The 115343-nt window shown below is 53.4% G+C and carries 98 protein-coding genes and 1 pseudogene (2 of these 99 only partly in view); 59 read left to right on the top strand and 40 right to left on the bottom strand.

Translation table 11 applies throughout. The annotated features are described in order from the left end of the window. Both PXG97_RS11925 and PXG97_RS11930 read right to left on the bottom strand, forming a co-directional pair. Positions 1–230 carry the start of a class I SAM-dependent methyltransferase gene (locus tag PXG97_RS11925; protein ID WP_276497974.1) on the bottom strand. The gene continues 559 nt to the left of window position 1, outside the view, so 230 of the gene's 789 nt are visible here — the first part of the coding sequence; the start codon lies at positions 228–230; its stop codon lies beyond the left edge, outside the window. A gap of 121 nt (positions 231–351) precedes the next feature. Next, a complete protein-coding gene (locus PXG97_RS11930) occupies positions 352–855 on the bottom strand; it encodes a hypothetical protein (RefSeq protein ID WP_276497975.1) in 504 nt (167 codons plus the stop codon). 191 nt (positions 856–1046) lie between these two features. On the opposite strand from PXG97_RS11930, the gene PXG97_RS11935 reads away from it, so the two are divergent. Both PXG97_RS11935 and PXG97_RS11940 read left to right on the top strand, forming a co-directional pair. Beyond that, positions 1047–3377, top strand: coding sequence for a penicillin-binding protein 1A (locus PXG97_RS11935; RefSeq protein WP_276497976.1), 2331 nt, complete (start codon positions 1047–1049; stop codon positions 3375–3377). A gap of 16 nt (positions 3378–3393) precedes the next feature. After that, positions 3394–4017, top strand: a complete 624-nt coding sequence (locus PXG97_RS11940) for a hypothetical protein (protein WP_276497977.1) — start codon at positions 3394–3396, stop codon at positions 4015–4017. A gap of 64 nt (positions 4018–4081) precedes the next feature. On the opposite strand, the gene PXG97_RS11945 is transcribed toward PXG97_RS11940, so the two are convergent. The 3 genes from PXG97_RS11945 to PXG97_RS11955 all read right to left on the bottom strand — a co-directional run bounded on the left by PXG97_RS11945 (position 4082) and on the right by PXG97_RS11955 (position 6177). After that, the gene (locus PXG97_RS11945) at positions 4082–4999 is read right to left on the bottom strand and encodes a TIGR01777 family oxidoreductase (RefSeq protein ID WP_276497978.1); all 918 of its coding nucleotides are present in this window, start codon (positions 4997–4999) and stop codon (positions 4082–4084) included. A 112-nt stretch (positions 5000–5111) separates the two neighbouring features. After that, positions 5112–5777 (bottom strand): GTP cyclohydrolase I FolE, encoded by a 666-nt coding sequence (gene folE, locus PXG97_RS11950; protein WP_420851785.1) that lies wholly within the window; start codon positions 5775–5777, stop codon positions 5112–5114. Beyond that, complete coding sequence (locus PXG97_RS11955; RefSeq protein WP_276497980.1) at positions 5770–6177, bottom strand: 6-pyruvoyl trahydropterin synthase family protein; 408 nt, start codon at positions 6175–6177, stop codon at positions 5770–5772. The genes folE and PXG97_RS11955 overlap by 8 nt, the downstream gene beginning before the upstream one ends. A gap of 212 nt (positions 6178–6389) precedes the next feature. Here PXG97_RS11955 and PXG97_RS11960 point away from each other — a divergent pair, with 212 nt between their 5' ends. After that, complete coding sequence (locus PXG97_RS11960) at positions 6390–7094, top strand: DNA repair ATPase (RefSeq protein ID WP_276497981.1); 705 nt, start codon at positions 6390–6392, stop codon at positions 7092–7094. A 157-nt stretch (positions 7095–7251) separates the two neighbouring features. On the opposite strand, the gene PXG97_RS11965 is transcribed toward PXG97_RS11960, so the two are convergent. From PXG97_RS11965 to PXG97_RS12005, 9 genes are all read right to left on the bottom strand, one after another. Then, positions 7252–7830, bottom strand: coding sequence for an inorganic diphosphatase (locus tag PXG97_RS11965; RefSeq protein ID WP_276497982.1), 579 nt, complete (start codon positions 7828–7830; stop codon positions 7252–7254). Positions 7831–7994: 164 nt separating this feature from the next. Then, positions 7995–8348 carry a 50S ribosomal protein L19 gene (rplS, locus tag PXG97_RS11970; RefSeq protein WP_276497983.1) on the bottom strand — a complete coding sequence of 118 codons (354 nt, stop codon included), beginning with the start codon at positions 8346–8348 and terminating at the stop codon, positions 7995–7997. Between the two features lie 177 nt (positions 8349–8525). Then, on the bottom strand, positions 8526–9203 hold the full coding sequence (gene trmD, locus PXG97_RS11975) for a tRNA (guanosine(37)-N1)-methyltransferase TrmD (RefSeq protein ID WP_276497984.1): 678 nt from the start codon (positions 9201–9203) through the stop codon (positions 8526–8528). Then, positions 9203–9781: a ribosome maturation factor RimM gene (gene rimM / locus PXG97_RS11980; RefSeq protein ID WP_276497985.1), complete on the bottom strand. Its 579-nt coding sequence runs from the start codon at positions 9779–9781 to the stop codon at positions 9203–9205. Before rimM ends, trmD begins: the two co-directional genes overlap by 1 nt. Positions 9782–9792: 11 nt before the next feature. After that, positions 9793–10338, bottom strand: coding sequence for a 30S ribosomal protein S16 (locus PXG97_RS11985; RefSeq protein WP_276497986.1), 546 nt, complete (start codon positions 10336–10338; stop codon positions 9793–9795). Positions 10339–11182: 844 nt separating this feature from the next. Further along, positions 11183–11953, bottom strand: a complete 771-nt coding sequence (locus PXG97_RS11990) for an acyl-CoA desaturase (RefSeq protein ID WP_276497987.1) — start codon at positions 11951–11953, stop codon at positions 11183–11185. 166 nt (positions 11954–12119) lie between these two features. Then, a complete protein-coding gene (locus PXG97_RS11995; protein WP_276497988.1) occupies positions 12120–12803 on the bottom strand; it encodes an RluA family pseudouridine synthase in 684 nt (227 codons plus the stop codon). Between the two features lie 155 nt (positions 12804–12958). After that, entirely contained in the window at positions 12959–13777 is an 819-nt protein-coding gene (gene panB, locus PXG97_RS12000) for a 3-methyl-2-oxobutanoate hydroxymethyltransferase (protein WP_276497989.1), read from the bottom strand. Positions 13778–13853: 76 nt separating this feature from the next. Further along, positions 13854–16559 carry a putative LPS assembly protein LptD gene (locus PXG97_RS12005; RefSeq protein ID WP_276497990.1) on the bottom strand — a complete coding sequence of 902 codons (2706 nt, stop codon included), beginning with the start codon at positions 16557–16559 and terminating at the stop codon, positions 13854–13856. A gap of 73 nt (positions 16560–16632) precedes the next feature. On the opposite strand from PXG97_RS12005, the gene PXG97_RS12010 reads away from it, so the two are divergent. From PXG97_RS12010 to PXG97_RS12025, 4 genes are all read left to right on the top strand, one after another. Continuing rightward, complete coding sequence (locus tag PXG97_RS12010; protein ID WP_276497991.1) at positions 16633–17415, top strand: N-acetylmuramoyl-L-alanine amidase family protein; 783 nt, start codon at positions 16633–16635, stop codon at positions 17413–17415. Positions 17416–17427: 12 nt separating this feature from the next. Beyond that, on the top strand, positions 17428–18513 hold the full coding sequence (locus tag PXG97_RS12015) for an MlaD family protein (RefSeq protein WP_276497992.1): 1086 nt from the start codon (positions 17428–17430) through the stop codon (positions 18511–18513). A 106-nt stretch (positions 18514–18619) separates the two neighbouring features. After that, entirely contained in the window at positions 18620–20248 is a 1629-nt protein-coding gene (locus PXG97_RS12020; protein ID WP_276497993.1) for an acyl-CoA carboxylase subunit beta, read from the top strand. Between the two features lie 112 nt (positions 20249–20360). After that, positions 20361–21209, top strand: coding sequence for a transglutaminase-like domain-containing protein (locus PXG97_RS12025; protein WP_276497994.1), 849 nt, complete (start codon positions 20361–20363; stop codon positions 21207–21209). Between the two features lie 82 nt (positions 21210–21291). Here PXG97_RS12025 and PXG97_RS12030 read toward each other — a convergent pair whose 3' ends face one another. Both PXG97_RS12030 and PXG97_RS12035 read right to left on the bottom strand, forming a co-directional pair. Then, on the bottom strand, positions 21292–21873 hold the full coding sequence (locus tag PXG97_RS12030; protein WP_276497995.1) for a thioredoxin family protein: 582 nt from the start codon (positions 21871–21873) through the stop codon (positions 21292–21294). A gap of 13 nt (positions 21874–21886) precedes the next feature. After that, positions 21887–22522, bottom strand: coding sequence for a 4'-phosphopantetheinyl transferase superfamily protein (locus PXG97_RS12035; RefSeq protein WP_276497996.1), 636 nt, complete (start codon positions 22520–22522; stop codon positions 21887–21889). 120 nt (positions 22523–22642) lie between these two features. Between PXG97_RS12035 and PXG97_RS12040 the strand changes: the two genes are divergently transcribed. From PXG97_RS12040 to folB, 3 genes are read left to right on the top strand one after another with little or no spacing between them, the layout of a single operon-like run. Next, positions 22643–23563 carry a WD40 repeat domain-containing protein gene (locus PXG97_RS12040; RefSeq protein ID WP_276497997.1) on the top strand — a complete coding sequence of 307 codons (921 nt, stop codon included), beginning with the start codon at positions 22643–22645 and terminating at the stop codon, positions 23561–23563. A 3-nt stretch (positions 23564–23566) separates the two neighbouring features. Beyond that, complete coding sequence (locus PXG97_RS12045) at positions 23567–24535, top strand: DivIVA domain-containing protein (RefSeq protein ID WP_276497998.1); 969 nt, start codon at positions 23567–23569, stop codon at positions 24533–24535. Positions 24536–24542: 7 nt separating this feature from the next. Continuing rightward, positions 24543–24899, top strand: coding sequence for a dihydroneopterin aldolase (gene folB, locus PXG97_RS12050; protein WP_276497999.1), 357 nt, complete (start codon positions 24543–24545; stop codon positions 24897–24899). Positions 24900–25751: 852 nt separating this feature from the next. On the opposite strand, the gene meaB is transcribed toward folB, so the two are convergent. The 5 genes from meaB to PXG97_RS12075 all read right to left on the bottom strand — a co-directional run bounded on the left by meaB (position 25752) and on the right by PXG97_RS12075 (position 30627). Further along, positions 25752–26732 (bottom strand): methylmalonyl Co-A mutase-associated GTPase MeaB, encoded by a 981-nt coding sequence (meaB, locus tag PXG97_RS12055; RefSeq protein WP_276498000.1) that lies wholly within the window; start codon positions 26730–26732, stop codon positions 25752–25754. Between the two features lie 160 nt (positions 26733–26892). Then, complete coding sequence (locus PXG97_RS12060; RefSeq protein WP_276498001.1) at positions 26893–28014, bottom strand: WD40 repeat domain-containing protein; 1122 nt, start codon at positions 28012–28014, stop codon at positions 26893–26895. A 136-nt stretch (positions 28015–28150) separates the two neighbouring features. Further along, positions 28151–28387: a hypothetical protein gene (locus PXG97_RS12065; protein ID WP_276498002.1), complete on the bottom strand. Its 237-nt coding sequence runs from the start codon at positions 28385–28387 to the stop codon at positions 28151–28153. A gap of 154 nt (positions 28388–28541) precedes the next feature. After that, positions 28542–30161, bottom strand: a complete 1620-nt coding sequence (gene treF, locus PXG97_RS12070; RefSeq protein WP_276498003.1) for an alpha,alpha-trehalase TreF — start codon at positions 30159–30161, stop codon at positions 28542–28544. A 70-nt stretch (positions 30162–30231) separates the two neighbouring features. Continuing rightward, a complete protein-coding gene (locus PXG97_RS12075) occupies positions 30232–30627 on the bottom strand; it encodes a hypothetical protein (RefSeq protein WP_276498004.1) in 396 nt (131 codons plus the stop codon). A 90-nt stretch (positions 30628–30717) separates the two neighbouring features. Here PXG97_RS12075 and PXG97_RS12080 point away from each other — a divergent pair, with 90 nt between their 5' ends. Next, a complete protein-coding gene (locus tag PXG97_RS12080) occupies positions 30718–31260 on the top strand; it encodes an REP-associated tyrosine transposase (protein WP_276498005.1) in 543 nt (180 codons plus the stop codon). Positions 31261–31464: 204 nt separating this feature from the next. Here PXG97_RS12080 and scpA read toward each other — a convergent pair whose 3' ends face one another. The 5 genes from scpA to PXG97_RS12105 all read right to left on the bottom strand — a co-directional run bounded on the left by scpA (position 31465) and on the right by PXG97_RS12105 (position 38197). After that, positions 31465–33612 carry a methylmalonyl-CoA mutase gene (gene scpA / locus PXG97_RS12085; protein ID WP_276498006.1) on the bottom strand — a complete coding sequence of 716 codons (2148 nt, stop codon included), beginning with the start codon at positions 33610–33612 and terminating at the stop codon, positions 31465–31467. A 153-nt stretch (positions 33613–33765) separates the two neighbouring features. Continuing rightward, entirely contained in the window at positions 33766–34143 is a 378-nt protein-coding gene (locus PXG97_RS12090; protein WP_276498007.1) for a YybH family protein, read from the bottom strand. Between the two features lie 173 nt (positions 34144–34316). After that, positions 34317–36155 (bottom strand): methylmalonyl-CoA mutase family protein, encoded by a 1839-nt coding sequence (locus tag PXG97_RS12095; RefSeq protein ID WP_276498008.1) that lies wholly within the window; start codon positions 36153–36155, stop codon positions 34317–34319. 87 nt (positions 36156–36242) lie between these two features. Beyond that, positions 36243–36623, bottom strand: a complete 381-nt coding sequence (locus PXG97_RS12100) for a YkvA family protein (RefSeq protein ID WP_276498009.1) — start codon at positions 36621–36623, stop codon at positions 36243–36245. Between the two features lie 161 nt (positions 36624–36784). Next, positions 36785–38197 carry a T9SS type A sorting domain-containing protein gene (locus PXG97_RS12105; protein WP_276498010.1) on the bottom strand — a complete coding sequence of 471 codons (1413 nt, stop codon included), beginning with the start codon at positions 38195–38197 and terminating at the stop codon, positions 36785–36787. Between the two features lie 186 nt (positions 38198–38383). Here PXG97_RS12105 and PXG97_RS12110 point away from each other — a divergent pair, with 186 nt between their 5' ends. The 3 genes from PXG97_RS12110 to dnaA all read left to right on the top strand — a co-directional run bounded on the left by PXG97_RS12110 (position 38384) and on the right by dnaA (position 41617). Continuing rightward, positions 38384–39139 carry a 5'-nucleotidase C-terminal domain-containing protein gene (locus PXG97_RS12110; RefSeq protein WP_276498011.1) on the top strand — a complete coding sequence of 252 codons (756 nt, stop codon included), beginning with the start codon at positions 38384–38386 and terminating at the stop codon, positions 39137–39139. 13 nt (positions 39140–39152) lie between these two features. Further along, a complete protein-coding gene (locus PXG97_RS12115; RefSeq protein ID WP_276498012.1) occupies positions 39153–40085 on the top strand; it encodes a bifunctional metallophosphatase/5'-nucleotidase in 933 nt (310 codons plus the stop codon). Positions 40086–40192: 107 nt separating this feature from the next. Beyond that, positions 40193–41617, top strand: a complete 1425-nt coding sequence (dnaA, locus tag PXG97_RS12120) for a chromosomal replication initiator protein DnaA (protein ID WP_276498268.1) — start codon at positions 40193–40195, stop codon at positions 41615–41617. A gap of 79 nt (positions 41618–41696) precedes the next feature. Here dnaA and PXG97_RS12125 read toward each other — a convergent pair whose 3' ends face one another. Beyond that, positions 41697–42125, bottom strand: a complete 429-nt coding sequence (locus PXG97_RS12125) for a hypothetical protein (RefSeq protein WP_276498013.1) — start codon at positions 42123–42125, stop codon at positions 41697–41699. Positions 42126–42266: 141 nt separating this feature from the next. Further along, positions 42267–42701 (bottom strand): OsmC family peroxiredoxin, encoded by a 435-nt coding sequence (locus PXG97_RS12130; protein WP_276498014.1) that lies wholly within the window; start codon positions 42699–42701, stop codon positions 42267–42269. A gap of 165 nt (positions 42702–42866) precedes the next feature. Between PXG97_RS12130 and PXG97_RS12135 the strand changes: the two genes are divergently transcribed. The 5 genes from PXG97_RS12135 (at position 42867) to PXG97_RS12155 (ending at position 49213) form a co-directional block, all read left to right on the top strand. Then, positions 42867–44372, top strand: a complete 1506-nt coding sequence (locus tag PXG97_RS12135; protein ID WP_276498015.1) for a GH3 auxin-responsive promoter family protein — start codon at positions 42867–42869, stop codon at positions 44370–44372. 587 nt (positions 44373–44959) lie between these two features. Further along, positions 44960–46111: a 1-deoxy-D-xylulose-5-phosphate reductoisomerase gene (locus PXG97_RS12140; RefSeq protein ID WP_276498016.1), complete on the top strand. Its 1152-nt coding sequence runs from the start codon at positions 44960–44962 to the stop codon at positions 46109–46111. Positions 46112–46165: 54 nt separating this feature from the next. Then, on the top strand, positions 46166–47479 hold the full coding sequence (gene rseP, locus PXG97_RS12145) for an RIP metalloprotease RseP (protein WP_276498017.1): 1314 nt from the start codon (positions 46166–46168) through the stop codon (positions 47477–47479). 13 nt (positions 47480–47492) lie between these two features. Then, on the top strand, positions 47493–48653 hold the full coding sequence (locus tag PXG97_RS12150) for a LysM peptidoglycan-binding domain-containing protein (RefSeq protein WP_276498018.1): 1161 nt from the start codon (positions 47493–47495) through the stop codon (positions 48651–48653). Between the two features lie 59 nt (positions 48654–48712). Then, positions 48713–49213: a DUF6702 family protein gene (locus PXG97_RS12155; protein ID WP_276498019.1), complete on the top strand. Its 501-nt coding sequence runs from the start codon at positions 48713–48715 to the stop codon at positions 49211–49213. 48 nt (positions 49214–49261) lie between these two features. Here the strand turns inward: PXG97_RS12155 and PXG97_RS12160 are convergent, their stop codons facing one another. From PXG97_RS12160 to PXG97_RS12170, 3 genes are all read right to left on the bottom strand, one after another. Next, complete coding sequence (locus PXG97_RS12160; RefSeq protein WP_276498020.1) at positions 49262–50020, bottom strand: DUF4184 family protein; 759 nt, start codon at positions 50018–50020, stop codon at positions 49262–49264. A gap of 64 nt (positions 50021–50084) precedes the next feature. Further along, complete coding sequence (locus PXG97_RS12165; RefSeq protein WP_276498021.1) at positions 50085–50333, bottom strand: hypothetical protein; 249 nt, start codon at positions 50331–50333, stop codon at positions 50085–50087. Between the two features lie 78 nt (positions 50334–50411). Then, on the bottom strand, positions 50412–52385 hold the full coding sequence (locus tag PXG97_RS12170; protein ID WP_276498022.1) for an OmpA family protein: 1974 nt from the start codon (positions 52383–52385) through the stop codon (positions 50412–50414). Positions 52386–52609: 224 nt separating this feature from the next. On the opposite strand from PXG97_RS12170, the gene lon reads away from it, so the two are divergent. The 31 genes and pseudogenes from lon to PXG97_RS12325 all read left to right on the top strand — a co-directional run bounded on the left by lon (position 52610) and on the right by PXG97_RS12325 (position 97121). Then, positions 52610–55096, top strand: coding sequence for an endopeptidase La (gene lon, locus PXG97_RS12175; protein ID WP_276498023.1), 2487 nt, complete (start codon positions 52610–52612; stop codon positions 55094–55096). 202 nt (positions 55097–55298) lie between these two features. Beyond that, positions 55299–56342, top strand: coding sequence for a type IX secretion system protein PorQ (gene porQ, locus PXG97_RS12180; RefSeq protein ID WP_276498024.1), 1044 nt, complete (start codon positions 55299–55301; stop codon positions 56340–56342). 68 nt (positions 56343–56410) lie between these two features. Further along, the gene (gene hslU / locus PXG97_RS12185; protein WP_276498025.1) at positions 56411–57802 is read left to right on the top strand and encodes an ATP-dependent protease ATPase subunit HslU; all 1392 of its coding nucleotides are present in this window, start codon (positions 56411–56413) and stop codon (positions 57800–57802) included. Between the two features lie 349 nt (positions 57803–58151). Next, positions 58152–58880, top strand: coding sequence for an SDR family NAD(P)-dependent oxidoreductase (locus tag PXG97_RS12190; protein ID WP_276498026.1), 729 nt, complete (start codon positions 58152–58154; stop codon positions 58878–58880). A 173-nt stretch (positions 58881–59053) separates the two neighbouring features. Then, complete coding sequence (locus PXG97_RS12195) at positions 59054–59473, top strand: IS1/IS1595 family N-terminal zinc-binding domain-containing protein (protein WP_420851781.1); 420 nt, start codon at positions 59054–59056, stop codon at positions 59471–59473. Positions 59474–60264: 791 nt separating this feature from the next. Next, positions 60265–61602, top strand: coding sequence for a hypothetical protein (locus PXG97_RS12200; protein WP_276498028.1), 1338 nt, complete (start codon positions 60265–60267; stop codon positions 61600–61602). A gap of 34 nt (positions 61603–61636) precedes the next feature. Beyond that, the gene (locus PXG97_RS12205; RefSeq protein WP_276498029.1) at positions 61637–61900 is read left to right on the top strand and encodes a DUF4212 domain-containing protein; all 264 of its coding nucleotides are present in this window, start codon (positions 61637–61639) and stop codon (positions 61898–61900) included. 29 nt (positions 61901–61929) lie between these two features. Then, on the top strand, positions 61930–63621 hold the full coding sequence (locus PXG97_RS12210; RefSeq protein WP_276498030.1) for a sodium:solute symporter family protein: 1692 nt from the start codon (positions 61930–61932) through the stop codon (positions 63619–63621). Positions 63622–63739: 118 nt separating this feature from the next. Then, positions 63740–63958 carry a hypothetical protein gene (locus tag PXG97_RS12215; protein ID WP_276498031.1) on the top strand — a complete coding sequence of 73 codons (219 nt, stop codon included), beginning with the start codon at positions 63740–63742 and terminating at the stop codon, positions 63956–63958. Next, on the top strand, positions 63955–66678 hold the full coding sequence (locus PXG97_RS12220) for an ATP-binding protein (protein ID WP_276498032.1): 2724 nt from the start codon (positions 63955–63957) through the stop codon (positions 66676–66678). Before PXG97_RS12215 ends, PXG97_RS12220 begins: the two co-directional genes overlap by 4 nt. Positions 66679–66682: 4 nt before the next feature. After that, a complete protein-coding gene (locus PXG97_RS12225) occupies positions 66683–67066 on the top strand; it encodes a response regulator transcription factor (protein WP_276498033.1) in 384 nt (127 codons plus the stop codon). A gap of 24 nt (positions 67067–67090) precedes the next feature. Then, positions 67091–68962, top strand: a pseudogene (locus PXG97_RS12230) (propionyl-CoA synthetase); the annotation flags it as partial. A gap of 81 nt (positions 68963–69043) precedes the next feature. Further along, positions 69044–70942, top strand: coding sequence for an acetate--CoA ligase (acs, locus tag PXG97_RS12235; RefSeq protein WP_276498269.1), 1899 nt, complete (start codon positions 69044–69046; stop codon positions 70940–70942). A 790-nt stretch (positions 70943–71732) separates the two neighbouring features. Then, positions 71733–73670, top strand: a complete 1938-nt coding sequence (locus PXG97_RS12240; RefSeq protein ID WP_276498034.1) for a DUF294 nucleotidyltransferase-like domain-containing protein — start codon at positions 71733–71735, stop codon at positions 73668–73670. 38 nt (positions 73671–73708) lie between these two features. Further along, positions 73709–74368 carry a 3'-5' exonuclease gene (locus PXG97_RS12245; protein WP_276498035.1) on the top strand — a complete coding sequence of 220 codons (660 nt, stop codon included), beginning with the start codon at positions 73709–73711 and terminating at the stop codon, positions 74366–74368. Between the two features lie 327 nt (positions 74369–74695). Beyond that, the gene (locus PXG97_RS12250; RefSeq protein ID WP_276498036.1) at positions 74696–75742 is read left to right on the top strand and encodes a glycoside hydrolase family 43 protein; all 1047 of its coding nucleotides are present in this window, start codon (positions 74696–74698) and stop codon (positions 75740–75742) included. 286 nt (positions 75743–76028) lie between these two features. Beyond that, positions 76029–76817, top strand: a complete 789-nt coding sequence (locus PXG97_RS12255) for a hypothetical protein (RefSeq protein ID WP_276498037.1) — start codon at positions 76029–76031, stop codon at positions 76815–76817. 48 nt (positions 76818–76865) lie between these two features. Then, on the top strand, positions 76866–77246 hold the full coding sequence (locus PXG97_RS12260; RefSeq protein WP_276498038.1) for a RidA family protein: 381 nt from the start codon (positions 76866–76868) through the stop codon (positions 77244–77246). 268 nt (positions 77247–77514) lie between these two features. Then, the gene (locus PXG97_RS12265; RefSeq protein ID WP_276498039.1) at positions 77515–78078 is read left to right on the top strand and encodes an NUDIX domain-containing protein; all 564 of its coding nucleotides are present in this window, start codon (positions 77515–77517) and stop codon (positions 78076–78078) included. A gap of 107 nt (positions 78079–78185) precedes the next feature. After that, positions 78186–78992 carry a lysophospholipid acyltransferase family protein gene (locus tag PXG97_RS12270; RefSeq protein ID WP_276498040.1) on the top strand — a complete coding sequence of 269 codons (807 nt, stop codon included), beginning with the start codon at positions 78186–78188 and terminating at the stop codon, positions 78990–78992. Further along, positions 78934–79221, top strand: coding sequence for an Asp-tRNA(Asn)/Glu-tRNA(Gln) amidotransferase subunit GatC (gene gatC, locus PXG97_RS12275; protein ID WP_276498041.1), 288 nt, complete (start codon positions 78934–78936; stop codon positions 79219–79221). The genes PXG97_RS12270 and gatC overlap by 59 nt, the downstream gene beginning before the upstream one ends. 16 nt (positions 79222–79237) lie before the next feature. Then, on the top strand, positions 79238–82276 hold the full coding sequence (locus PXG97_RS12280; RefSeq protein ID WP_276498042.1) for a tetratricopeptide repeat protein: 3039 nt from the start codon (positions 79238–79240) through the stop codon (positions 82274–82276). Between the two features lie 13 nt (positions 82277–82289). After that, positions 82290–83018 carry an ABC transporter ATP-binding protein gene (locus tag PXG97_RS12285; protein ID WP_276498043.1) on the top strand — a complete coding sequence of 243 codons (729 nt, stop codon included), beginning with the start codon at positions 82290–82292 and terminating at the stop codon, positions 83016–83018. Further along, positions 83019–83570, top strand: coding sequence for a cob(I)yrinic acid a,c-diamide adenosyltransferase (locus PXG97_RS12290; RefSeq protein ID WP_276498044.1), 552 nt, complete (start codon positions 83019–83021; stop codon positions 83568–83570). 47 nt (positions 83571–83617) lie between these two features. Next, complete coding sequence (locus PXG97_RS12295; RefSeq protein WP_276498045.1) at positions 83618–84691, top strand: branched-chain amino acid aminotransferase; 1074 nt, start codon at positions 83618–83620, stop codon at positions 84689–84691. A gap of 97 nt (positions 84692–84788) precedes the next feature. Further along, positions 84789–85866, top strand: a protein-coding gene (prfB, locus tag PXG97_RS12300) for a peptide chain release factor 2 (RefSeq protein ID WP_276498046.1) whose coding sequence is annotated in 2 segments (ribosomal slippage) — positions 84789–84848 and positions 84850–85866 — 1077 coding nt in all. Because the reading frame shifts where the segments join, the coding sequence is not laid out codon by codon here. Between the two features lie 607 nt (positions 85867–86473). Beyond that, positions 86474–89587 (top strand): SusC/RagA family TonB-linked outer membrane protein, encoded by a 3114-nt coding sequence (locus PXG97_RS12305; RefSeq protein ID WP_276498047.1) that lies wholly within the window; start codon positions 86474–86476, stop codon positions 89585–89587. Positions 89588–89605: 18 nt separating this feature from the next. After that, complete coding sequence (locus PXG97_RS12310) at positions 89606–91087, top strand: RagB/SusD family nutrient uptake outer membrane protein (RefSeq protein ID WP_276498048.1); 1482 nt, start codon at positions 89606–89608, stop codon at positions 91085–91087. Between the two features lie 626 nt (positions 91088–91713). Beyond that, complete coding sequence (locus PXG97_RS12315; protein WP_276498049.1) at positions 91714–94908, top strand: SusC/RagA family TonB-linked outer membrane protein; 3195 nt, start codon at positions 91714–91716, stop codon at positions 94906–94908. A gap of 9 nt (positions 94909–94917) precedes the next feature. Beyond that, complete coding sequence (locus PXG97_RS12320; RefSeq protein ID WP_276498050.1) at positions 94918–96438, top strand: RagB/SusD family nutrient uptake outer membrane protein; 1521 nt, start codon at positions 94918–94920, stop codon at positions 96436–96438. A gap of 86 nt (positions 96439–96524) precedes the next feature. Further along, entirely contained in the window at positions 96525–97121 is a 597-nt protein-coding gene (locus tag PXG97_RS12325) for a ribonuclease HII (protein ID WP_276498051.1), read from the top strand. A gap of 166 nt (positions 97122–97287) precedes the next feature. Here the strand turns inward: PXG97_RS12325 and PXG97_RS12330 are convergent, their stop codons facing one another. Further along, positions 97288–97725, bottom strand: coding sequence for a response regulator (locus PXG97_RS12330; RefSeq protein ID WP_276498052.1), 438 nt, complete (start codon positions 97723–97725; stop codon positions 97288–97290). A gap of 34 nt (positions 97726–97759) precedes the next feature. Continuing rightward, complete coding sequence (locus tag PXG97_RS12335) at positions 97760–99253, bottom strand: sensor histidine kinase (protein WP_276498053.1); 1494 nt, start codon at positions 99251–99253, stop codon at positions 97760–97762. A gap of 337 nt (positions 99254–99590) precedes the next feature. On the opposite strand from PXG97_RS12335, the gene gcvT reads away from it, so the two are divergent. Next, positions 99591–100679 carry a glycine cleavage system aminomethyltransferase GcvT gene (gene gcvT / locus PXG97_RS12340; RefSeq protein WP_276498054.1) on the top strand — a complete coding sequence of 363 codons (1089 nt, stop codon included), beginning with the start codon at positions 99591–99593 and terminating at the stop codon, positions 100677–100679. A gap of 63 nt (positions 100680–100742) precedes the next feature. Beyond that, complete coding sequence (locus PXG97_RS12345) at positions 100743–101471, top strand: 2-phosphosulfolactate phosphatase (RefSeq protein WP_276498055.1); 729 nt, start codon at positions 100743–100745, stop codon at positions 101469–101471. Between the two features lie 213 nt (positions 101472–101684). Here the strand turns inward: PXG97_RS12345 and PXG97_RS12350 are convergent, their stop codons facing one another. The 3 genes from PXG97_RS12350 to PXG97_RS12360 form a co-directional block, all read right to left on the bottom strand. After that, positions 101685–102011 carry a nucleotide pyrophosphohydrolase gene (locus tag PXG97_RS12350; RefSeq protein ID WP_276498056.1) on the bottom strand — a complete coding sequence of 109 codons (327 nt, stop codon included), beginning with the start codon at positions 102009–102011 and terminating at the stop codon, positions 101685–101687. 2 nt (positions 102012–102013) lie between these two features. After that, positions 102014–102472 carry a D-aminoacyl-tRNA deacylase gene (gene dtd / locus PXG97_RS12355; RefSeq protein WP_276498057.1) on the bottom strand — a complete coding sequence of 153 codons (459 nt, stop codon included), beginning with the start codon at positions 102470–102472 and terminating at the stop codon, positions 102014–102016. A gap of 146 nt (positions 102473–102618) precedes the next feature. Next, on the bottom strand, positions 102619–103260 hold the full coding sequence (locus PXG97_RS12360) for a hypothetical protein (protein WP_276498058.1): 642 nt from the start codon (positions 103258–103260) through the stop codon (positions 102619–102621). A 145-nt stretch (positions 103261–103405) separates the two neighbouring features. On the opposite strand from PXG97_RS12360, the gene PXG97_RS12365 reads away from it, so the two are divergent. Continuing rightward, positions 103406–104302, top strand: a complete 897-nt coding sequence (locus PXG97_RS12365; protein WP_276498059.1) for an ATP-grasp domain-containing protein — start codon at positions 103406–103408, stop codon at positions 104300–104302. A gap of 4 nt (positions 104303–104306) precedes the next feature. Here the strand turns inward: PXG97_RS12365 and PXG97_RS12370 are convergent, their stop codons facing one another. Further along, positions 104307–105212 (bottom strand): universal stress protein, encoded by a 906-nt coding sequence (locus tag PXG97_RS12370; protein ID WP_276498060.1) that lies wholly within the window; start codon positions 105210–105212, stop codon positions 104307–104309. A gap of 158 nt (positions 105213–105370) precedes the next feature. On the opposite strand from PXG97_RS12370, the gene PXG97_RS12375 reads away from it, so the two are divergent. Then, positions 105371–108067, top strand: a complete 2697-nt coding sequence (locus tag PXG97_RS12375; RefSeq protein WP_276498061.1) for a hypothetical protein — start codon at positions 105371–105373, stop codon at positions 108065–108067. A gap of 211 nt (positions 108068–108278) precedes the next feature. On the opposite strand, the gene corA is transcribed toward PXG97_RS12375, so the two are convergent. Together corA and PXG97_RS12385 are read right to left on the bottom strand one after the other, a co-directional pair. Further along, positions 108279–109409, bottom strand: a complete 1131-nt coding sequence (gene corA, locus PXG97_RS12380) for a magnesium/cobalt transporter CorA (protein ID WP_276498062.1) — start codon at positions 109407–109409, stop codon at positions 108279–108281. Positions 109410–109434: 25 nt separating this feature from the next. Further along, positions 109435–110055 (bottom strand): IMPACT family protein, encoded by a 621-nt coding sequence (locus PXG97_RS12385; protein WP_276498270.1) that lies wholly within the window; start codon positions 110053–110055, stop codon positions 109435–109437. A gap of 77 nt (positions 110056–110132) precedes the next feature. Between PXG97_RS12385 and PXG97_RS12390 the strand changes: the two genes are divergently transcribed. From PXG97_RS12390 to PXG97_RS12405, 4 genes are all read left to right on the top strand, one after another. Beyond that, positions 110133–110582: a sugar 3,4-ketoisomerase gene (locus PXG97_RS12390; RefSeq protein ID WP_276498063.1), complete on the top strand. Its 450-nt coding sequence runs from the start codon at positions 110133–110135 to the stop codon at positions 110580–110582. 122 nt (positions 110583–110704) lie between these two features. Then, positions 110705–111817: a DegT/DnrJ/EryC1/StrS family aminotransferase gene (locus PXG97_RS12395; protein WP_276498064.1), complete on the top strand. Its 1113-nt coding sequence runs from the start codon at positions 110705–110707 to the stop codon at positions 111815–111817. 714 nt (positions 111818–112531) lie between these two features. Beyond that, positions 112532–113473: a glycosyltransferase gene (locus PXG97_RS12400; protein WP_276498065.1), complete on the top strand. Its 942-nt coding sequence runs from the start codon at positions 112532–112534 to the stop codon at positions 113471–113473. Positions 113474–113664: 191 nt separating this feature from the next. Further along, positions 113665–114645 (top strand): acyl-ACP desaturase, encoded by a 981-nt coding sequence (locus PXG97_RS12405; protein WP_276498066.1) that lies wholly within the window; start codon positions 113665–113667, stop codon positions 114643–114645. 69 nt (positions 114646–114714) lie between these two features. Here the strand turns inward: PXG97_RS12405 and PXG97_RS12410 are convergent, their stop codons facing one another. Next, positions 114715–114996, bottom strand: a complete 282-nt coding sequence (locus tag PXG97_RS12410) for a DUF427 domain-containing protein (protein ID WP_276498067.1) — start codon at positions 114994–114996, stop codon at positions 114715–114717. A 129-nt stretch (positions 114997–115125) separates the two neighbouring features. Between PXG97_RS12410 and PXG97_RS12415 the strand changes: the two genes are divergently transcribed. Continuing rightward, on the top strand, positions 115126–115343 hold the start of the coding sequence (locus PXG97_RS12415; RefSeq protein ID WP_276498068.1) for a vWA domain-containing protein. It continues 880 nt past the right edge of the window; only the first 218 of its 1098 coding nucleotides appear in the window; it begins with the start codon at positions 115126–115128; the stop codon falls past the right edge of the window.

A 115343-nucleotide genomic window follows, 5' to 3' on the forward strand; every position in this document is an offset into this window, starting at 1 on the left:
TGGCTCAGTTGCTGCTGTATGGTAGCAATGCCGCCTCCGGCGCCTGAGCAAAGGTCGGTGAAGTGGCGTTGGTTGCTGCGCTCCAGCAGCTCCTGTAACAGCGGCAAGGCGGCCTCGTAGGCGTTGAGCCGGGAAATCATGAAGCGCAGGAAGTCGAGCATGCCCTGCCGGATAACGTGCGGGAACCAGCGGAGGTCTTCGAACTCAAAAAGTTGGAGGCGGATGTTCAAGGGCTGCTTTTTCGCTGAAGTACTCGGTGGCAGCGCTAAAGGTTTTGCGGGCGGCAAAAAGTGCAGGCGCAAGTATAAAGCGGTTGGCTCCAACGTGCGCCTGAGCCAGAAAGCGTTATACTTACATCAGGCCGTGCTCACCTGCACCCACACGCAGCCCATCACCGGTGTTGCTGAAGAACTGCCAGTATTCTGCCGCAGGCGCTGCCGGGTCGGGCAAGACAGAGAGCGTGGAGCCGTCGCTGAAGTATAGCATCAGCCCCCAGCCGTCCTGCTGCTCTGCGCGCTCCGCCACCAGGTTCGGGTTGTCGTTCACCAGCTCCATCAGGCGCTGGTCCAGCATGCTCGAGCCGGGCTTCTTCCAGTCCCATACCGGTGTCGGCAAACCTGCCTCGCGCTTGCGTATGTACATCTCGCTTTGTTTTATCAGGCCACCGTCGGTCAGGCGCAGCTCCCAGGGGCAGTTCACGGCAAGGGTTAGCTCGCCCACATCCAGCACAAGGCCCTGCGGCGTGGTGTAGTGGGTATGGCCGAAGTGGAAGTACACCACCGTCTCGGTGCGGGTAGTCTTATTCAGTGGCAACCCAATAACCTTGTTAAAGGCTTGCTGTAGTGTGTCTTGCATGTTTATAGGGGTCTTATGTGCGACTTCTGGAACAAATATAGCCAGCACACGTCAAAGTATACTTGTTCTAACAATATTTGCGAAGTATTAAGGAGGTACCTCTTGGAAGTTGTGTACAAAAAGTATCTTTGTGATTGTTTTGTATTAAGTGCGATTGGGAATTTAACCGGAACAGCCTCTGTTTGCTAAAGATGCCGAAGGAGCAAGAGAAAGTACAAGAACCTAAAACATCACCATCCATAGCCCAAAAGGTAATCAGCTTTACCTGGAAAGCGTTTTTTCTGGGCATTGCCGTGGTGGTGGGCTACCTGCTGAGTGTAGAGCACAACGTGCTGTATCTGTTTGGCGCCTCCCCCAGCCTGGACAGGCTGGAGAACCCGCGCTCCGACCAAGCCTCCGAATTGTATACAGCCGATGGCAAGCTGATCGGTAAGTACTTCCGTGAGAACCGCAGCCCGGTTACCTACAAGGAGCTGTCGCCGCAGTTGGTGCAGGCGCTCATTGCCACCGAGGATATCCGCTTTTATGAGCATGCCGGTATAGACCCCGAGGCGATCGTGTCGGCGGTGTACGGCAGCTTCAGAGGCGAGGCCCGCGGCGCCAGTACCATCACGCAGCAGCTGGCCAAGAACCTCTACAAAACCCGCACCGACGACTCCAAAGGCGTGTTGGGCCACGTCCCTGGCCTCAGCATCGTGATTTCCAAAACCAAGGAGTGGCTCACGGCCATAAAGCTGGAGCAGCGCTATACCAAGGAGGAGATCCTGACGATGTACCTGAACACGGTGGATTTCGGCTCGAACTCCTTTGGTGTGAAAGTGGCGGCCAAAACCTTCTTTAACACCACCCCCGAAAAACTGAAAATGGAAGAGGCCGCCGTGCTGGTGGGCCTTCTGAAAGCGCCAACCTACTACAGCCCGCGCTTTAACCCTAACAATTCCACCCGCCGCCGCAATGTGGTGCTGGGGCAGATGGTAAAGTACGGCTACCTGGGCAAGGCAGAGGCCGACTCCTTGAGCCAGCTGCCGCTGGAGCTGGACTATAATGTGGAGAACCACTACGACGGGCCTGCGACCTACTTCAGGGGTGCCGTGGCGGACTACCTGCAGGAGTGGTGCAAGGAGAACGGCTACGACCTCTACCGCGACGGCTTGAAAGTATACACCACTATCGACTCCAGGATGCAGGCACACGCCGAGGCGGCCATGGAAGAACAGATGCGCAAGCTGCAGCGCCGCTTCGACAACCACTGGGAGGGCAAGAACCCGTGGGTGGACGAGAAGAACCGGGAGATACCGAACTTTATCGAGGAAACCATCAAGCGCACTGCCTATTACCGCCGCCTGAAAAAGAAGTATGGCGATGATACCGCAGCCATAAACAAAGAACTGAACCGCCCGCGCGAGATGAAGGTGTTCACCTGGGAGAACGACTCGCTGGAGAAGACGGTGACCATGAGCCCGCTCGACTCGCTGGCTTACTACAAGCACTTCCTGCACGGCGGCATGATGACCATGGACCCCTTCACCGGCCATATCAAGGCGTGGGTGGGCGGCATCAACTACAAGTACTTTAAGTACGACCACGTGAAACAGGCGCGCCGCCAGCCGGGCTCTACCTTTAAGCCGTTTGTGTATGTGGCGGCCATTGATAACGGTTACTCGCCCTGCGATAAGATCGTGGACCAGCGCATCACAATAAACTATGTGGAGAAAGGGGAGAAAAAGAGTTGGTCGCCCACGAACGCGGACTGGGAGTATACCGGTGCTCCGATGACACTGCGCCGGGGCATGGGCAAATCGGTGAACTCGGTTACGGCGCAGCTAACGGAGCGCATAGGCTGGGAAACCGTGGTGGATTATGCGCACAAGCTGGGCATCAAAAGCTCGCTGGAGTCGGTGCCGTCCATTGGCCTGGGGCCAAGCGATGTGTCCATCTTCGAGATGGTGGGTGCCTACAGTACTTTCCCGAACTACGGCTTCCATACCGAGCCCATGTTCATTACCCGCATCGAGGACCAGAACGGCAACCTGCTGCACCAGTTTACGCCGGTGCAGAAAAAGGTGCTGAGCGAGGAAACGGCTTTCCTGATGATGCACATGCTGAAGGGAGGCATCGAGGAGCCGGGCGGTACTTCGCAGGCGCTGTGGGAGTACGACCTCTGGAAGGGCAATGAGATCGGCGGCAAGACCGGTACCACCTCTAACCACTCCGACGGCTGGTTTATGGGCGTGACAAAAGACCTGGTGACGGGTGTGTGGGTAGGCGGCGAGGACCGTAGCATCCACTTCCGCACCTCACAGTTAGGTGAGGGCTCTAAGACGGCACTGCCGGTCTTTGGCCTGTACATGGAGCGTATCTACAAGGATAAAGAGCTAGGCTATACTATGGGCCGCTTTCCGCAACCAACCGTAAAAATAAGCAAGAAGTATAACTGCACTACTGTGCTGCCAAAGCCTATGCCAGACTCCACGCAACTAGACCCTGTGCTGGAACTGCTGAACATCGGGGACATACTGTAGTTAATCCTATAAAATTATGCTAGAGCTACCACCCACATTAAGGCCCCCGGAAGCCAACGAGGTGCCACAGGACTTTTCCTCGATGGAGGAGGGGCTAGAGCAAAGGGAGCGGGCCAACATTGTTGAAGGGTATAGGCTGTTCGACAACGATGGGAGTGATGAGTTACAACAGATTCCCTTTAGCTTTTACGCAGAGATCAACGTCGATAACTCCAGGTTGTGGGAGCTGCTCACGCGCTTATCGAAAGAACTGCCGGATATGGCCTCGCTGATTTTCGGGCTGGAAGGAGGGGAGCTAAGCTACAGCGACTACCTCAGTAAGAGCGGTTTAATGGCCGATCTGGTTGAGTTCAAGAGAGAGATAGCTCAGGATACTTTTATCGAGATAGGGCTTATCTTCAGCGATGAGACGAAGCTGGTTGAAGTGCTTGTGGCTGACTCAAAGTATATCAAGTTCTGGGGTGTTGATAAAGATTCCTTCAGGCAGATCATGAGTGAGTTCAGCATAGAAGAAAATGAGGAAATAGCCTTTGCTGATGAGTACCCAAATGTAAGAGAACACCTCACCAAGTTTTATGAAGATGCTCTTCCCACAGATGAGCTTATCGAAAGACTGGAGGCAAAGTATAGGAGCACCTAAAGAAAGAGAAAGCCAGCTTAAAGTACAGCTGGCCTTCTCTTTTATACTTGATTTATACGCTTACTTACTCTTTCTCTCCTTCGTAAAATGCTTCCAGCGCGTCCTCCAGGTAGTTATACTCGAACGTGAAGCCGGTTTGCATTACTTTGTTGGCGCTTACACGCTGGCTGGCAAGAACTACCTCGCTCATTTCCCCCATCATCAGGTTAAGCGCAAAAGCGGGCACGTTCGGCAGCACCAGCGGCTTGTTCATGGCCTCGGCCAGCTCTTTGGTAAACTCAGCATTGGTGACCGGGTGCGGCGCCACGGCGTTGTAAACCCCCTCAAACTGCGTGTCCTCAATAGCGCGGATAAACAGGCGGCAGGCATCGTCGATATGAATCCAGGACATGTACTGCTTGCCCGTGCCCAAGGCTGCGCCTGCCATCATTTTGACGGGCTTAGCGATCTGTGGCAAGGCACCGCCTTTCTTGCTCAGAACAATGCCCAGCCGAAGGATTACGGTGCGTAGCCCCAGGTCGCGCATCTGCCAGGCGCCAGCTTCCCAGGCCTTGCATACCTCCGCCAGAAAATCATCGGCGTACAGGCTCTCCTCCGACATCAGCTGCTCGCCGGCGTCGCCATAAATGCCAATGGCAGAGGCCGAGACAAAGCCTTTTACGTGGTGCTCTGACCTGCCCAGGCACTTGTGCAGCAGGTTTATACTTTCCACACGGCTCTTCAGGATCTCCTGCTTGCGTTCCTCCGTCCATTTCTCGCCAGCCACGCTGGCTCCTGCCAGGTTCACGATGTAATCGGCGTAGGTGAGCGCATTTTCGTCAATGTACCCATCCTTTATGTCCCATTTAAAGGACTTGTAGGTCGAAACCTTTTCGGGGTTGCGGCTAAGGTGCGCCACCTCATACCCTTGGTCTATCAGCATCTCTGATAGGCGCATCCCTACTAATCCCGAACCGCCTGTGATGAGTATTTTTCCTGGCATAAGCTTAAGTGTGTTGGCACAGTAAGTTCACCTATACGCAACTTAGGTATATTTAAGTTTTCTTATATTAGTTGGGATCTCAGCAAGCAAGGCTTATCGTAGGCTGGGCAGCCTAGCGCTTGGTGCGGATGTGGCCCAGGAACTCTGTGCGGTACGCCTCCTGCTCAAACAGGCCAGAGTACTCTGCCGTAATGGTGCTGCTGCTCACATCGTTCACCCCGCGGCTCATCACGCACAGATGGTCCGCCTCGATCAGCACAGCCACGTTCTCTGTCTGCAGCGCCTGCTTCAGCTCGTTGGCTATCTGCATGGTCATGCGCTCCTGCACCTGCGGGCGGCGGGCGTAGTAGTGCACAATACGGTTCAGTTTAGAGAGCCCGATCACGTGCTCGTTCGGAATATAGGCCACATGGGCTTTACCGATGATCGGCACAAAGTGGTGCTCGCAGGAGGAGTACACGGTGATGTCGCGCTCCACCAGCATCTTGTTATACTTGTACTTGTTCTCGAAGCGGCGCGCGTGCGGCTTGTTGTCCGGGTGCAGGCCGCTGAAGATCTCCTTCACGTACATCTTGGCCACGCGGTGCGGCGTGCCTTTCAGGCTGTCGTCCTTCAGGTCCAGGCCCAGCGTGTGCATAATTTCACGGAAGTGCCCCTCAATGATGGTAATCTTCTCGTCATCCGAAAGGTCAAAAGCATCCGCGCGCAATGGCGTCTCCAGAGAGCTCATTACGTGGTCATCCATCGCCTCCTCGTTCTCCAGGTCGTGGTTATCCATTATATTCCACAAAGTTTCGTTCTGTTTCATACAGTGTTACAGCTAAATCGTAGTCCGGGCTGATCCTTTGGCGCAGCCTGTTCCAGATTACCGCCGCAATGTTCTCGGCGGTAGGATTCAGCTGGCCAAACTCCTCCGTGTCCAGGTTCAGGTTCTTATGATCGTACTTGTTGATCACCTCCTCCTTCACCAGTTGGCTGAGCTTTTTCATGTCGTAAACATACCCAGTGTCAGGGTCTACAGTGCCCGTCAGCTTCACGATCAGCTCATAATTGTGGCCGTGATAGTTCGGGTTGTTGCACAGGCCAAACACCGCGTTGTTCTGCTCCTCCGTCCAGGCGGGGTTGTGCAATCTGTGCGCGGCATTAAAGTGCTCCTTCCGGCAAACGGTTACTCTCATAGTGCTTCTAACAGCTAATGTGTGGTAAAGTTTGGCCTACTACCCGATCAGCTCTGACTGCGAGTGCCATAAGTTTGCAAAGTTAGTGCAGCTAGCCCTAATCCCAAACCAAAAGCAGGCTAAATTAATTCGTTTTGCCTTCGGCCTTTCTGCCGTCTATTCTTTAACTTCGTGTATCGGATTAACCTATCAGAGTACAAAACAACAAACCTATGAGGGGATTTATACTTGCCATATACATGTTGGTGGTGGCCGGCGTATGCCAGGCACAGTCGGTGCAGGTAAAGGAAGTGGAGCAGGAGGTGCTGGGGGTGAACCGGCGCGGGCAGCAGCTCACGGTACAGCTGGACCCCAAAACAGTGGAGAAGTCCTGGAAAGAGTACCTGGGCCAAAACGCGGGCCGCGTGAAGGTGAGCAGAGGAGTGATAACCGTGGAGGGGGCAAAAATAGACTCGATATATGGCGAGCCCATGCGGATATACTCCACGGTGCACAGCGACGCGACTGGGAGTAGCGTGTGGTGGACGCTGGACCTGGGGACCGATCACCTGAGCAAGGCGGCCACGCCAAAGCCTTACACCGCTGCGGAGAACTTTATGCGCACCTTTGCCCGCAAGCTCTACCGCGACGATATTTTCCGGCAGATTAATGCCGCTGAGGATGTGCTGCAAGCCACCAAGGCCGAGCAGGACCGGGTGGTGAAGGAGGCTAACAGCTTGCAACTAAGCATAGAGCGCAACAGGCAGCGCCGAAAGGAGCTGGAGGCGGAGCTGGTGCGCAATGCCGAGGAGCTGAAGCAACTGGAGCAGGAGGTGCAGGTAAACCAGCAGAAGCAGGAGCTGAGCCGCCAGCGGGTGCAGGAGATGAAGCAAGCAGTGGATGCCGTTAGGGCCAAGCTGCTGCAGGTGGGGAAGTAGCCTGCGGTTTATACTTTAAGATTTATACTTGTAGAGACGCAACATCTTGCGTCTCTTTTTTTATTCGCTACACCTGAGAGCAGCAGTATAAAGTATGGTTTACAGGGAGCATAAGGTGTCGCGTCTCTGCAACCAGGAAAGTATAGCCGGTTATCGCTTACAACTTCATCCAGCGCTGTATCTCCTTCTCCGCAAACTTTTCATCGCGCCAGCCTACAAAATTGGTGTTACCCGACTTGTTGTAGTTCGTGAACCAGATCTGCAGGATGGCCTTTGCCCCCGGGTAGTTCTTGCTGAAGCTCTCGTAGGTGGTGGCGTCTATTCTGCGCTCACTGGGGCGCGATGGCACCGCTACCACCACATGGCGCAGCTCTCCGTAGTTCTCCAGCTGTATCAGCCCCACCGGAATCACCTCCATCTCCGTGCCCGGCTCCTGCCGCTCGGCCAGCACCAGCACCTCCAGGCCTCTGCCATCCTTGCTTATCTCCGTGGAAGGGATGAAACCCAGGTTGCCCGGGTAAGGCAGGAAATCCACCTCGCGCTCGTGGCCGGCGTCTAGGTCCGGCACGAATTCCTGCTTCTGCCTGTCATACACCAGCCTGCGTGTGTTGCCGGCCGGCGTCTCTACCACGGCCTGCAGCTGCTTGTTTGCCGAGTAGGTCGGCAGCTCCGAGTAATCTGTTTTGCAGGAAACCACAACTAGCAAGAGCAGCAAGTATAGCGTACAGTGTTTCATGGTGTGGGAGTGTGCTAGGTTCTGCCTGCAAAGATAAGTAGCGGCGCTTGCCGGCAAAAGTATAAACCAGAGGCAAGCGCAGAAGTACAGGCACAAAAAAAGGAGCCGAGGTCATCGGCTCCTTCTTTACTAAAACTATGGAAAACTTATGAAAACAGGTATTCTTATCTTCTTTCCTTGATACGAGCAGCCTTGCCCTGCAGACCTCTCAGGTAGTACAGTCTGGCTCTTCTAACACGGCCTTTTCTCACCAGCTCGATTTTCTCGATAGCAGGAGAAAGAAGAGGGAAGATACGCTCAAGGCCAATCTGGTTAGATACTTTTCTTACAGTGAACGTTTCTCCGTTTGTGTTCACGTTCTTACGCTGAATCACAACACCCTGGAATTGCTGAATACGCTCTTTGTTACCCTCACGGATTTTAACGTGAATGTTAATGGTATCACCCGCCTGGAAATTAGGGAAAGAGGCGCGCTTGTCAGTAGACTCCTGCTCGATGAATTTAATTAGTTCGCTCATGATGGCTATGTTCTCTTAAAGTATCTTCTTCAAATTTCGGACTGCAAAGATATGTAATTATTTATTACATAAGAACATTTGCAGAAAAAAAATATAGTTTTTGGTGGCCATCACAGCAAAACTTTGCCTATGGCCTAATTTGTTTCTTTTTGCCAGTAAGTGGCTAGATTCTGTTTGCTATTCGTCCAGCAGGTCTGGGCGGCGCTGCCTGGTGCGCTCCACGGCTTGCTCAAAGCGCCACTGCTCAATCTTCGGCGTATCACCCGACATCAGGATGTCCGGCACTTTCAGGCCCTTGTACTCTGCCGGGCGGGTATAGACTGGCGGGGCCAGCAAGCCGTCCTGGAAAGAGTCTGTCAGCGCGGAGGTCTCGTCGTTCAGCACGCCCGGTATGATGCGGATAATGGCATCTGCCAGCACGGCTGCGCCCAATTCTCCGCCGGAAAGCACATAGTCGCCGATGCTGATCTCGTGGGTCACGTAATGCTGCCGCACCCGCTCATCCACGCCTTTGTAGTGGCCGCAAAGTATGATCACGTTCTCCATCAGTGAGAACTGGTTCACGATGCGCTGGTTCAGCGTTTGCCCGTCCGGTGTCATGTAGATGATGGCATCATACTTTCGCCCGGCCTGCAGTTCCGAGATGCACTTGTCGATCGGCTCGATCATCATCACCATGCCTGCACCGCCGCCAAAGGCGTAGTCATCTATCTGCCCGTGCTTGTTCACGGCATACTGGCGCAGGTCGTGGATGTGTATTTCCACCAACCCTTTTTGCTGGGCCCGCTTCAGAATAGAGTGGCTAAAGGGGCTGTCCAGCAGGTCGGGCTGGCATGTAATAATGTCAAAGCGCATTATTTTTCCTCCTTCTCCGGGTCTTCCTTGTCCTCATCGTCGGGGCTGGATGGCTCTGTGTATACTTCCAGCAGGCCCTCCGGCAGGCTCACATGCAGCTGCTTTGCCTCATGGTCGGCGCGCAGGAAGATCTCATCCATCACCGGCACCAGCATTTCCTGGTTCAGGTAGTCCATCACCATCAGTTGCTGCTGCGGCAGGTCGTAAAACTCCTTTACCGTGCCTAGCGGCCCATGCTGCTCGTCCACCACCTGGTAGCCGATCACGTCATGGAAGTAGAACTGGCCTTCCTCCAACTCCGGCAGCTCATCGAGCGGCAGGTAAATGGAGGTGTTACGCAGCGCCTCCGCCTGTTCAATGGTTGCGATATCCTCAAACTTGATAATAAAGCGACCCTTCTGCACCGGCTCCATGGAGCTTATAAAAAAAGGAATCAGTCTTCCTTTTTGCTCAAGGAAAACTGATTCCAAATCTTCATAATCTTCGGGATAATCTACGTCAAAAAACGCGACTACCTGCCCCTTGGTGCCATGGGTCTTGACGATATAGCCTAACAGAAAGCATTCATCAACATGCATGGCACACTAAATTATGCTTGCTCTTCAGTAGCTTCGCCTTCGGCGCCTTCTGCAGGGGCTTCAGTAGCCTCCTCAGCAGGAGCGTTGGCAGCAGCCTTCTCCGCCTCACGCTGACGGATAGCCTCAGCACGAGCTTCGTTTACTTTACGCTCAGCCTCAAGAGCGGCAGCACGCTTCGCCTCTTTCTCAGAGCCTACTTGCTGGCGCTTGGCCTCGATCTTCGCTTCTTTAGACTCTTTCCACTCGTTAAAACGCTGGTCAGCAGTTTCCTGAGAGATAGCGCCCTTGATAACACCTACCTGCAGGTGCTTCTTGTACAGGATGCCTCTGTAAGAAAGCATTGCTTTTACGGTGTCAGTTGGCTGCGCACCGTTCATTACCCACTGGAACGCCTTGTCTTCGTTGAAGTCGATGAAGGCTGGAACAGTGTTCGGGTTGTAAGTACCCAGTTTCTCGATGAATTTACCATCACGTGGTGCTCGAGCGTCAGCTACTACGATATCGTAGATAGCGGCTTTCTTGCGGCCTCTGCGGGCCAGTCTGATTTTTACTGCCATTTTTTAAATGTATTTTGTAAGTCGGCGAAACCCGTCCGCCTGTTTAGAACCGCAAAATTAGGGAAATAATTTCTGATTAGCTACACCTGTGGGTATTTATTAATGAGTTGTGCTTCAGCGATAAGTATAAGGCTAAGTTTGCAGTTTATGGGTGGCTGTTCCTGGTCATTTTAGCAAGGGTTTCTGCTTTGTGCGTTTTTATACTGTTGCAGGTGTTAACGACTGGCTGGAAATGACATGCTTTATACTTTGCTATACTTCCCATTTACCTGGCGTAAGCGTCCGCTTGTGCCTTTAGCCCCGCTTCCCGCAGCGTGAACCAAGCTATCCTTACTAGCTTCCGCTGATCCTATAGACTTACAAACGGCTCGTTTCATTTCTTGCTTTCTGCCCTCCCAGGTCGGGAGGCCTCGCCTTCGGGGTAGGGACCCTCGATTAGGGCATCGCGCGGTGTTCCCTTCCTTCGCTACCCTTCGGTCGCAATGCCCTGCGGGCACCGGAATCTCACAAGGCGCTCAACCCAAGGCTGGGATCTGATTCGATAGCAAGTGCCACTGCTACAGGAAAGAGAAGCATAAAATAGTAGTACAGAAACTGTCCCCTAGAGGACAAGTGAGAACGAGAGTTCGAAACTTGCGAGCGCAGCTCAATAGGGGTGTTTAAGCAGAACCTATGCAACTTATACTTCAGCAACAGCAAAAGCAGGCTCCCCGACTTAGACAAGGAGGGGATAAAGGGGTGGTTGGACCAAGCATTGCTGAAGACTCCCCTCTCAAGAGCAGCGAGGGAAATTGAAGTATAAGCATAAAAAAGCCCTCCGCAAGGGGAGGGCTTTCAAGTATAGTTAAGCGTTGGCTTTCACTCTTGGTGCCTTGGCGGCCTTTACTTTCACTGGTTTCAGTTTGATGATGCTCAGTTTGTCCAGCGTCCAGATCACCGGCCAGGTTGGGTCCACTTCCCACCACTTCACGCCGAAGTTCACGCGGTTAGGCAGCTTGTGGTGGTTGTTCTGGAAAAGCTCACCGCCTGTCAGGAAGTCGAAGAAAAGCGAGTTCCTGGACTTATCGTTGTTGTCGAAGTTCTGATAGCCATACTTGTGGCCGCTCCAGTTCACGATAGCGCCGTGCACCGGGCCCATCAGGAAATGGATTGGCAGCAGCAGGAACATCCACCACTGGGTGGCAAAGGCAATGTAGAACAGCACATACCCTACGCCCCAGCCAATTCTGGACCAGTAAGAGTCGCCGATCTTTTCCAGCAGCGGCCATACCGGGTAATTGCCCTCAAAGCGGCGCTCCGGCTCCACACGGTTGTTCAGCACGTCGTTGTAGATCTCCTTCGTCTTCCACATCATCGTGAAGGCGTTGTTGGAGAAGTGCGGTGAGTGCGGGTCGCGCTCGGTGTCGGAGAACGCGTGGTGCATGCGGTGCAGGATCGCGTAGGCACGCGGCGACAGGAACGAGGAGCCCTGTGCAATGTAGGTCAGCAGGTAAAACGCCTTTTCCCAGAACGGGTTCATGGTGAACATTTTATGTGCTGCATAGCGGTGCAGGTAAAAGGTCTGCACGAACAGCGACAGGTACCAGTGCACCACAAAAAAGATAAGTATGGCCATTAATGTATGGGGTATGAGTGATTAGATCTACTTGTGCGGCAGAGCCCGTGTTGTGAACACGCCTTACCATACGCAAAGCTACAACACGAATTCAAAAGTAAAATAACATTGGCTGGGTAAAAGTTCAGAAAGTGATAAATATCATGTTTCTGCCTCGCTGCCTAAATCAGGCCAATTGCCGGAATAAGGCCCACACCGGCGTGGCCGGGGGAGGGGCGCTAACGGTGACCGGGGTTTTCAGCGTCGGGTGGGTAAACTGCAGCCGGCGCGCGTGCAGGGCGATGCTTTTGTCAGGCAGTGGCTGGTCAGCGCCATACTTCAGGTCGCCCAGGATGGGGCAGTGCATGGATGCCAACTGCACCCGGATCTGATGCGGCCTGCCGGTGATGGGGTTTACCTCCAGCAGGTGCTTGCCCTGCTGGGTGCTCAGCAGCTTATAGTTCAACTCTGACCTTGATCCGGCTGCATTATCCTTGGCGTATGCCTTGGTAACATTGCGCGAGCTGTCTTTCACAAGCCAGTGCACCAGGTTTCCCTGCTCCTGCCTTGGCCGGTTCTGCACCACGGCCCAGTATGTCTTTTCGGTTTTCTTGCTTCGGAATAGCTCGTTGAGGCGGGTAAGGGCTTTGGAGGTCTTGGCCAGCAACACCACGCCGCTCACCGGCCTGTCGAGGCGGTGCACCACGCCCACAAACACATTGCCCGGCTTGTTATACTTCTCCCTGATGTACTCCTTTGCCAGATCGGCCAGCGTTACATCCCCTGTGTCGTCGCCGTGCACCAGCAGGCCCGCAGGCTTGTTTACCACCAGCACATGGTTATCCTCAAAAAGAACGTCTAAAGAAGCCATAGGCTGTAGTTAAAAATTTAGCGTTATGAGTTTAAAGTTTATGGTGATAAATGAAAGCCCCACAAAGAGCTGCATCTTTAAGTAAGCATATGCGAGCGCTATAGCTAAGAAGAGTGGCTCACTCGTAACTTTTAACTCATAACTTTCAACTCTGATTAGTATGCTTCTTTCTCGTTCGGGAAATCCTTGCTCTTTACGTCCTGCACGTAGTGCTTTACGGCATCGGTCATGATGGTGTGCAGGTCGGCGTAGCGGCGCAGGAAACGCGGCTTAAACTCTTTGTTGATGCCCAGCATGTCGTGCACCACCAGTACCTGTCCGTCCACGTGCGGTCCGGCGCCAATGCCTATGATCGGGATCTGCAGTTGCTCGGCCACGCGTTTGGCCAACTCCGACGGGATCTTCTCCAGCACAATAGAGAAGCAACCTAGCTCCTGCAGCAGCAGCGCATCGTCGATCAGCTTCTGTGCCTCGGCCTCCTCCTTGGCGCGCACGCTGTAGGTGCCGAATTTGTAGATGGACTGTGGCGTAAGGCCCAGGTGGCCCATCACCGGAACGCCTGCACTAAGTATGCGCGTAATGGATTCCTTTATCTCCGCGCCACCCTCCAGCTTTATACCGTGCGCCCCAGACTCCTTCATGATGCGGATGGTAGAACGCAGCGCCTCCGAAGAGTTGCCCTGGTATGAGCCAAACGGCAGGTCCACCACCACAAAGGCCCGGCTCACGCCGCGCACCACCGAAGAGGCATGGTAGATCATCTGGTCCAGTGTGATCGGCAAGGTGGTCTCATGGCCAGCCATTACGTTAGAGGCCGAGTCGCCCACCAGCAGCACGTCTACGCCGGCGGCATCCAGGATGGTGGCCATGGAAAAGTCGTAAGCCGTAAGCATGGAGATTTTCTCCCCACGCTCCTTCATGTTCTGCAGTTGGTGCGTGGTAACTTTCTTGATATCGTTTTTATGTACAGACATAGCTCGCTGTGGTTTTAGGTGTAAAGCTATAAAATCTAAAAACAAGAACAGCCACGTTTTGGTGTGGCTGTTCTTGTTAATAGTTGTATCCGGTGCTGCTGCGTTTGGTCAGTTTCAGGTCCTGGAGCAGCGCGGAGCGTGCATTTATAGTCAGGTTGTAGCCCCGAAGCAGGCCAAACGGTACCCACCCGATGCTCATGTCCCAGCAGTGCAGGTCGCGGTAAATCTGCACGTTGGCGTAGGAGATGTTCTGATTCGAGATGTCATACGTGGCGTTATAGGTTACCTTCCATTTCTCTGTTATGTTCAGGGAACCGTCTATGCCCATTGTCTGGATTACCCTGGTTTCTCCCCGCAGGCCAAAGGAGCGGTTGTAGTTCAGGGAGTAATTCAAATTCAAGGTCCACGGAATTTTAAAGTCCACGTACTGCGGCAGCAGCGGGTCAAACGGCTCCTGCTCCAGCGATGGCAGGTTGTCCGGGGTAGTCGTCTCTGAGCGGAACGCCTCCGGATTCAGGCTGGCCGTCAGGTTCAGGCCCGCATTCGTAATCCTGCCCAACCTTCCCTTCGACAAGTCGAAGTAATACCGGTCTATCGTCTGTCCTGTGCTGTCGTTTTTCTGGTACGGGTCCAGGGTAGAGTTGAAGTTCATGTTGATGAACTTGAAGAGCTTGGTGTTCAGGGATACCCTAATTGGCGACAGGTTCAGGGAGTCGCGGGCGAAGTCGTAGCTGGAGGAGAGGCGCAGGTTGTCAATGATGCTTACCTTCTCGGTCTTTACCTCGGCCGTGTCGCTCTTGGCCTTCACTTTCATCTCCACGCTGTTATCAATACTGAAGCTAAGGGCAGAGCTGAGGCCGGTTGCCGGCAGCGCTGTCCGGAATCGGCCCAAGTCGCGGTACTCCGCCAGGTTTGTGTTGGGGTCCACGCCCACCAAAGTGCGCTGGTAGAACCCATAGCGCTCATCGGCAAAGTCGGGCCGGAAGTTGTAGCTGATGCTTGGCCTTACCAGGTGGCGTATGGCCTCCACTTTGCCGCCCTGTTTAAAGTTTACCGTACCGTATACGGTGGTGTTCAGGCTTGCGCCGGCGCTGTACTGGTACACCCTTCCGAAACTGGTCGTGTCGATGTCGATGCGCTGGGAGTCCGGGTCAAAGCGGAAACTATACTTTTCGTCCAGCCAGGTTTCGCTGTAGTTCACGTTCGGGCTGAAGTTAAAGAAGCGGGCGATTTTATAGTTGCCCAAGCCAATGCCGAACGCATGGACGGCCTGCTTCTGTCCGCTGTCCCAGAGGCGCTGCAGGTTGTTAAAGCTTATAGGAATAGTGTCGGCAGGGCTAGCCTCCAGCAGTGGGATATCGGAGCGCGTTCGCGCCGGCTGTACGTTCGTCACGGTGTTCGAGGCGCGCACGTTGTAAGACAGCGTGAACTTCTCGTACCACTTGTTGGTGGCCTGAGCATCTGAGAACAGCTCCGACACCGATACCTGCGACATGCTGAAGCTAAGGTCCGGCAACACAAAGTCCATCCTGCCGGATACGGTGTTCTGGCTTTGGCTGGCCTTCAAGGTATAGCTGAACGGAGAGTTCGGAATGGTCTTCTGGTACGACACGTTGGAGTTGAACGAAGGGCTCAGGTACTGCGATTGGCTCTCGTAGTTAACACGCTGGTGCGACTGGCTACCGGCGTTTACACTGGCGCTGAAGGAGCCGCGGCCAGGCTTGGTAACCGGGTTGTGGCTCCACCTGATCCAGAAGGTTTTCTGCGATGGTGGCAGTTGAGAGAACACGTTATCGGTAGAGCGGGCCTCGGAGGCAGCGATATCGGCCTCGTCGTTCTTAAAGTAGCTGTAAGAGAAGTTCATGTTGCCCCGGTAACCGTAGCGCTTCACGTAGTCTGTGCTTGCCTTCACTTCATACCCACCCAGCGAGAAGATATCACCAGTAAGGCGGGTGCCTATATAATCATTCCAGGCAAAGTAGTAGCCACCGTCATTCAGGAAGAAACCCCTGGCCCGGTTCTCGCCGTAACTCGGCACGATAACCCCGGAGGCGCGCTTGGTCTTGGGCGTGGGGAAGAGGCCGAACAGAAAGCCCAGGGGCGTGGGGATGTCACCGATCACAAGGTTAAACGGGCCTGCCATCACCTTGTCGTTGGGTATAGCCTTTATCTTGCTGGCACTGATGTAAAAGTGCGGGTGCTCCAGGTTACAGGTGGTATACTTGTTATGCAGGCCGAAGAACTCGTTGTTCTCGTTGCGTTTTACCACCTCCGAGTGTATGTATCCCTCGCCTTGCTGCGTTACTACATCAGAAATGCGCCCCCTGCGGGTTTTGTAGTTGTAGGCGATGCGCTTGGCAGCGTAGGTCTCGGCACCCTGCTTAAACACAGGGGTGCCTGCCTCCTTGCCGGTAGAGTCAGGAAGGGTAGTGGCGGTAAGGGTGTTGGTCTCGTAGTTGATCTGGATGTAGGCGGCCTCCAGGTTCATGTCGCCGTAGTTGATCTTGGCGTCGCCGTAGAGGTGCACCACCTTGTTGTCTACCTCAAACTGCATGGAGTCTCTGGCAGAGTATTTGATAGTTGTCGCGATATCGCCTTGTGGCGCGGCCAAACTCACAGAGTCCTGCCCGGCAACAAGCGCCGTGTCTTGCGCCGTTACCCGAGGTGTGTCCTGGGGGGCAGCCGTGCCGGCACGCTTAAGCCCACGCTGGGCATGAGCCAGCGGTGAGGAAAGCAGGACCGCCTGCAGCAGCAGTAAAAAAATAAAAATGTAGTGGCGCAACTTCTTCAGAGTTCCCTAAAAGTTTACTTAATTTGTACAAAGTTATTGTTTTAGCTTTTAACTAACGAGCGTTGTGAAAAATATTGTTACTGTATCAATTCTGGCTTTTGTTTTTTTACTCTGCTCCTCCAGTACCCTTGAGTTCAAGAAAGAGTACAAAGTGCGCACTGTTGTGATTGATGCCGGCCATGGGGGCAAAGATGTAGGGTGTAACGGTAAATTTTCGCATGAGGCGGTTGTTGCCCTGGATATTGCCAAGCAGGTAGGCGCCTTGATAGAGAAGAACGTGCCCGGGGTGAAAGTAGTTTACACCCGTACCGAAGACAAGTTCGTGGAACTGATAGACCGCGCCGGGATCGCCAACAAGAACAACGCTGACCTTTTCATTTCGATCCACCTGAATGCCGGCCCTCCCGCTGCTTACGGCACTGAGACCTATACCATGGGCCTCCATACTTCTAACGGCAACCTGGAGGTGGCCAAGCGCGAGAACTCGGTGATCCTGCACGAGGATGACTACGAGGCCAACTACAATGGCTTTGACCCGAACTCTCCGCAGAGCCATATCCTGTTTGCCCTGCACCAAAGCGCCTACATCGATAACAGCCTTCGCTTTGCCGAGAAGGTGGAGCGAGAGTTCAGCACAAAGGCCGGGCGCAAGAGCCGTGGCGTGAAGCAGGCGGGTTTCCTGGTGCTCTGGAAATCTTATATGCCCAGCGTGCTGATCGAGTGCGGCTTCCTGACCAACCCCACCGAGGAAAAATTTCTTAACGATAAGACCGGGCAATCGTATATTGCATCAGGTATATATCGTGCCTTCAAGGAGTACAAGCAAGAGCTGGAGGCGATGAACTAAGCACACCCCTACGTGAAGATATCAAAGGAAATTAAAGTTGCGCTACTAGGCATCGTAGCACTCGTCTTACTGTACTTCGGGTTCATGTACCTGAAAGGGTCGGACATCTTCTCCGACTCCCACCGCTACTATGTGGTGTACGACAACGTAGACGGGCTCTCTGTCTCTAACCCGGTGATACTGAATGGGGTGCAGGTGGGCAGTGTGCAGAACCTCAGGCTGATGACCGACAACCAGAACAAGGTGCGGGTAGAGCTGGAGGTGCTTAAGGAACTGCAGGTGGGCGACTCGACCATTGCCGCCCTTGGAAGCTCCGACATCCTGGGCAGCAAGGCCATTACCCTGTACCTGGGCAACAGCACCAAAACCTATAACGGCGGCGAAACCCTTATCCCCTTCACGCAGAGCAGCATCACCGAGATGATCTCCACCAAAACAGTGCCTATCATTGACAAGGTGGATACCACACTGGCGCGCGTGAACCGCCTGCTCGATGCCGAGACCAAAGGCAATATCCGTGACATCCTGGAGAACACCAACAAAACCACGGCTGCCCTGAACGAGATGCTGCGTGCCAACCAGCAGAACATCAGTGAGATAACGGCTAATATCAATGACTTGACTAGCTCGTTGAAACAAACACAGCGGCACATAGACCGCCTGGCCCTGAACATGGCTGAGATAACAGACACCCTGAAGCAGGTGGAGATAAACCGGTTGGTGAGCAACGCCAACGATGCGGTGGTGGAACTGCAGTCTGCGGCAGCCAAGCTGAACTCTGCGGAGGGCTCTATCGGCAAGCTAATGAATGATGAGGAGCTGTACGAGAACATGAACCGCTCCACCCAGGCGCTGAACCTGCTGCTGCGCGATATACAGGCGTATCCAAAGCGCTATGTGAGCTTCTCGGTGTTCGGCCGCAAAGACAAGTATAAGGTGGATGAGACCGGCCGAGTGATTACCCTGGAGGAGGTAAAGGAGCTGCAGGAGAGGCATCCGGAGGAGTTCCGTACGGTGCCAGACACAGTGTATGTGCCTGTGCCTAAAGGGAGTGGGGTGCAGGATGCACCTGGTACTAACGGCGCGGGCAATAATTAAGCAAGCTACATGTGAAAATTGTATATTTGTAAAATCCGCTTTTATGGGCGGATTTTCGCATTTATACTACCTTAAAACTATACAACCCATACTAATCAAACCCTTAATGGATATCGAATTCAACAAAAACGAAGACGCACTGAAGCAGCTGGTGTTCCAGCTGAATAGCAAACTGAAGAAAGTACACCTGGGCGGTGGCGAGAAGCGGATTGAGAAGGAGCACGCTAAAGGTAAGATGACCGCGCGCGAGCGCATTGACTACCTGCTGGACGAAGGAAGCGAGTTTCTGGAGATCGGCGCTTTTGCCGGCGAAGGCATGTACCAGGAGGTGGGCGGCTGCCCAAGCGGCGGCGTGGTAACCGGCATTGGCTACATCAAGGGCCGCCAATGCGTGGTGGTGGCTAACGATGCCACCGTGAAGGCGGGGGCCTGGTTCCCGATCACAGCCAAGAAAAACTTGCGCGCCCAGGAGGTCTCCATAGAGAATAAATTGCCGATAGTGTACCTGGTGGATAGCGCCGGGGTGTTTCTGCCGATGCAGGATGAGATCTTCCCGGACAAAGAGCACTTTGGGCGCATGTTCCGCAACAATGCGGTGATGAGCTCGATGGGCATTGTGCAGATAGCCGCTATCATGGGCAGCTGCGTGGCCGGGGGCGCTTACCTGCCGATTATGAGCGATGAGGCCCTGATAGTGGAGGGCACGGGCTCGGTTTTCCTGGCGGGCTCCTACTTAGTGAAATCCGCCATTGGCGAGAGCATAGACAACGAAACGCTGGGGGGCGCCACCACGCACTCCGAGATTTCGGGTGTAACCGATTACAAGTGCAAGGACGACAAAGAGGCGCTGGACCACATCCGCAACATTTTTGACAAGATGGGCGACAAGCCGGTGGCCGGTTTTAGCCGCGTGGAGCCTGCTGCGCCAAAGCAGGACGAGAAGGAGATCTATGGCCTGTTGCCTGCTGACCGGGTGAAGCCTTACGACATGATGGACATCATCCTGCGCCTGGTGGACAATTCGGAGTTTGAGCCTTACAAGGATCTGTACGGCCAGACCCTGATCTGCGGCCTGGCCCGCATCGATGGCTGGGCGGTGGGCATTGTGGCCAACCAGCGCAAGATTGTGAAGAGCAAGAAAGGTGAGATGCAGATGGGTGGCGTTATCTACTCCGACTCTGCCGACAAGGCCGCGCGCTTTATCATGAACTGCAACCAGAAAAAGATTCCGCTGGTGTTCCTGCAGGATGTGTCGGGCTTTATGGTGGGTAGCAAGTCAGAGCATGGCGGCATTATTAAGGATGGCGCCAAGATGGTGAGCGCCATGGCCAACTCGGTGGTGCCGAAGTTTACCATCCTAGTGGGCAACAGCTACGGTGCCGGCAACTACGCCATGTGCGGCAAGGCCTACGACCCGCGCCTGATCTACGCCTGGCCAACGGCACAACTGGCTGTGATGAGCGGCGCCGCGGCTGCCAACACGCTGCTGCAGATCCAGGTATCGGCCATGAAGGCGAAAGGCGAGGAGATAACGCCGGAGGCAGAGCAGGAGCTGCTGGAGCGCATCACCAACAAGTATAACGAGGAGCTGTCGCCATACTATGCCGCTGCCCGCCTGTGGGTGGATGGCATCATCGATCCGCTGGAGACGCGCAAGGTAATTTCCATGGGCATTGAGGCAGCCAACCACGCGCCTATCGAAAGGCCTTACAACGTGGGCGTGATCCAGACCTGAGATTATACCGCGGCGGTGAATCAAAACTAACGGAAGACGTGTTATAATTTTATACTTTGCAGACAGCCCCTTCGGGGGCTCCTGCAATTTTAGCTTTTATTACGGAGGAGAAGTGACAAAAGGAGAAATCAAGGCGCTGATCTCGCTGCTGGATGACAGCGATTTCGAGGTGGCGGCATATGTGGAGAAGCAGATCGCTTATTTAGGGGAAGGCATCATCCCTTTTCTGGAGGAGGAGTGGGAGGAGACCCTCAGCACCGACCTGCAGAAGAAAATTGAGGACCTGATACACAACCTGCAGTTCGATGGGCTGACAAAGCGCTTGCTGGAGTGGAAGAATAAGGGAGCGGAGAACCTGTTGGAGGGCATGTACCTCGTGAATTCCTACCTGTACCCGGACGTGGACTTTGCCTCCATCAACAGGACCATGGACCAGCTTTACTTTGATGCCTGGACGCACATGAAGGACGAGATGCATCCCTATGACCAGGTAAAGTCGCTCAACAACGTGCTGTTCCGGGAGAAGCGGTTCTCGGCCAACACCAAGAACTTCCACTCGCCGGCCAACTCCATGCTGCACCTGGTGCTGGAGACCAAGCGCGGCAACCCGCTCACGCTCTGCGTGATCTACATGACACTGGCGCAACGCCTGAACATGCCGGTGTATGGGGTAAACCTGCCGAACCTGTTTATACTTACCTACAAGCTAGGTGATCTGCAGTTTTACATCAACGTCTATAACAAGGGCCTTATCCTGAGCAAGGCCGACATCGATAATTACATTCTGCAGCTGAGCCTGAACCCGGTGGATATTTTCTACGAGCCCTGCGACAACCTCGATATTGTGAAGCGGGCGCTGCGTAACCTGGCCTTCTCGTTCGAGAAGATGGATGACCCGGAGAAAGCTACCGAGGTGACCAAGCTGTTGGATGTTATTACGGATGAGGATGCAGCACATTGATGCGAGAGCCACCACAAGTATAAAAGCAGAAGCCGCTCCTAATGGAGCGGCTTCTGCTTTTATACTTGAAGGAATGTTATGCTTAGTACTTCTTAATCAGGCAGCCAGTGGCGCGCTTGTCGCCGGCAGACACGGGGCGGTTCGCCAGAACCTCATCAATCACATTGCGGAGGTAGAAGTTCTTCACGCCGCTCTCCATCTGCGGGTTATCATCTATTGCTCCTTTGTATTTCAGGGTAAACTCACCTCCTGAGTTGTGCAGCACAAACACCTCCGGCGTTTTGGTGGCGCCAAACTGGCGGCTCACTTTTTGTCCTTCATCCGCCAAATAGGGGCTGTACTGCCTGCTGGCCATGTCCTGCAGGGTTTCGCCCGCGTCGCCGGCTCCAGGGTTGATGAATAAAAACTGCACTCCCTTGGCGCCATAATTGCTGGCCAGCGTTACCAGGCGGCTCTCGTACAGCTTGGCGTAAGGGCACTGGTTGTTGGTAAACACCAGCACCACGGTTTTGGCATCGGTCAGGTCGCTAAGTGCCATGCTTTGGTTGTTCACGCCCTGCAGGGTAAAGTCGGCCACTTTATCGCCCACCTTGTAGCCTCCGGACTGGGCAAAAACGGCAGCCGAAAGCAGTAGGGCAGTGGCCAAAGAGAATAACTGTTTCATGTCTGTTGTCTGTTTAGTTTGTGGGATCGGGTTGCTTGTCTACGCAGTACGTGAGGACGTGGCCGTGCAGTGCCTCGAACTGAATACGGTACAATTTAGAAAAATTTTCAGTATTCACACGGCCTTGCAGCACATTCGGCTCATCGGCAGGCGCTATGGCTAAGTTCTCTTTAAAGATCAATTGCTTACGGCTGTATAGTTTGTACAAAGTTTCTTTGGCGCTCCAGTAAAGGCAAGTATGCTGCTCACTGGCCAACGTCTGGCTTTTCTCCGCATTTGTCAAAAACTTATCCTGCACCCGTAGCGCTTTCGGGGATACTAGTTCAATATCTATGCCAACCTCATACTTATCAGAAAGTATAACGGTGGCCAACTGGGGCGAGTGCGAAATAGAGACATGGAAGCGGGAATCGGGAAAGTATGGCTTACCGTGCTGGTTGCGCAGCAGCTGCAGTGGGCGCGGAGTGAACTCCCGCAAGAGCCTGTAAACCAACACGCGGCTGGCCAGCCACTCCCGCTGCCGCTTAGGGTGCACCTGCTCCAGACGCTCCTCCACCGCCACATAGGATGGCAGTTCCGCCCGCAGCTCCTCTACTGGTTCATCCAGTTCCCAGAGACCCAGGCGGGTGTGCTTGTCCAGTTGTTTCATGTATAGCAGCGGCATAGGCAATAATGTGTAGTTGCAGCGGTTTTAAAAGTATGGCACGGCTGATTAGCTGTATTTGTTGTAAATTTAGGCTAAAATTACAGAACACCGGAGCACAGCAGCATGGCGAGTAAAGTACAAGTCGAGAAAGTGGCTACCCTTACCGGGCACCGCGACAGTGTGTATACGTTGGTGCCGGCAGCGGAGGAACACCAGTTCTTCTCAGCCGCCGGCGATGGCATGGTGGTGGCCTGGAGCCTGACGGACCCTGAAAACGGTGAGTTGGTGGCGCAGGTGAGCTCCTCGGTTTACGCCCTTTGCCACCTGCCGGAGCGCCGCCTGCTGCTCATCGGCCAGAACAACGAAGGCGTGCAGGTCATCGACCTCCAAAGCAAAAGCATATTGAAGTCGGTGCCGCTGCCTAAGGTTGCTATTTTCGATATACTCTATACTTCGGAGGTGGGCAAAGTATATGTGGCGCTGGGCAACGGGGGCGTTGCCGTGCTGGACGGGGAGACCTTTGAGCTGGAGACCATCATCCGAAAGTCCGACAAGAGCACCCGCAGCCTGGCCTACAACAAGTATAGCAACGAACTCGCCGCAGGCTACAGCGACCATAAAGTGCGCGTGTTCGACGCCCACAGCATGGAGCAGAAGCTTGAGCTGGAGATGCACACCAACTCGGTGTTTACCGTGGCTTACTCGCCTGATGGAAGGCTGCTGCTGACCGGTGGCCGCGACGCACACCTGCGGGTGTGGGAGGTAGAGCAGAACTACAACCAGCAGGGATACCTGATTGCGCACATGTACACCATCAACCACATCACCTACAGCCCCGACGGCCGTTATTTTGCCACCTGCAGCATGGATAAATCCATAAAGCTGTGGGACGCGCAAACCTTTAAGTTGCTGAAAGTGATTGATAAAGTACGCCATGCCAGCCACGGCACCTCGGTAAACAAATTATTTTGGTCGGCTCACCAGAATCAGTTAGTTTCGTGTAGCGATGACCGCACCATTTCGGTTTGGGATATAAATTTTTGAGTTATGAAGATTACACCGTTAGAGATCAGGCAAAAAACGTTTGAAAAGGCATTTAGAGGACTAGACAAGGATGAGGTAAATGCATTTTTGCTGACGCTCTCGCAGCAGTGGGAAAAGCTGCAGGATGAAAACAAAGACCTGCGCATGAAGCTGGACGCGGCCCACCGCGAAACTCAGAAGCTGCGCGAGGTGGAGTCATCGCTGTACAAAACTTTGAAAACCGCTGAAGACACGGGTAACAGTATCCTGGAGCAGGCCAAAAAGTCGGCGGAACTGCAGGCCCGCGAGTCGGAGCTGAAGGCGGAGGAGATCATGAGCCGTGCCCGCAATGAGGCGCGCCAGATGCTGGAGGAGGCGCAGCGGCAGTCGGCACACGTAATTGCCGAGATGCAGCAGCACGTAAAATCTCTGGACCAGGAGTGCCGCCAGATGGAGAGCCACCTGGACCACCTGGTGCGCGACCTGCGCAACCTGGCCAACGAGACGCTGGAGAACGCCGAGAAAGCGAAGGCAAAACCTAAAGCAGGTACACACAGTATTCTTTCAAAAGCAGCCAACACAGAGGTTGATTCTTCGGAGCTGCTCAAAAATTTGAAAGATATGGACAAGACATCAGATAACCACACCTATAAATTACCGGAGTCTACGGCAGCGAACGCGCCTGTAGCAGTTGTCAGCAATACTATTGGCGACCCGGCTCCTGACGTAACGCAGCCGCAGCCAGAGGTGCCGAACCCAACTACACCCGTACCGAATGTGCCGTCGCCGGAGATACCGCAGCCGGAGCCGGATTACCCGGGCCGTGTGCCTTCCCCGGGTATTGAGCAGCCGGTGCCAGAAATACAGCCCGTGCAGCCAGACAAGCCTGAGATTCAGCCACCCATGACGGAGCCATCGCGCAACTCGTTTGTTACCAATGGTGCTACGGTTAAACCAAGCACTGGCGGTTCCTTCTTCGACGAGATAGGCTAAGCAGCAGATGGGGCAGATCGCACTGGAGGGCATGGAGTTTTTCGCCTTCCACGGCTATTACGACGAGGAGCAGAAGATCGGCAACAAGTATGGCATCGACCTGATCATAAAAACCGACCTGCGCCGCGCCGCTGAATCTGATAGCCTGGATGAAACGGTGAACTACGAAGTGCTGTACACGCTGGTGCTGGAGGAAATGAAAACCCCGGCCCGCCTGCTGGAGCACCTCGGCCACCGCATCATCGACAAAGTGTATGAGCGGTTTCCGTTCGTGCAGTCGGTGAAGGTGAATGTTTACAAGTTTAACCCCCCGTTGGGCGGCATCTGTAAATGGGCGAAGGTTAGCCTGGAGGAAGCACGGTAAAGATTTACTTATTGATAGAAAGCAGCTGGTTCAGAGATGGGCCAGCTGTTTTTGTTTTAGCAGGAGTAATTTATGCTGTTGCTATACTTGTTAGCTTTGGGGGCGCTCCTTGCTGTTTCGAATACCCTTGTCCGGAACCTTCTCTGCTGCAGATCTCGAGATCCGTGCGAACCATTTTTCATACTTGCCAACCTTCCTGGCGCAAATCTTTTGATTTGTGACTTATTTAGTAATAGTGAGTCTTTGACTCACTTGGCTTGAAAAGCCATACCTTATACTTTGGCCGTACTTCATACTTCTCTGGCGCAAGCGTCCGCTTGTGTCTCACTTAGCCGCTGCTTTCTGCAGTTGGAACCAAGCTGTACTTACTAACTTCCGTTCATCCTCTAGTTCCTACAGACGACCCGTTCCATAGTACACTTTCTGCCCTCCTAGGCCGGGAGGCCTCGTTTTCCTATTCGGCGCTGGGAGCTTTTCCTTTGCTGTCGCAATGCCCTCCGGGCACCGGAAAAACTCGCATAGGCGCCTCACAGAAAAATTGGGTACAAATTCGATAGCTGAGGCTTTCTGCAACTGTCCCCTTGAGGGGACTATAGGGGTGTAATCCTTTGCTGAAAAGCTCCCTCTCCTGTTTTTAGGAGAGGGTTGGGGAGAGGTGAAAATTCCCCGCCTTAGACAAGGAGGGGTAGGGATGGTTGGACCCCGTGCAGCAGGACTTCCCTCCTCTGGACTAGCCAAAACGCGAGTTTTGAGCTAGCGAGCGTAACTCTCTAGGGGTGGATTTACACCTGTAAGGACAGGTCACAGCCTGTCCACGCGAGAACAGCAGCCATGAAGTTTATACTTTACCCTCTACACCAACCGCAGCAACTCTGCCGCTGCGGCAAAAGCGGATTTCTGGCCGGCCTTTACCTGCTCGGCGATACCTGGCAGTAGCTGCTTTACCTGACCGTGGGCATAAAAGTTTTCTTCCAGGCCCTGGCGGATCGCTTCATACATCCACTGCAGGTTTTGGTCGTGGCGCTTTTTCTCAAAGTAGCCGTTGCCTTTGGTAAGTTCCAGGTAATCAGCTACTGTGTGCCAGATCGTATCGAGGCCGGTGTTCTGTAGGGCAGAGCAGGTGCTAACCTTTGGCATCCAGCCAGAGGCGCCAAGCGGGTAGAGGTGCAGTGCGCTTTGGTACTCGGTACGGGCAGCGTTGGCCTTGCCTACATTCTCGCCATCGGCTTTGGTGATCGCAATGGCATCGGCCATTTCCATGATGCCGCGCTTGATGCCTTGCAGTTCATCGCCGGCCCCGGCCAGCATCAGTAGCAAAAAGAAGTCTACCATGGCATGCACGGCTGTTTCCGATTGGCCAACGCCCACCGTTTCCACAAAAATAGCATCAAAGCCGGCTGCCTCGCAAAGTATGATGCTCTCGCGGGTGCTGCGGCTCACCCCCCCGAGCGATTTGCCGGCTGGGGAAGGGCGGATAAACGCCTGTGGGTTGATCGCAAGCGAATCCATACGGGTTTTGTCGCCGAGGATGCTGCCGCCCGAGCGCTGGCTGGTGGGATCTATGGCCAGCACTGCCAGCTTCTTGCCCTGCTCCTTGATCAGATAGTTGCCAAAGGCCTCGATAAACGTGCTTTTGCCCACACCCGGCACACCGGTTATGCCGATGCGCACCGAGTTGCCTGCCTGCGGCAGCACCTGGTTTACCACCTCCTGCGCCAGCTCCTGGTCCGAGGCCAGCCTGCTCTCCACTAAGGTAATGGCGCGGCTTAACATCACACGGTCACCGGCAAAAATGCCTTCTACGTAGGTCTCGGTTCTGAATCTTTTGGCCAAGGTAACAAGGGTTAGGTTAAACAGTCGTACTCTTTTACAAAAATAGGATTTATAGGTTGCCGTACCATCCTAGAGTATAAAACATCCTCCGTCTAAAGTATAACAGAAAAGGCTGGCCCCAATTAAGAAGCCAGCCCTGTGTTGCTGTTGCGCTTGTCTGTTACCTGCTGATGCCCTGCGGGAAGTTTGGCAAACCCAAATCACTCTTCTGCTTGCCCAGATGAAAGCCATCATCTACATATTTGGCCGCTTCGCCTTTGGCGTTAGGGTTGTGGATCACGCCCAGGTAATAATTATCCTGACGGGCCACGTAGATCTTGCCGTCCGGCCCCACCTGCAGTGCCCCAATGCGCGGGCTTTTAGAAGTACCCACCACTACCGCAGATTTGGCAATAGCATCTGCACCACCCGCTTTCAGATCGAACTGCACGATCTGCGCTTTGCCACCGCCTATGCCGTTGGCCGTGCCATACAGCTTGCTTCCGTCCGGGGAGAACACAACCCCATAGGCCTCTTCAAACCCTTTCAGGAGTATAGGGTCAGAAACCTTACCGGTGCTGCGGTCGAAGCTCAGGATTTCAAAGTTACTGTCGGCATCCCAGAGGGCCGAGGCCAGCTTGGTGCCATCCGGGGAGGCGTTCAGGTAGCCAATGGCTTTCCGGTTGGGCCCGCCGTGTACGGTGCCCACTTGGCTCAGAACGGGCCTGGTTGCTACGCCATCCTCGTTTACCAGGTAAGCCATATAGCCGTTGCTGTTCCAGCGGTGGGCTATCACCCACCAATCTTTGTTGTTGCTGTGGCGCACGGCTGTCAACTTCTCGGTGGCCGGGGCGATCAGGAAGTTGTTACGGGAGGTTACATCCCCTTTGCCTTCCTGCTTCGTCATGTCTACCACCGTATAGCGTAGTCCATCGGATTGTGCCTGAATATCGGTGGTAAAGATGTAGTAGATGTTGCTGCTGCCGGGCTCGGGAAGTATCAGTGCCGACTGAGTGGAGGACTTACCGCCCATCAAGCCGTTGCCGTTGGGCATCACGCGGTGCTCACCGTTCCAGACGGTGATGCCGTTGGTGTAGAAAAGCAGGTTGCCATCGGCGTCGGAGATGGAGGCGCTACCCTCTTCGGTAAAGAGCCTGCTGTTGGTGGCCACGGCGGAATCGCCTTTGAATATGATGCCGGCCCCTTTTCCGAAGTACCAGTTGTTGCGCTCGCCCTGCGCCAGTGCGGCAAAACTGCTGAAGGTAAGTATGGCGGCTGCTGCAAGTTGTCTGAGTCTGATCATAGCTATAGGTAAACGTCTTACGGCAGCATAAAGTACAAAAGGAGTGCCAAGGGGAAACGGTGGTGCAAAAAAGTTGCCCCTGGCTACAAACGAAAAAAGCAGGTATTACCCTGCTTTTCCTGTTAAGAGTATTGTATTACGGGTTTGTTGTCGCGGTGTCTTCCTCCCCGGCCAGTACATCGTTTATGCTGGCAGAGTCGGCGCCTGTGCCAGGCTTGTCGCCATCAATCGGGGCGCCTGTTTCCTGCGTTTCCCCGGTTGTTGATTCTGGTGGCATTTCTGTGTTTTCGCCATACTCCCCGCCACACGAAGCGAGCAGCAGTGAAGCAGAGAACAGCGCTGCGGCAGTGGTTCTTATACGTTTAGCTTTCATTTTTCTCAGGTTTTGGTTCTTTGTGATTTTACGTCTTACCCCGTGCTTTTGATTTTTGATAATCAGCTCAGGCGTTGAGTCACAGGTCTGAAAAGAAAAGAGGCGCCACTGTAGCGCCTCTCCAAGTATAAAGTATTATCAGCTTAAAGTATAACTAGTGCTGCAGTTCCAGTTCCTGAAGTTCTGCCTGCAGCAGCTGCGGATGCAGCGAGAAAAGCTTCAGAAGCACGCCGTTGGTCCAGCCGAAGCCGTCCTGGTTCGGGTACTCGCCGCCGCCCGCCTGCAGGCTGGTGTCGGTCACGTTATACTTCTCCATCAGCTTGCCCGTGTTCTGGAAAACGGCCTCGTTCAGCGCCGCCCAGCGTTGGGCCACTGTGTCGGCCAGCTTGTCGTGTTTATAATTGCGAAGCGCCTGGATGCTCATCCATTGCAGCGGGGCCCATCCGTTGGGGGCATCCCACTGCTGGCCCGTGCGGTGCAGCGTGGTCACCAGCCCACCAGGCTGCAGGAAATCTGCCTCCAGCTTTTGCGCCACGGCATCTGCCTGCTTCTTTTTAACCATGCAGAAGTACAGTGGGAACACGGCCGCCAGCGAAGGGATGTTGGTGGTGGTGCCTTTCACGAAGTCGTAGTCGTAGAAGAAGCCCGCTTTATCGCTCCAGGTATACTTGAGCAGGGCGTCGCGGCGTGCCTTGGCACGGCGCTCAAACTCCCTGGCTTCGGCTCTGTCGCCGTTTAGCACGGCCATCTCCTGCAGCGTCAGTTCCACGTGGTAAAGCAGCGCGTTCAGGTCTACGGGGATGATGTCAGTGGTGTGGATAGTGCTGAGGTTCTGCGCATCAGAGAACCAACGGCTGCTAAAGTCCCAGCCCGACTCGGCGGCTGCGCGAATGTTGCGGTACACGTCCTCGGGGTTGCGGCCCGACTCCTGCGCCAGCTCCACATCTTCGCGGTACGACTCCGGGCGCGGCTCCGGCTGGTCGTCCCAGTAGCGGTTCAGGGTGCTGCCGTCCGGTAGGCGCACCACGCGGCGGTGCGTTGGGTTGGCCGCCGAGAGTTGCTCTGCTCCATCCATCCAGAAATCATACTCCTTGCGCAGGGCGGGGGCATAGGTTCTGAGCACCTCGCGGCCCTTCTGCTGCGCCAGCACCCGCAGCATGAGCGCGTAGAACGGCGGCTGTGAACGGCTGAGGTAGTAGGTGCGGTTGCCGTTTGGAATATGGCCGGTGGTGTTGATGAGGTGCGTGAAATTATCGACCATACTTTGGATGAGCTCTGTTTCGCCGCTGGCCTGCAGGCCGAGCATGGTGAAAAAGCTGTCCCAGTAGTAGATCTCGCGGAAGCGGCCTCCCGGTACGATGTATTTTTTGGGTAAAGGAATCAGGGAGCCGCCGTCGGCGCCCGGCTCGCGGGTAAGCACAGGCCAGAGGCGCTCGATGTGCTGTGTTACCGAAAGGGTGGTATCGGTGGTGAAGCCGGTGCCAGGCTGCGATGGCATCTGGAAATATTCCTTCACAAAAGCCTCCAGGCTAAAGCCCTGCTGGTTTTTTTGCTGCTGATAGGCCTCTAAAATCTGCTGCGGCGGCGCCAGCGGCACGGCATCTGCAAAGGTCTTGGAGTCCGGGAAGATATGCTGCAGCTGTACCTGCTCGAACAGCTCGCCTAAATCCTGCTCCGGCCTATACAGCTCCTGTGCCCGCAGCGGCTGTACAACGAAGGTAAACGGTAATAGTAACAGAAGGCTAAAAGTTAAAGTGCTAAAAGTATACTTCATGCTTTGCTCTGGTTTTGTATGTAAGTGATTAGCTACTCATACGTATTGCAGAAGCAAGGCGGCAAGTATACTACTCGAACGGGTAACGCACAAACGAAACCTGGCTCATGGCATCTTTTTCATACCTGGCTACAGCAAATTCTTGGAATCGTTCCTCAAAATTGGATTCGCCGGGGTATACTTCGCTTGGTACAGGGCTGTTTTTCAGGAAGAAATATACTTTGGTATTGCCATATTTCGTATGCGGCATGTAGTCTCCGTACGCCTGCATCTGCTCCCATAGCGTGTCGTCTACCGTTACCGCATAAATCCTAACCACAGGGCCGGTATTGTTCTCGTTGCGGTACATGGCCACTTCTTTAAAGTCGCCTTCCAGGTCATCCACACTGGGTATAGACATGGTGTCGTAGATAAAACAGCCGAGAAGGGCAACGGAGAGGGCAATGAGGATGTGCTTTAATTTCATGATAGGGCGAAAGTACGTGATACTGCAGGCAATAACCAGTGGGAGGGGGGATTGTTTAAACCGGAATTCAGCAGCTACGTGTAAAACAGCATGAGTTTAAAGTGTAAAGCTTCTAACCCAGATGGTATCTACTTTGTCACGCTAACCGTGGTGGAGTGGGCGGATGTGTTCACCCGTCGTGACTATTGTGAGTTGGTATGTGAAAGTATAAGCTATTGCCAGCAAAAGAAGGAACTGACGCTTTATGCCTGGTGCATCATGACCAACCATGTGCATCTGATCTGCTCTGCACCTAGGTTAACGGATGTACTGCGGGACCTGAAGAAGTATACTTCCAGGTTTCTGATTGAATCCGTCAAAAGCAGTCTTAGGGAGAGCCGGAAGAATTGGCTGTTGTGGATGTTTAGGAGTGCCGCTGAGAAAAGTGCCAGCCACGGCGAGTACCAGTTTTGGCAATTGGGCGGGCATTATGTGGAGCTTAGTACTAACGAGCTCATGGAGCAACGGCTGGAGTACCTGCATCAGAACCCGGTAAAGGCTGGCTTTGTGGAAGAGCCGGGGCATTGGTACTATAGCAGTGCCAAAAATTATGCTGGGGAGAAGGGGAGGCTAGAGGTTGTGCTGATTGAGTAAAGTATAAGACTGGCGCCAGCATCTAGCTGGTGCCGAGGGTGGGGCTGAGTCTCCAGACTCACTTGTACAAGAATAAAAGCGAGTCTGGAGACTCGCTACCCACTGTGCGTCACCGGTTGGATACCGGCGCCAGAACAAAAAATCCGCAGCTGAACGAATCAACTGCGGCTTTATACTTTTGCAAAGACGCAAAGTATTGCGTCTCTACAACTCTTTAACTCCAGAGATCAGCTTCTCCAGGATGTTCTGAGCGGCTACTGAGATGATGGTACCCGGGCCGAATACGCCCACGGCGCCGGCCTGGTACAGAAAGTCATAATCTTGGGCCGGAATCACGCCGCCCACGATCACCAGGATATCCTCCCGGCCAAGTTTGCGGAGCTCTTCGATGAGCTGCGGCACCAGCGTTTTGTGTCCTGCTGCCAGCGAGGAAACACCTACTACGTGCACATCGTTTTCGGCAGCTTGCATGGCTACTTCGGCTGGGGTCTGGAAGAGCGGCCCGATGTCCACGTCGAAGCCGAGGTCGGCGAAGGAGGTGGCGATTACTTTGGAGCCGCGATCGTGGCCGTCCTGGCCCATTTTAGCCACCATAATGCGAGGCCGGCGGCCTTCAAGTTCTTCAAACTGGTCGGCCAAGGCTTTGGCGCGCTGGAAGTTCTCGTCGTCTGTTATTTCTGCTGAATACACTCCTGATATGGCTCTGATAACTGCTTTATGTCTGCCGTATACTTTCTCCAGCGCATCGGAAATCTCACCCAGCGTAGCTCTGCGCCTTGCTGCCTCCACAGCTAAATCGAGCAGGTTGCCTACGCCGGATTCCGCCGCATCCGTTAATGCCTGCAATGCATTTAAAACACTGCCTTCGTCGCGGCTGGTTTTTATACTTGCCAGCCTGCGCAGCTGCGACTCCCGCACCGCGGTATTGTCGATGTCCAGGATCTCGATCTCCTGCTCCTGCTCGGGTTTATACTTGTTCACGCCTACAATGATGTCCTTGCCGGCGTCGATGCGGGCTTGCTTACGAGCTGCGGCCTCTTCGATGCGCATTTTCGGCAGGCCAGTCTCGATTGCCTTAGCCATACCGCCCAGCTCTTCCACTTCCTCGATTAAGGCCCAGGCTTTGTGTGCCAGCTCATGGGTCAGTGCCTCCACATAGTAGGAGCCGCCCCAGGGGTCTACCACTTTGGTGATGTTCGTTTCCTGCTGCAGGTAGATCTGGGTGTTACGGGCGATACGGGCCGAGAAGTCAGTTGGCAGGGCAATGGCCTCATCCAGGGCATTGGTGTGCAAGCTTTGGGTGCCGCCCAAGGCAGCGGCCAGGGCCTCCACGCAGGTACGGGTCACGTTGTTGAACGGGTCCTGCTCGGTGAGGCTCCAGCCCGAGGTCTGGCAGTGCGTGCGAAGCGCCAGCGATTTCGGGTTTTTCGGGTTAAACTGCTGGATGAGCTTGGCCCACAGCATACGCGCGGCACGCATCTTGGCGATTTCCATGAAGTGGTTCATGCCGATGGCCCAAAAGAACGACAAGCGCGGCGCGAAATCATCGATGTCCATGCCTGCCTTCAAGCCGGTGCGCACATACTCCAAACCGTCCGCCAAAGTATAGGCCAGCTCAATGTCGGCAGTGGCGCCGGCCTCCTGCATGTGGTAGCCCGAGATGGAGATGGAGTTGAAGCGCGGCATGTTCTTCGATGTATACTCGAAGATGTCGGCGATAATCTTCATACTTGGCTCCGGCGGGTAGATGTAGGTGTTGCGCACCATAAACTCCTTCAGGATATCGTTCTGAATGGTGCCGCTCAGCTGCTCCGGCTTCACACCCTGCTCTTCGGCCGCCACAATATAGAACGCCATGATCGGCAGCACGGCCCCATTCATCGTCATGGAAACCGACATCTGGTCCAGCGGGATCTGGTCGAAAAGGATCTTCATGTCCTCCACAGAATCGATGGCCACACCGGCCTTGCCCACATCGCCTACCACACGCGGGTGGTCGGAGTCGTAGCCACGGTGCGTGGCCAGGTCGAAGGCAACGGAAAGGCCTTTCTGCCCGCCCGCCAGGTTGCGGCGATAAAAGGCGTTGGACTCCTCAGCGGTGGAGAAACCGGCATACTGGCGGATTGTCCAGGGCTTTTGCACATACATGGTGCTGTAGGGACCGCGCAGGTAAGGCGGCAGGCCGGCAGCAAAGTCTAGGTGCTCAAAGTGTTTGGCATCCTCCGAAGTATAAAAGCTCTTCACTTTTATTCGCTCCGGGGTTTTCCATAGGGTAGCCTCAGCAGGGGCTTTGGGACCATGCTCTGCCGCAGCTACTTTGTTTATGTCTATTTTCGAAAAATCAGGCTTCATATTTTTAATTTTGAATGAGTGATTGAGTGATTAGGCTTACTATGAGTTCATTCAATCATCAAAACCATCTTTCTATTGTTCGAAATGAGTTACTGGTGAAGTATGATTTAAAATCATTCACTCAATCACTCATTCACTAATTCAGTCATCAATTCAGCTTGCATGCTCAGAGGTTACCACCCAGCGGCCATCCAGCTTCTTCCATACTTGCGACGACACGCCACCCATCAGGCGCTCGCCGTTTAACTCGATCATCCAACGGAACACAAAGTATACAGCCTCTTTTGCTAGCTGCTCGATGTGCAGGGGCGTGTATGTGTAAGTACCCATCTTGCCGCGGTCCGGAAAGTCCTGCAGGAACATCTCGTAAACCTCCTGGTAGCCTTTCTCGGTGCCGTTCTTGCTGATCCAGAGCATGTCCGGCGAGTTCCAGTAAAAGGCCATGGCTGTTTCCAGGTCGCCCTGGTTCCACGCGGAAATCTGGCCTTCCAGCGCCTGCCTTACCTCCTGTACGGCATCGCTCTTGGGCATGGTAAATATACTGGGTACTGCGGCTGTGCTCATATGGTCAATTTTGGATGCGGGGTGGAGTGGATGAGCGAATAGCTTTTTGATTCATTCCTCATCAAACCCAGTCATGCTTTTTCTGATTTAAGATGAGTACTCAAGTATAAAAATATCCACTCAACCACTCATTCTCTACTTCAATCATTGCTCCCGTGCAGTTTCCGGTGCACAATGCGCATGATGTTGGTCACGTCGCAGTCCTCGAAGAGGAACTCGTCGTACCCGTGCGAAATCATTTCCGCTTTCAGGTGCTTCGGGTCGTCTGCCAACAGCACCAGCGGCTTGCCGTCGTGATGGCGCAATTTCGGGTCAAACTCGCGGGCATAGGCTGCCTCTGAGGTAGAAACGGCCACCACATCGGCGGCGGCATGCAGCAGCTTTTCAGAGGCATCGGCGGCGGTGCCAAACGGCTGTACCTCCGTGTCGAAGCCGGCGCAGCTGAAGAACTCCTGTGCAAAAGAGGCGTTTACCTGGCGCTGCTCCGAGCTGCCGATCAGGGCGATGATCGCCTTTGGGCGGCGGTTTAGCTTGCGCAGGTGCAACTCGGTGGCCATGCGCATTACCTCGGTAGGGTAGGCGGCGCGGGTGGTGTCAAAGTCGGCGCTCTGTATCAGCTCCTCGGGGTCAAAAGAGACTTTCTCCTTCGGGTTCGGGTATTTGTTGGTGCCCACCAGCACATCGCGCCCGGTGGCAATGTTGCGGAACTTGCGGCGGCTCACCTCCGTGATGCTGCCAAGTATAAACCCGTTGCTGTAGGCATCCTCAAAGCCTCCCATGCCCTCCACCTCTTTAAACAGAACCCAAGCCCGCTGGGCCAGTTCGTTTGTCAGCGATTCCAGATAGTAGGAGCCTGCGGCGGGGTCTATGGCTTTATCCAGGTAAGCCTCTTCTTTCAGAATGATGGATACGTTGCGCGCAATGCGCTCTGAAAACTCGTCTGAGGCTTTAAACGTGTTGTCGAATGGCGTGACGGTGAGCGAGTCGCAGCCGGCAATAACGGCCGACATGGCCTCGGTGGTGGTGCGCAGCATGTTCACGTACGGGTCCAGGGTGGTCTGGTACCAGCTGGAGGTAACGCTGTGGATGCGCAGCTTGGCGGCCAGCGCCGGCTCTGCCTGGTAGGCTTCTACCACGGCGGCCCACAGCAGGCGCAGGGCACGCAGTTTGGCGATCTCGAAGAAATAATTGGTGCCCGAGGCCATCACGAACTGCATGTTGCGCAGCACCGACTCCAGCGGCTCTCCGGCTGTCGTCAGCCTGTGGAGGTAGGTAACGGCAGCGCTCAGCGTATAGGCCAGCTCCTGGGTAACAGAGGCCCCGATACCGCTGAAGCTGGTTCCGTTCACGGTAACACCGTAGAAGTCCGGGCTGTCCTTTGTCAGGTCCAGTGCTTTGATGATGGCACGGCCTTCTTCGTGGTCGATCTTGCTTTTCACGGAAGCCGGGTCAAAATTCAGGAAGCCTTTCAGGTTGCGGTGCGAGATGTTGCGTTTTTCCAGCTCGGCATACAGCCGCTGCAGGAAGCTGTCCGGCTGCTCCTTTACGGTATAGCTCACCGCATGCTGGCTTAGGTCTATCAGGCGCACCAGATGCGCTACATCGAACAGCTCCTGTTGGTGCACTACAAAGCAAACGCCGTCGGCCCCGCGCTGCAGGGCATCGGCAGCTTTCTCAATGGCATGGTGGGCATCGCCATGCGCCTCCACCTGCTGCACGTTCAGCCAGCCGTTGTCGCATGTTTTATCGCCACGCAGAAACGGAAAGTCGCCGGGCTTCTGCCGGGTTAACGGCAGGCTGGCAATATCTTCCTTGGTGTAGTATGGTTTTATGTCGATACCCTCGTAGGTGTGCCAGGTCAGGCTTTCCAGGGGCGTGTCGCGCAGGTCCTTGCGTGCTTTCTGCTCCCAAGCTGCCGCTGTGGCAGGGGTGAATTCGGGGAACAGGCGCTGTGGGTTTTGCTGCTCGTCAGTCTTCATGCTTAATGTTCTAATTTTGTGTAAAGATAGGCTTTTATACTTTACGGCGTATGGCTGCTTTGGGCTAGGCCGGGTTGTGGTTGCGCTTTACTCCAACCGGTGCTGGTACGCCTGGTACATCCAGTAACCAAGCAGTAGCCAAAGTATAACAATCACCCCCGCCATCACATAGTTTGGTTGGCGCTGATGTATCCGCTCCCGGGCCTTTTGGCGGTAGTAGTGCAGCAGTGGCGGCGGAATCAGCTTTATGGTGAGCCAAATGCCCAATGGCAGCAGCAGCAGGTCATCGAGGTAACCTAGTAACGGGATAAAGTCCGGGATCAGGTCGATGGGGCTGAAGGCATAGGCTACTGTTATGAGTGCCATCACCTTGGCGGCGAACGGCATCCGCGGATCCCGGGAGGCAAGGTAAAGGGTGTAAACGTCCTCCTTCAGTTTGCGCACAAACTCTTTCCATTTTTGAAGCATGGTAGGTTGTACGGGAGATAGCAGGCAAGGTGAGGGCCGTTCAGACTTTTGCAGAAGCAGCAAGGGCAGCTGTTATAGCTGCCCTTGAAGAAAATCTTTGATTTGGTGTTGGGGTACAGCAGATCGCCGGCTGCACCAGGTCAGTGCTTGAGCTTCTGGCACTACCGCACCACCACTTTTCCGCTGCCCACAGGCTTCTGGTGGCTATAGATCGTGTAAAAGTATAAGCCTCTGGAAAGCGAGGCCGGCCTGCTGAACTGGTTCTTTCCTGGCTGTAGCCGTAACGCGCCTGCCCTTTTGCCGTTCGCGTCGAAGAGGTGCACGAACATGCCTGGCATATCCGGGGCCTCAATCACAAACTTATCGGCAATAGGGTTTGGGTACAGTATAAAACCGGCTTTTTTCAGTTCGTCTTCTGAGGCGGTGGGCTGCTGCTCGCCAACGTATAGGTAGACGAAATCCCAATCATCCTCTAGGTAATAACCCCAGTTGGGCTGCGGCCAAAGATCTGGGTTTTGATAATCCGTGCCACGGCCCCGTACCCCGATCAGGTATGGGGAAGCGCGTTCCATGGCGGGGGTGGGGGTAAAGGCGAGCGTCAGCGCGAATCCGTTTACTGTATCCCGCACAGTGAGGGTTGCCTCCGTAAGGTTTAGTGTATCTATCTCGCTAAAGTATCTGGCAAACAGGGGCTGTTCTGTCTCCGCACTTCTTTGCAGGTAATATTCAAACTTCAGGGGCTGGTTTGGCCAAGTTTGAATGGAACCATCTTCTCTGACTTCTAGTCGATCTTTATTTAACAGTGTCAGTTGCGGCTGCCCTGCCCGGTCACCCACGTGTAGCGTGATGTCTACTACGGTGGAACCCACTACAATACCATTGCGCTGCTCAGTAATATGCACAGAGGTCTCATACCGACCTATTATGGTAGGATTATCCCATCTGAGTTCTCCATATTCGTTAATGGTCAGCCCTTCCGGGTGCTGGTAGTCGGGAACGGCGACTACCCCTCCTGTTGAGGTCGAAGTCTTTGGTGGAACCAGGCTGTAAAACAGCTTATCCCCATCCGCGTCGTACGCCAAAAAGTTTTGCGTCATGGCCTCTCCCACATAAGCCTCAAAAACGGGCATTCCGGCAAGGTTAACAGAGTGTCTATTGCTCATGAGGGCTCTGGCCCTTACTTCCGTATAAATGTAAGTTCTGGTGCTGTCTGATTGCTCCGGGAGGTTTACGATGTGACTGCTGCGACCGGGACCTATCCAGGCAACCGTGTAATCCCCTTCCTGCCCAAAAGTATAACTCCAGTGAAAAGTAGGCGTGTGATAGTTTCTGCTATAATGAACGTAGCTTGCCCAGGGTACTTCAACTATGTTGCCGTCTCCCATGTGCATGTTCACAGTTACGTCATGCGCCTGGGACCAGGCCGAAGTATAAAGCTTGAGTGTGAAGTTGTACTTTAGCGGATTCTGTTCGTCCACAGTGTAGCTAATGTGGCCACTCATTACATGAATAGCCTGCGCAAACATGGGCAGCAGGAGGAATGCTAAGCAGCTGAGTAACAATTTGGTTTTCATAGAATAGGAGTTAAGGAGGTTTAGGAACAAGTTACATAGTAAAAACTTAATTAGTTAATTTTTTATTGTAAAAATCATAAATCATTCCTTAAAGGAATCATCTAAGGCCGACTCTCCGCAGAACCTATACAACTTGGTTGGTGTTGCAGAGGCTGGTACCTTTGGGGCCATATCCTGAACATCCTTATGAAAAGCAATTTCTCCAAAGCGATAGCCGCCCTGGCGCTCTCGCTGAGCATAGCCGGCTGCCAGCGCCCTTGGGTGGCCTCGCCCGTGCTGGCCGAAACCGATGTGCCGGTAGACCAAACCATAGCGCCGGACCCGCAAATGGAGGCGCAGATAGTCCCTTACCGCGAGGAAGTAACTGTTAAAATGTCGGAAGTGGTGGGCACTGCGCCGGTGGCCCTGGGCAAGGGAGAGTATGAGTCGCCGTTGGGTAATTTTGTGGTGGACCTGCAACTGGCGCAGGCCGCTCCGCTTTACGGCAAACCAATAGACCTGTCGCTGACGACGAACGGGGGCCTGCGAGTGCCGCTGCCGGAGGGCGAGATCACCACAGGCCATGTGTTTGAGCTGATGCCATTCGAGAACGAGCTGGTGGTGCTGACGCTGAAAGGGGAGACGGTAAAGCAGCTGTTTGATTACGCCGCCGAAAAAAAGTTCGCTCCCATCGGTAACGCTACTTACACCGTGCAGAACGGCAAAGCCACGGCTATCAAAATCAACGGCCAGCCTTTTGACCCGGCCCGGACTTATACCTTAGTTACCTCCGACTACCTGGCCGGCGGCGGCGACGGCCTGAAGATGTTGAAAGATGCTGTGCAGACCGAGCGGCTGGGCCTGCTGCTCCGCGAAGCTATCCTGCAGCAGATACGGCAGCTAACGGCGGCCGGAAAAGCAGTAACAGCCGAAACAGGCAAACGCGTTACCATCCTCCCTTAATCATACTATAAAAATGAGAAGAAGAGACTTTCTGAAGACCACGGCAGTAGGGGCGGCCGGTATCAGTCTAATGGGCGTGCCGTTCTCGGCGGAAGCCGCGCAACCTATAACCCTCACTATCCTGCACACCAATGACCAGCACTCCCGCATCGACCCGTTCCCAGACGACGGGCGCAAGTATGGCGGCATGGGGGGCATGGCCCGTCGTGCCAGCCTGGTCGAGCAGATCCGTAAAGAGCAGCCCAACGTGCTGCTGTTCGATTGTGGCGACATCTGGCAGGGTACGCCCTACTTTAATTTCTTCGGCGGTGAGCTGGAGTATAAGCTCATGAGCCAGATGAAGTATGATGCAGCCACGCTCGGCAACCACGACTTTGATAACGGCCTGGAGGGGCTGGAGAAGATGCTGCCGTACGCCGAGTTCCCGTTCCTGAGCGCCAACTACGACTTCAGCAAAACTATCCTCAAAAACCAGTTTGCCCCCTACAAAATCTTTGAGAAGCAAGGTATAAAAATAGGCGTGTTTGGCCTGGGCATAGAGCTGGCGGGGCTGGTGAGCCAGAACAACTACAGGGATACGGTATACCTGGACCCCGTGGCCACGGCCCGCGAGATGGTGCAGGAGCTGCAGCAAAACCAGCAGTGTAACCTGGTGGTGTGCCTTTCACACTTGGGTTACAAATATGAGGATGGTAAGATCGATGACGTAACACTGGCCCGGCAGGTAGAAGGCATCGACCTGATCCTGGGCGGCCACACCCATACCTTCCTGGATCATCCGGCGGTGATTCGCCATGCCTCTGGACACGAAACGCTTGTGAATCAGGTAGGCTGGTCAGGTATTTTCCTGGGGCGCCTGGACTTTAGTTTCAGCAAAAAAACAATGCAAAAAACGGACGTGCGAACGGCCCTTTTGCCCGTGGATGGACCTGTAACAACTTCGTGAAAAAATAATTTTTTGTTTACAGATTAATGAGCAAATTTGTAACCCCCTGCCAGTAAAAGGAGCCGTTTGTTACACCAAACATATCTTATGTAGTTTTGGAAAATTGGATGATCAAAGACTGTTCAACTGTGTGGCAAAACTGCCTGCAGGTGATAAAGGAAAACATTGGTGAACAGAGTTTTAAGACTTGGTTCGAGCCAATCAAGCCTGTGTCCCTGCGCGACAGCGTACTGACCATACAAGTGCCCAGCCAGTTCTTTTACGAGTGGCTGGAGGAGCACTATGTGCAGCTTCTGAAGAAGGTCATTTACCAGGAACTTGGCAGCGAGGGGCGCCTGGAGTATTCTATTATTGTGGACAGGGGCAATGAGTCGAGCAAACCGCAGACCGTTAATATCCCTACCAAGAAGATTCCGCAGGCAGTCGTTAACTCCTACAGGCCGGAGCAGAACTTCATCAAGAGCCCGTTCGAGTCCAAGACGATAGACCGCAACTTCCTGAACTCGCAGCTGAATCCGGCTTATACCTTTGAGAATTATATTGAAGGGGACTGTAACCGCCTGGCCCGCTCGGCGGGTTATGCCGTGGCCAACAAGCCGGGCACTACCTCCTTTAACCCGCTCATGATCTATGGTGGCGTGGGCCTTGGCAAAACGCACCTGGTGCAGGCCATCGGCAACAACATCAAGAACAGCAACCCCGAGAAGTTCGTGCTGTACGTGTCGTCAGAGAAATTCGTGAACCAGTTCATCGAGTCCCTGAAGACGAACAACGTGCAGGACTTCGCCAACTTTTACCTGCTGGTGGATATACTGATCATCGACGACGTGCAGTTTTTGAGCGGCAAGGAGAAGACGCAGGAGATGTTCTTCCACATCTTTAACCACCTGCACCAGTCGGGCAAGCAGATCGTGATGACCTCTGACTGCCCGCCACGCGACCTGAAGGGCCTGGAGGAGCGCCTGCTGTCCCGCTTTAAGTGGGGCCTGACGGCCGACCTGCAAAGCCCGGACTTCGAGACGCGCATGGCCATCATCCACAAGAAGATGCAGAGCGACGGCATCGACATTCCGGACAACGTGGTGGAGTACCTGGCTTACAGCGTGGATACCAACGTGCGTGAGCTGGAGGGGGTGCTGATCTCGCTGATCGCGCAGTCGTCGCTGAACCGCAAGGAGATTGACCTGGAGCTTGCCAAGCAGGCCCTGAAGCATATCATTGAGGATGTGGAGACCGAGGTGAACCTCGACTTCATCCAGAAAACCGTGGCCGAGTACTTCCAGGTAAGCCTGGACTCTCTGAAGGCCAAAACACGTAAGAAAGAGATTGTGACGGCGCGCCAGGTGGCCATGTACTTTGCCAAGGAGTTCACCAGCCACTCGCTCAAGTCGATCGGCTACCACTTCGGCGGCCGCGACCACAGTACCGTGATCCACTCGGTGCAGACTGTGTCCGACCTGATCGACACCGACAAGAAATTTAAGGCCAGCATACAGGAGCTCCAGAAGAAGTTTAAGTCCAAAGCCGGCTAAACGTATAGACTAGGTATAAAAAAAGCGGCGGCCATACTTTGCAAAGTATGGCCGCCGCTTTTTTTATACCTGTGCTAACTTACGCGTTGTTGCTTATATTATCAGTCAGCTCAAACTGATGCAGGTCAGCCAGGTCGCGGATTCTGTCCTTAATGCGGTTCAGGTCACGTTTCTTGCGCACCTGCTTCAAGTCCAAGTACACCTGCTCGCCGTCGTTCAGCGTAACGCGCAACGCCAGCGGCGTAATATGCACGGCAGCGATGTCCGGTATCTGAATAATATGCTTGGTACGGAACACCCCAAACTTCTGCACAATGTACTGCGGGGTAACCTCTATGTATGACTGTACCCCGAAAATGGAGGTGTTCTGCAGGATCACGTAAAAAAAGAAAACAACGGCCAGGCCGAAGAAGGCATAGTATAGGTAGTTTTGCTCATACGTGCGCTCTGCAGAGAAAAGAAGCATTGCAGCCCAGGCCAACCAGAACAGCGTAAGAATAAGCTGCACTGTAAAAGAGAGTTTTGCGTTACGCGTAGGGCTTAGCTGCACAATCAACGTCGATCGGGCACTACTACCAGAAACTGCCATTCTAAAATTTTTTCGTGAAACATAGGAGGCCAGGCACGGCCTCACCGCAATATAGTAAATTTATTCTTTAAGCGTGGCCTGCAGGGTTATTTCGGGCACGGCGCCCAAAGCCTTGGAAACTGGGCAGCCTTTCTTTGCATCCTGCGCCAGCTGCTGCAGCTTGTCGTCGTCCAGCCCCTCTGCCTTCACCTCGGTGCTCAGTTCGATTTTAACGATAGCGGGTGCCCCGTCTTTCTCGCCAAGGGTTACCACAGCCTGCGTATGCACATAATCTGGCGTCAGGTTCTCTTTCTCCAGCAGCCCGCTCAGGAACATGGAGAAGCAGCCCGTGTGCGCTGCGCCAATCAGTTCCTCGGGCGAAGTGCCGCTGTTGCTGTCGCCGAAGCGGGAGGCGTACGTATACTTCGACTGGAAAGCCCCGTTGCCGGCTTTCACTTCACCCTCGCCGTTTTTCAGCCCTTTGTTCCAGCGGGCTTCTGCTCTGTGTTTTCTCATAGTTACTGTTTGGTTATAGTTTAAATTGCTTTATCTATAACTAATACTCTATAAGTTGGTTTAGGTTGATAGGTGCAGATTTTAAAGGAAATGCGCTTATGTTGCCTTCAGGTGTGGCATTGCGGCATTATCTGGTTATCTTTACTTTCTACTAAAGCTGAACGTATGGGTGTTAGAGCGTTGTTGAGTAAGCCTTTCGCGGCCTATGTGCACCGGAAAAACCAAAGCTGGATTGAGCAGCCGGCAGAGGCACAACAAGCTATTTTCAAGGAGGTAATAAGCAAGGCGCAGGCCACAAAGTTTGGCCGCGACCATGGCTTCGGAAGTATAAAAACGCACGCAGATTTTGTAAAGGCAGTGCCCGTGCGCGACTATGAAGGACTGGCTTCCTACTTTAACCTGGTAAAGCAGGGCGAAAAAGACGTGCTGTGGCCCGGAAAGCCGCTCTACCTGGCCAAAACCTCCGGCACCACCTCCGGCACCAAGTATATCCCGATCTCTTCTGACTCCATCTCCAACCACATCAACGGCGCCCGCGATGCCCTGTTGGCCTATGTGCACGAAACCGGTAAATCCGCCTTTCTGGACGGCAAGCTAATCTTCCTGTCGGGCAGTCCGGAGTTGGAGGAAGTGGGCGGCATCAAAACCGGCCGCCTGTCAGGCATTGCCAACCACCACGTGCCGGGTTACCTGCGCACCAACCAGCTGCCCAGCTACCGCACCAACTGTATCGAAGATTGGGAAACCAAGCTCGACCAGGTGATAGAGGAGACCATAGACCAGAACATGACACTCATCTCGGGCATACCGCCCTGGGTGCAGATGTATTTTGACAAGCTGATGCGGCAGACCGGTAAAAAGATAAAGGATATCTTCCCGAATTTTGACCTGTTTGTGTACGGTGGCGTGAATTTTGAGCCCTACCGCAAAAAGCTGTTCGAGTCCATTGGCAGGGAGGTGGATTCTATAGAGACTTTCCCGGCGTCGGAGGGGTTCTTTGCGTACCAGAACAGCCAAACTGATCCAGGCTTGTTGCTGCTGCTGAACTCCGGTATTTTCTATGAGTTTATACCTGCCGAGGAGTACTTCAGCGCAAACCCAACCCGCCTGACAATTGACCAGGTGGAGCCGGGGGTAAACTATGCCCTGGTGCTGAGCAGCAACGCTGGCCTGTGGAGCTATTCCATCGGCGACACGGTGAAGTTCGTTTCGGTAAAGCCTTACAAGCTGATCGTGAGCGGCCGCATCAAGCACTATATCTCGGCCTTTGGAGAGCACGTGATAGGCGAGGAGGTAGAGAAGGCCATGAAAATGGCGATGCAGAAGTTTAAGGAGGTCGAGCTGATAGAGTTTACAGTGGCCCCCTTTGTGAGCCAGGACCAGGGAGCTTCGTACCACGAGTGGCTGGTGGAGTTCTCGCAGAAGCCGCACAGCCCCGATGCGTTTGCTGAGGAGCTGGACAAGCAACTACGGCAACTAAACTCCTACTATGACGATCTGATCACGGGCAACATCCTGCAGAAGCTAAAACTTACAGCGCTGCCAAAGGGGGCATTTCAAAGATACATGAAGTCGCAGGGCAAGTTGGGCGGGCAGAATAAAGTGCCGCGTCTGAGCAACGACCGAAAGCTGGCAGACGGCCTGCTGGAGGTGAGCAAGGAAGGGGCGTGATTTAGCATCGGGTCCAACCACCCCTGCCCCTCCTTAGCCAAGGAGGGGAGCTCAGTTCGAGCTCCGTCTGCAGCGGCTACCGAATCTGATCCCAGTCTTTGGGTTTAGCGCCCTGGTGCAGGAGGGAACACAGCGTGATGCCCTTATCGAGGGCCCCCTACCCCCAGGACGAGGCCTCCCAGCCTGAAGGGAGCCAAAACCAGAGGTAAAACGAGTCGCTCGTAAGTCTGGAGGATGAACAGCAGCTAGAAAAGATAGCTTGGTTCCAGTTGCAGGGGGCAGGGGCTAATGGAGGCACAAGCGGACGCTTGCGCCAGTGAAGGGAAAAGCGCAGCTATGATGTATGGCAGAAGCAAGCATGGCTTTTTAAGTCACTCTAATCACAGATTCAAAAGTATAGGAGGACACGGGTTGCAAACTAGCGCCAGCGGAGGAGAGAATGACAAACGCGCATCTGGAAGCCTGCAGCAGCGAAGGCTCCGGACAAAGGTGCCCGGAACAGCAGGACACAGAGCCGCAGGACATAATCAGAGAAGCAAAGGATAAAGTGAGCATCTGCTAAAGGTGCTTCAAGCTAAAAACATACAATGAAGAGAATAGCCATACTTGGCTCCACAGGCTCCATCGGCGTGCAGGCGCTGGATGTGATCCGAGCGAACCCGGAAAGCTTTGAGCTGGAGGTGATCACCGCCCACAGCAATGCCGACCTGCTCGTGCAGCAGGCCTTGGAGTTTAAACCCAACGTTGTCGTCATCGCCCGCGAAGACCTGTACGAGCAAGTGCGTCAGGCGCTGCAGCACGAGGATATCAAAGTATACGCCGGCAGCAAAGCCCTTTGCTCGGTGGCCGAAATGGGCACGGTGGACATGGTGCTTACGGCCATGGTAGGCTATGCCGGCCTGCTGCCAACCATACATGCCATCAAAGCCGGAAAACAGATCGCACTGGCCAATAAGGAGACGCTGGTGGTGGCGGGGCAGCTTATCACCAATCTTGCCAAAGAGTATGGGGTCAACATTTACCCCGTGGACTCAGAGCATAGCGCCATTTTCCAGTGCCTGGCCGGGGAGTTCCATAATCCGATTGAGAAAATCATACTTACCGCCTCCGGTGGGCCGTTTAGGGGAAGAACCGCCGCAGACCTGGCCGAGGTGACCAAGGCGCAGGCCCTCAAGCACCCCAACTGGGACATGGGCGCCAAAATTACCATCGACTCCGCCTCCCTGATGAATAAGGGCCTGGAGGTGATCGAAGCCAAGTGGCTTTTCGGGCTGCGAAACGAACAGATAGAGGTGGTGGTGCACCCGCAGTCGATCATTCACTCGCTGGTGCAGTTCGAGGATGGCTCTATTAAAGCGCAGCTTGGTTTGCCCGACATGAAGCTGCCGATACAGTATGCACTGGGCTACCCGCAGCGCCTCAAGTCCGATTTCCCGCGTTTCAGCTTCCTGGATTACCCGCAGCTGACCTTCGAGCAGCCGGACCTGGAAACTTTCCGCAACCTGCAGCTCGCTTTTGAGGCCATGGAGCGCGGCGGCAACATGCCCTGCATCCTGAATGCGGCCAATGAGGTGGTTGTCAGTGCCTTCCTGCGGGACGAGGTGGGCTTCCTGCAGATGTCCGACATCATCGAAAGCTGTATGGCAAAAGTTACGTATATTGCGAATCCTTCTTACGAGGACTATGTTACTACAGATGAGGAAGCCCGCAGAAAGGCCGCTTCACTGCTAAATAAATAAGACGAAACTTCCTGTTGCCCCGGCAGCACGATAAACAGATAATTTTCTTTTTAGATGGATATATTGATCATGGTGGGCCAGCTCATACTGGGCCTCACAATTTTAGTTGGCTTACACGAGTTGGGGCACATGCTCACGGCCAAGTGGTTCGGAATGCGTGTGGAGAAGTATGCGATTGGCTTTCCGCCAAAGGTTTTCGGCAAAAAGATAGGCGAAACAGAGTATATGCTGGGCCTGATCCCGCTGGGAGGCTTTGTAAAAATCTCAGGCATGGTGGACGAGTCTATGGACACGGAAGCCCTGAAGGAGGAGCCGAAGCCGTGGGAGTTTCGCGCCAAGCCCGCCTGGCAGCGCCTGATTGTGATGATGGGTGGCATTATCGTCAACGTGATCACGGGTATCGTTATCTTCATCGCCCTTACTTATACCTATGGCGAGCAGTACATCCCGGCGAAAGAGGTGAAGTACGGCATAGTGGCCAATGAGCTGGGGCAGGAAATCGGCTTCCAGACCGGCGACAAGGTAGTGGCTGTGAATGGCAAGGAGCTGGAGCGTTTCGAGGATATCCGCTCGATGGATGCCCTGCTGGGCAGCAACTCTTACTACACCGTGGAGCGCAACGGCCAGTTGGTAAACCTGCAAGTGCCGGTAGATTTAATGGATAAGCTGGCTGACAACAAGAACCAGGTGTTCTTTGTGGAGCCGCGCATGCCGTTCCAGGTAGGGCAGGTGGTGAAAGGAAGCGCCGCGGCCAAAGCAGGCCTGCAGGATGGCGACTTTATCACGATGGTAAACGGCGAGAGCGTGAAGTTCTTCCATGAGTTTCAGGCGGCGCTGAAGGCCAACGCGGGCAAGGCCATTACCATGACGGTGGAACGTAATAACAAGCTGGTGAAGCTGAAGGCAGAAGTAAGCGAGGAAGGCACAATCGGTTTTCAGCCGGTGCCGCTGCTACAGACAGCCACCAAACAGTATAGCCTGGCGGAGTCTATCCCTATGGGCACAGACCAGGCCTTCAGCGTTATCACGGCTAACCTGAAAGGATTCGGCAAGATCTTCCGGGGCGAAGTTTCAGCCTCAAAATCCCTGAGTGGCCCGATCGGTATTGCGCAGATCTTCGGCGATACCTTTAACTGGTACAAGTTCTGGAGCATCACAGGTATGCTGTCTATGGTACTGGCCTTTATGAACTTCCTGCCGATCCCGGCGCTGGATGGGGGCCATGTGGTGTTTCTGACCTATGAGATGATCAGCGGCCGCAAGCCATCTGATAACTTTTTGGAAAATGCCCAGAAAGTGGGTATGGTTTTATTGTTAGGCTTAATGGCATTTGCTATCTTTAACGATGTATTTAAGATAATCTTCTAACCAAGATTTTCCCATGAATTCCATCGTGAGAGTAGCACAGGCAAACTTAATCCTTTTTCTATTATTTGCATTTAACCAAGCTAAGGCAGCACCCGCCGCTTGGCCTGAAAATATAAACCTGCACGCTGTCGCGGCGCAAAGCGACAGCGTGTACCAGGTAAAGCAGGGCGATACCTATTACAGCCTTTCGCGCCGCTTCGGCATTCCGCTGGACTCGCTGCAGACCTGGAACAACAATGTCCTGCAGATAGGGCAGACGCTGTACCTGACCAACCCCAGCAAGAAAAAAAGTATCGCCGCCACAAAGACACCTGCCGCTAAACCTGTTGCCAAGCCCGCTCCGGTAGCGAAGGCTGCCCCTGCGCCAGCTCCCAAGCCTGCCGCTAAGCCTGCTCAGAAAGCCACTGTTCAGAAGGCCGCTGAAAGCACCTCGGCTTATCCGGCGCCAGACCCCAAGCCGGCCGCATACAAAACCAAGAGCCGCATTCTGGTCGTGCCTTTCGACCCGCATTTATACTTCTCCGACGCTGATATGGAGATTGCGCGCCAATCCAGGATTCCGCTTCAGAACGTGCGCCACGTGTTCCGTGGCCGCCTAAACGCCATGATGGCGCCAGAGGGTTACGAAACCATACACTTGCTGGGGGGCGTGTACCGCGACAGCGTGAGCGAGCTGAGCCGCCTGTACAAATCGCTGAACTACGCCTACGCCGATAACAAGCAGAGCCGATTTAACCACCAGCCTGTCACCAAGGAAGACAAAGGGGGCATGCTGAACTGGGTGAAGGAGCAGAAGGGGAAATTAGGCATAAAAGGCGAGCCGGCTGTGCTGCCGGTGGCGCAGGACCCAGATAAGCACTTTGGCGTTACGGTGAAGGACCCGAACTTCTTTGGCTACTTTAATAACCAGTACGGCATCGATTACTACGTTTTCATCAACCAGTTCGAGGTGCAGACCATCTACGAGAACTGCCTCGACCGTGCCGCCCAGAATTACCAGCGCGATTTTACCGTGCACTACAGCATCTACGACAGCAAAGGGGAGCTGGTGTCGGGCAACAAGATCAAAGTGCCTTATGAGTCCAACATCAACGATGTGAACCGCATCGTGCGTGACAGCATGCCGAACATGGCCAAGCGTGTGCTCTCTGATCTGCCGACAGCCAGAAAATAAGCCGCCGCAGGAACTGGTATCGTGCTTGCTACCGTTTACCAATTTTAAACCTACCCCTGATGAAGTATAAACTCCTGCTGTTGCTGCTTTTCTGCGCCTTGCTGGCGAAGCCGGCGGCAGCCCACGACTACCACGCCAGCATAGCCGATGTACGCTTTAACCCACGCACCCAGAACCTGGAGGTGGCCGTGAAGGTGTTTATGGACGACCTGGAGAATGCCCTGTCGCAGCGCAACAAGGCCAAAGTGGTATACAGCCATACTTCGGAGCAGGTGAAGAAATACCTGACCGATTACCTGGCAGCCAACCTGGTGCTGGAGGTGGAGAAAGGAAAGCCTCTGCAGCAGAAGTTCCAGGGGTCGGAGGAGGATGCCGACGTGGTGTGGCTATACCTGGAGGTGCCGGTGAAGCGTGAGAGCTTGCCGCAGCTTTACGTGAAGAATGCGGTGCTCACCGAGCTTTTCTCTGATCAGATGAATATCGTGAACATCAACTACAAGGGCAAAACGGAAAGTGTGCTGCTGCAGCGCGGCGATACGCAGAAAAAGGTGGCTTTGTAGGGTAGGCAGTGTGCCAAAGTATAAAAGGCTGAGTTCCTGCAAAGGGGCTCAGCCTTTTTTAGTGGCCGCCTTCTGTTGTATCCAGGTCATGAAGCTGGATAGGAGGAGGGCAAGCAGCCACCCGCTGATAAGGGTCACGATCATATGCCCGGGCTTTCGCTCCAGGTGTCTCCGCACCATTAAGTTGAACAGCAGAAACAGATAACCGGCAGTACTAATCAGCAGCCAAAACCACGGCCATGAGTTCCTTTGGTCTTCTGTCAGGGGCCTTTGAGGCAACCGGTGCACGTACCAAAGTATAGCAGTAGCCCCCACTGCCGTGCTGGCATGCTGCACCACCCGGTACAACGTCATCTTCTGATCAATAATTGGTATAGAAACAGTGTTCAGCAGGCCCGGGAGCAGGTTTACGAAGAACAGCCCCTCGTGCGTGAAGCTATCCCAGAAAATATGGGAAAAAGCGCCTAACACAGCCGACAGCGAAACAGCGAACCAGTTGCTGCGGAGGTACTGGTACCAGTTGGCAGGGTACGTGACAGCCAGCGCCCGCTTTTTTAAGTATGGAGGCAGGTATTCTATGGCCGGGTCGCGGACCACAGCATGGAATAGCAGGCAAAGCGCCAGGGCTACCGGCAAGTTAAAAAGAAACAGCCCCGATAGGGTGTGGCTAATCTCACTCTGGGTCTTGAGGCGGAAGAAATACTCGAAGTCTGGAGCCATGCTGCCTATCACCAGGGCTGTGGCAGAGAGCCAGCGGCGGCGAAGCAGCGGAAGTACAATGGCCGGGTGTGCAGCAGTGAAGGGCATGTTGTTCTACTTAATCACTGCATACTAACGCAAGTTTGGGTAAAGAGGCTAAGCCATTTATACTTTAAAACATCTCAGATAAAAATAACAGGAGGCGAAGTACAGCGATCAGGGATATCAAACCGACAAAGTTGTTGTATATGGCATTCTTGGTTTTTCTGGAGAATCGCCAGTTCCTCCTGCCGTCATAAAATTCGCTGTACTTTCTGCGCCTGCTGCCCGTAAGCTCGCTCTGCAGAAAGTAGTATAGCCAGCGGGTAGAGGCACCTAGATGCTCAAAAAGCAGCGAGCCGGAGGTAATGCTCTCGAACATAGCTTGTCTTTGAAGTATAAGGTATGCAGGATACCTAGGGTTTTGGGCCCATGTATGGCAATCCTCCAGGAGCAGTTTTTACTTCCTTGGCTTGATAATCTTAAACTCCACGCGGCGGTTAATGCGGCGGTCTTCCTCGGTTACCTCCTCCCGGATTGGTTGGCTGCTGCCGTAGCCAATGGCCTCAATGCGGTCGCCGCCGATGTTTACCTTACGCTCAATGTAACGCTTTATGGCATCGGCACGGTCCTGCGAGAGCACCTGGTTGAACTCGGCGTCCCCGGCACTGTCGGTGTGGCCGGCAATCTCCAGCATATAGGTTGGGTGGTCGATCATAAAGTAAGCCACCTCGTCCAGTATCGGCTCCATATCCGGCGTTATCTCCGACTGCATGGGCTCAAACTCGATGTTCTCGAACACCATCGGGATGCTGTAGTCAATCACCGAGGTCATGAAATCGATGGAGGTGTCACCCTTCAGGTTCAGCTCCCGCTCAATGGTAAAGAAGTCAGGGCTCTGGATCAGGATCATGTAGCGGGTATTGTCTATCAGGTTGAACTCAAAAGAGCCATCCGGCCGCACATACTTGCTCGATATTTCAATGCCGTTGTCCAGGTCTATTACCGAGACTACCGCAGAGAGCGGCTTTTGGGTAACAGAGTCCGTCAGCAGGCCCTCCACCTTCGTTACCGCCAGCGGGTGCGCCTCCATGGGCAGCGGAAAGGAGTAAAGGTCCAGGTTCTGGATGTCGTTGGCCTCGGAGCGGGCGTAGTACAGATTCCTGGAATCGGCATCAATGGTAAAATAATACTCGCTGCCCCGGCCGTTAACCAGTGGGCCGATGTTGCGCGGCTCCTGCCACTGCCCGTTTACCAGGTAAGTTTTATAAATGTCAAAGTCACCAAAGTTGTTGAGCTGACCGCGTGAGCTAAAGTATAACACCTGGAACTTGGGGTGCAGGAAAGGGCTTACCTCGCTCTCTCGGGTGTTGATCACGGGGCCCATGTTCTGCGCCGGCGCCCAGTCTCCTGACTTGGTCTTGTAGGTAAAGTAGATGTCCGAAAGGCCAAAGCCACCCAGGCGGTCGGAGGCAAAATACAGCGTGTCCTCCTGCTTCGACAAAGTTGGCTGAGAGTCCCAGCCAGTGCTGTTAACACGGGCGCCCAGGTTCCTGATCTGGCCCCAGCTGCCGTCCTCCTGCCGGGAGGCCACGTACAGGTCGCAGTTGCCGTAGCTGTCGGGTGCCTCGCAACGGGCAAAGTATAAGGTGTTGCCGTCGCGGCTCAGGCAGGCAGAGCCCTCGTTGTAAATGCTGTTGATCGGCTTGCCAAACGACTGCGCCTCCTCCCAAAAGCCGTTATTCTGCTTGCTGTAGAACAGGTCCTCGTTCACACGGTTTTGCAGGCCGCCCACATTGCGTTTAGAAGTATAGATGAGCACTTCGTTCTCGTCGTTCACTGCCGGCCCGTAGTCGGCGTAGGGCGAGTTGATGGCATTGCCCATATTCACGTACACCCCCTTTGGCGGTTTGAAGGTGGCAATGGACTTGCGGTACTCCACCAGCTCATAGTAGTAGTCCAGCGGCACGTAATAGTCCTTGGTGTTTTGCTCCAGCGAGTCGTAGTAAGACTTTACGTTGCGCACATTGGCACGGTGGTGCTTGAGCACGAGGCGGTACAGCGCTTTTGCCTTTTCCAGGTTGCCCTGGCGCTCCAGCAACTGGCCCAGGCGCCAGAGCAGCTGGGTATCCTTGTAAAAGTTCTCCACCCCGAAATGGTGCACGTACTCTTCCAGCAACGGAAGAACCTTGTTATACTGCTTGCGTTTCTCCAACCTGTTAATGAGAGAAAGCTTCTTGCGGTCGTGATAGTAAGGGATTTTGTTTAAATTGGGGAAATTGAGGTGCAACTCAGGGTCTGGCTGTGTTTTATTGCCCTGCAGTTTAGCCTCCGCTAATTTATCGGGCTGCACACGTTTTAGTTGCTGTGCCTGCACCAGCGCAGGTGCCAGGAACGTGAGCAGAGAGAATACCAACAGGAACAAGCGTTTCATCAGCGATGCGGTTTTGCCCAACGCTCAAAGATATTAATTTTGCGCTATATTATTGTAAAGGTGTTCGGGGTAAGTGCTATTTTTTTGAGGCGGCCCATGGGCTCCTCCTAAACCAGACAATTGAGCATGCTGGCACCCTTGGCACAAGACTTGAACAATAACAGCTGAGCAGGAAAAACGGGGCAAAGATGATGTTTTCCTGCCAATTTGGCACTGATCTACATATGAACCAAACACTAATGCATTTTCTGCAAAACCTGCTCCTCAGTAGCACGTCGGACGACGACGGCATGGAACTTATACCTGTTATAACTGCTGAGATAGAGGACGATACAAAACCAGTTGACTTGCCGGACGAACTTCCGATACTGGCAGTCCGCAATACGGTGCTCTTCCCGGGGGTGGTGCTGCCCATCACGGTGAGCCGCAAAAAGTCTGTCAAGCTGGTGCGCAAGTCGCACAGCAGTGGCAAGGTGATAGGTGTGGTGGCACAGAAAAACACCCTTTCCGATGATCCAACGCCGGAAGACCTGTACAACGTCGGCACAGTGGCCAAAATCCTGAAAATGCTGGTGCTGCCGGACGGCAACACGACCATTATCATACAAGGCCAAAACCGCTTTCAGATTGATGAAGTAACGCAGGAGGAACCGTACCTGGCCGCTAAGGTTAGTTTGTGCGAAGAGGCTCCGATGGATAAGAAAAGCAAGGAGGTGAAGGCGTTGCTGCAGTCGCTGAAGGATGCGGCGGCCAAAATGCTGAAGCTGAACCCGGAGATTCCGCAGGAGGCGCAGGTGGCGCTCGACAACATCGACAGCCCAAGCTTCCTGACGCACTTCCTGTCGAGCAACCTGAACGTGGAGGTGGCCCAGAAGCAGGCATTGCTGGAGGTAAACGACGGCAAGGAACGCGGCACGCAGCTGCTGGAGCTGATGCTGCGCGAGATACAGCTGCTGGAGCTGAAGCAGGAGATCCACACAAAAGTACACACCGACCTGGATCAGCAGCAGCGGGACTACTTCCTGCGCCAGCAGATAAAGGTGCTGCAGGATGAGTTGGGCCAAGAGGGGCCGGACCAGGAGATAGAGCGCTTCCGCGAGCGGGCCAAAAAGAAAAAGTGGCCTGAGCCGGTGGCGCTGCATTTTAAGAAAGAAATTGACAAGCTGGCCCGCCTGAATCCGCAGGCAGCGGAGTACCCGGTGGCGGTAAGCTACCTGGAGTTTCTGCTGGACCTGCCTTGGAGCGAGTATACCAAGGACAACTTTAACCTGAAGCGCACCAAAAAGATACTGGACGCCGACCACTATGGCCTGGAGAAGGTGAAGGAGCGCATTTTGGAGTACCTGGCCGTGCTCAAGCTGAAGAACGACATGAAGGCGCCTATACTTTGCCTGTACGGACCTCCGGGCGTGGGTAAAACCTCACTGGGCCGCTCTATTGCCAAGGCGCTGGGCCGCAACTACGTGCGCATGTCCTTGGGTGGCGTGCGCGACGAGGCAGAGATCCGTGGCCACCGCCGCACCTACGTGGGCGCCATGCCGGGCAAAATCATCAGCCAGATTAAGAAAACAGGCTCTTCTAACCCGGTAATCATCCTGGATGAGATCGATAAGCTGGCCTCTGATTTCCGCGGCGACCCGTCTTCGGCTTTGCTGGAGGTGCTGGACCCGGAGCAGAATCATACGTTCATGGACAATTACCTGGACGTAGAGTATGACCTGTCGAAGGTATTGTTCATTGCCACGGCCAACTCACTAGAGACCATACAGCCCGCCCTGCGCGACCGTATGGAGATCATTGAGCTGACCGGTTATACCCTGGAGGAGAAAACCGAGATCGCCAAGCGCCACCTGGTGCCCAAGCAGGTAGCCGAGCACGGGCTGGAGCCGGAGGATGTGAAGATACCGAAAGCCACCATCCATAAGGTGATTGAAGACTACACCCGCGAATCGGGCGTTAGGAATCTGGAGCGTAAGATAGGGCAGTTGGTGCGCAACACGGCCAAGCAAAAGGCCATGGAGGAGGAGTTTGCCATATCCATCAAGCCGGAAGAAGTAACTAAAATACTGGGCTCTGAGATCTTTGACAAAGAGATTTATCAGGATATAGACACGGCCGGCGTGGTAACAGGCCTGGCCTGGACCTCGGTGGGCGGTGATATCCTTTTCATCGAAAGTATACTGAGCCGTGGCAAGGGCAAGCTCACGCTGTCGGGCCAGTTGGGCGATGTAATGAAGGAATCCGCTATGACGGCGATTTCTTACCTGAAGGCTCACGCTGAACTACTGGACATCGACTACCGCCTGTTCGACCAATACGACCTGCACATCCACTTCCCGGAGGGAGCCGTGCCCAAGGACGGTCCATCGGCCGGTATCGCCATCTTTACTTCCATTGCCTCAGTGTTTACACAGCGCAAGGTGAAGTCGAGGCTGGCCATGACGGGGGAGATCACGCTGCGCGGCAAGGTGCTGCCGGTTGGAGGTATAAAAGAGAAGATTTTGGCTGCCAAGCGCGCTGGTATCACCGATATCATCCTTAGCCAGAAAAATAAAAAGGACATCAACGAGATTCCGGAGCAGTACATCAAAGGCCTCACCATTCACTATGTAGACCGTGTGGACGAGGTTGTGAAGATCGCCCTGTTGAAGGAGAAGGTGAAGAACCCGCTGAAGCTGGTGGTGACGGAGGAAAAAGTTGTGAATGATTAGCTGAATGTTGAATGAGCGAATTTGCTCTGTCATTTCGAACACTCTTGAGACGTGAGTCGAAAAGAGCCAGCGAAGCAGTGAGAAATCCGAAGCTTTTCACAGTTACAAAATACTCCGGATTTCTCACTGCGCTCGAGAGTGGTAACAAGCACTCTAGAACAGTTGCTCACTACATCACTCATTCGCTCATTCAAAATTGAATATGAAAACCGCCGCCCTTATACTTAGCTTACTGCTGGGCTCTGCGCTCATGGCACAGGCGCAGGTGGGAGGGCAGCGGGGATTTCCGTTTCTGGAGCTGCCGACAAACGCAAAGCAGGCGGCCTTGGGCGGCGTGAACGTAACGGCAGGAGGCCATGACGTGAACATGGTGACGGCAAACCCGGCGCTGCTGAACGAGGAGATGGACGGGCAGGTGAGCCTGAGTTATGTAGGCTATTTAGCTGACATCAGACAAAGCCACGCCGTGTATGCCTTTAACTCAGAGAAGCTGGGGCGCTGGGCGGCAAGTATAAATTACCTGAACTACGGTGACTTTGTGCAGCGCGACGCCACAGGCTTGGAGATCGGCACCTTTAACGTGAACGATTATATGTTGGCGCTTAGCCACGCCCGCGAGGTGGAGGCCTTTACCATTGGCGCTACCATGAAAGCGGCCGTATCCAGTATAGCCGGAGACAAGGCTGTGGGAGTGCTGGCTGATGCGGGAGCAGTATTTCAGCACCCGGAGAAGGACTTTACCGTGGGGCTTGCGTTTAAGAATGTAGGCTATCAGGTAAAGCCATTCGCCAACGCGGACCGGCAGCAGATGCCCTGGGATGCGCAGCTGGGCGTAAGCTATAAACCGGAGCACATGCCTGTGCGGCTATCGCTCACAGCGCACCGGCTTTACCAGTTCGATATTGTGTACCTGGACCCTGACGCACCCGGAAAACTGGATGCCAATGGAAACGAAGTGGAGGAGGAGAAGAAGTTGGGAGATAAGATTGCCCGGCATTTTGTGGCAGGGGCCGAGTTTGTGTTCAGCAAGAATTTCCAGCTGCGGGCAGGCTACAACCACCTGCGGCGCAAAGAGCTGCGGCTGGACAGCAAGTCAGGCGGGGCAGGCTTCTCATTAGGAGCCATGCTGCGGGTGCGGAGCTTTGAACTGAACTATGGCAGCGCCTTTTTTCATCCGTCGGGCGCCACGCATTACGTCACCATCGCCACCAATACCGGCACCTTCCTCAAAAAGAAAAGCAGTTAATAACCAAACGGCCCTGCGGCTTGTATTAGCTTAAGGCCGGGTTTGATTCATAAACACAAGAAGAAGACATGTTAGATAATATTGCATCGTTAACGCCCGCCCAGATTGTGGCGGAGCTGGATAAATACATCATAGGGCAGAAAGACGCTAAACGGAACGTGGCCATCGCGCTGCGCAACCGCTGGCGCCGCATGAACGCCGATAAAAGCATCCAAAGCGATATTGTGCCGAACAACATCCTGATGATCGGGGCGACAGGCGTGGGTAAGACAGAGATTGCGCGCCGTCTGGCTAAGATCGCCGATGCGCCTTTCACCAAGGTGGAGGCCTCTAAGTTTACCGAAGTGGGCTACGTGGGCCGCGACGTGGAAAGCATGGTGCGCGACCTGGTGGAGCAGTCGGTGAACATGGTGAAGCAGAAGAAAAAGGAGGAGGTGAAGCAGAAAGCCGCCGAGGTGGTGGAGGACATCATCCTGGATGCGCTGATTCCGCCGATCCAGGGCCGCGCCACGCCGGGCTATGCCTCCACGTCCGATCCGAATGCCATACCGGAAAATGACTACGAGTTGAACGAGCGCACCCGCGAGAAGTTCCGCGAAAAGATCCGCAACGGGGAGCTGGAGGACCGCAAGATCGAGATCAAGGTACAGCAGAGTGCTATGCCAGGTATGGGCGTGATGGGCCCGGGCATGGATGAGGCCTCCATGATGAACATCCAGGAGATGATCAGCGGCATGATGCCTAAAAAGACCAAGAAGCGCAAAGTAAGCATTGCCGAGGCGCGCAAGATTTTGCTGGAAGAAGAGGCGTCTAAGCTGATCGACATGGACGAGGTGAAAGAAGAGGCCATCTTTAAGGCAGAGAACTCGGGTGTGATCTTTATCGACGAGATTGACAAAGTAGCGAGCTCCAGCAAGAAAGGCAGCGGTCCAGACGTGAGCCGCGAGGGCGTGCAGCGCGACCTGCTGCCAATTGTGGAGGGTTCCACGGTGAATACCAAGTATGGCATCATCAACACAGACCACATCCTGTTCATCGCCGCCGGTGCGTTTCACGTAGCCAAGCCATCCGACCTGATTCCGGAGTTGCAGGGGCGTTTCCCGATACGTGTAGAATTGGATAGCCTGACGAAGGATGATTTCTACCAGATCCTGAAGTTCCCGAAAAACGCCCTAACCAAGCAGTATGAGGCGCTGCTATCGGCTGAGGATGTGGATTTGACCTTTAACGACGAGGCGCTGGATGAGATCGCCTCCATTGCCTACGAGGTAAACACGGAAGTGGAGAACATCGGCGCGCGCCGCCTGCATACGGTCATGAGCCGCCTGCTTAACGACATCCTCTTCGACGTGCCGGACAAGATCGGCGCCAATGCCCATATCCTGGTTACCCGCGAGATGGTGCAGGAAAAGCTGTCGGGCATGGTGAAAAACCGCGACCTGAGCCAGTATATTCTGTAGTTAGAGAGTTTGGGAGGTAGAAAGTATAAAGTGTGCCTGGTCTGGAAGCAGTTGCTTCTGTGCCCAAGTATAAAAGCGAATCTTAGATTCGCGTGAGAGGCGCAACTGGCGCCGGTATCCAACCGGTGCCGCCCAGTGTGCCGCGAGTCTCCAGACTCGCTTTTACACAGATTTATACTTTGACTATACTTTAAAAGCCAGTGTTCCTGCAGAGGCAGGGGCACTGGCTTTTTGCTTTGGCAGGGATTTTATACTTTGCTTCATTGGCTGCGGTGAGGCAATCTTTACCACCGTTATTTCCGTACCTTAAACTCCAACCTTGCTAAATTAACCTTCTAACTTTCTAATTTTGAACATTTACATCATCACTGGGGCCAGCAAAGGCATTGGTAAGGCACTGGCCGAGGAACTACTGAAAGACGAGAGCAACCGTGTGGTGGGTGTATCGCGCAGCTGCAGCATCAAGCACCCCAACTACCGCCACCAGCCCCTCGACTTCTCCGATATCCCTGCCGTGGAGCACAATCTGCAGAAGATATTCCTGCCTTACCCGGATGCGGAGAAACTGGTGCTAATAAATAACGCCGGCGTATTGGGCGACATTGGGTATGTAGGAGAGGGCATGCCCAACGAGCGTTTTGAGTTCGTGTTTGATGTGAACGTGATCGTGCCGGCCATGCTGATGAACACCTTTCTGGAAGTATACCGGGACCAGCAGGCGCAGAAGGTGGTGGTGAACATCAGCTCCGGCGCGGGCAAATATCCGGTGGATGGCTGGGCGAGCTACTGTGCCTCCAAGGCAGCTATTGACATGCTTTCGCAGGCGGTGCAGCTGGAGCAGGACAAGCGCGGAACGGGCACAAAAATATACGCGCTCTCGCCAGGGGTGGTGGATACAAACATGCAGGGCCAGATACGGCAGAGCGACGCGAGCCGCTTCAGTACGGTTGAGAAGTTCAGGCAGTACAAGTCCAATAACGAGTTAGCCTCACCGGAAGAGGTAGCATTGAAAATAAGTGATTTCCTGAACAATACAGGTAAGTATGACAAGGTGATTGTGTCGGTGCGGGATATGTAAGGGAAATAAGCTTATTTTAAGAGAGGATTGGGATGTTATTGGGATGCTAGCTTGTAAACCGCTGAACACTAAAAATATACCTTGCGAGGTATATACTGGTTTATTTTGCTAATTTAGTATATATATGCTAACTTGTTATAGTTAAGTGTTTACTCACTAAAATTTGTTAGCCTGTGAAGCACCCGGTTTGCCCCCGCTGTGAAAGCCTAGAAGTCGTAAAGAGTGGCATTGTGAATGACAGGCAGCGTTACCGCTGTAAAAAGTGCGGCTATTATTTTACAGTAAACAAAATTGGGAAGAACATCGACAGCTATTATGTCACCAAAGCACTGCAGCTATACATCGAGGGCATCAGTTACCGGGAGATAGAGCGTATACTGGGCATCAGCCATGTGACGGTAATGAACTGGGTGCGCAAGTATAAGATAAAGGCCCCGGAGCAAACGGAGTACCATCCTACCTATAAAATCCTGAACCACGCCGAGTTGGTGGAGCACCTGAAAAAGAGTGGCAACCTGAAAGGGGCTGGTATGATGATCACCGAGCTCGGCGACAAGTATATGATGATCAAGTGGAAGCGGTTTAAGGAGTAGGCCGGGAGCTGCCGCCTTCCACCGCGCCTGTCTTTTTGCCAAAGAAACTATCCCTGCTTTTCCCCTTGTCCTCCTGGAAGAACAACACTGGCAGAGCTGCGGCTACTCAATGTAAACCCACTCCTCAGGGCCACGCTCGCTCGCTTCGCGTTTTGGCTAGTTCAGGGGAGGACTTCAGCTGTGCCGGATTCAACCACCCCTGCCCCTCCCAAGAGGGGAATAAGTGAACGATTATCCTACGCCTCCCTGGAGGGGCTACCACTTCCCAACTCTCCCTTAAAGACAGGGGAGAGAACTCGGTTCCAGCTCCGTTAGCCTTAGCTATCGAAAGCTGTTCCCAGTCCTTGGGTTGAGCGCCTTGTGAGATCCGGTGCCACGCTAGTGGCAGCGCCCTGGCGCAGGAGGGAACACAGCGCGATGCCCGAGGACGAGCCCTCTCGGGCTAGAGAGCACCAAAGCCAGAAATGAAACATGTTGGATGTAAGGCCATGGATGAGCAGCAGCTAATAAGGATAACTTGTGTCCAGTTGCAGAAAGCAGCGGCTAAGCGCAGGCATAAGCGGAGGCTAGCGCCAGAGTGGCAGCCTCATACAACTACAAGGTTTACCCATCTAAAACAAGCCACAAAACAGAGCAAATTTCACCTATAAACTACCTTCAATCGGCAGCTATATCAATTCAGCAAAAAAGTACACCTTCTAACACTTTTTCTGTAGCAATCTCATAAAATAGATCAAAGATTCAGGGAACAGCTGTCCTTTCTACTATTAACCTAAAATTCCTGAATATCAATGAGAAAACTGATACTAAGTATAGTGGCGGGGCTAGGGCTTTGCTGCTCTGGTGGAAGCGCTATGGCACAGGGCTCCACCCTTTATGGTTCGGGGCTGAAGGTGAACCTGAACGAGGACGGTTCGAGGTATTTTCGCATCATTGCCTGGAACCAGGTATGGGTGAGGTACAACGAAAACAACACAGGCTCCATTAGAAATGGAGAAGAGGTAGACCATACCTTTGATGTAGGCCTGCGTCGCTCTCGCGTGCTGCTCTACTCCCAGATTAGCCCCAGGTTTCTGATCCTGACGCATTTCGGCATTAACAACCAGAATGCCGTGAGCGGGGGCTACTCGGGTACCGACGGTAAAAAGCCGCAGCTCTTCATGCACGACGCCTGGGCAGAATACAAGGTCTTTGAAAATAGCCTGAGCATAGGAGCAGGCCTGCATTACTGGAACGGCATTTCGCGCCTATCTAATGCCAGCACCCTCAACTTCCTGGCCTACGACGCTCCCATCTCCAATTGGCCTACCATAGAGGCAATAGACCAGTTTGCGCGCATGCTGGGTGTATATGCCAAGGGTAAGCTGGGCAAGCTCGATTACCGGGTGGCCGTGAATGATCCCTTTTTGGCCAACACCTCCGCGGCCATAGGCCCTGCTGCCAATTACAATCCGCGCAACAACAAGAAAGTATACCAGGGGTACTTCAACTATCAGTTTTGGGAACAGGAGTCTAACCTGCTGCCATACATGGTAGGCACTTACCTGGGCTCAAAGCGCGTGTTCAACATCGGTGCTGGCTTTATGCACAACAGCGACGGCATGTGGCGCGAGGAGGCCACAGCGCTTGGCAGCAGGATTGTGGAAGAGGACATCGACCTGTTCGGCGTAGATGCCTTTCTGGACATGCCACTGAACCAGGAGAGCGGCACGGCCCTCACGGCCTACGCGGTGTACTATAACTATGACTTTGGGCGGAACAACGTGCGCAGCATCGGCATACTGAACCCTGCCACAGAGGGCGGGGGGCTGCGCGGAAACGCTTTCCCGACCATGGGCACGGGCAACATGGGCTACGCAGAGCTGGGGTACCTGCTGCCTAAGAGCACACTCGGGGAGGAGGCGCGCCTGCAGCCCTACGCCGCTTTCAACTATGGCCGGTTTGATGGGTTGCGCGATAGCAGCGGAGACAAGCAGTCGGTAAAGGTGCTGGACGTGGGGGCGAACCTGTTGCTGGAGGCGCACCATGCCAAAATCACGCTGAACTACCGCAACCGCCCCGATTTCACGAACATCAACAACCTGAAATACAGGCCTGAGGTCACGCTGCAGGCTATGATCTACCTCTAACATCATCCACCTTAATATCTAACCTCTTTTACCAATGGAAAATAACAGACAAAAAATGCAGGAGTACTGGAAGCGGAACCTGCGCATCCTGCTCACGCTGCTCGGGCTGTGGTTCGCGGTGTCGTACCTCTTCGGGATTCTGCTAGTAGATGAGCTCAACCAGTTTATGCTGGGCGGCTTTAAGCTGGGTTTCTGGTTTGCGCAGCAGGGTTCTATCTACTTTTTCGTGCTGATCATCTTCATCTATGTATGGCTGATGAACAGGCTCGACCGGGAATTTGACGTGCACGAGGATTAACACTGTCTCACCTTAAAACCGAAAACACCATGAGCATCTTAGCTTGGACATACCTGATCGTGGGCCTTACGTTTGCCCTCTACATCGGCATCGCCATTTGGTCGCGGGCCGGATCTACCAAAGAATTCTACGTGGCCGGGGGCGGCGTAAGCCCGCTGGCAAACGGCATGGCCACCGCCGCCGACTGGATGAGCGCGGCCTCCTTCATTTCCATGGCCGGCCTCATCTCGTTTATGGGCTACGACGGCTCTGTATACCTGATGGGCTGGACCGGAGGCTATGTGCTGCTGGCCCTGCTGCTGGCACCCTACCTGCGCAAGTTCGGTAAGTTTACCGTGCCGGATTTTGTGGGTGACCGCTACTACTCCAAAACAGCCCGCCTGGTGGCTGTGGTCTGTGCCATCTTTATATCCTTTACCTATGTGGCCGGCCAGATGCGCGGGGTGGGCATTGTGTTCTCCCGTTTCCTGGAGGTGCAAATTGAGACAGGCGTCATCATCGGTATGATCATCGTGCTGTTTTATGCGGTATTAGGTGGCATGAAAGGCATCACGTATACCCAGGTGGCGCAGTACTGCGTGCTGATCTTCGCCTACATGGTGCCTGCCATCTTTATCTCCATCATGCTTACGGGCAACCCGATCCCGCAGCTGGGCCTGGGCGGTGATGTGGCTGACGGCACGCCGCTGCTGGCGAAGCTCGACGGTATGCTGACCGAGTTGGGCTTTGCGCCTTACACCGACGGTACCAAGTCAACTATAGACGTCTTTTTTATCACGGCAGCCCTGATGGTGGGTACGGCCGGGTTGCCGCACGTGATCGTGCGTTTCTTTACCGTGCCCAAGGTAAAAGATGCACGCAAATCGGCGGGCTACGCGCTGGTGTTTATCGCCATCCTGTACACTACGGCTCCCGCCATTGGGGCCTTTGGCCGCTATAACATGCTCAACAACATCAGCAACCGCTCTATTGCGGAGATGCCGCAGTGGGTGCAGAACTGGCAGAAAACCAGCCTCATCGCCATAGACGACAAGAACGGCGACGGGCGCATACAGTACGTGAAAGACCCCGCCACAAACGAGCTGACCATAGACAAGGACATCATGGTGCTGGCCAACCCGGAGATTGCGGGGCTGCCCAACTGGGTGATTGCCCTGGTGGCGGCCGGCGGCCTGGCAGCGGCGCTTTCCACAGCGGCCGGTCTGTTGCTGGTAATCTCTACCTCTATCTCCCACGACCTTCTTAAAAAGTCGTTTATGCCGGATATCACTGAAAAAAGCGAGCTGATTGCGGCACGTGTGGCGGCTACGGCAGCTGTGGTGGTGGCAGGTTATTTTGGCATCAACCCGCCGGGCTTTGTGGCCGAGGTGGTGGCCTTCGCCTTCGGCCTGGCAGCGGCCTCGTTCTTCCCGGTCATCATCATGGGTATCTTCTCCACCCGCATGAACAAGCAGGGAGCCATTTGGGGTATGGTTGTTGGCCTGGCCTTTACCATCTCCTACATCTCTTACTTCAAGTTTATTAACCCAGAGGCCAACCTGCCCGAGAACTGGTGGTTCGGCATTTCGCCTGAAGGCATCGGTACGCTGGGCATGTTGCTCAACTTCGTGGTTTCTTCGGTGATATCCAGAATGACGCCGCCGCCGCCAGCTCATATCCAGGACCTGGTAGAGGATATCCGCGTTCCACGTGGGGCCGGAGCCGCAACGGTGCATCATTAATTGTTGATTGCTATATTGTTAAATTGTTGAATGGTTGCTCCCGTAGAAAGTATGGAAGCAGCCATTCGATAATTTTAACGCTCTAACTCCTAAACTCTTTAACTCTCTAACTTTCAACATGCGCGATCAGGTAAAAGGCAGGCGGTTGTTCTTCATCAGTGCCCTGTTTCTGGTGCTGCTCAATTTTCCGGTACTGGCTATCTTTAACAGCGGTGGCGTGGTGGCGGGTGTGCCTGTTTTATACTTCTACCTGATGCTGGTTTGGCTGGCAAGTATACTTGTTATTGGGATGTTTGCTGAGCGCAGGCGTTTCCGTAAACCCAACCGGAGAGTATGAATTACTGGCTCGTCATTGGGGTGTCGTTTCTGTACCTGGCGCTGCTGTTCGGGCTGGCCAGCTGGGCGGAGCGCCGTTCGGCGGCAGGCCGGAGCTTTGTGGGCAACCCGTATGTCTACGCGCTCTCCATGGCCGTGTACTGCACCGCCTGGACCTATTATGGCAGCGTAGGCCGCGCCGCCACTTCGGGGCTGGAGTATCTGGCTATTTACATTGGCCCTACGCTGATGGCGCCGTTGTGGTGGGTGGTGCTGCGCAAGATCATCCGCATCTGCAAGGTGCAGCGCATCACGACCATCGCCGACTTTATCGCCTCCCGTTACGGCAAGAGCGTGGCCTTGGGCAGCCTGGTAACGCTGGTGTGCGTGCTGGGGATCATCCCATACATCTCCATCCAACTGAAAGCCATCGCCAGCAGCCTGAGCATTCTGACCAACACAGCCATACAGCAGGAGAACTTCCCGGACACCTCCTTCTTTATAGCCGTGGGGCTGGGGCTGTTCACCATCGTGTATGGCACGCGCCATGTGGAGGCCACTGAGCGCCACGAGGGCATGGTGACAGCCATTGCCTTTGAGTCGGTGCTGAAGCTGGTGGTATTTCTGATGGCCGGCGTATTTGTGACGTACGGCGTCTTTAACGGCTTTGACGATGTGTTTGCCCGCGCCCAGGCACTGCCGAACTTTGAGCGGTTGATGACCTTTAGCCGGGAGGGCGGCTTCGGCGAGTGGTTCTGGATGGTGTTCCTGTCGATGCTTGCCATCCTTTTCCTGCCGCGCCAGTTCCAGGTGGCGGTGGTGGAGAACGTGAACGAGCAGCACCTGAACAAGGCCATGTGGCTGTTCCCGCTGTACCTGTTTGCCATTAACATCTTTGTGCTGCCCATCGCGTTTGGCGGCGACCTGCTGTTTCCCGGCGGTGCAGTGGATGCCGATATGTTCGTGCTGGCCATTCCGCTGCGTGAGGGGCAAAACCTGCTGGCGCTCTTGGTGTACCTGGGCGGCTATTCGGCAGCCACCAGCATGGTGATTGTGGCCACCATTGCCCTGAGCGTGATGATGAGCAACAACCTGGTGATGCCGCTGATGATTGGCACGCCCTACTTCAAAGCCGCTAACCAGGATCGCCTGGCAAGAATCCTGCTTTACAGCCGCCGCCTTTGCATCATGCTGGTGCTGCTGCTGGCTTACCTGTACTACAAAGCCGTGGCCGAGTATTACTCGCTGGTGGAGGTAGGGCTGGTGTCGTTTGCAGCAGTGGCACAGTTTGCCCCTGCCATTATTGGCGGCATTTTCTGGAAGGAAGGTAGCAAAGCAGGCGCACTGGCAGGCATCGTAGTGGGCTCCATACTTTGGTTTTATACGTTGGTGGTGCCCTCCATGGTGGGTGTGGGCATGCTGCCAGCCAGCGTGGTAAGCCAGGGGCCTTTTGGCCTGGAGTGGCTCAAGCCGTTCCAGCTGTTCGGCTTACAGGGGATGGGCTATATATCGCACGCCATGTTCTGGACCATGTTTCTGAACACCGGGCTCTATATCGGCGCATCGCTGTTGAGCCGGCAAACCTCGCAGGAGTGTAACCAGGCCGAGGTGTTCGTGGATATTTTCCGCTATTCCACCGTGTACGAGTCCTCTATCGTCTGGAAGGGGACGGCTTACCTGCCAGACATCAAGTCGCTGCTGGTAAGCTTCCTGGGGGAGCAGCGCACGGAGAAGGCCCTGAAATCCTATCGCAAAAAATACCCCGCACCGGAGGATGCCACCGGCAAGGCCGACCCGAAGCTGGTGACCTATGCTGAGAAGCTGCTGGCCGGGGTAATCGGTTCCTCCTCGGCACGCATCATGGTGGCCTCGGTAGTGAAGGAAGAAGAGATAAGTATAGATGAGGTGTTGGGCATCCTGCGGGAGTCGCAGCAACTGATAAGTATAAATAACGAGCTGCGGCGCAAGTCGCTGGAGCTGCGCCGGGCCACCGAGCAGCTGCGCACGGCCAACGAGCGCCTGAAGCACCACGACGAGCTGAAGGACGAGTTCCTGTCCTCGGTAACGCACGAGCTGCGCACGCCGCTCACCTCTATCCGGGCTTTATCCGAGATTCTCTACGACAACCCGGACATGGAGCGGGAGGACCAGGAGCATTTTCTGCACACCATCGTGAAGGAGTCGGAGCGGCTGACGCGGCTGATCACGCAGGTGCTGGACCTGGAGCGCTTTGAAAGCGGCCGCCAGAAACTAAGCCTGGAGCCCCTGCAACTGAAGGAGGTGATCGCCGAGGCAGTGGAAGCGCTCGAGCAGCTGGTGCAGGAGAAAGACATAGCCCTGGTGGTGGATGTGCAGCACAGCTTGCCAAGTATACATGCCGACCGAGACCGCCTGATGCAGGTGCTGGTGAACCTCATCTCCAACGCCATCAAGTTCTGCAACCCTGAGCAGGGTAAGATCATCATATCGGCCTATTACATCGACGGCGACGTGAAGGTGAATGTGGTGGACAACGGCAAGGGCATAGACCAGGAAAGCCAGAAACAGATTTTTGACAAGTTTTACCAGGCCCGCAACCAGAACATCCGCAAGCCGGAGGGCAGCGGGCTGGGGCTGGCCATCAGCAAAAAGATAATTGAGTCGCACCAGGGGCGGCTGTGGGTGGAGAGTGAGCCGGGGAAAGGGGCTAAGTTCTCGTTTACCCTGCCCTTAAAAGTAACGGCCCCGGCCGCTAAAGTATAAAACGATGAGTAAAGTAAAAGAGAAGCTGAAGGTGTTGGTGGTGGATGACGAGCCCAGCATACTGATGCCGCTGGAGTTCCTGATGCGCAAGAACGGCTATCAGGTGTTTATCGCCCGTAATGGTACGGAGGCCATTGAGAGCGTGAACCGGGAGCTGCCGGCGGTGGTGGTGCTGGACATCATGATGCCCGACGTGGATGGCTATGAAGTATGCCGCCACATCCGGGAGAAAAAAGAAATGGATGGGGCCAAAGTGATCTTCCTGAGCGCCAAAACCAAGGACGCAGACATCCAGAGAGGCTACGCCGTGGGGGCAGACCTGTACATCCCCAAGCCTTTCTCCACGCGTTTCTTGATGGAGAAGATCAAGGACCTGACGGCAAGTTGATGAAAACCTAAAATACTGGAACTTATGGGGACGCTAACGAAGAAAACCTACGCTAAAGAGCACGCCAGAAGTATAGACAACCCGGAGGACTTCTGGGGGGAGCAGGCCGGGCAGATCGCCTGGTACGAAAAGCCGCAGCAGGTGCTGAGCACCGACGAGAACGGCTTTTACCGCTGGTTTAAAGGCGGCAAGCTGAACACTGCCTACCTGGCCCTGGACTACCACGTGGAGAACGGCCGCGCCGACCAGCCCGCCCTTATCTATGACTCGCCGGTAACGGGTGTGGTGAAGAAGTATACGTATGCCGAGCTACGTGATTTTGTGGCCCGCTTTGCCGGGGCGCTGCAGCACCTGGGCGTGGGCAAAGGCGATACGGTGGTGATTTACATGCCGGTGATACCGGAGGCCGTGGTGGCCATGCTGGCCTGCGCACGCCTGGGCGCCATCCATTCGGTGGTGTTCGGCGGCTTTGCCCCGCACGAGCTGTGCGTGCGCGTGGATGATGCCAAGCCCAAGGTCGTGATCTCCGCCTCCTGCGGCATCGAGTTCGATAAGGTAATCCCGTACAAACCGCTCCTGGACAAAGCCCTGGAGAGTAGTACACACCAGCCTGACCACACTATTATTTTCCAGCGCCCACAAATACAGGCGGCGATGCAGCCGGGCCGCGACCTGGATTATATGGAACTGCTGGAGCAGGCTGAGCCCGCTGCCTGTGTGCCCGTAGAGGCTACCGATCCGCTGTACATACTTTATACTTCCGGCACCACCGGCAAGCCTAAAGGCATTGTGCGCGACAACGGCGGCCATGCCGTGGCGCTGAAGTACAGTATGAAGGCGGTATACGATGTGGACCCGGGGGATGTGTTCTGGGCTGCTTCGGATGTGGGCTGGGCCGTAGGCCACTCGTACTTGGTGTATGCGCCGCTCATCCATGGCTGCACCTCCATCCTTTTCGAGGGCAAACCGGTGCGCACACCCGATGCCGGCACCTTCTGGCGCATCATTCAGCAACACGAGGTGAAGGTGCTTTTCACAGCGCCAACGGCTTTCCGGGCCATCAAAAAAGAGGACCCGGACGGAGTTTTTAAGAAAAAGTATGACACCTCTTCTTTAAAATACCTATTTTTAGCTGGAGAGCGCTGCGATGTGGCGACCTACTACTGGGCCAAAAACCTGCTGCAGGTGCCTGTGATTGACCACTGGTGGCAGACGGAATCGGGCTGGCCGATGGTGGCGAACATGATGGGGCTGGAGGCCTTCCCGCCCAAGCCTGGCTCTGCCGGCAAGCCTGTCTGCGGCTACGAAGTGCACATCCTGAACGAAGAGGGGCAGCAACTGATACCGAACCAGGAGGGCATTGTGGCCGTGAAGCTGCCGCTGCCCCCAGGCTGCCTGCCAACGCTCTGGGAGGACGATGAACGCTTCCAGAAATCTTACCTGGAGCGCTTCCCGGGCTACTACATGACGGGCGATGGCGGTTACATCGATGAGGATGGTTACGTATATATTATGGGCCGCATCGATGACGTCATCAACGTTTCGGGGCATAGGCTCTCCACCGGCGAAATGGAGGAGATGGTGTCGTCGCATCCGGCGGTGGCAGAGTGTGCCGTGATCGGGATTGCCGATGAACTACGCGGCCAGCGGCCAATCGGGCTGGTGGTGCTGAAAGACGGCCAGACGATAAGCGAGCCGCAGCTGGAGCAGGAGCTGGTTGCCCTGTTGCGCGATAAGATTGGCGCTGTGGCCTACTTCCGAACTGTGCTGCAGGTACAGCGCCTGCCTAAAACGCGCTCGGGCAAGATCCTGCGCCGCACGCTGCGCCACATCGCCGACGGTACACCGTACGCCGTGCCATCCACGATCGATGACCCGGCCATACTTACTGAAATTCACGACCTCCTGAAAAAGAGGCGCATCGGAAATGCATTCATAAACCTTAAAACGCGAACTAACCAGGAATTTAACCTTGCCATGACAAATTATCAACTGAAGACCTACGAGGAGTACCAGGAAGCTTACAAACGCAGTGTGGAGGATCCGGAAGGATTCTGGAGCGACATTGCCGACACCTTTACCTGGCGCAAGAAGTGGGACAAAACACTGGAGTGGAATTTTGAGGAGCCAAACGTGAAGTGGTTCCAGGGCGGAAAACTCAACATCACTGAGAACTGCCTGGACCGCCACCTGAAGACCCGTGGCAACAAGCTGGCCCTGATCTGGGAGCCGAACGACCCGAAGGAACGTTTCGTGCGCTATACCTACCGCGAGCTGCACGAGAAAGTGTGCCAGTTTGCCAACGTGCTCAAGAAGAACGGCGCTAAGAAAGGCGACCGCATCTGTATCTATATGCCGATGATCCCGGAGCTGGCCATTGCGGTGCTGGCCTGTGCCCGTATCGGGGCTATACACTCAGTGGTATTTGCCGGTTTCTCAGCCGTAGCCATGGCTGATAGGATTAACGATGCACAGTGCAATATAGTGCTCACTTCTGATGGCCTGAACCGTGGTGCCAAGCAGATACCGGTGAAGCGTGTGGTGGATGAGGCGCTGGAGAGCTGCACTTCCGTAGAGAAAGTGATTGTGGTGGAACGCCTGGGCTGGGCCGTGAACATGGTGGAAGGCCGCGATGTGTGGTACCACGATGAGGTGCAGACCGTGAGCAAAGACTGCCCTGCCGAGGAAATGGACGCCGAGGACATGCTGTTTATACTTTATACGTCGGGCTCCACAGGCAAGCCAAAAGGCGTGGTGCACACCTGCGGCGGCTATATGGTGTATGCGCAGTACAGCTTCAGCAACGTGTTTCAGTACGAGGAGAGCGATATTTACTGGTGTACGGCCGACATCGGCTGGATCACGGGCCATACCTACCTGCTCTACGGCCCGCTGCTGAGCGGGGCAACCACGCTGATGTTTGAAGGTGTGCCAACCTATCCGGACAACGGTCGCTTTTGGCAGGTGGTGGATAAGTTCGGTGTGACCATTTTCTACACCGCCCCAACCGCCATTCGTGCCCTTATGGCCGGCGATATAGACGATGTGCTTTCCTACAGCCTTGACTCGCTGAAGGTGCTGGGCTCGGTAGGCGAACCGATAAATGAGGAGGCCTGGCACTGGTACCACACCCACGTAGGCAAAGAGCGCTGCCCGGTGGTGGATACCTGGTGGCAGACCGAAACCGGCGGCATTATGATCTCCACAATAGCCGGTGTAACGCCGATGAAGCCAAGCCACGCTGCCTTGCCGCTGCCCGGCATACAGCCGATATTGGTAGACAGTGAGGGCAACGAGATCACAGAGAATGGTGTGGAAGGCTACCTGTGCATGAAGTTCCCGTGGCCGAGTATCATCCGCACCACCTACGGCGACCACGAGCGCTGTCGCCTGAGTTACTTCTCTACCTACAAAGGCCTGTACTTTACCGGCGACGGTGCCAAGCGCGACGAGAACGGCCTGTACCGTATCATCGGACGCGTGGACGACGTGATCAACGTGTCGGGGCACCGCTTTGGAACGGCTGAGATAGAGGAGGCCATCAACCACAACGAGCATGTGGTGGAGTCGGCGGTGGTAGGGTATCCGCACGATGTAAAAGGCCAGGGTATCTACGCCTTTGTTATCATCAAAGACAAGCCGGAGCGTGAGGAGTGGCTGCGTGCCGAGATCATCGAGACGGTGGTAGAGAAGATCGGCAAGATCGCCAAGCCGGACAAGATCCAGATCGTAAGCGGCCTGCCCAAAACCCGCTCCGGTAAGATCATGCGCCGCATCCTGCGCAAAGTAGCCGAAGGCGATACCTCTAACCTGGGCGATACCTCGACACTGCTGGATCCGGAAGTTGTAGATGAGATCAAAGCCGGGGCTTTGTAAGCGAAGTTTAAGATGAATTTTTAATAGATAAAGCCCTGTAGCAGCTGCTACAGGGCTTTTCTGTGCCATGACATTACTGGGCGCTGTACCCGCATGTTACAAACCCGTGGTTAGAGAGTTGCCAAAGGAGGAGATGCTGCCGTACCGGGTCCAACCATCCCTGCCCCTCCTTTCCCAAGGTGGGGAGCCTAAAGCTGTCACTGCTCAAGTATAAATTTCATGGCAGTCGGGGTAGTGTCAGCAGAAGTATCAACCCACCCCTAGCCCCTCCGAGGAGGGGAATTTGGCTGAAGCTCCATCAGCAGTGGTTATCGAACTAGAACCCAGTCTTTGGGTTGAGCGCCTTCTAGATTTCCGGTGCCTGAAAGGCATTGCGACGTCAGGAGCAAAGGAAATGTAGACAGCGCGATGCCCGAAGACGAGCCCTCTCGGGCTAGAGAGCAGAAAGTATACTATGAAACGAGCAGGTTCTAAGGCTGAGGATGAACGGCAGCTAGCAAGGATAGCTTGCTTCCTGTGGCAGAAAGCAGCAGCTAAGAGCGGCACAAGCGGACGCTTGCGCCAGGAAGCATAAAGTACAGCCAAGGCATAAAGTATGGCTTTTCAAGCCAGTCGAGTCTCAGACTCAACATTATTAGTAAGTCACTAATGTAAAGATTTGCGCCAGGAAGAAGGCTATGAAAGAAGAGGGAAGGCACAGGCGGATGCTTGCACAGCATCAAGTTTAGCCATACCACCCCTTGCACTACAGCCACAAAACCCTTAACTTAAACAAGTATAAATCACCGCTATGAAACCCTCCAACGCCATACAGGAACGGGTGCAGGAATTCCTCATCAAGTATCCGCCATTTAACCTGGTGAAGCCCGAAAAGCTGCAGCAACTGGCAGCGCAGGTGCGGGTGCTGTACGTAGAGCCGGAGCAGGTGCTGTTCTCGCAAGGCGACGAGGCACACCCCTACTTCTACATTGTGCGGCAAGGCTCGGTCAGGTTGGAGCAGCAGGATTCAAACGGCACCATGCGCCTGGTGGATGTATGTGATGAGGGAGATGTATTTGGTGCGCGTGCCCTGATCGCGAAGAAGAACTACTCCTCTACAGCCACCGCTGCCGAAGAAGCGCTGGTGTACGGGGTGCCGATCGCCCTGTTCGAGCCTATTCTGCACGAGAGCCCGGAGGTGGCTTTATACTTTGCTGCCGGCTTTGCGGCAGGGGCAACAGGCCAGTATGGCCGCATGCAGGAAACCAACGAGGCCCGCCGCGGACTAAAAGGCCAGCCGGGTTTGCCGCTGCCCCTGCACCTGGAGGATGTATTGACGGTAGACACCTCGCATGGCCTTATTGCCTGCCCACCCGAAACCTCGCTACGCCTGGCCGCCCAGATCATGAGCGATAAAGAGTCCAGCTTTATGGTGGTGGTGGACGAGCACCAGAAGCCCTTGGGTATTCTGACTGACACTGACATGCGCAAGCGGGTAGTAGCGGGCCACATCAGCATAGATGATCCCGTAACCGCCATTATGTCGAGGCCGGTGGTAACGGTAGGGCCTAACCCACACATGGCTGAGGCGCTGATTGCCATGATGCGCCACCGGATAAAGCACCTCTGCATCACGGCCGACGGAAGTATAAACACAGCGGTGCAGGGCGTGGTAACGGAGCACGACCTGCTGCTGGCGCAGGGCAATAACCCGGCGGTGCTGGTGCAGGAAATCCGGCAGACCAAAAGTATAGACAACCTGCCCCCGCTGCGCAACCGGGCCGAAGAACTCTTGCACAAGTACCTGGAGCAGGAGGTGAACATCGCTTTCGTGGCCAACATCATCACCGAGATAAACGACGCGATCATCGTGCGGGCCCTGCAGCATGCCGAAAGCGTACTTGGCGAACCGCCGCTGCACTACTGCTGGCTTTCTATAGGCAGCGAAGGCCGCGAAGAGCAGCTGCTGCGCACCGACCAGGACAACGCCCTTGTGTTTGAGGACCAGCACGCCGCCGGGGAAAAAGAGGCGCAGGTATACTTCCTGAAGCTGGCGGCTATTGTGAACGAGGTACTGGAAAAGTGCGGCTTTGAGAAGTGCCCGGCCGATATGATGGGCAGTAACATAAAGTGGTGCCAGCCGCTGCACACCTGGAAGCAGTATTTCTACTCCTGGATACACGAACCGACAGAGGAGGCCCTGCTTCATACTTCTATTTTCTTTGACTACCGCCCTGTGTACGGCGATGTTAAACTAGCCACGCAGCTGACCGACTATATTTACGAGCACATACAGCAGGAGCGGATTTTCCTGCCCTACCTGGCCAAGCACGCGCTGCAAAGCCCGCCGCCGCTTAGTTTCTTCCGTAACTTTATAATGGAGCGTGGCGGCGAGCACAAAGACCGGTTCGATGTAAAGCTGCGCGCCATGACCCCGCTCGTAGATGCCGCCCGCGTGCTGACCCTGGATAACCGCATCGCCGGGCTGAATAACACCTTCAAGCGCTTCGAGAAACTGGCGGAGCTAGAGCCAAAGAATGCTGACTTGTACCGCGAGGCGGCCATGGCCTACGAGATCATGATGCGTTACCGTGCGCTGAACGGCCTGCGGAACCACAACTCGGGCCGTTACCTGAACCCGCAGGAACTGAACAAGCTGGAGCGGCAAACGCTGCGCAATACCTTCAAACCCATTAGCGATGTACAGGAGCTGCTGCAGGTGCGTTTCCAACTTAGCTATTTAGGCTGATGCGGGATTGGCTGCGTAAAATTTTCGTCCCCAAACCCGTGGCTTCTCCCGAGGCCCCGGCTTTCTGGAAGAGCTATATCGAAAGTATAAATAACCTGCCAACCGCTGCCATACCATTTGCGGCGGCCGAGTTTGTAGTTTTTGATACGGAAACCACTGGTTTTGACACCAATGAGGACCGGGTGCTTTCCATTGGTGCGGTAAAGGTGCAGGGGCAGCAGGTGTTAGTGCAGGAGAGTTTCGAATGCGTGGTGCGGCAGGAGATGGCAGCCGGAAACAAGAGCGCTGAGGTGCACGGGCTGCTGCGGAAACAGGTGGAGCAGGGGGTGCCGGAGCAGGAGGCGTTGCAGGCGTTTCTGGCGTATATCGGGAACAGCATGCTGGTAGGGCATCACCTGAAGTATGACGCAAGTATGATTAACGGCATGATCCGGCGAAGCGGGATAGATGGGAAATTGCACAACCGAAGTATAGACACTGCCCTATTAGCTAAGCGCCTGGAGCACGGCCGTCACCATGCAGGCAACCACAGCCACGCCGACTACACATTGGATGCGCTTATCCGCAGGTATAACCTCCCAACCGAAGCCCGCCACACTGCCTCCGGAGATGCTTTTATCACAGCCATACTTCTGCTCAAACTGCTGGCCTTGGCTAAGAAACGGGGTATAACGACAGTAGGGGAGTTGGTGAGGTAGCCTGTTTGCCTGGGCAGTTATACTTATAGGCAAATTCCGGCGGTAAAATTGGAGATGCCGGTATGTTCCTATACTCCACAATCAACCCTGAACACAATGAAGTGATTTTTGAAGGCCTGAGGAAAAATGAATAAAACCAATAAAGCACACACTTGCTGCAGGTCCAACCTAGCCCACCGGCAGCACAAGGTTGTATAGAGCAGGGATCAGGTTATAGAACTGTACTGCTGTTTTGTTTATACATCAGCTGTTCATTACCTTGAGGTACTTAATAGAACTCCCTATACTTTTAAAAATAAAAGACCCTTAACACAAACGATATCATTTATGACCATTTTGCCCAACCTCATGAAACGGAACAGGATACTTGTGCTCGTTCTGCTTTTCAGCTGTTTAACTAGCGCTGCTTTTTCACAACGAACGGCTTCTCCGAAAGCTTCGCCTCATAAAAGCCAGTCAGCTAAAAAGACGGCCGGCAATCCTGTTTTCCCTGGTTGGTATGCCGATCCGGAGGGAATTATCTTCGGCAAGGAATACTGGGTTTACCCTACCTATTCAGCACCTTATGAAGAGCAGGTGTTTATGGATGCCTTTTCATCTCCGGATCTGGTTAACTGGACGAAGCATGAGCGCATCATTGATACGGCAAGTATAAAGTGGGCGAACCGCGCGATGTGGGCTCCTGCTGTTATCGAGAAAGATAAAAAATACTACTTGTTTTTTGGAGCCAACGATATACAGAGCGACAATGAAAAAGGCGGTATAGGGGTAGCCGTCGCTGACAAGCCTTCCGGCCCCTTCAAAGACCATCTCGGCAAGCCGCTCATCGACAAGTTCCACAACGGGGCGCAGCCGATAGACCAGTTCGTTTTCAAAGATAAAGATGGGCAGTACTATATGTTCTATGGCGGCTGGAGGCATTGTAACGTGGCCAAGCTGAATGACGATTTCACCGGCTTTGTGCCTTTTGAAGATGGTACTATTTTTAAAGAAGTTACGCCCGAAGGCTATGTGGAGGGGCCGTTTATGTTCCTGCGGGGCGGCAAATATTACTTTATGTGGTCGGAAGGTGGCTGGGGCGGACCTGATTACCGCGTGGCATACGCCATGGCGGATTCTCCGCTAGGTCCTTTCAAGCGCATCGATACCATTCTGGAGCAAGACCCGGCAGTTGCCACAGGGGCAGGGCACCATTCAGTTATACATAACAGCAAAAAAGACCTGTGGTACATCGTTTACCATAGAAGGCCGTTGGGTGAGACCGATGCCAACCACCGCGTTACTTGTGTTGATGAAATGACATTTGATGAAAACGGACGGATCAAACCTGTCAAGATCACGATGGAAGGGGTGTCGCCACAACGTGTCAAATAAGGAGCTGTTTTTGTGCTATCCTGTTGGTTTCGGATCCGCATGCTCCGGCGTAGCGGTTTATAGGGCAGCCTACTCAACCAAGGTATAAGCACCGTCCAAAAGACTTAGCCCTCAAGCCAATAATATAACCTGCCTATTGAAGCCTGCCACACCGTCCCCAGCAATGCTTTTACTACAGCTACAGCCATACTTTCGCTAAAGCTGTTGGGCCTGCGAAGGAACGGAGGGTAAAGACGGTGGGGGAGTTGGTGAGATAGGGGTGTTAGTTAAACAACTACAGTTAGCTGTGGATATTTACCAAAAAGCATGTATTTATTACGTTTATTTCCAGTTAAGCTTCATTAAAAAAACATCATTAATGATAGATAGAATATTATTCTGGTTTTATGACGGAGAAGATAGCCTTTATAAGTATACCAAGCGATTTGGACCTTTGGCCATGCTCTTAACTAGGTTACTAAACGAAACATATGAAGGAAAGAAAATAAAGTTTCTCAACCTTAAATTCTATACACAAAAGTCATATGAAGTAAATGAACAGACGGAGCTAAACTACACCCACAGCTATGGGGGGCATGTTCACCATAGCGCCTTATTCAACAGGACAGAATTTGAAGCTTTAGCTCTCCCAGAACAAAAGCGACTACTTTGGAAGAGAGCGCGTCAGGTATTAAATGTAGTTGCACGAGACACAAAAAATACTTCCTTGGATATTAGCGCAAGTACAGCTTATAATAAAGGAATAGAAATGGGACTTGACGAGGACTTTGTTATAAGAAGCGCAAGTTTTCAAATTCATAGTCTCTCAATTAAAGTTAGCATTTGGGCGCGCTTTGTTGGTGACAGAGTTTCTGCAGTACTAAATGTGCACTCAGACGATGAATTAATCCTGCAAGACGAAATAGATAGTACTGATGCTGATAATGAATTCTTCTACACTATCTACAAGAGGATTGAACTTGATAAGAATAATAACGTCCTAATCAAAGGACATTATAGCGTTGATTATTTGCCAATGACTGTACCCTTTGGAGACAAATTAAAACAAAGTAGTTTAACCACACCTTTACGGTAGCTGCACCAGCGCAAAGCACAACCCGTTATCATAAAAACAACCCAAAACATGCCAAGAACAGCATTTACAGCAGAAGGGGCAGTAGCCGTAGGCCCGTACGCACACGCCGTGGAGGCTGGGGATCTAGTGTTCCTGTCCGGGCAAACGCCTATTGACGCCGCAACCGGAAAACTCGTGGAAGGCGACATTGCTGCCCAAACAGAGCAATGCTTTAAAAACCTCTTTCAGGTGCTCACTGCGGCAGGCCTCACACCGGATCATGTGGTGAAGGTGAATGTGTTCCTGACCGATATGGCCAATTTCGCAGCCATGAACGCTGTATACGAAAAGCAATTTACCGCTCCTTACCCTGCCCGCACCACCATAGGCGTAGCCTCGCTACCCTTAGGCGCGCAGGTAGAGTTAGAGATGATTGCCAGGAGAAGCTAGTATTAAATATACTTTTGCCAGTCCTGCTTCAGCTTAGCAGCCTTTCCAGGTATCCTTATCCAGAACCCCACCTGCTTTGGGCTTGATAGTTCGAGTAAAAACCTGTTTAAGAGGTTAAGAAATACCAGATGAAACTTTCAGACTTCCAAGCCCGAAAGCACATGCCAAAGGAAACCTGCTCGGCGGCCGCGGCATTACTACAAGGCGCAAATCTCCTGTATCCATACGGCAAAACCCCCTATCTTTGCACCAGCAAAATGTGCAAGCTATGATCGACGAGACACATAACCCCTGGACCACCCTGTCCAGCAAGGCTATCTACCAGAACCCCTGGATTAAAGTACGCGAAGACCAGGTGCTGAACCCAAATGGTGGCGAAGGCATCTATGGTGTGGTAAGTATGAAAAATAAGGCCATCGGCATCATCCCCATCGATGACGAAGGCTATACGTACCTGATCGGCCAGTACCGCTACCCCCTGAACGAGTATAGCTGGGAAATACCCATGGGCGGAGGCCTGGTAGAAAACGATATCCTGGAGTCGGCGAAGCGGGAGCTGCAGGAGGAGACAGGCTTTACCGCCGCCCGCTGGACCAACATCTGCCGCTTACATACCTCCAACTCCGTAACCGACGAAGAGGGCTTTGTTTTTCTGGCTGAGGAACTAACCGCCGGTGAAACGGCTTTTGAAGAAACAGAGGAGCTGCACCTTAAAAAAGTGCCTTTTAAAGAGGCGGTGCGCATGGCCATGAACAACGAGATCACCGATGCCATCAGTGTGGCAGGTATCTTGAAGGCCGCTTTTCTGCTGCAGGAGCAGGGCAGGCTGTAGTAGTTTGGGCTGCAGCCAAGTATAAAGTATAAGAGCAGGGTTATTTCTGCGTTATACGGGCATCCGGTGCACTAGCAAACTAAGGGAATATACGTACATTTGGAGACATGAAGGCCTTAAAGTATATATCACAGCGGATCTACACTACCTGGTGCGTAACCTGGTTCGTGCTTCCTTTCGTGGTGACGTACCCGCTGCAGGCGGTGCTGATGCGCCGGGTGCAGTGGTACAGGCACTTGCACGGTGTAAACAGGTTCTGGTCCAGCACCTCGCTGCGCATGTTCCTGACGCCCCTGCAGGTGGAGTGGCGCTTTAAGCTCGACCCAAAAAAGCTGTATGTCTTTACCCCCAACCACAGCTCTTACCTGGATATACCGGTAATGCTGCACACCATTCCCGGATTTCTTAACTTTGTAGGCAAAGCCGACCTGTGCAAGGTGCCGCTCTGGGGCAAAGTATACGAAAAGCTATACATTTCCGTGGATCGCAAAAGCGCTATCAGCAGCGCCAAAAGCTACATCAAGTCGGCCAAGTCGCTGGAGGCGGGGCGTAACCTGGTGATTTTCCCGGAAGGCACCATTCCGAAAACGGCCGGGGAGCAGCTGATGGCGTTTAAAGACGGCCCCTTTAAGCTGGCCATTGAGAAACAGGTGCCGGTAGTGCCGGTAACCATGCCGTATAACCAGCACTTCCTGCCCGACCTGGACGGCAAGCTGAAGGTGCGCTGGCACCCGCTTAAGATCGTGGTGCATGAGCCGATCGAGACGAAGGGCCTGACGCTGGAGGACCTGCCACGGCTGAAGGAGCAGGTGTTCAACATCATACAAACAGAAATTACGAAACATACCAAAGTCAATGTCAACAGATATTCAAACCATCCGAAAGATAGCGCACTTAGCGAGGCTGGAGTTTAACGAGGAGAAAGAGCAGGAGGTGCTGCAGGACCTGAACAAGATCCTGAACTGGGTAGACCAGCTGCGCCAGCTCGAAACAGAGCATGTGGCCCCGCTTATCCATATGTCGGAGGAGGTGAACGTGCTGCGCGAGGATGAGCCCCGCAACACCATTACCCACGAGCAGGCATTGCTAAACGCTCCTAAAAAAGACTCCGATTATTTCCGGGTGCCGAAAGTACTGGAATAAATCGCAGGGGTAACCTATGAGTAAGATTAAGTTTTGGCAAGGATGGGATACGCACACCAGGTATCCCTATCTTTTTTTATTGCTGTTGGGCGTGCTGGCGCTGCTGCTGGGGGTATACTATTACTTTACCGGCGAGGCCTCGGTGTTTGCCTGGGATAAGATAACCGACCTGCAGGTGGTGCCGGTGCCGGTAAGCGAGGTGCCGGGGCTCCTGGAGAGTTTCACCCTATCGGCCGATGGCTACCTGCTGTTTGAGCAGTATGACGTGGCCCTGCCGACGGCAAACACGGCGGCGGCAGGCCTTTTGCTGCTGTTGCTGGGTGTCTGCCTGGCCTTTTACACCGCCGCCATCAGCACCATGCGGCAGCTGCCATACTTTGCTGGCATTCTGCTGCTGATGCTGTTCCTGGCCACTTTTAACTTCGATCTGCTGGGGGTATTCGGCGGGGCGGGGCAAACTACGCTGCTGGTAAGCATCGTGTTGTTTGCTTTGGGCAGCTATACCTTTCAGGCGTTTTTCCCTAACACAGGCTTTGGTCTTCGGGTAGTGGCGATGCTGGGTGTGGTGGCCACCTTGGGCCTTTTGATTTATACGGAGGCCGAGTTCACGCCCGAGCTCATCACCCTGCACCTGGTAAACTACAGTTCGCTGGGCTTGCTGGCGGCCTCTGTGCTGTTCATGCTGTGGGTGAGCTACGAAAACCTCAACGCCCTGCTCTGGATCAACACACAGGCCAAAACCCCGGAACGTCGCTTTAGCATGTGGCAGTTCGTGTTCATCAGTGTACTGTACCTGTTAAGCTTGCTGCTGCTGTACCTGCGCCACATGGGCTATGTCAGTGTCGAGGTGCTGCCGCTGGAGCCATACCTTATCTTGGTGTTTTCAGCAGTGGCCGGCTTTTGGGGCATGCGGCAGCGCGAAGCCTTTTACGGCAAGCTCTTCCCGTTCCGGCCGACAGGGGCGGTGCTGTACCTGGTTTTTGCCATCCTGGCCTTCCTGAGCATTGGCTACGCCTTTGCCACTGCCAACGATTCGCTCACACTGCTGTACCGCAACCTGATCATTTACACCCACTTGGCCTTTGGTTTCGGCTTTTTTGCCTATGTGATGATCAACTTTGGCCGCCTTCTGGAACAGCGCCTGCCTGTGTACAAGGTGGTGTATGAGCCTAAGACCTTCTCGCTTTTCTCGTTCTTTATCATGAGCCTGGTAATCTGCGTGATCCTGATCATGCGCACGCAGTACCGGTCTTACTTTCAGGCGCAGGCCGGCTATTACAGCTACATCGGCGACTTGTACCGCGCATCCGATAACGATATCCTCGCGAAGCGCTTTTATGAAGAAAGCAATGTGTATGACAATGGCAACGCGAAGGCCAACTATAGTCTGGCAGCCATGTACCGACAGGAGGACAAGCGAAACCAGGAGATCCTGCTGCTGAAGGAGGCACTGGAGCGGCGCCCAAACCCGAAGCTGTATGTGCGCCTGGCAAACCTTTACGACGAGAAGCAATACTTTTTCGAAAAGCTGTATGTGCTGCAGCAGGGGGCGGAGCAGTTTCCGGAAAGTGCTGAGATTTATAACAACCTAGCCCTGCTCTATACCCAAACCAGCGTGCAGGACAGCACGGAGTACTACTTTGACCTGGCGCAGCAGTTTGGACACAGCAATGAGGTGGTGCGCAGCAACCGCTTGGCTTACTACACCCGGCAGGCTATGCTGGAACCCGCCAAAGCCGTGTTGGAGGAATCCAGAAAAGGCAAGTATAAAACACTGCGCAGCAACCAGGCTGTGCTGCGCCAACTGCTGGGCATGGACCCCCAGGACAAGGAGAACTTTATGCCGGACTCGCTGAAGGAGGTAGAGGATTTTACGTTGTTCTACAACCAGACCATCAGCAGGCTGAGTAAAGGCGATACGGCACGCTTGAAACCAATTGACAGTTACCTGGACTCGCCGGGCAACCAGCTGTTTTTCAGTGATCTGCTCTTTCTCAAAGGCCTGGTGCATCACTACAACGGCTTGCCGCGCGAGGGTAGGCGCCTGGTAGAGAACCTGGCGCTGCAGATGGAGAACCAGAGCGGGTACTACTACAATACCTTGGGCCTCTGGATGCTGGAGGAGAAGAACTACCGCGCCGCCGCCGCCTACTTTAAGCAGGCTAAAGACCGTGGCTACATGCAGGCTTACCTCTCGCAGGGTTATGCGCTGGCCATGGCGCACCAGCCTGAAGCGGCCATAGAGGCCCTGGAGGAGGTGGCCTATACGGAGAACGAGGCAGCCATTGGCGTGGCGCAGGGGCTGGCAAGCCTGCTCCGCCAGCCCCTGGACTCCGTGCTTGCCCAAGGCTCTGACAAGGACAAAATGCAGTACATGCTTACCTATTTGCCTACCCTGACGCAGGAGCAGGTGAACACGGTGGTGAACTCGGTGCAGGAGAAAGACCTGAAGCGGCAAGCCATGGTGGCAAGGGTAGCGTACCTGTTGAACCAGAAACGCTGGAAAGCGGCCTACAATGCCATACAGGAGGCCAGTGCCATCCAGCGTCCGGAAGGGGAGTTGCGCTCGGCCCTGAACCTGCTGCAGCTCAAGCTCTGGCTCTACACCGAGAAATACGACGTGCTGCTGAACAAAATGGACCGCCTGTACCTGAGCGACCGTGACAGGCGCATGACCTTATACTTTAAGGCGCGGGTAGCCGAGGCAAGGGGACGCACCGAGGAGGCCGCCGCCCGTTATGATGATGCAGTAAAGATGCTTTTGTACGACGAGGAGACGCTGCTATCCGCCGCCGATTTCTTCCGGAAGTATAAGCCAGGGGAGGAGAAGGCGTACAACATCCTTTTGGCCGGCATTACCTATAACCCGTTTGCCACCCAGCTCTACAAAGCCTATGCGCTGGAGAGCGTGGAGCAAGGCTTGTTCTCCTACGCCAGCCAGGCCTCAGAAACGTTACGGGGCTTGCTTGCTCCATCAGAATATGCTACATTTATAAAGAAATTAGAACAAAAACGCCAGGAAGTTGAGGCCCGCGCCGAAAACTGGCAGTTATGACATAAGCCGACGTATGAGCACCATCATCGAAACCCACGACATCTCGAAGGTATACCGCATGGGTACAGAAACTATCCATGCGCTGAAGTCAGTCTCCATCAGTATAAATAAAGGAGAGTATGTGGCCTTCATGGGGCCATCGGGCTCAGGCAAGTCCACGTTCATGAACATCATCGGCTGTCTGGATACGCCTACCGGTGGCACCTACATCCTGAATGGGCAGGATGTGAGCAACATGTCGGACAACGAATTGGCGGAGGTGCGAAACAAAGAGATCGGCTTCGTGTTCCAGACCTTTAACCTGCTGCCGCGGCAGAGCTCGCTGGAGAATGTGGCCCTGCCGTTGATCTATGCCGGCTACGGCAAGAGTGCGCGGGAGGAGAAGGCACAGCGGGCACTGGAGAGCGTAGGCCTCGGTACCCGTGGCAAGCACAAGCCTAACGAACTATCAGGCGGCCAGCGGCAGCGTGTGGCCATTGCCCGCGCCCTTATCAATGATCCCAGCATTATACTTGCCGACGAACCCACAGGTAACCTCGATACCAAAACCTCCTATGAGATCATGGAGCTGTTCGAGAACCTGCATGCCAAAGGCAACACCATCATCATGGTGACGCACGAGGAGGATATTGCCCGGTATGCGCACCGCATCGTGCGCCTCCGCGATGGCTTGGTAGAGTCAGACACCATAAACCCAGACGTAACCACAGCTGCCCGCATGCAGGCAGAGCAACAGCACTAAATGAAGATATACACCAAAACAGGCGATAAAGGAACCACCGCACTGATTGGTGGCACCAGAGTATCAAAGGCACACCTCCGGATAGAGGTATACGGCACCGTGGATGAGTTAAACTCCTATATCGGGCTGGTACGCGACCAGGAGGTGAACAGCAGCCGCCTTGGCATCCTGAAGGAGATCCAGGACCGGCTCTTCACTATCGGCTCCACGCTGGCCACCGACCCGGAAAAGGACGTTAAAATGGCCACTCCGGACCTGCACGAGAAGGATATAGCGCTGCTGGAGCAGGAAATTGACAAGTATACGGCAGCGGTGCCGCCACTGCGTGCCTTCATCCTTCCGGGGGGGCACCAATCCGTGTCGTTTTGCCATGTGGCCCGCTGCGTGTGCCGCCGTGCCGAGCGCCTGGCCATAGGCCTGCAGGAAGTATCGCCGGTGGATGAACTGGTGATAAAATATTTAAACAGGTTATCGGATTACCTATTTGCCCTTTGCCGCGTAATGACACAAGAGCTGGGTGCCGAAGAAGTAACCTGGAAGCCAAGACTATAGCAACAATACCATACAACCTTTACGGAATTAAAAAACCAAACTTACCTATGTCTTTAGATATGCTAACTATACCGGCTCAGTGCGTGGCAGAGTCCCGCATCTCGGAGCTGGACTACAACAACATTGAGTTCGGTAAGATCTTCTCAGACCACATGCTGGTTGCCGACTATAAAGACGGTAAATGGCAGACGCCTCAGATACTGCCTTACGGCAATATGTCCATGAGCCCGGCAACATCGGCACTGCACTACGGCCAGTCAATTTTTGAGGGGATGAAGGCCTACAAGGATGCAAACGGTGACTTACTGCTGTTCCGCCCGCTGGATAATTTCCGTCGCCTGAACAAGTCTGCTGAGCGTATGTGCATGCCGGCTATTACAGAGGATATCTTCATGCAGGGGCTGGAGCAGCTGCTGCGCCTGGATGCCGCCTGGGTGCCGCCAACATCCGGCTGCGCGCTGTACATTCGCCCGTTTATGTTCGCCACCGATGATTTTATAGGTGTTCGCCCGTCCTCCAGCTACCGCTTTACCATCTTTACCTGCCCGGTGGGGGCCTACTACGGCCAGCCGCTGAAGGTAGCCATCGAGCCACATTACGTGCGCTCTGCAGAGGGTGGGGCTGGCTTTGCCAAAGCGGCCGGCAATTATGGTGCGGCCCTGTTGCCTGCCCGCAACATGCAGGAGCGCGGCTACCATCAGCTGGTGTGGACCGATGCCAAAGAGCATAAGTACATCGAGGAGTCCGGTACCATGAACCTTATGTTTGTGATTGACGGTAAGCTCATAACACCGCCTGTAAGCACCACGATCTTGGCCGGAATTACCCGCGACAGTGTGCTGACGCTGGCAAAGGACTTGGGCTATGCAGTGGAAGAGCGTAAGGTGTCGGTGGATGAGCTGGTGGAGGCATATAAGGCAGGCAAGCTGCAGGAGGCTTTCGGTACCGGCACAGCGGCCACCATCGCCCAGATAGCCACCATCCACTTTAATGGCGAAGACATGAACCTGCCAGCCATCGAGGAGCGCAAGATATCAAACCGTGTGGCTACAGCGCTTGATAAGATTAAGACAGGGGAGGCGCCGGATAAGCACAACTGGGTGCACCGCATCAGCCTGTAAAATACATAGTATAAACAAAGAGGGTGCTGAAGTATAGGCTACTGGTTTATACTTCAGCATTTTCACGTTAAAAGGAAGTATAACCACAATCACGCTAATGACAACTGAGCAAGTAAAAGAGTTGAAGGCCAGAGTAGAGGCCTTGAGGAGGTATCTTTGACTACGATGCCAAGAAAGAGCAGGTAAAGGAGACAGAGATACAAACCACAGCGCCCAACTTCTGGGATGACCCCAAGGAAGCCGAGAAGGTGCTCAAGGAAATCAAGTCGGTGAAAGTATGGACCGACCACTACGATGAGGTCGAAAAGGCCGTGTCTGACTTTGAGGTGCTGTTCGACTTCTACAAAGAGGGCGATGTGTCGGAAGAGGACATCCAGCAGGAGTATAAAAAGGCGGAGGAAGCCGTGGAGGGGCTGGAGTTTAAGCGCATGCTCAGTGGGGAGGAAGACCAGCTAAGCGCGATACTGGAGATTAACCCGGGCGCAGGCGGCACCGAGAGCCAGGACTGGGCCGAGATCCTGATGCGCATGTACATCATGTGGGCCGAGTCACACGATTTTGGCGTGAAGCAGGTAAACTACCAAGCCGGAGACGGGGCAGGTATCAAATCTGCCACGCTGGAGATTACGGGCGACTTCGCCTATGGCTATCTGAAGTCGGAGATAGGGGTGCACCGCCTGGTGCGTATCTCCCCGTTCGACTCGGGAGGGCGCCGCCACACGTCGTTTGCCTCGGTATTCGCTTACCCGGTGGTGGATGACACCATCAGCATTGAGGTGAACCCAAGTGACATTGAATGGGATACTTTCCGCTCTGGCGGCGCCGGAGGGCAGAACGTGAACAAGGTAGAGACAGCCGTTCGCCTGAAACACAAGCCCACCGGCATCGTGATCGAGTGCCAGATAGAGCGCTCCCAGCTGATGAACAAGGAGCACGCTATCCGCATGCTGAGATCCAGGCTGTACCAGATAGAGCTGGACAAGCGCAATGCGGAGCGGGACCGCATCGAGAGCACCAAAAAGCGGATAGATTTCGGCTCGCAGATCCGTAACTACGTGCTGCACCCCTACAAGCTAATCAAGGATGTGCGTACCGGCGTAGAGCGGACAGACGTGCAGAACGTGCTGGACGGCGACCTGGATGAATATATCAAAGCTTACCTGATGCAGGCATAGCTAAGCATATTAACTATAACAGAAAAGGCACCTATTTTAGGTGCCTTTTCTGTTATGAGAAAAAATTGTTTAGAATAGCTCTAGGTCTATCTAAGCAGCACCCTATTATGGTGTCACTGTTAAAACATTGATCCACAAGTGTATAATAAAAAAGTTGAATTTTGCGCCGCAGAGGGTGTTTTAGGGTTTTTATCAGGTCGTGTATGTTTCTCAAAACAAGCTAGGAATAATTGTAAATACTTATAATACTGTGTTTTAACACCGAATAAGTTTGCTGCAGAACTATTGTTTTTGAAATTAGAACTCCATATTATTGGCACAGAATAGGTGCATATGGCTATATTCAGTTGTCCTAGGCCAACAGCTGGAGGGTATAAGCATCTCTTTTTCTGAAGCAGCGGGTTTGTTAGTGCAATACCTTGCTTAGAATCACCACCTAACTTTTATTAATAGTTGTGCCACAAGGCTGCTTTATAGAAGCAGCCCTGAAAGGTAACTACAAAAATTTAAACTCATAAAAGATGAGCTTAGCGGAGCTTTGTCTAATTTTTACATGATCTAACACTTTAAAATCAACCAATTCTATTCACCTTAATTCAAACAACAAATGAGAAAACTATTACTGATGAGTTTTGTAATGGTGCTGGCGCTGCTACAGCAGGCCTATGCCCAGAGCAAAACTGTGTCTGGTACGGTAACGGACCAGAACACATCGCAAGCGCTGCCGGGAGTGGCAGTAATTGTGAAAGGAACTACCGTGGGCACTACCACTGGGGCTGATGGTACATACTCTATTTCTGTGCCGTCGAACAGTAACACTCTAGTTTTTCGTTTTATCGGTTACCAGACACTGGAGAGAACAATTGGTAATGCTAGTGTAGTTAACGCCACATTGGCAACCGATGACAAAATATTAAACGAAGTTGTAGTAACTGGTTACTCTACTCAAACCAGAGAAGAGTTTACCGGTGCTGCGGCAACTGTAACAGGTGAAGGAATCAAAGACCGCCCTGTACAAAGCTTTGCTCAGGCAATGACTGGTAAAGCATCAGGTGTTAACATCGTGCAGCCAAATGGTGTTCTCAACAACCCACCTGTTATTCGTATCCGTGGTATCAATTCTATCTCGTTAAGCTCATTCCCACTAGTTGTAGTGGATGGTATTCCAATAGCTACAGGAGATTTATCTGATAACAACTCTGCAAATAACCCCCTTTCGGACATCAACCCTTCTGACATTGAGTCTATCGATATCCTGAAAGATGCAGCCTCTACTTCTATCTATGGCTCTAGAGCAGCAGCAGGTGTTCTGATCATCACTACCAAAAGAGGTAAGCAAGGCAAGGCTAAAGTTTCTTATGATGGTTGGATAGGCTTTAACAAGGCAAACAGGCTTCCTGAAGTACTGAATGCACAGCAGTACATGGATCACAAGAACTTGGCTCGTAGAAATGCAGGAGCGGCTGATGCCTTCTTCCCCTCTTACAATGAGGATGGCTCACTGGTGGATACTGATTGGCAGGACCTGATTTACCGAACAGCTGTTTCCCATAACCACAACCTATCTGTTTCAGGAGGTACTGAGAGCACAACTTACTACTTCTCTGCAGGTGTTTCCGAGCAGGAAGGCTTTATCAAGAAAAACTCTTTTGATCGTAAGTCTGCACGTTTAAACCTGACTCACAAGGTTACTGATTGGTTCAGCTTGAGAGGTAACGTTAATTATACAAACGGTATCAACGTGGCTCCTAACAGCGGCTCTCTTCCTGGCCAGGCGTTTGGTGTGGCAGGTCTGGGGCGTCTTGGTATCGTGCTGGCTCCAAACGTGTCTCCTTACAATCCGGACGGCAGCTACAACCTGAGTGGAAACGCGCTTGGAAATGGTGCAAACCTGTTGCCACAGACATACTACAACCCAGTGGTATTGCTAGACCACGACAACAGCTCTTCGGAGTCTAACAGGTTGATCTCTAACTTAGGTGCAGACTTCAACATCGTTAAAGGGCTTACCTATGGTACTACTTACTCATTCGACCTCAGCAACACAGAAAACAAGTTGTTTTACAACCCTATCAACGGTGATGGTTTCAACCAAGGTGGTTTAGCGACTAATTCCAACGGCAGAAGAGAGAACTGGAACTGGGTGAACACCTTACAATATCAGACTACTTTTAGCGATAAGCATAACCTTTCCCTATTGGTAGGTTCTGATGTGCAGGAGACAAATTCTGATTACTGGTGGACTACTCGCCAAGGCTTGGCGATTCCTACCTTCAACGACTTCCAGGCAACATATGGAATTCAAACGGCTGGTGGATCCATCGGAAAAAGAGTATATGAGGCCTATATCACCAGCGTTAACTACAACTATGGCGGTAAATACTTCATCAGCGGTAACTACAGAAGAGACGGTAACTCTGCTCTAGCTTCATCTAAGCGTTGGGGTAACTTTGGTGGTGCTTCAGCAGGATGGGCCATCTCTGAGGAGAACTTCTTTAAAAACGCCTCTTTCGCTAGCGCCGTGTCTAACTTGAAACTGAAGGCAAGCTGGGGTCGTGTCGGTAATGGTAACCTTGGTGATAACTATGGTGCCTATACTCAGTACTCAGATGGTCTTTATGGAACAGTGCCAAGTTTAGTGTATGCTCAGGCAGGTAACGATGAGTTGTCTTGGGAAACAAGCAAGCAGACTAACATTGGCTTAGATCTGGGCCTGTTTAACAACAGAATTTCACTTGAGGCAAACTACTATAACAACGATGTAGATGGCCTGATCCTGGCAGTTCCACAAGCTCCATCTAAAGGTATACCTGGCAACAGTATCCTTCAGAACGTTGGCTCTATGTACAACAGAGGCTTTGAGTTCTCCTTAAACGCTTCCCCAATTGACAAGGAGAGATTCACCTGGACAACTAACCTGAACTTCACAACGAACAAAAACGAAGTAACTGCTCTTGTTGGTGATGCTCCACTGATTGGTACAACAAGCGGTCTGGAGACTACTAACATTACTCAGGTTGGATATCCTGTTGGTAGCTTGTATGTGGTTAAAACTGCTGGTGTTAACCCAGACAATGGCCGCAGAATCTTCATCAACAGAAATGGCGAGCAGGTGCAGTACTTGCATGGTGGTGGTGTTAACGCCTGGACTTATCTGGACGGAACAAGAGCGCCAGCGATTTCTGGTGCTGATGCACAAATCGCTGGTAATACCTTGCCAAAATGGTTCGGCGGTTTCACTAACACATTCACCTATGGTAACATCGATCTGAGCATGCTTCTTACTTACTCAGGTGGCAACTACATCTACAACGGTACTCAGGCCGGCTTAAGAGACCAGCGTATTTGGAACAACAGCACAGATATATTAAACCACTGGTCAGAAGAAAACAGAAACTCTGATATTCCTCGCCCTGTTTATGGCGACAACGTTTCGAATGGTTCTGCTTTCGCTATTGATGCAAACGTTCAAAAAGGTGATTTCCTTCGCATGCAGAACGCTGTATTAGGCTATAAGCTTCCAGAAAGGTTCTTCGGACAATCAGGTATCCGCTCTCTGAGAATATATGCTCAGGTAGACAATGCTTTCCTGATCACAAGCTATAAAGGCGCTGACCCTGAAATTTCAACTAACGGTGGCTCTAACCTGGCTCCAGGCGTTGAGCGAAATACAGTACCACAGGGCAGAGCATTCACATTTGGTGTAAACCTAGGTTTTTAATAGAAAATCAGTTTTGAGATGAAAATATTTAATAGAAAGTCGAATAAGAAATACATAGCGAAGCTCGCTTTGCTAAGTATACCTCTATCCTTAACTCTAACGTCTTGTGAGAAGGATTTTTTAGAGGCAAAGCCTGAATTGACAGTTTTGGAGGGAGCTAACTTTGATTCTCCTGCTGTTGTGCTGGCACAGGTCAATGGTTTGTACGCATCAATGAAGCACGGTCGTTTCCTAGGTGGCCGTTACCAAATCTACAACGATATACGTGCGGAGGAATTTATAAACCGTACGTCCAATAACGTAACTGGCTACAGCATCTGGAACCAAACCGGTGGAGCCGATGAGCCATATATAACAGATATGTGGTCAAGAGGCTACCTTACGATAAACCGTGTTAACACGTTTTTGGCAGGTTTAGAGGAAAACGCCAGTAAGCTTGATGCCGAACTTGTGGAGAACTACAGAGCCGAAGCGAAGTTCATAAGAGCGATATCTTATTTTTCTTTAGTGCAGATGTTCGCAAAGCCCTATACTGCTGATAATGGTGCATCTCCTGGCCTGCCTCTGAGACTGCAACCAGAGTTCTCCAGCGATAACAATGGCCTTGCAAGAAGTACTGTGGCAGAAGTTTACACGCAGATATTGAAAGATCTAAACGAAGCTGAGGAAGGACTGCCCGAGGAGTATAGCTCTGCTGCCTTGGCTACAACTAGAGCACACAAGAACACTGCTATTGCTTTAAAAACGAGGGTGTATCTGACTATGGGGCGTTACGCAGATGTGATTACAGAAGGAAACAAGATTGTATCTGAATCGGCGCCCTTTACAACACTATCAGGAGAGTCATATAGCCTGGAAGAAGATATCGCAGCGGTGTTCGAGAACGATACCAACAAAGAAGTGATTTTTGCGGCGCCTTTTGCCGATACAGATGCTCCTGGAACACAAAACCAGTTGGGGTACTACTATAATGTTGGTAACCTGGAGTACTACCTGAACGATAAAACTGAAGGTATAGCCGGCATTTATACAAATGAGCAGTTTGAGGCAGATGATGCTCGAAAAACTAGTTTGATCAGTAGATACAATTTGGGCAGTGCTGCTAGCCCTAGGTATGTATATTATATTACAAAGTTCAGCAGAGTTTCTCCTTACATTGATTGGGTTCCACTAATTAGATACTCTGAGGTCCTGCTAAACTTAGCTGAGGCAGAAGCAGAGGTAGGAAGTCAGGAGCGAGCAATTGCTTTGCTAGAGGCTGTACATCAGCGTTCTGATGCATCATGGTCTTACACTGGTGAGTCAAAAGCAGATCTTATCAATGCCATTTTGACTGAGAGACGTATAGAGTTGCTAGGTGAGGGCTTCAGAACGAACGACCTTTTCAGAAGAGGTTTTGGTATACCTTCAGTAGGTGCTGGGGCCGAGATTTCTCCTACTGACTCACGTTATGTTCTCCCAATCCCAACTTCAGAAACAAATACTAATCCTGCATTATAGGTAAGGTAGTCTGTAACAGGTAGTTTAACGAAAAGCCCGCCAGTCGAAAGACAGCGGGCTTTTTTATTTTAATACAGCCAACAATAATTTTTTACAATCTGCTTTAAAAAATAAAATAAGACAAAAGATGGTGCTGCTGCTGCTTTCTTATCGATTTTACTTGTGTAATATTAATAGAGTCAAATAGATATCAGGGGATGGTTTAATAGGCTACTAGGACTTTATGTTTGTCTGCTGTTATGCTTCGTTGTTGGCACGGTCTCCTTTAGAACAATGGATGTAGAAGGGCTATTGTATTTAAGATAACAACTTCTTATTATTGGCGGAAATTTCTTAACAAAGGCTTAACAAGGATTACTATAGGATTAAAAATACAAATACCTCCGCTGAGACACGAGAGTACATTAGAGCCTCTCCTGCTCTTTCGCCCGTCCGGGCATTGACTATCCATACTTAGATAAACTTAATAACAGGGCACAACAGGCTAACGGAATTCAGCCTATGCTTATGTGCACTCTTAAAACAAAGCCTTACCTAACTGTAAGGTGGCGGAGCTTTGCCTTTTTTAAATACAATTTTACCAATTAATCTATTTTCAACCATTCTACTTAATGTCAAATTCTATTATGAGGAGATTATTACTCATGAGCTTTGCGTTGGTGCTGATACTTGCCCAGCAGGTTTATGCACAAAGCAGAGCTGTGTCTGGTACGGTAACGGACCAAGGCACATCACAAGGCCTGCCGGGGGTGGCAGTAATTGTGAAAGGCACTACTGTGGGAACTACCACTGGGCTTGATGGTTCTTACACCATCAACGTACCTGCCGAAGGAAACACGCTGATCTTCCGCTTTATTGGTTACAAAACCGTAGAGCGTCCGATCGGTAACTCTTCTACAGTTAACGTTGCACTTGGTGTGGACGACAAGCAACTGGAAGAAGTAGTGGTGGTAGCCTACGGTACGGCCGATAAAGGCTCTTTCACGGGTTCAGCCACTCAGATCAACGCAGAGAAGATAGCGCAGCGACCTGTAACGAATATTACCAACGCCATTGCCGGACAGGCTGCAGGTGTGCAGACTAACTCTGGTAGCGGCCAGCCAGGAGCAGGACCAGAAATCCGTATCCGTGGTATTGGTTCTATAAACTCATCGAACGATCCGCTTTACGTTGTAGACGGTACACCGTACCCAGGTAGTATCGCCAACCTGAATGTGGATGATATCGAAAGCATCTCTATCCTGAAAGACGCTTCTTCTACCGCCCTTTATGGTGCACGTGCCACAAACGGTGTGGTGATGATTACAACTAAAAAAGGTAAAAAAGGAAGCAACCAGCTGAATGTGAAGATCTCTCAGGGTATGAGCGAAAGAGCGATCAAAGAGTACGACCGTGTAAATGCATACGAGTATTATCCTTTGATCTGGGAAGCGCAAAGAAACAGCTTAGTAAACGCTACAAAAGACCCATATTCTTTAGAGGACGCCAATCAAATTGCTTCCGGCTTGAAAAAGCTGAGAGACGGCAAAGACGGTAGCGTTAAAGGTATTCTGGGGTACAACCCGTTTAACGTGGCGAACGATGCCATTGTTGATGCCAATGGTAACATCAACCCAGAGGCTAAAATGCTTTATGATGACGTAGACTGGTTTGAGCCGTTGCAGCGCAGTGGCAGCCGTAGTGACTATGCCCTGAATTACAGCGGAGGCTCTGAGAAGAGCGACTACTTCGTGTCTTTGGGTTACCTGAAAGAGAAAGGTTATGTGATACGATCTGACTATGAGCGCTTTACTGGCCGTGTAAACGTGAACACACAGGCTACAGACTGGCTGAGAACAGGTTTGAACGTTTCCGGTACTATTACAGAGTCTAACCAGGCTAGCACAAGCAGTAGCAGCAGCTATGTTAACCCTTTTAATTTTGCCCGTGGCATTGGTCCTATCTACCCTATTTACGCACATGACCCTACTACTGGTGCCTATCTGCTAGATGAGGATGGCAACAGAATCTACGACTATGGTAACCTGTCTAACCTGGGCTTGCCTAACAGGGGCAGCAACGCCAGCGTAGGCCGTCACATAGTTGCGGAGACGATGTGGAACGATAACCTGTACAACCGCAATGTTCTAAGTGCCAGAACTTTCGGAGAGGTTAAATTCTTGCAGGACTTCAAGTTTACAACAAACCTTAGCGTAGACATTGCAAACTACCTTGCTGCGGAGTACGACAACAACAAAATAGGCGACGGTGCGCCGGCAGGTAGAGCTAGCCGCACTAGTACAACCGCTACAACCTACAACATCAACCAGTTGCTGAACTATTCTAAAACCATCAACGACAGACACTTTGTAGAAGCTTTGGTTGGCCATGAAAACTACAGTTACGACTACAGGTACATGTACGGAATGCGCCAGGGCGTAATTGTAGAAGACAATACTGAACTAGGTAACTTCACTACTACAAACAGCTTAGATTCAAGAACTGATAAATACAGAGTAGAAAGCTACCTGTCGCGCTTGAACTATACATTCGACGACAAGTACACTCTTTCTGGCTCTTACCGCCGCGATGGTTCCTCCAGGTTTGCAAAAGATGTACGCTGGGGTGACTTCTGGTCTGTGGGTGCATCTTGGCGCCTGGATAGAGAGACTTTTATCAGCATGCCTGAGTGGGTTAACATGCTGAAGCTTAGAGGTTCTTATGGTGAGGTAGGCAACGATGCCCTTCTGAACTCTGATGGTACTGACAGATACTATGGATACCAGGAACTGTACACGCTTGGCATGAACAACGCCAAAGAGCCAGGTTTCTTACAACAGGATGTGCTTGGTAGCGCAAACCTGCTGTGGGAGTCTAACAACAGCTTTGACATCGGCGTGGAGTTTGACTTGTTCAACAGAGTTAGTGGTAGCGTTGAGTACTTTAACAGAGAGTCTGAGAACCTGCTGTTCCGCGTTCCGCTTCCTTTGTCAAGCGGTGTAAAAGAGAAGTGGGAGAACATCGGTACAATGGCTAACACAGGTGTCGAGGTACAACTTTCTACTGATGCCGTTAAAACGCAGGACTTTACCTGGAATGTTAACCTGAACGTGTCCACCTTCAAGAATGAGCTGAAGAAGCTTCCGCAGGAAGAGATGATCACGGGTACCAAAAAGTACATGGTAGGCAAGTCTATCTATGACTACTGGTTGCGTGACTGGTACGGTGTTGATCCGACTGACGGAGCAGGCTTGTTCGCTACCGATACATGGGTAGAAGGTAAGACGCGTGTGATCAACGGCGATACGGTAACCACAGACTCTAACGGTGCCAAGTATCACTATGCAGGCTCTGCAATTCCTGACTTTGCCGGTGGTATTACAAACACCTTTACTTATAAGAACCTGTCACTTTCGGTGTTGCTGACGTACCAGGTAGGCGGTAAAGTGTACGATGCTAACTACGCCTCATTAATGAACGCGGGAACACAAGGTGGTGCACTGCACAAGGACATCCTGAACAGATGGCAGCAAACTGGTGATGAGACAGACGTGCCACGTATGGACCTGACGACCGCAACGCATTACAATGCGCAGTCTGACCGCTGGCTGATCGACGCTTCTTACCTGAACATCAGATCTGTAAACCTGAACTACGTTCTTCCTTCAGAACTCACTTCAAAGGTGTTCCTGAAAAATGCGAGTATCTTCGCATCAGGTGAGAACTTAGCGCTGTTCTCTAAGCGTGACGGTATGAACGTGAATCAGTCTTACTCAGGTGTTACTTCTAATAGCTATATCCCTGCTCGTGTTTACACAGTTGGTTTGAACGTTACCCTTTAATTTTTGAAAATGAAAAAAGTATTATATAGCTCGCTTGCTGCCTGCATGCTCATGTTCGCCTCTTGCGACAAAGATTATCTTGAGGTGCAGCCAACAGATGCTGTGGCTGGAGACCTGGCAATTACCACGACTACAAATGCCATGGCCGCTCTGAACGGTATTCACAGAGCCATGTTCATGCAGTACGACAACCAGGACCAGGCAGGGCAGGGGTCGGTGATGATCAACCTGGACCTGCTGGGTGAGGACGTAGTTATGACTGCTGCTGGTAACGGCTGGTTTAACTCAACCTACAAATGGATAACGCACCGTAACGCTAATGCCGGTACAGTGTCTTTTGTTTACAGGTTCTACTATAAGATTATTGCTAATGCCAACAAGATCATTGCGGGCATTGACACGGCTGAAGGTACACCGGCAGAGAGGGCAGCAATAAAGGGGCAAGCTTTGGCGTACAGAGCCTGGGCGCATCACCAGCTCGTGCAGATCTTTGCTGAGCGCTATGACGCTTCCAAAAGCTCTAACGACCAGCTTGGTGTGCCGATCATGAACGTTTATACACTGGAAGGGCAGCCTCGGGCAACTGTGGAGCAAGTGTATGCGCAAATCAATAAAGACATTGATGAAGCGATCTCCTTGCTGCCTGCAAGACGTAACGCTAAGTCGCACTTTAACACAGACGTTGCAAAAGGCATCAAAGCCCGTGTGGCACTCACAATGCAGGACTGGGCTACTGCTGCCAAGTTTGCAAATGAGGCAGTGCAGGGTTACAAGCTGATGGGGCAAACGCAATACTTAGCTGGTTTCAACAACGTTGAGAATGAGGAGTGGATGTGGGGAAGTGATCAGATATCTGATCAGACCACTTACTTCTACTCGTACTTCGCCTACATGTCTGCTAACTTTAGTTCGTCTAATATTAGAGCGAATCCGAAGGCAATTAACAGCCAGCTGTATAGCAAGATCTCCAACACTGACGTACGTAAACAGCTGTGGGACCCAACTCCTACGGCTGTGTTAGATGAGACAACCAAAAAAGTGGTTGGGTACGATGTGAATGGGTATGTTGTACCTTCGAACTTCTCTCCAAAGCCTTACATGAACAGAAAGTTCCTGGCTGATGGCGGAGCGAGCAGCGTTGGTGACGTGCCTTACATGAGAGCTGCTGAGATGATGTTGATTGAGGCAGAGGCGCTGGCTCGCATGGGCAATAACTCTGATGCTGCTGCTTTATTAACAAAGCTTGTAAAGGCGCGTGATATGGAAGCCTCAGATATTACACTTGCTGACCAAGCGCTTATTGATGAAATCATGACGCAGCGCCGTATCGAGCTGTGGGGCGAAGGCTTCCGCTTCTTTGACCTGAAGCGCACAAACAGCCCACTTAATAGAAGCGGAGCTAACCACAGCGCAACTCTTGCCGGTAACGTTCTTGATGTTGTGGCCGGTGATAACCAGTGGCAGTGGCTGATTCCGCAAGATGAGTTGAACTCAAACAATAACGAGGGAATGGTGCAGAATCCGTTGTAGTAAATATTTTTAGTTGTTAAAGAAAGCCCGCAGTCGTTTGACTGGCGGGCTTTTCTTTTTATACTTGCGGCCATACTTATATTTTTATGCTACTATCAAACCACAGTGGCTACACTCTGGAGGCGGGCGTTGATGAGGTAGGGAGGGGCTGCCTGGCCGGGCCGGTGGTGGCTGCGGCCGTTATACTTCCCTTTGATTACCAGCACCCGCTCCTGAACGATTCAAAGAAGCTTACCAGGAAGATTCGTGAGCAGCTGCGCCAGGAGATAACCCGTGATGCCGTAGCCTGGGCCATAGGGGAGGCCACGCCAGAAGAAATCGATACAATAAATATACTGAACGCGACCTACCTGGCCATGCACCGGGCACTGGAGGTACTGCAGCAGCAGCCGGAGTTCCTGCTGGTAGACGGCAATCGCTTTAAGCCCTACCGGCAGCTGCCTTACGCATGTATGGTGAAGGGGGATGGCCGGTTCCTTTCGATTGCGGCGGCCTCTGTGCTGGCCAAGACTTACCGCGACGAACTGATGTGCCGCCTAGCGCAGGAGCACCCGCACTACGCATGGGAGCAGAACGCGGGTTATCCTACCAAAGCGCATCGGGCCGGCATAGCTAGCAATGGCGTTACAAGGCAACACCGCCGGTCGTTTGCCTTGCTGCCAAAGCAGCTGGAGCTGCTATAGGCATGCGCCACCTTTAATTGCGCTTACCATACTTTGCAGAGGGGCATCGGCGGCACCTGCGGGCACAGGTGAACTGTGGAATGCAACTTAGCTCTTTCAAAGTATAAAAGCCGCTATACAGGTCATGTATAGCGGCTTTTATAGTTATATGGGCCGTGCTGGCTTCTTACTTAAGCTTTATCAGGTCCAGGAAGAGGCTGAAGCTATCGAGGGAGGAGTCGCTGCGCTCAAAGCTGTCGAACGACAGGGGCTTAACGATATAACCGGACACGTTCAGGCGCTGTGCAGCCAGTCGATCGGTCTCCTCGTTAGAGGTTGTCATGATGAACACCGGGATATGGCTGAACTCCGGGTCGCGGCGCAGCTCTGCCAAAAACTCCAGCCCATTCATTTTGGGCATGTTTATATCCAGAAGTATAACGCTTGGTGGCGGCGAGATTTTAGGGGATTCGCTACCACGCAGCATGTTCAGAGCCTCCCTGCCGTTGCGTGCCTCAAAAATCGGGTGGTTAAGGCCGATTTTCTTCAGCTCCCGCTCTACATTCATGGTATCCAGGTAATCATCCTCCACTAGCAGGATGTTCACTACTTCTTTCTCGCTCATTATACTATAGTGCTTCTGATCGGATTAGACAAAGCTATAAAAATTTCTGCTCTTTTCCTGACTGTTTTGGCCAGGTAAAGGTAAAAGTTGATCCCAGGCCAAGCTCTGAGTTAACCCAAATGGTACCTCCCTGCAGCTCCACGATTTTTTTCACGATGCTCAGGCCCACGCCGGTGCTTTCCATGGCATCGCGCTCCTGCAGCGTCTGGAAAATTACGAAGATGCGTGAGTGGTATTCAGGGTCGATGCCCGGGCCATCATCTGTCACGGAGAAAACATGGAATTCCTCTGTTTCGTGATGGCGAACCGCAATCTCGCCCCCGTCTTTATCATGGTACTTGATGGCGTTGCTGATCAGGTTGCTGAACACCTGCTGTAGCTGTATACGAACGGTATACAGGGTAGGTAGGTTGTCCTGCACCTCAATCTTAAAGCCAGGCGGTGGCGATAGCAGGTCCACTACCTCTGTGAGCAGCTCGTTCACGTTCACCTCTTCCTCCACCTGGCTGGTGCGGCCAATGCGCGCCAGGGCCAGAATGCCGTTGATCAGGTTCTCCATCCGGTGCACGCGCACGCGCATCATCAGCAGGTACTCTTTTACATTGGCAGGCAACTGGCTTCCCATGTCTTCCTCCACCCAGCGCGAGGCTACCTCTATGCCCCGCAGCGGCGCCTTCAGGTCGTGCGACACCACATAGGCAAACTGGTCCAGTTCCTTGTTCTTCAGGTCCAGCTCTGTGAACGTCTCGTCAATGGTGGCCGACATGCGGTTGAGCGAGTGCGACAGGCGGCTTAGTTCATCGTTGCTGGTATCTACTATCTGTGTCTTGTAGTCCCCCCGCGATACCTGTTCGGCCAGCGTCACCATTTTTACGATCCTGTTGGTAATGAGGCGCGTTATGTAGTAGGCCCAGCCCAGGCCGATGATGACCGAGAGTATGGTAAGTATGGTAGAGAGCTGGCGCGTGTTGTTTATACTTTTGCTCAGGCGCTCGCTGCGCTCCTGGCGCACCTTGTACTCAATCGCGTTGAAGGCCCGGAAGGCGGTTCTGATCGAGTCCATCACCAGCTGCTCCCCCAGCACCAGCTTTTCCAGCTGTGCATCCAGCTCGCGCTCGGTCATGAGCGTGTCCTGGTGGCCGCGCTTCATTTGGATAAGGGGCTCCGCGAACTCCTTCTCCAGCCGTTTCTGCAGCTCTGCTATCTCCTCCAGCTTCTTTTTCTGTTCGGATAGGTTGGTTACAAAGTCGCGGGTCTCCTGCATCAGCTCCGGCATCTGCTCCCGGGCCTGCCAGTAAGGCTTCAGGAACGTCTCGTTTCCGTTGAGCAGGAACCCACGCAAGCCTGTCTCCATATCAATGATGTTGCGCTGGAGGGCGGCCGAGTTGCGGACCACAATCTGTGAGCGCGACACCCACTGCGTGTTCTCGATAACTGCCTCCGAAAGCCGGAAGTTAACGATGGCTACAGCAGTAAAGAGTACCGATATCAGCAGAAAACCGGCAAAAAGTTTAACAGAAAGCTTCATGGAAGGGTGCTACAGGTTTGCCACGGCCATACAACAAGGTGCGGCGGGCGCGGCTAGGCTACAAGGATGGCGCGTGGATGTCTTGGATCGGTAAAAGCAGGCAATTATGGTGGTATCGCGGGGCCGCGGCAGCGGTGCGATCAGGTGCAGTTTGGGTAAGCATATATTTTCCTTGGCTATTATTCTGGTTATCGCTCATACGGCGCTTAGGCTTACAGGTTACAGACCTGCTTTACTTTTTTGAGGGCAAGCACCCACAGCAGCAGGGGCATTAATTTAGGTATGCGCCCGAAATTTACTTATTTTTGCCTTATATAAAAGAACAGCTAAACCTGACATGGAACTTAAGAAAATCGCTTTAAATGATGTGCACGAGGCGCTGGGCGCCAAGATGGTGCCTTTTGCCGGCTACAACATGCCTGTGCGCTATTCATCAGATATAGAAGAACATAAAACAGTGCGCGAGGCCGTGGGTATTTTTGATGTGTCGCACATGGGCGAGTTCATGCTGCGCGGCCCCAAGGCTTTGGACCTGATCCAACGCGTAACCTCCAACGACGCCTCCAAACTGGCGGACGAGAAAATACAGTACTCGTGCCTGCCCAACGAGGACGGCGGTATTGTAGACGACCTGTTGGTGTACCGGTTCTCGGAAGAAGAGTACATGCTGGTGGTAAACGCCTCCAACATCGACAAGGATTGGAACTGGATCAGCAAGTATAACACTGAGGGGGTGGAGATGGAGAACATCTCTGACAACATCTCTCTGTTTGCCGTGCAAGGCCCTAAGGCTGCCGAGGCACTGCAGTCGCTCACAAAGGTGGACCTGGCCAGCATGGTATACTATACGTTTGAGAAAGGGGAGTTTGCCGGGGCGCAGGATGTGATTATTTCGGCCACTGGCTATACTGGTGCAGGCGGCTTTGAGATCTATGTAAAGAACGAGGACGCCAGGAAGGTGTTTGACGCCATCATGGAGGCTGGCAAAGCGTTTGGCATCAAACCGATCGGACTGGGTGCACGCGACACGCTGCGCCTGGAGATGGGCTTCTGCCTCTACGGCAACGACATCGACGATACGACTTCGCCGCTGGAGGCTGGCTTGGGCTGGATCACGAAGTTCGACAAAGACTTTGTGAACGCCGAGAACCTGAAGACGCAGAAGGAGCAGGGCGTGAGCCGCAAGCTGATCGCCTTTGAAATGTTGGAGAAGGCTATTCCGCGTGCGCACTACGAGATCGTGAACGCAGAAGGTGAGAAGATAGGGGAGGTAACCTCCGGCACCATGTCTCCATCGCTGGGCAAGGGCATCGGTCTGGGTTATGTAACCAAAGACTTCAGCAAGGCCGGCTCCGAGATCTTTATCCGCGTGCGCAACAAAGACATGAAGGCGCAGGTGGTGAAGCTGCCTTTTGTTAAAAAATAGTTAATCGTTGATCGCTATTCGGTCATAAGGAATCGAATAACGATCAATCAACAACGAAAACGTATGCCAAGTATAGACGTGTGCTTCAGCCCGGAGCTGCTGCACCTGTACGATTTGAAGGGAAAGGCAGTGGTGGCCGTGGACATTCTGCGGGCCACCTCTACCATGGTAACGGCCTTTGCCGAGGGGGCAGCGCATATTTTCCCGGTAATGGAGTTGGAGGAGTGCCGCGGCTTTTCAGAGCGTGGCTGCCTGACGGCTGCGGAGCGCAACGGCATCAAGGCCGAGGGGTTTGACCTGGGCAACTCCCCGTTCGCTTACATGGATGGAAAGGTGCAGGGCCGCGACATCGCCATCACCACCACCAACGGCACCCGCGCCATCCGCCTGTCCGAGGCGGCAGAGGAGATTGTGGTGGGGGCTTTCCTGAACCTGCAGGCGGTGGCCGATCACCTGGAGGAACTGGGGCTGGATGTGCTGGTCGTATGTGCTGGCTGGAAAGGCCAGTTTAACCTGGAGGACACGCTGTTTGCCGGGGCGCTGGTGGAGCGCCTGCAGGATAGCTTCTCCTCGGAGCACGATAGCTCACTGGCCGCTTTACACCTGTACCAGACTGCTAAAACCGATATGGTTGGCTTCCTGCGCCAGTCATCGCATGTGCGCCGGCTGGAGCACCTCGAGATTCACAAGGACATTGAGTTCTGCCTCCGCCACGATGTGTACAACGTGCTGCCCGTGTGGCGCCACGACAGGCTGCTGGACCTGATGAAAGTTAGGGAGCTAGAGAGTTAGAAAGTTTACCCTTATTAAGTATAAACGGGAGCGGCTGGCACTATGTAAGTGCCAGCCGCTCCTGTTTATACTTAGTTTACATCGTCCTGCCGCAAGTTTTCAGCTTGCTTTCTGCCGAGCAGAAAAGGAAACATTCAGTGGCCTAGCTCCATTGTTCAGCCGGAACTACAGCTGTCTTTTCGGCACCACTTTCTAACCTTCTAACTTTTAAATTTACTTCAGCTTCTCGTTTTGCTTGTGGCGGTCGCTGTCGCGGCTGGTCTTTTTCTCCAGGTTTTTCTGCAGCGCCTCGGTCAGGTTCACACCGGTTTGGTTGGCCAGGCAGATCAGCACGAACAGCACGTCGGCCAGTTCATCGCCAAGTTGCTTGCCCTCATCGCTTTTCTTAAACGACTGCTCCCCATACTGGCGGGAGATAATGCGGGCCACTTCGCCTACCTCCTCGGTAAGTATGGCCATGTTCGTAAGCTCGTTAAAGTAACGCACCCCGTTTTCCTTGATCCACTTGTCTACAATGGCCTGTGCTTCGGCTATGGTCATGCTTAAAAAAGGTCTTTCTGTTTGGTGTCCATCACAATTGTTACCGGGCCGTCGTTCAGCAGCGACACTTTCATATCGGCCCCAAACTCACCGGTCTGCACCGGCTTGCCCAGCGCCTCCTCCAGCAGCTGCACAAAGCGCTCATACAGCGGTATGGAAACAGCAGGCGGTGCGGCGTTGGTGTAGGAGGGGCGGTTGCCTTTCTTGGTGCTGGCGTAAAGCGTAAACTGGCTGATCACAAGCGCATCGCCGTCCACGTTTTTTATACTTAGGTTCATCTTTCCTTCGGCATCCGAGAAAATGCGCAGCGCGGCGACCTTGCCCGCCATCCACTTCAGGTCCTCTTCGGTGTCGTCGGCCGTGAAGCCGGCCAGCAGCAGCAGCCCTAAGCCGATCTCGCCTTTCGTCGTGCCATCAATTTGCACAGCAGCCTGAGTCACCCGCTGAATCACGATTCGCATAACATGCTATACTTTGGTTCAGGGCAAAGGTAGTGATTTGGAGGTTCGGAAAATTGGGAAATTGGAATTGTGGTAACTGGAAAACTTTGGGAGCTACCGAAGTATAAAACAGGATATCAGGCAGGATAACCAACCAGCAATCAAACCTAATCTACATATCCCTCATACAGGATGCGGCTCACTTTGCCGTTCTGTAGGTAAAAGTGCAGGGTGGCCGGCGCGCCCTCCGGGGCAGAGGCCACCACTTCGTTTGGTGTCTGAATGATTTTCAGGTCCTCGCCCTGGTTTTTGAGGCGGTTCAGCAACTCGCCGTGCGACATACCCACGCGCAGGTTGTGGCGCAGCTTAATGTGGGCACTGCGGATGTCGGCCATTTGCAGCAGCAGCTCACCGGAGTGGGTCGGGGCGTAAAACTCCAGAGCCGAATTGCCGAAGCGGATGGTGTAGATCGTATCGGTCACGCTGGCCTTGTGGCGGTTCTCGATGGCATCGGCCTCCACCGTAAAGTCCGTGTCGATGCGGTCGAAGTAGGTGGTGAGGTTGTTGCTTTGCTTTCGATTGGCCACAAAGGGGTTGCCTAGCAGGTCGATGGTGGCGGGGGCACTGTTACTGTTCACGGCCGTGGTGTCAGGCGCGGCGGCGGCAGGGCGCTCCAAAGGCATGTCGCCCTCCTCCTCTGAGGTATTATCGGTGCAGGCGGTGGCGATGGTATGGATAAACAGCAACAGCAGGAGCAGCCGGGCTTTTAGGCTGCACTGGTGACAGATGCTGTGAGGGCGGAGAAGCATAGTGAACGATGTATAGTAAGTAAAGAGTGCGGGTAAACTATATTTACATACGAGTATTTACCGCCCAAAAGTTATAGTTTAAAACCGCTTTGATGGGTTGTTTTACCCCGCTATAAAGTATATTTGGCGGCAAAGATGATAAAAAATGAACACACAGCAAATAGCGCTCATCACTTATAAAGACGCCGGAAAATACACGGGAGTTTCGGAGGAGGAGAATGCCCGCCTGCATGAATTCTTAACGCAGAAAGGGCTGCAGGTTACTTTTGAGATATGGGACGACCCGGCCGTGGATTGGGGCAAGTATGACCTGGTTCTGTTGAAGTCTCCATGGGATTACTTTGATAAAATCGAAGCCTTTTATATTTGGTTAAACAGGCTGGAGCAGCTGCAGGTGCGGGTGCTGAACCCGATCGATATCGTGCGCTGGAACACCAACAAGCATTATTTGGTAGAGCTGCAGCAGAAAGGGGAGAAAGTGGTGCCGACAGTGTGGCTGGAGCAAGGCGGGCAACTGAACGTAGCCGGGGTTTTTGCGCAGTTGCAGTCAGAGAAGATCATTATAAAACCAGCCGTCAGCGGCGGCGCCAAAAATACCTTTGCCCTTACCCAAGCAGAGGCAGCGGCACAGGCCGAGCGCATACGTGAGCTGCTGCTGCAGGAAAGTTTCCTGGCGCAGCCCTTCATCCCCGAGATCCAGACAAAAGGGGAGTGGTCGTTCCTGTTCTTTAACGGCATGTACAGCCACACCGTGCTGAAGACAGCCAAGGCCGGCGACTTCAGGGTGCAGCATTTCTTCGGCGGAACCATACACACCCCGGAGCCGCCGGCAGCTTTGTTGGAGGCTGCCCACAACCTGGTAGACAAGTATGCGCCGGGCTGCCTCTACGCCCGTGTGGACGGGGTGGAGCTGAACGGAGAACTGGTGCTGATGGAGCTGGAGCTGATCGAGCCGTTCCTGTTCATGGGTACCAGCGAGGGCGCCATAGATCGGTACTACGACGCCCTGGTAGAGCAGCTGCAGCAGCCTGCGAAAGTATAAGGGGCTATGCCTTTTCGGAGCTGTGGAAGACTAAGATCGGTACCTGTGCCTCCAGCACCAGCTTTTTGCTGAGGCTCGGCTTAAAGATACTGCTGAACAGGGAGCGCTGGTGGTTGTTTACGGCCACCAGGTCCACCTGCTCGCGCTTCACGAACTCCTGCAGGGCATCGGCTACATCCTCGTCGCTCGGCAGTATGGCGAACAGCATGTTATGGTCAGGCAGGGCAGCGTATAGCCTTGCCTGCAGCTGTTCCATTTTGTGGCTGTCGTCGCGCTCCGAATCCTCGGTGCCGATGTGGGCGCAGAGGATCACTGAGTTAAAGGGCTTTAGCAGTTGCAGCAGCGCCGTAATGGCTTCCGCATCCGTCTTGTCAAAGTCTGTGGCATAGAGCACGCGGCTCAGGCTGTGTTCTTTGTATGGCTCCGGTACGGTGAGCAGCGGCACTTTTGCATCTTCTACCATTTTAGTGGTGACGGTGCCGAAGAGGGAGCGGGAGACGTTATCCTCGCCTTTGGTGCCCATCAGCAGCAGGTCAGGCTTGAAGCGGCCTATCTCATCCGATATGACATCCTCCGGCAACCCATTTATGAAGGCGTGCTTCAGGTGGATGTGCTGCCCGTGCGTGCGCGCCTCCGCCTGCATCTCCTTGTAAAGGCCTTCTAGCTTTTCCTGTTCCTCTGTCTGGTTGCGTTGCAGTACGCGGTCAGTTATCATCTCAGACCCAGGGCTAAGGGAGCTGCGGCCGGTGTCGTCAAGCGGGTCGTCGAGCTGGGGTTGCAACAGGTAATCGCTGAAGCAGTGCAGCAGCAGCAGTTCGGCCTGCGGCAGGCCGGCGCACATGTGCAGGGCGTAGCGGCAGGCATTTTTAGCGCTCTCTGTGAAGTCAACAGGTATAAGTATTCTGTACATAGGTTCTATTCATAAAAGTTATAGCTTGGGCTTGGATGGTGTATACGTGGCTGGCATGAAAATGAGTTGTAGCTGCTGCCCGCTTCCCCCACCTGGAGGCACTGCCTCCGGGGCAGTTCCAAAATTTCTCCTATTTTTGTAGCCACACAGCGCTTGCTATGCTAAAACGCATTGTCTTTTTCTTTATCGGGTTTGTTATACTAGCCTCCCTGGCTTTCTACGGTTTCAGCCGTTGGAAGGCCTCGCGGGAGAAAGTAGACCTATGGGCGCTGGTACCCGACGATGCGGCGCTGGTGGTGGAAACCAACCATCATCAGCGGTTGATGGAGCACCTGCGCGAAACGGAGCTGTGGCAGAGTTTCTCGGTGCTGCCCGCGGCCAGCAGCCTGGCCGACAATCTGGCTTACCTGGATAGCATTGCACCTGGGAACCAGCGCCTCGACCGCTTCCTGAACGAGAAAAACATGCTTACCTCGCTGCACGTGGATGGCAAGTCCGATGTGAGGTATGTGTTTTACTTGCCCGTCAACTCTGTGGGCGAGCACCGCTTTCTGCGCAACCTTACCGAGAACATTAACAAGAGCACGGTGTTCGAGCAAAGCTCCCGCGATTACCAGGGCCATTTGCTCACCGATATTACCAACACCCGCAACGGCAGCAGCTTCACCTACTTCACCTACCACAACAACATCATCCTAAGTGCCTCCCCTGCGTTGGTGGAGCAGATTGTACGGCGCGTAAGCCGCGGCACGCCCGTTTCGGTGGCGGCAGAGTTCAGCAACGTGGATTACCTGAGCCAACCCGATGTATATGCCAATGTGTTTGTGAACTACCGTGTGCTGCCGGAGCTTCTGGGGCTGTTTTTGCAGGAGGATGTGATGCCACAGGTGCGCTACCTCGCCTCACTGTGCCAGAACGGCATGCTGGAGCTGAAGCTGGAGCGTAACAAGATTTTCCTGAACGGCTTCTCCCTTCCTGAAAAATTGAAGAATTCATTGCATGCTACCATGCAGCCGCAAAGGCCGCAGCCGCTGGCGATGAGAGCCTATCTGCCCAACAACACGGCCATGGTGCTGCACTTTGGCCTGCAAGAGGTAGCGCATTTGCGCCAGCCGCCGGGAACTGCAGCAGCGGTAGTGGACAGCCTTGCCCGGAGTTTCAGCAATGAGGCGGCCCTGGTATACCTGGAGACAAACAGTATAAGCCAGAGCCCCGATAAGGTGGTGTATGCCCGTACGGAAAACCCTGCCCACACACAGCGCCTGCTCAGCAAGCTGGCCAGTGCGGAGGATGGAAAGCCGTATACGGAGAAGTATGGCACCTACACCATACAGCTACTGAGGGTGCCGAAGCTGCCGGAGCAACTGCTGGGCCGCGTGTTTCAGGGGTTTGAGCAGAGCTATGTGGTGCAGGTGGATGACTACCTGCTGCTGGCGGAGGAGATGGCGGCGCTGCGCCAGGTCCTGGATGACATAGCCGAGGGTAATGTGTGGAGTAAGTCGGCGGCGCAGAAAGCCTTTCAGGAGGAGACGCTGCAGGAGGCAAACTTTAGCCTGTACCTCAATAACGCAAACGCCTGGTACATCCTGAACCGCTACACCACCGAGGAGGAGCGGGAGGAGCTGCTGCAGAACGCTACCCTGATCAGGCGCTTTGCGCAGGTGGCGCTGCAGTTCGCGGCCGTGGAGGGCCGCTATTACACCAGCCTCGTTATCCGCAGGCCAGACCAGACCAAGGGTAACCGGCAGGATGGCTTTGAGGAAGAAGAAAGTATAACGTTAGATTCCCGGCTTGTGTCGCGCCCGTTCCCGATACAGAACGCGGTGGACAGGAGCCGCGAGCTGGCCGTGCAGGACTCTGCCCATGTGCTCATCAACATCAATGCCGGCGGCAGGCGCGGCTGGACGGACAGCCTGGGCACCGCCCTCCGTAGCGATGTGAAGCAGATAGAGTACGGCCCTGACAAAAAGCTCCGTTACCTGTACATCACCGAAAGCCGCATCCACGCCGTGAACAACCAGGGGCAGCCACTGGAGAATTTCCCATTTAACCTGCCGGACACTGTAAAGCTGCAGCACCTGGCCGTTTTTGACTATGAGAAAGACGGCAACTACCGCCTGTTGGTGGATGATGACCTGGGCAACCTGTATGTATACAACATGCGTGGGGCGGCCATACAAGGCTGGAACCCGCGCCGCATGGATTACCGCCTCTCGGCAGAGCCGCAGCACCTGCGGGTAGGCGGCCGCGACGTAATTCTGGTGTCGCTGGAGAATGGCTACATCTATGCCCTTAACCGCAATGGCGACACTTATCCCGGTTTCCCGATCAACCTGAAGGTTCCCCTTACCTCTGGCCTAACGGCGAAAGTAGGGGCCGACCTGCGGCGCACGGAGGTGACGGCGGTAACCCGGTACGGGAATGTGGTAACCTTTAACCTGCAGGGCAGGGTAGTAAATCAGCAGCAGCTAAAACGGCCTAGCAAGCAAGCCATGTTTGAGATGGTGCCGGAGAGCAGCAACGGCCGCTCTTATGTTATTGTGCGGCAGGAGCGGGGGAATGTGGCTATCATAGATCAGGACCTGAAAGAGCTGTTTGAGAAGAGCTACGTTACCTCGGCCCCTAAAGTCGTGCAGTACTTCCGCTTTGGCGGAGCCAACAAAATTTATGCGATCACCGAGACAGGCCCTGGCAAAACCTACCTCTACGACGCCAACGGGAGGCTCATCGGCGGCCGCTCTTTGGAGAACAGCAATCCCGTGACCATCTACTACAACGAGACCGCCAACGACTACACGCTATACTTCACCTCGGGCAGCCAGCTGAAGAAGATGCGGTTTAGCGTGGGGGAGTAGTGCTTTCTTCTTCGACAAAGGAGTTTTTTGACACAGGACAAAAGACGCTGCCTGTATATCGAATCACGACATACGTAGCGCTACCTCTGAATATGAACTTCGTGACAAAGGCCACTGCGACAAAAGCGCACTTAACAGAAGCAGTTTAGAAAGCTTGCTTATTTACCTCTTGGCCTTTGCCAGGTAGTCTTTTGTCAAATCGTCAAATAAATCAAAAGCTCCTGAACCAGCCTTTCCTGTAAAAGAAGTATAGTTGCAGCAGGATGAGTATCGCCATCAGGGCGATCAGGATCGGATAGGAGTTTGGCTGGTAAAGTTCGGGCATACTGTGCGGAAAAACCTTGCCTGTCTCGGGGTCCTCGTGCGCAAAGTTCATCCCATACAGGCCTACGATAAAGCTCAGCGGAATAAAGATGCTGGAGATGATGGTGAGCACTTTCATAATCTCATTCATGCGGTTGCTCACCGTGGACATGTACAGCTCCACCAGGCTCGAGGCCATTTCGCGATGGTTCTCTACCAGGTCGATCAGCTGCACGGCATGGTCGTAGGCATCACGGAAGTATACCTTCAGGTTTTCGGGAATGGTGTCCTCGTCCATGCGCAGGAGCTCGTTCATCAGGTCGCGGGCGGGCCACGTGATGCGGCGCAGCTTTATGAGCTCACTCTTCAGGTCCAGGATCTGGCTTAGCGTGGCCTTGTTTGGCTGGCGCAGTACCTCCTGCTCCAGGTCTTCGATGTAGATACCAATGTCAGCTATTACCGGGAAGTAGTAATCCAGCACCACATCCAGTATAGCATAGGCAATATAGGTGGCTGGCCGCTGCCGGATAACACCTTTGCCGCCTCTTATGCGCTCCCTTAGCGGGTCCAGGCAGTCGCCGTAGTCGCTTTGCAGGCTGAGCACGTAGTTAGGGCCCGTAAACAGTGAGAGCTGGATGTCGTCCAGCGTCCTGAACTCAGGGGACCAACGCAGCATGCGCGTAATCATGAACAGGCGGTTCCCATCAAACTCCTCCACCTTTGGCCGTTGGTAGTCGTTGACGACGTCTTCCATCTGCAGGGGGTGCAGTTTGAAATCAACGATCAGCTGCTCCAGCATGGTCTGGTCGGCGTACCCTCTGATGTCGATCCAATGCCGTGCATCCGGCCTGGCGTTTACCCTCTGCAATAACTCCTGGTACGTCTTCAGTTCCCGCTCCTCGAACATCCCCTCGTTAAACGACATCAGGAAAAAACGCGGGGCATAGGCCTCGGCAGGTATAAGCAGCGAGCCAGGCTTTATGCCTGCCTTGCGTTCCAGGATTTTATTGCGGGCACGGTTGTGTTTGCGTTTCGACATAGGGAGATTTTGGGAGTTAGAGGGTTTAAGAGTGAGTGAGGGGATCGTTTTTTACAGAAACTTCAACGCCCTCCATGTCCTGCAGTTTCGTGGTAACCTCCTCCTGCAGCTTGAGGCGCACTTCCAGCGTCAGGCGGCAGTCTAGCTCAAACTGCTGGTCGCGCACAGCCAGGTCGTACTCTTTCACCAGGCTCATCACATCGTTCATCTGCGGGTAGGCATAATGCGCCTGCAGCAGCACCGTTTCGTGTTTCTCCACCACAGTGGCACTGGCCAGCGCCTCGGCCGTGGATACCTTGTACGCATTTATCAGGCCGCTTACGCCCAGTTTGGTGCCCCCAAAATAACGCACCACCACCACCAGCACATTGCTCAGCTCAGCCGAGCGGATCTGGCCAAGGATAGGGTCGCCGGCGGAGTGGTTGGGCTCGCCGTCGTCGTTGGCGCGGTAGCGGGCTTGGTCGGCCCCCAGAATGTAGGCGTAGCAGTGGTGGCGGGCGTCGTAGTACTTCTTGCGAAGCTCGGTTAGCACCTCCTTCACCTCCTCCTCGGAGTAAACCGGGTAGGCCAGCGCAATAAACTTGCTGCCTTTCTCTTTGTACAGGCCCTCGGCGGGTTCGGCTATGGTGCGGTAGGTATCCTCCATGGTGGCGTGTGCTGGTTGCATTCCTGCAAGTTAACCAAAGGCGGGCAAGGGTAAAAATTATACCGATCCTCTCTTAAATGACGTACATTTGCAGCAGCACCAAAGTATACGTTTTGCCAGCCACACCCTACCTGATTCCTTTGCACCGTGTGGGTAGCCCCGAGATAGGCTACATCACCAGCACGCAGTTTGCCGAGAACGTGCCCTTTGAGATAAAGCGGGTGTTCTGGACCCAGGACACACCGCCGGGGGTGGAGCGCGGGCACCATGCCAACATGGCCACCGAGGAGGTGCTGATTGCCCTGAGCGGAAGTATAAAAGTGCTGACCGACACCGGCCGCCAAAAGCAGGAGTTCGTGCTTACGCACCCGCAGCAGGGCCTCTACATACCGGCCATGTGCTGGACCGAGTTGCGCTTTTCCGAAGGCGCCACCGCCCTCTGCCTCACCTCCACCGACTTCAGCGAAGCCGACTATATCCGCGACTACGGCCGTTTTCTGCAGTTGGCCTCGCACATAGAGCTATAAAAGTATAACTGTTAATCGGACCAGGGTCTTCAGGATCGTAAGGATTTGCAGCAATAAAATTCATACATTCATAACTCTATAACTCTCAAACGCTCTAACTCCTAAACTCCCTTCACTCTCCCATGCAGCCATTGCCATACTTCCAGTTCAGAGATTTTCCGGTGGGCCTGGAGCCGCAGGTGCAGCGGGCCTTGCTGGAGGCGGTGGCTAGTAAGCAGTATGTGCTGGGGCCGCAGGTGCGGGCTTTTGAGCAGGAGTTTGCCGCTTACCTGGGAGCAGGTGCCGCGGTAGGCGTGGGCAATGGCTACGATGCCCTGGTAATAGCGCTGAAAGCTTTGGGCGTGGGAGCGGGGGATGAGGTGGTGCTGCCGGTGCATACGTTTATCGCCACCGTTAATGCGGTGCTGCAGGTAGGGGCAAAGCCTGTGCTGGCCGAGCCGGACAAGTATACTTATAACCTCACAGCTGCCACGGCCGCGCGGCATATTACCTCCAAGACCAAAGCCATACTTGCCGTGCACCTTTACGGGCAGGTTTGCCAGATGGGCGGGCTGCAGCAGCTGGCGCAAGCGCAAGGTATAAAGCTGCTGGAGGACGCTGCCCAGGCACATGGCGCCAAGTATAAAAGTAGCTACGCAGGAAGTATGGGTGATGCCGCTGCCTTCAGTTTTTACCCCACCAAAAATCTGGGAGCCTTAGGCGATGCCGGGGCTGTGGTAACCGCTGATGCGGCTGTGGAGGCCTTTGCCAGGAAGTATCGGAATTATGGCGAGAGCCAGAAGTATAAATCAGAACAGATAGGTATAAACTCGCGGCTGGATGAGCTGCAGGCGGCGGCGCTGCGGGTAAAGCTGCAGCACCTGGAGGCACTGAACGCCGAGCGGCGGCGCCTGGCGCAAGTATACCTGCAGGAGCTGCAAAGCACCGGCGACCTTGTCCTTCCGGTCACGGCTCCCGGCTGCGGGCATGTCTACCACATTTTTAACATCCGCACCAGGTATAGAAACGAACTGCAGGCCTTCCTGCAAGAGCAGGGGGTTGGCACGGCTGTGCACTACCCGGTGCCGGTGCACCTGCAGCCCGCTTATACTTTCCTGGGCCACAAGGCCGGCGATTTCCCGGTAGCCGAAGAGCTGGCCGGCACGAGCCTTAGCCTTCCCCTCTTCCCCGGCCTCACCGAAGCAGAGCAGCAACGGGTGGTAGAGCAGGTAAGGTTATTTTTTAGGAAGGGGTAGTTCTTTATTGTTGATTGCTGATAGTTGGCTTGCAGCATTGCAGCACCGGACTAACCACTCCTGCCGCTCCTTATTTAAGGAGGTGAGCCTGCAACTGCTTTGGCTAAAGTATAAGCGCTGTAACTCTGGCTATTCAGATTAACCCACCCCAACCCCTCCTTAGCAAAGGGAGCCTGTTATTACTGGTGCTGAAGTATATATTTCATAGGTTCTGCTTTAACACCCCTATAGTCCCCTCAAGGGGACAGTCGTAATAGCAGTGGCTATCGAACAAGAACCCAATCTTTGGGTTGAGCGCCTTCTAGATTTCCGGTGCCCGCAAGGGCATTGCGACAGCAAAGGAAATGTAGACAGCGCGATGCCCGAGGACGAGGCCTCCCGGCCTGGAGGAAGCCAAAGCAGGAGGTGAAACGAGGCGATAGTAAGTCTGGAGGAAGAACAGCAGCTAGAAAAGATAGCTTGGTTCCAACTGCACAAAGCAGCGGCTAAGAGAGACACAAGCGGACGCTTGCGCTAGAGAAGTCTGAAAACTTGCACCAGGAAAGGTATAGCTTACACAGATTGGTATGTCCGGAACAGCGACAGCTATGGAAATATAAAAGAGAGACGGGCTGCAAATCCCGCCAGCGGTGCGGCAGGAAAGTATAAGCGGTGCAAAACCTGCAGCCGCTGCCACGCCAGCACAGCGCAACACAAAATTCCTTATCTTCGCTCATGCCCCAGCCACTCGTTTCTGTCATCTGCCTGTGCTACAACCACGAGCGCTTCCTGCGCGAGGCCTTGGACTCTGTCTTAGCGCAGACTTACCCCAACCTGGAGGTAATCATCGTGGACGACTGCAGCACCGATAACAGTGTGGGCATCATTCAGGAGTATGTGCAGCGACATCCGCAGCTTAAGTTCATCAGCACGGGCCAAAACCTGGGCAATACCAAAGCCTTTAACATGGGGTGGCGCGCCAGTAAGGGGGAGTTTATACTTGACTTTGCCACCGACGACGTGTTGCTGCCTGAACGGGTGGCGCAGCAGGTGGCTCAGTTTCAGCGCCTGGGCCCGGAGTTTGGCGTGGTCTATTCGGATGCCGAGTACATCTCTGATGATTCAGAACACCTGTACTACCATAGCCAGAAGTATAAAGCAGCCCCGGACGGTGACGTGTTTGCAGAGGTATTGGGGCGCTACTTCATCTGCCCACCTACCATGCTCATCCGGCGCAAGGTGTTTGAGGCGTTGAGCGGATATGATGAGCGCCTGGCCTATGAGGACTTCGATTTTTGGGTGCGCTCCGCCCGCCAGTATAAGTATGGGTATCTGCCTGCAGTAACCACTAAACGCCGCCTGCACAACCGCTCCCTTTCCAGCGGATGGTACCGGAAAGGCAACCAATTGCTGGCTTCTACGGTTGTAGTGTGTAAGAGAGCCGCAGAACTGGTGCAAACTCCGCAAGAGCGAGAGGCACTGGCCAGGCGGCTGAAGTATGAGGCGCGGCATGCCTTCCTCACTGGTAATTTTACAGAGGCAGAGCAGTTGCTGCAGCTACTAAAGCAAACTACAGGCACCCCTCTTTTGTACCGGTTTCTCCGGCAGCTAAACAGGCATAAAATTGAGCTCGGTTTCCTGCGCAATCTGTACCGCAGGCTTCGGGGCCAACATTAAATAGCACTGTTTTGTTTACTTACTCTCTTTTTATCCGTAAGCTAAAGTTAAACCAGCTTTTAGTGGAGTATCTGATAGCCTAACCCTTTAAATCACTCAGAATGGGTGTTTTTATGGGTAATTTGTTGCCTGTTACGGGTTACTATCAAGATTTAATAACTATATTTGGAATTCAATTAAACAACAGCACCATGATTACACCAGCGCTCGCCTCACGTGGGGAAGTTATAAAATGGATGGAAGATTTTGTGGGAGAAAAACTCTCCGAGTTTCTTAAGTCAGTGGAGGATAGCTGGCAACCTGCAGACCTTTTACCGGACGCTACCATGGAAAGCTTCTTTGACGAAGTGAAAGAATTGCGTGAGCGTGCCCGCGACCTGAGCTACGACCTGCTGGCTGTGCTGGTAGGCGATACGATCACGGAAGAGGCGCTGCCTACGTATGAGAGCTGGCTTATGACAATAGAAGGTTTGCCCAAAGACCCGCAAGGCCCTTGGATGAAGTGGAACCGCAGCTGGACGGCCGAGGAGAACCGCCACGGCGATGCACTGAACCGCTATCTGTACCTGACTGGCCGTATTAACATGCGCGAAATGGAGGCCTCCACGCAGTACTTGATCGCGGATGGCTTTGACCTGCAGACCGATGACGACCCGTACCGCTCGTTTGTGTATACTTCGTTTCAGGAGACAGCCACGAACATCTCGCACCGCCGCGTAGCGCAGATCGCCAAGAAACAGGGCGACACGCAGCTGGCCAAGCTGTGCGGCCACGTAGCTGCCGATGAGGCCCGCCATGCCAAGGCGTATAAATCTTTTGTAAGCAAGATTTTTGAGGCGGACCCGAACGAGATGATGCTGGCGTTTGAGGACATGATGCGCAAGAAGATCGTGATGCCGGCCCACTACATGCGCGAGTTGGGCGTGGACCTGGGTAAGACCTTCGGCCACTTTACCGATGCCGCCCAGCGTATCGGCGTATACACCTCAGCCGACTATACCGACATCCTGGAAGGCCTGATAAAAGAATGGAAGATCGAGGCCCTGACCGGCCTGGACGAAGCCGGTGAGCGTGCCCGCGATTACGTGATGGCCCTGCCAGCCCGCCTGAAGCGCGTGGCAGAGCGCATGAAAGTGCCGGAACTAGAGTATAAGTTCCGCTGGATAGCTTAAGCAGCAGATACAAGAAGATAAAGAAAGAGGTGAGTCCCTGATAGGGCTCACCTCTTTTGCTTTCAAGGCTTACTTCTGAACTTTTACGTCTTTCCAGAAGGCGATGTAACCTCTTATCTTTTCGGCTGCGTCTTTTGGGTTAGGGTAGTACCAGGCAGCGTCCTGCTGTACCTCCCCATTCACTTTTACATGGTAATAGGCGGCTTCGCCTTTCCAGGAGCAGGTGGTGTGGGTACGGCTTTCCTCCAGGTAGCTTTTGTCAACAGTGTTTGGCGGAAAATATTGGTTGCCTTCTACTACAATGGTAGTGTCGCATTCTGCAATTACAACATCATTAAATATCGCTTTCATGGTTTTACTCGTTTTATAAATGCCTGTATGTTATTCTACTAAAGTATGCTGCTAAGGTTAAGCGGCATGCACAGGGCGTAACAGAACAATGTGCCGGCTATGCTTGTTACACAAGGTAAACCCTGATTTATGATTGGATACAGATTCACTGACTATGTACCTCCCCAGGATGACAAGCCGGGTTTTGAGTCGCTGCTGAAGATCTTCATGCAGCTGGTCACCATTACCTCCGGCGACGTGGGGGAGGCCCTCAATTGGCTCAGCTCGCTGGACAAGCAGTATAATTTGACCGGCGACGAGTATGGCATCGGCGATTTTATTGAGGACCTGAAAAAGAAAGGCTACCT

The sequence above is a fragment of the Pontibacter litorisediminis genome, from assembly GCF_029360645.1.
Taxonomy (GTDB): domain Bacteria; phylum Bacteroidota; class Bacteroidia; order Cytophagales; family Hymenobacteraceae; genus Pontibacter; species Pontibacter litorisediminis.

Coding starts and splice junctions, on each gene's coding strand:
- PXG97_RS11930 (WP_276497975.1), bottom strand. CDS start 855: ATGCAAGACACACTACAGCAAGCCTTTAACAAGGTTATTGGGTTGCCA.
- PXG97_RS11935 (WP_276497976.1), top strand. CDS start 1,047: ATGCCGAAGGAGCAAGAGAAAGTACAAGAACCTAAAACATCACCATCC.
- PXG97_RS11940 (WP_276497977.1), top strand. CDS start 3,394: ATGCTAGAGCTACCACCCACATTAAGGCCCCCGGAAGCCAACGAGGTG.
- PXG97_RS11945 (WP_276497978.1), bottom strand. CDS start 4,999: ATGCCAGGAAAAATACTCATCACAGGCGGTTCGGGATTAGTAGGGATG.
- folE (WP_420851785.1), bottom strand. CDS start 5,777: ATGGATAACCACGACCTGGAGAACGAGGAGGCGATGGATGACCACGTA.
- PXG97_RS11955 (WP_276497980.1), bottom strand. CDS start 6,177: ATGAGAGTAACCGTTTGCCGGAAGGAGCACTTTAATGCCGCGCACAGA.
- PXG97_RS11960 (WP_276497981.1), top strand. CDS start 6,390: ATGAGGGGATTTATACTTGCCATATACATGTTGGTGGTGGCCGGCGTA.
- PXG97_RS11965 (WP_276497982.1), bottom strand. CDS start 7,830: ATGAAACACTGTACGCTATACTTGCTGCTCTTGCTAGTTGTGGTTTCC.
- rplS (WP_276497983.1), bottom strand. CDS start 8,348: ATGAGCGAACTAATTAAATTCATCGAGCAGGAGTCTACTGACAAGCGC.
- trmD (WP_276497984.1), bottom strand. CDS start 9,203: ATGCGCTTTGACATTATTACATGCCAGCCCGACCTGCTGGACAGCCCC.
- rimM (WP_276497985.1), bottom strand. CDS start 9,781: ATGCATGTTGATGAATGCTTTCTGTTAGGCTATATCGTCAAGACCCAT.
- PXG97_RS11985 (WP_276497986.1), bottom strand. CDS start 10,338: ATGGCAGTAAAAATCAGACTGGCCCGCAGAGGCCGCAAGAAAGCCGCT.
- PXG97_RS11990 (WP_276497987.1), bottom strand. CDS start 11,953: ATGGCCATACTTATCTTTTTTGTGGTGCACTGGTACCTGTCGCTGTTC.
- PXG97_RS11995 (WP_276497988.1), bottom strand. CDS start 12,803: ATGGCTTCTTTAGACGTTCTTTTTGAGGATAACCATGTGCTGGTGGTA.
- panB (WP_276497989.1), bottom strand. CDS start 13,777: ATGTCTGTACATAAAAACGATATCAAGAAAGTTACCACGCACCAACTG.
- PXG97_RS12020 (WP_276497993.1), top strand. CDS start 18,620: ATGGATATCGAATTCAACAAAAACGAAGACGCACTGAAGCAGCTGGTG.
- PXG97_RS12030 (WP_276497995.1), bottom strand. CDS start 21,873: ATGAAACAGTTATTCTCTTTGGCCACTGCCCTACTGCTTTCGGCTGCC.
- PXG97_RS12035 (WP_276497996.1), bottom strand. CDS start 22,522: ATGAAACAACTGGACAAGCACACCCGCCTGGGTCTCTGGGAACTGGAT.
- PXG97_RS12040 (WP_276497997.1), top strand. CDS start 22,643: ATGGCGAGTAAAGTACAAGTCGAGAAAGTGGCTACCCTTACCGGGCAC.
- PXG97_RS12045 (WP_276497998.1), top strand. CDS start 23,567: ATGAAGATTACACCGTTAGAGATCAGGCAAAAAACGTTTGAAAAGGCA.
- folB (WP_276497999.1), top strand. CDS start 24,543: ATGGGGCAGATCGCACTGGAGGGCATGGAGTTTTTCGCCTTCCACGGC.
- PXG97_RS12060 (WP_276498001.1), bottom strand. CDS start 28,014: ATGATCAGACTCAGACAACTTGCAGCAGCCGCCATACTTACCTTCAGC.
- PXG97_RS12065 (WP_276498002.1), bottom strand. CDS start 28,387: ATGAAAGCTAAACGTATAAGAACCACTGCCGCAGCGCTGTTCTCTGCT.
- treF (WP_276498003.1), bottom strand. CDS start 30,161: ATGAAGTATACTTTTAGCACTTTAACTTTTAGCCTTCTGTTACTATTA.
- PXG97_RS12075 (WP_276498004.1), bottom strand. CDS start 30,627: ATGAAATTAAAGCACATCCTCATTGCCCTCTCCGTTGCCCTTCTCGGC.
- PXG97_RS12080 (WP_276498005.1), top strand. CDS start 30,718: ATGAGTTTAAAGTGTAAAGCTTCTAACCCAGATGGTATCTACTTTGTC.
- scpA (WP_276498006.1), bottom strand. CDS start 33,612: ATGAAGCCTGATTTTTCGAAAATAGACATAAACAAAGTAGCTGCGGCA.
- PXG97_RS12090 (WP_276498007.1), bottom strand. CDS start 34,143: ATGCCCAAGAGCGATGCCGTACAGGAGGTAAGGCAGGCGCTGGAAGGC.
- PXG97_RS12095 (WP_276498008.1), bottom strand. CDS start 36,155: ATGAAGACTGACGAGCAGCAAAACCCACAGCGCCTGTTCCCCGAATTC.
- PXG97_RS12100 (WP_276498009.1), bottom strand. CDS start 36,623: ATGCTTCAAAAATGGAAAGAGTTTGTGCGCAAACTGAAGGAGGACGTT.
- PXG97_RS12105 (WP_276498010.1), bottom strand. CDS start 38,197: ATGAAAACCAAATTGTTACTCAGCTGCTTAGCATTCCTCCTGCTGCCC.
- PXG97_RS12110 (WP_276498011.1), top strand. CDS start 38,384: ATGAAAAGCAATTTCTCCAAAGCGATAGCCGCCCTGGCGCTCTCGCTG.
- PXG97_RS12115 (WP_276498012.1), top strand. CDS start 39,153: ATGAGAAGAAGAGACTTTCTGAAGACCACGGCAGTAGGGGCGGCCGGT.
- dnaA (WP_276498268.1), top strand. CDS start 40,193: ATGATCAAAGACTGTTCAACTGTGTGGCAAAACTGCCTGCAGGTGATA.
- PXG97_RS12130 (WP_276498014.1), bottom strand. CDS start 42,701: ATGAGAAAACACAGAGCAGAAGCCCGCTGGAACAAAGGGCTGAAAAAC.
- PXG97_RS12135 (WP_276498015.1), top strand. CDS start 42,867: ATGGGTGTTAGAGCGTTGTTGAGTAAGCCTTTCGCGGCCTATGTGCAC.
- PXG97_RS12140 (WP_276498016.1), top strand. CDS start 44,960: ATGAAGAGAATAGCCATACTTGGCTCCACAGGCTCCATCGGCGTGCAG.
- rseP (WP_276498017.1), top strand. CDS start 46,166: ATGGATATATTGATCATGGTGGGCCAGCTCATACTGGGCCTCACAATT.
- PXG97_RS12150 (WP_276498018.1), top strand. CDS start 47,493: ATGAATTCCATCGTGAGAGTAGCACAGGCAAACTTAATCCTTTTTCTA.
- PXG97_RS12155 (WP_276498019.1), top strand. CDS start 48,713: ATGAAGTATAAACTCCTGCTGTTGCTGCTTTTCTGCGCCTTGCTGGCG.
- PXG97_RS12160 (WP_276498020.1), bottom strand. CDS start 50,020: ATGCCCTTCACTGCTGCACACCCGGCCATTGTACTTCCGCTGCTTCGC.
- PXG97_RS12165 (WP_276498021.1), bottom strand. CDS start 50,333: ATGTTCGAGAGCATTACCTCCGGCTCGCTGCTTTTTGAGCATCTAGGT.
- PXG97_RS12170 (WP_276498022.1), bottom strand. CDS start 52,385: ATGAAACGCTTGTTCCTGTTGGTATTCTCTCTGCTCACGTTCCTGGCA.
- lon (WP_276498023.1), top strand. CDS start 52,610: ATGAACCAAACACTAATGCATTTTCTGCAAAACCTGCTCCTCAGTAGC.
- porQ (WP_276498024.1), top strand. CDS start 55,299: ATGAAAACCGCCGCCCTTATACTTAGCTTACTGCTGGGCTCTGCGCTC.
- hslU (WP_276498025.1), top strand. CDS start 56,411: ATGTTAGATAATATTGCATCGTTAACGCCCGCCCAGATTGTGGCGGAG.
- PXG97_RS12200 (WP_276498028.1), top strand. CDS start 60,265: ATGAGAAAACTGATACTAAGTATAGTGGCGGGGCTAGGGCTTTGCTGC.
- PXG97_RS12205 (WP_276498029.1), top strand. CDS start 61,637: ATGGAAAATAACAGACAAAAAATGCAGGAGTACTGGAAGCGGAACCTG.
- PXG97_RS12210 (WP_276498030.1), top strand. CDS start 61,930: ATGAGCATCTTAGCTTGGACATACCTGATCGTGGGCCTTACGTTTGCC.
- PXG97_RS12215 (WP_276498031.1), top strand. CDS start 63,740: ATGCGCGATCAGGTAAAAGGCAGGCGGTTGTTCTTCATCAGTGCCCTG.
- PXG97_RS12220 (WP_276498032.1), top strand. CDS start 63,955: ATGAATTACTGGCTCGTCATTGGGGTGTCGTTTCTGTACCTGGCGCTG.
- PXG97_RS12225 (WP_276498033.1), top strand. CDS start 66,683: ATGAGTAAAGTAAAAGAGAAGCTGAAGGTGTTGGTGGTGGATGACGAG.
- acs (WP_276498269.1), top strand. CDS start 69,044: ATGACAAATTATCAACTGAAGACCTACGAGGAGTACCAGGAAGCTTAC.
- PXG97_RS12240 (WP_276498034.1), top strand. CDS start 71,733: ATGAAACCCTCCAACGCCATACAGGAACGGGTGCAGGAATTCCTCATC.
- PXG97_RS12250 (WP_276498036.1), top strand. CDS start 74,696: ATGACCATTTTGCCCAACCTCATGAAACGGAACAGGATACTTGTGCTC.
- PXG97_RS12260 (WP_276498038.1), top strand. CDS start 76,866: ATGCCAAGAACAGCATTTACAGCAGAAGGGGCAGTAGCCGTAGGCCCG.
- PXG97_RS12265 (WP_276498039.1), top strand. CDS start 77,515: ATGATCGACGAGACACATAACCCCTGGACCACCCTGTCCAGCAAGGCT.
- PXG97_RS12270 (WP_276498040.1), top strand. CDS start 78,186: ATGAAGGCCTTAAAGTATATATCACAGCGGATCTACACTACCTGGTGC.
- gatC (WP_276498041.1), top strand. CDS start 78,934: ATGTCAACAGATATTCAAACCATCCGAAAGATAGCGCACTTAGCGAGG.
- PXG97_RS12280 (WP_276498042.1), top strand. CDS start 79,238: ATGAGTAAGATTAAGTTTTGGCAAGGATGGGATACGCACACCAGGTAT.
- PXG97_RS12285 (WP_276498043.1), top strand. CDS start 82,290: ATGAGCACCATCATCGAAACCCACGACATCTCGAAGGTATACCGCATG.
- PXG97_RS12290 (WP_276498044.1), top strand. CDS start 83,019: ATGAAGATATACACCAAAACAGGCGATAAAGGAACCACCGCACTGATT.
- PXG97_RS12295 (WP_276498045.1), top strand. CDS start 83,618: ATGTCTTTAGATATGCTAACTATACCGGCTCAGTGCGTGGCAGAGTCC.
- PXG97_RS12305 (WP_276498047.1), top strand. CDS start 86,474: ATGAGAAAACTATTACTGATGAGTTTTGTAATGGTGCTGGCGCTGCTA.
- PXG97_RS12310 (WP_276498048.1), top strand. CDS start 89,606: ATGAAAATATTTAATAGAAAGTCGAATAAGAAATACATAGCGAAGCTC.
- PXG97_RS12315 (WP_276498049.1), top strand. CDS start 91,714: ATGAGGAGATTATTACTCATGAGCTTTGCGTTGGTGCTGATACTTGCC.
- PXG97_RS12320 (WP_276498050.1), top strand. CDS start 94,918: ATGAAAAAAGTATTATATAGCTCGCTTGCTGCCTGCATGCTCATGTTC.
- PXG97_RS12325 (WP_276498051.1), top strand. CDS start 96,525: ATGCTACTATCAAACCACAGTGGCTACACTCTGGAGGCGGGCGTTGAT.
- PXG97_RS12330 (WP_276498052.1), bottom strand. CDS start 97,725: ATGAGCGAGAAAGAAGTAGTGAACATCCTGCTAGTGGAGGATGATTAC.
- PXG97_RS12335 (WP_276498053.1), bottom strand. CDS start 99,253: ATGAAGCTTTCTGTTAAACTTTTTGCCGGTTTTCTGCTGATATCGGTA.
- gcvT (WP_276498054.1), top strand. CDS start 99,591: ATGGAACTTAAGAAAATCGCTTTAAATGATGTGCACGAGGCGCTGGGC.
- PXG97_RS12345 (WP_276498055.1), top strand. CDS start 100,743: ATGCCAAGTATAGACGTGTGCTTCAGCCCGGAGCTGCTGCACCTGTAC.
- PXG97_RS12350 (WP_276498056.1), bottom strand. CDS start 102,011: ATGACCATAGCCGAAGCACAGGCCATTGTAGACAAGTGGATCAAGGAA.
- dtd (WP_276498057.1), bottom strand. CDS start 102,472: ATGCGAATCGTGATTCAGCGGGTGACTCAGGCTGCTGTGCAAATTGAT.
- PXG97_RS12360 (WP_276498058.1), bottom strand. CDS start 103,260: ATGCTTCTCCGCCCTCACAGCATCTGTCACCAGTGCAGCCTAAAAGCC.
- PXG97_RS12365 (WP_276498059.1), top strand. CDS start 103,406: ATGAACACACAGCAAATAGCGCTCATCACTTATAAAGACGCCGGAAAA.
- PXG97_RS12370 (WP_276498060.1), bottom strand. CDS start 105,212: ATGTACAGAATACTTATACCTGTTGACTTCACAGAGAGCGCTAAAAAT.
- PXG97_RS12375 (WP_276498061.1), top strand. CDS start 105,371: ATGCTAAAACGCATTGTCTTTTTCTTTATCGGGTTTGTTATACTAGCC.
- corA (WP_276498062.1), bottom strand. CDS start 109,409: ATGTCGAAACGCAAACACAACCGTGCCCGCAATAAAATCCTGGAACGC.
- PXG97_RS12385 (WP_276498270.1), bottom strand. CDS start 110,055: ATGGAGGATACCTACCGCACCATAGCCGAACCCGCCGAGGGCCTGTAC.
- PXG97_RS12390 (WP_276498063.1), top strand. CDS start 110,133: ATGACGTACATTTGCAGCAGCACCAAAGTATACGTTTTGCCAGCCACA.
- PXG97_RS12395 (WP_276498064.1), top strand. CDS start 110,705: ATGCAGCCATTGCCATACTTCCAGTTCAGAGATTTTCCGGTGGGCCTG.
- PXG97_RS12400 (WP_276498065.1), top strand. CDS start 112,532: ATGCCCCAGCCACTCGTTTCTGTCATCTGCCTGTGCTACAACCACGAG.
- PXG97_RS12405 (WP_276498066.1), top strand. CDS start 113,665: ATGATTACACCAGCGCTCGCCTCACGTGGGGAAGTTATAAAATGGATG.
- PXG97_RS12410 (WP_276498067.1), bottom strand. CDS start 114,996: ATGAAAGCGATATTTAATGATGTTGTAATTGCAGAATGCGACACTACC.